Raw genomic sequence first — 99,017 nt, 5'->3', positions numbered from 1 at the left:
CGCCCGGCTGCATGCTGTCCGACAAGCCCGTCGTGCCCTGCGAGCCGCCAGCTGGCGCGCCCCACAGCGGGCCGCCGGCACGCGGCAGGGCGACAAACATCAGCACCGACAATGGAAGCGCCAGCGCCAGCATGCGCGCCAGCAGGCGCAGGCGGATGGCCAGGCGCGGCTGTGCGGGACCGTATTGACATGACAGCAGCGCCGCCAGCAGCAGCGCCACGGTGGCCAGCATCCAGGCGGCGCTGGCGATGCCTTGCGCATGAAAGAAACTGGCCAGCAGCAGGAAAAAACTGATGAAGACCGCCACCATGGCATCGCGCCGGGTTCGCCTGTCCGGCGATATTTCCAGTGATTTGAGCGCCAGCAGCAGCGCCAGCATGGCCACGCCGGGATCGCGTCCCAGCAGCGTGCCGTAGCTGATATGCACGCCGGAAATGCCCAGCATGGCCAGCACCATCAGCAGGCCCCGGGGCGGCCGGCGCGCGCCACGCAGGGCGATGGCCGCGCGCCACAGCAGCAGCGTGGCCGCAGCGATCGACAGCCAGAGGGGGAAGTGCAGCGCATGCGGCGCCAGCGCCATGGCGACGGCCAGCAACAGCAGCAGGCTATCGGCCTGCTCGCGCGGCAGGGCGCGCCAGCGGCCCATCATGCGCTTGCCTCTGGCAAGCCGTGCAGTGCCAGCGCGCGCAGGCAGGCCATGCGTTGCGATGGCCCCAGTCCGGCGTGCACCTCTGTCCCGGGCAGGCGCAAACGGTACGGCAGTTGCTGGCGCTCGGCTTCCCATACCCAGGCGCACAGGCGCGACAGGCGTGCTTCCGTGCCGGATTGAGGCAAGGCGGCATAGTCGAGCAGCAAGCTGTGCTGGCCAGTGTCATCGCCCACGGGCGTGAAGTGCTTGCTGACCAGGTGTGCGCCATCGTGGCGGGCGATCTGGCGCCAGGCCAGCCGGTGCAGCGGATCGCCCGGTTGATAGGCGCGCACACCGGCCAGTTCCTGTTGCGGCTGCGCGCGCGCCGCCGCAGCCAGCGGCAGCGCAGGGGCCGGGCTTTCCGGTTGCGGATACACCAGCACCTGCGCTTCGGGCTGCCAGTGGCACCACGCGTGGAACAGGCCCAGCGGGAAGTTGCTCGACAGCCGCATGGCGGGCGCCGCCAGCCAGCCGCGCCGGTCCGCCTCGACGGCCAGCGTGATGGCCGCTTCGCCATGCGCGTCGACATCAACCCAGTGCAGCGACGCCGAAGCACCGGCGGCCAGCGCGATCGCATGGCGCGGCTGCGCGCTGCGGTTGATCAGGCGCAATTCAAAACATGCCGTGCCGCCGGCGGCCACCGGTTCGCCCGGCGTGGCGGCCAGGGCCAGGCCCGCCAGGTTGCGGCTGGCAAACAGCATGTCGGCGATCGCGCAGGCGGCGGCAAAACAGGTCAGCGCATGGCCCAGGCCCAGCTGGTAATTGACGGCGGCGATCCACAGCGCCAGCACCAGCGCGGCAAACGCCAGGCCCGCGCGTGACGGGCGGATATGCACGCGGTGCGCGCCCAGCCACGGCCGCGATGGAAACAACGGCAGCCGCATGCGCGTCAGACGGGTACGGCCAGCAACAATTGCTGCAGCAGCATGCGGCTGTCCTGCTCGCCCTGGCGTGCCCGCAGCCGGTGCGCGCAGACGGGCAGCAGCACGGCTTGCACATCGTCGGGCGTGACATGGTCGCGCCCGGCCAGCGCCGCCCAGGCGCGCGCCGCCTGCAACAGGGCCAGCGCGGCGCGCGGACTGAGGCCTTCGGCAAAATTGGCGCTGGTGCGCGTGGCGTGTACCAGCGCCAGCACGTAGTCGGCCAGGGCGCCGGACACGTGCTGCTGGCGCAGCGCCGCCTGCATCGCCAGCAGTTGCCCCGGCTGCAGCGCGGGCGAGAGCGTGCCCAGCATGGCGCGCCGGTCCGCGCCCAGCAGCAGCGCGCGTTCGGCGGCAGGCTCCGGATAGCCCAGCGTGATGCACATCAAAAAGCGGTCGAGCTGCGACTCGGGCAGCGGGAAGGTGCCGGACTGGTGCTGCGAGTTCTGCGTGGCGATCACGAAAAATGGCTGCGGCAGGGCATGCGTGACGCCGTCGAGCGTCACTTGCCGCTCCTCCATCGCCTCGAGCAGGCCGGACTGGGTCTTCGGCGTGGCGCGGTTGATCTCGTCGGCCAGCAGCACCTGGGTAAACAGGGGACCGGGATGGAACACGAAGCTGCCGCTGGCGCGGTCATACACGGACATGCCGGCCACGTCGGCTGGCAGCAGGTCGCTGGTAAATTGCTGGCGCTTCCATTGCAGACCCAGCGACATGGCCAGCGCATGGGCCAGGGTGGTCTTGCCCACGCCAGGCACATCCTCGATCAGCAGGTGGCCGCCGGCCAGCAGGCAGGCCAGCGCCTGGCGGATCTGCAGCTCCTTGCCGACGATCACCTCGCCGACCTGGCGCGCGGCCTGGTGTAGTGTGGAAAACATGCAGCCCCTGTCGTGGTTGTATGGATGACGAACGATTATTTAATTTACAATCGCCTGCGCCGGTCAAATCCTGCGCCAACCATGCCGCCCGCCGATGGCGCGTCCGTGGTAGATTATCAAGACCGAAGCAAGGCTACGCAGATCAGCCTGTGATTTTACTGTGTGAACAGAGACAAAGCGAACAAGTACAAGAATGAGCACAGCTATTTATACCCATCCCGATTGCCTGCGCCACGAAATGGGCGACTGGCATCCCGAATCGCCGGCGCGCCTGCAGGCCATCAGCGACCAGCTGATCCTGGCCCATATCAGCGACCTGGTCGAACACCGCGAGGGCGTGCCCGCGCAGCTGTCCGATATCGCGCGCAACCACAGCGCCACGGCCATCGGCCTGGTGCGCGACAACGTGCCGCCGGCCGGCGACTACTATCCGCTCGATGGTGACACCCTGCTCAATGCGCACAGCTACGAGGCGGCGCTGGCGGCGGCCGGTTCGGCCATTTCCGCTACCGACGCGGTGATCGACGGCGAGATATCGAATGCCTTCTGCGCGATCCGCCCGCCCGGCCACCATGCGCGTCCCAGCGAGCCGATGGGTTTCTGCCTGTTCAATAATATCGCCATCGCCGCCAAGCATGCGCTCGACGTGCGCGGCCTGCAGCGCGTGGCCATCGTCGACTTCGATGTGCATCATGGCAACGGCACGGCCGAATCGGTGGCGCACGACCCGCGCATCCTGATGGTCAGTTTTTTCCAGCACCCGTTCTATCCGTACAGCGATGTCGAGTCGTACACCGACACGCGCGTCAACGTGCCGGTGCCGGCGCGCTCGAAAGGCGACGTGGTGCGCCAGCTGGTGCTCGATCACTGGCTGCCGGCGCTGCACCGCCAGCGTCCGCAGATGCTGTTCATTTCGGCCGGCTTCGACGCCCACCGCGAAGACGACGTGGGCGGCATGGGCCTGGTCGAGGCGGACTACATGTGGCTGACGCAGCAGATGATGGCCGTCGCCAGCCAGTACGGCGAAGGGCGCATCGTCAGTTGCCTGGAAGGCGGCTACAATCTGTCGTCGCTGGGGCGCAGCGTGGCGGCCCATGTCAAGGCGCTGGCCGAACTCTAGAACAGCGGCAGGCGGGTACCCGAATTGAGATGGCGGTGCGTCTGGAAGTCGTGCGCATCGCCGGCCATGAAATCGCGCCACGCCCGGGTATAGACGGCGGCCGATTTGCCGGCATCGAAACTGTCCAGGTGCAGCATGTCGCGGTGGTGCTTGATTTCATTGACCAGGTGATCGTACAGCGCCTGCAGGCCTGCCGTATCGGCGCTCTGGCGTTTCAGGCGCTCTTCCAGTTTTGCGACAGATAATGACGCTGGCCGGCCGGTGTCTTCCCTCATCATGCTGCTCATTTGGTTTGCGCCAGTACGGCAATAAAATTGCTTAATTGTAACATTTTCAATTTATTTAAGAATCGGTATCAAAACACATGGTTACAGGGTTTGCAGCGCCTGTTCCGGCACCGGCTCGTCACCGGCATAACTGATGGTCAGCAGGGTGTCGTCATTCCAGCTGTTGTCGTGCAGCGGCGGCAGGTAGCGGCTGCGGTCGTCCGTCAGCGGCAGGCGCGCGCTGCGCTCGCCCGACTGGGCCAGCACGCCGGCCAGCGTGCGCGTGCCCGGATAGGGCACATTGATCATGGCCGAATGGCAGGGGCCGCCGGCCAGCTTGAACAGATTGCGCCGCATGAAGGGCAGCGCGTCCTGTTCCACCGCCCAGCGGATTTCGCATTCCAGGCGCAGGTCCCCCAGGCGGCGCACATTCGGCGGCAGGCCGGGCGTGACGATGCTGGGACGCCAGCGCACGGTGCTGCGTTTCTTGTTGCTGATCAGGTCGGCATTCGCGTCGAACGCCGTCTTGTCGCGCGCCAGCGTAAAGGTGCCGTCGGCGGCCAGCGGGATGGCGATCGACAGATTGTCCGCTTCCAGGCGCAAGGTGGCGCCCGCCATCGAGGTGGCCGGCGTGGCGGCCAGCAGCCGGAAGCGCAGCGGCGCCGCTGGCGCCAGGCGCTGGTGGTCGGCGTAGGCATCGAGGCCCTTGAGCATGGTGCGGTAGGGCAGGAGGTCCGGATCGCGCGTGCCGTGCACGTCGACCGCCAGCGCTACCGGCTCGCCGGCGCTCTCGCTGGAACTCCCGGCAGGCGCGCCGGCGTCCTGCGCCAGCGCCGGTGTCAGGCAGGATGCAGACAGGGCCAGCAGGGCAAGGTTGGCAAGGCGGGCAGGTAGCATGGGTGCGAGCTCAGGAAGGACGAAAGGGCGGATGGTAGCACCGTGGTTGGTGTCACATTATCACCAATTGTTTCGTTTCCCCCCATCGGGCTGGCGCAGGCGCCATAAAACGGGACGCCGCACCGCCAACCACGTAAAATAGCGGATTGACTGAACGATTTTGAAGGCAAGAGCATGGCGATACAATGGTACCCGGGACATATGAACGCGGCCCGCAAGAAAGCGGCCGAAACCATGGAAAACACCGATCTGGTGATTGAAGTGGTCGATGCGCGCCTGCCGGCAGCCAGCTGCAATCCCATGGTGGATGAGCTGCGCCTGTTCCGCCAGCGGCCCTGCCTGAAGATCCTCAACAAGACCGACCTGGCCGATCCGGCCGCCACTAGCGCCTGGGTGGCCTACTTCAACGCCCAGGAAGGCGTGACCGCGTATGCGATGACGACCAAGAAACCGGGCGACGTGGCGCGCATCCCGGAACTGGCCAAGTCGCTGGCGCCGCACCGCGGCGTGCCGACCAAGCCGCTGCGCATCATGATCATGGGCATCCCCAACGTGGGCAAGTCGACCCTGATGAATGCGCTGCTGAAAAAGCGCGTGGCCAAGGTGGGCGACGAGCCGGCCGTGACGAAAATGCAGCAGAAGCTGTACCTGGACAAGAACACCATCCTGGTCGACACGCCCGGCATGCTGTGGCCGAAGATCGCCATCCCCAGCGACGGCCTGATGCTGGCGGCCAGCCATGCGATCGGCTCGAACGCGCTGATCGAGGAAGAAGTGGCCGTGTTCCTGGCCGAGGAATTGCTCAAGCGCTATCCGGACCTGCTGGCCGCGCGCTATGGCACCAAGACCGGTGAAGTGGACGCCATCGGCGTGGTCGAAGGCATTGCCGCCAAGCGCGGCTTCCGCATCAAGGGCGGCGACTACGATTTCGAAAAGGCCTCGCACACGCTGCTGCTGGACTACCGCAGCGGCGTCCTGGGACGCATCTCGCTGGAAACGCCGGACACGCGCGCCGCACTGCTGGCCCAGCATGCGGCCGAGATGGCGGAAAAAGCGGCAAAGGCCGCGGAGATTGCAGCCGAGAAGGCAAGGAATGCGTCGCGGGGCAAGCGCGGCACGTAAAGCTTTCCGATGACATGCCGGCGGCGCCGCGAGCAGGTCATGCCGCCGCGTTTTTCAGGCTGCTGCGGTGCCGAAACGGAAACTGCTCACCGCCAGCGCGCCGAAAAAATCATCCTCGTGATACACCACCTGCGCCACCTCCTGCTCGGCCGCGCCCAGCGCCACCATCAGCGGCAGCAGATGGTCCTCCTGCGGGTGGGCCTGGCGTGCGCCGGGGGCGCGGTCCCACGCCAGCAGCTGCGCCAGCCGTTCGGCCGGCGGCAGCGCCATGGCCTGGCGCAGCCACGCGTCGAACTGGTGCGAGGCGACGGCGCCCGGCTGGCCGAACTGGCGCAGGTTATGGTAGCTCAGGCCGCTTCCCAGTATCAGCACGCCCTGCCGGCGCAGGCTGGCCAGCGCGCGCCCCACTTCGACGTGGGTCAGCGCATCGTAGCCGTGTTTCAGCGACAGCTGCACCAGCGGCATGTCGGCCTCGGGGTAGATCGGGAACAGGGCGCTGAAGGTGCCGTGATCGAACCCTCGTTCATGGTCGAGGCGGGCAGGGTGGCCGGCCGCGTCGAGCAGCGACTTGACCTGTGCGGCCAGTTCCGGCGCGCCCGGCGCCGGATACTGGATCTGGTAGGTATGCGGCGGAAAACCCGAGTAATCATAGATCATGCCGGGGCGCGGGCTGGCCGAGACCAGGAACTGCGGTCCTTCCCAGTGCGCCGTCACCACCAGCACCGCTTTCGGCCGAGCGCCGATCTGGCGCGGAATATCCTGCAGCGACGCTTCCAGCACATCGTAGCGCCCGCCGAACTGGTCCTTCATGAACGGCCACGGACCGCCGCCGTGCGACAGGAAATAGGTAGGGAAAATGGTGCTGGACATGGCGGCTCCGATGGTCGATGGCTGGAATGATCCTACTATAGTCATGCTCCATGCGTTGATCAAGACGGCAAATATTGATATATCATTTCCATCTGGTTGATGATGACGGGATGCAGATGGATACCTTGCGCAGCATGCGCGTGTTTCGCGCGGTGGTGGAACTGGACAGTTTCGTGCGCGCCAGCGAGCGCCTGGGCCTGTCGCCGGCCATGGTCAGCAAGCACGTGATGCACCTGGAGCGCCATCTCGATGCGCGCCTGCTGAACCGCAGCAGCCGCCATCTGAGCCTGACCGAAATCGGCAAGGTGTATTTCGAGCAGTGCCGCGACATGCTCGACAATCTCGACGAAGTGGAAGCAACGGTAGGCCGCACGACCGTGGTGCCGCGCGGCATGCTGCGCCTGAGCGCGCCGGTCTGGTTCGCCAATCCCATCTTCACGCGCACGCTGGCTGCCTACCGCGCGCGCTTTCCGGACGTGACCTTCGATATCGACCTGAGCGGGCGCGTGGTCAACCTGGTCGAGGAAGGTTTCGACCTGGCCCTGCGCGTGAGCGAGGCGCCGGCGCCGGCCCTGATCGCGCGGCCCGTCGGCAGCGTCGCGTTTTACCTGGTGGCGTCGCCCGCCTACCTGGCCCGGGCCGGCGTGCCGCGCCAGCCGCAGGAACTGGCCGTGCACGCCTTGATCAGCTATTCGCTGATGGCGGCCGGCAACGAACTGCGTTTTGACGGGCCGGGCGGCGGCGAGACGGTCCGCTACCAGCCCGTCTTGCAAAGCAATAACGAAAGCCTGCTGCACGCGGCCGCGCTCGACGCCATGGGCATCGCGCTGCTGCCGTCGTGGCAGGCCGACGACGATCTGGCGGCCGGGCGTCTGGTGCGCTTGTTCGACAGCTATCAGCTGGTCAGCGGCAAGGTGTACGCCGTCTATGCCAGCCGCCGCTACCTGTCCCCGAAAGTACGCACTTTTATCGATTTCCTGGCCGGCGAAGGGCGCCTGGGCGGCAACGTGCCCTGAGCCGGCCCTGCCACTGTTTGCCATGCCCTGCGCCCTGCGTATAATGGGCCGCCTTTGTTGCCCGTTCGCAATGCACCTATCAAGCCTGCCGCCATGATGCCTGCCCCTTCCGCCCTGACGATCGCCACGCGCACGGTGCTGCTGTGCGCGCTCGCGTTGCCGGCGCTGGCGCAGGAAGCGGCCGCGCCGGCCGCCGCCGTCGCCTCGGGCGAAGTGTCGCTTGAGGTGGGCCAGGCAGGACAGCGCAGCGGGCGCGCCAGCGTGGCGCGCGACCAGGATGGCCTGTCGCTCGATGCCGCCTACGACGTGCAGCGCAACGGCAATTACCGCGACGGCAGCGTGTTTCTCGAACATGCCGCCAGCCTGGGCGCGGAATGGAAATCGCGGCAGGGCCGCTTCGGCTTCAGCGCCGACGACATCGAGCAGGAGACGCGCTACCCGGCCCCCGCCAGCGCATTTGCCTATGTGCTGTCGGCCTGGCCCGACGACCGCTATCGCTACAATGTGCGGCGCGCCAGCGGCTTCGTGCAGCGCTACCTGGGCAATGTGGAGCTGGGCGTGGAGGCGTCCCTGCGCGAAAAGCGGGCCACCGCCACCTATGTGGGCGAGGCGGGCAATGACGTGTCCTCGTACCGCAGCCGCCAGGTCCAGCTGGCGCCGCGCCTGCGCCATTACAGCAAGCTGGGCACGGTCGGCACCGATACCGAACTGGGCATCGACCTGATGCAGTGGCAGCGCACCACGGCCCGCTCGACCGAAGACAGCGACCCGGGCAGCGACCTGACCCGCCGCCAGCATGCGCGCGCCCTGCTGCTGCGCGAAGAACTGGCCTTCGGCGGCGTGCATGCGCCGCGCGTGCTGGTCGGCCTGCGGCGCGAACAGTTCCACCTCGACCCGTCCGACTTGCCGCTTGGCGGCAGCAACTGGGAGCGGCAGCGCGCGTGGGACCTGCAGGGCAGCTTCTTGCTGCGCCCCGATCTCAGCATGTACGCCAAGACGGCGCGCAAATACCGCATCGACGACGATGGCTATACCAGCGCCGGCTACCGGCCGCTGGCGGGCCAGCTGCGCTATGAACGCGAGCTAGGCCTGACCTGGAGCGACGCACGCAATACGCGCGGCGCCTCGCTGCGCCTGTTCAGCGAGCGCCTGGTGACGCAGATCGTGTTCGACCAGAGCGTGCTGGCGCTGAACCAGCAGGGTTTTGCCGGCAACCTGGAACCGGCGCGGCGCGATGGCGTGGCGCTCGAGGGCAACCTGACGCTGTCGCCAGCCTGGCGCATCGACGGCCAGCTGCAGCAGGCGCACGCCCGCTATGACGATTATCCGTACGACGGCGCCGATATCGCGCTGGTGCCCAGGACGCTGGCGGCGGCGCGCCTGTACTGGACGCCGCCCGGCAACAGCAGCTTCGACATGGGCGTGCAGTGGCTGCGCGCGCTACGCTACGGCAACGATTTCGACAACAGCTGCCTGGCGCGCACGCCGGCCTTTGCCACCATCGACAGCCACTATGCCTACAAGGCGGGCCGCTGGCAGCTGGAACTGTCGGGCAGCAACCTGGCCAACCGCCGCCATTACGGCGATGCGCCGGCCTGCCGCTCCAGCATTTACCAGAACGACACGCGCCAGCTGCGCCTGTCGGCGCGCTACCGGTTCTGACGGCTGTCCTTGCCTGCCGCTTAAGAGCGGCTTAATCGCCGCGGCGGCGCTGGCCTGAAACGGCCTTTTTAAAACAGGGCCTCCATGCAAGTGCGCAAAAAATGGTAATCTCGCTCTGTTTTCGACCATACCGATGAAGGATTTGACCATGCGTTTTCTGCGTTCCCTGCTGCGCCCCCTGCTTGCCGCCACCTTCCTGATCGCCGCGTCCGGCGGTGCCATGGCGGCCGATACGGGCTTTACCACGCTGGCCACGCCGCAGCGCGCCGACACCGGCAAGAAAGTGGAAGTGGTCGAGTTCTTCATGTACTCGTGCCCGCACTGCTACGCGCTCGATCCGCTGATGCATGACTGGGTCAAGAAGCAGGGCGACAAGATCGCCTTCCGCCGCGTGCACCTGGCGTTCTCCGGCCCGAAAGACCCGCAGGCGCATGCCTACGCCACGCTGGAAACCATGGGCCAGCTGGACCAGTACCATGACAAGATCTTCCGCGCCATCCACGTCGAGCGCAACCGCCTGATGACCGATGGCGCCATCCTCGACCTGCTGGTCAAGAACGGCATGGACAAGACCAAGTACCTCGACATGTTCAACTCCTTCGGCATCCAGGCCAAGCTGAAACGCAACGAGCAGCTGATCGCCGCCGCCAAGATCGACAGCGCGCCGACCATCGTCATCGACGGCCGCTTCGTGACCTCGCCGGCGCAGCTGTCGCGTCCGGGCCAGAGCGAACGCCAGACCCAGGAGGCGACCCTGCGCGTGATGGATGAACTGGTGGCGCGCGTGCAGAAAGAGCGCGGTGGCGCACCTGCGCCAGCGCCGGCGAAGAAATAAAGGAAGATCGTGAAAAAGCTGCCCTGGATCTTGTGCGCCGTGGCCCTGGCGCTGGTCGCCTGGCTGGCGCTGGCCGCCGTCAATGTGGAAGCCCGGCGCAACGCGCTGGCCGCCAAGGCCTGCGCCGCAGCCGATGCCCAGTGCATGGCGTCGGCGCAGAAGCGCGAGCACTGGTGGCAGCATCTGGCGTATGCGATGACGCATGTGCGTTCCTGATGCGTCGAGGGTGTGTCGGATTACGCTGCGCTAATCCGACCTGCGGAGGTGCCGGGTAGCTCGGATTGGCGCCATGCGCGCAATCCGACAAGCCCCCACGTTTTTCCACGGATGCAGGTCTGACGTAGGTCGGGTTAGCGCGGTGCGCGTAACCCGACAACCATCACCACAGCCCCACGGCCCGCCCCGCGCGGGCTTTTTCATATCGAGGAGCAAACATGAAAGAAGTGATCCTGATCACCGGCAGCAGCCGCGGCATCGGTGCGGCGACGGCGCTGCTGGCCGCGCGCCATGGCTATGCCGTGTGCATCAACTATCTGCGCGACGCGCAAGCAGCAGAGGCGTTGTGCGCGCAGATACGCGCCGCAGGGGGCGAGGCAATTGCGGTGCAGGCCGATGTGGGCGACGAGGCCGATGTGGCGCGGCTGTTTCGCGAAGTCGATGCACGCCTCGGCACGCTGACGGCGCTGGTCAACAATGTGGGCGTGCTGGAACAGAAATGCCGGCTGACGGAGATTTCGGCCGCGCGCCTGGAGCGCGTGCTGCGCACCAATGTGATCAGCTATTTTTTGTGCTGCCAGCAGGCCGTGCGGCGCATGTCGAGCGCCACCGGCGGGCAGGGCGGGCGCATCGTCAATGTATCGTCGGTGGCGGCGCGGCGCGGTTCGGCCAACGAGTATGTCGATTACGCGGCTTCGAAAGGCGCGGTCGACACCTTGACCATCGGGCTGGCGAAAGAGGTGGCCAATGAGGGCATCCGCGTCAACTGCGTGCGCCCCGGCCTGATTTATACGGAAATCCACGCCTCGGGCGGCGAACCGGAACGGGTGGCGCGGCTGGAGTCCATCGTGCCGATGCAGCGCGGCGGAAGGCCTGAAGAAATCGCCGACGCCATCCTGTATCTGCTGGGACCGGGATCGTCGTACGCGACCGGCACCTTTCTCGACATCTCGGGCGGCCTGTAAACGTCAGGCCTTGTGCGGTGCCGAAGCTGGCGGTGCGGCCGGCACAGCTGCAGCGGCCGGCGCCGAATGCGGCGTGATCACCACGGTGCAGGTGGTGCCGGCCACCAGCACCTGACTGGCCGGCAGCTGGTCGATATGGATGCGCACGGGCACGCGCTGGGCCAGGCGTACCCAGTTGAAGGTGGGGTTGACGTCGGCCAGCAGCTCGCGGCCGGTGGCGGCGTCGCGGTCGGTAATGCCGCGCGCGATGCTCTCGATATGGCCGTGCAGCGTGCCGCCGCTCATCAAATTCATCTCCGCCTTGTCGTCCTGCGCCAGCATGGCCAGCTTGGTCTCTTCAAAGTATCCCACCACATAGTACGAGGCGCTGTCGATCACGGCCAGCTTCGGCGCGCCGACGGCGGCAAAATCCCCGGTATGCACGTTCAGGTTGGTGACAAAGCCATCGACGGGCGCGCGCACGGTGGTGCGTTCCAAATTTAATTGCGCCAGCGTGCGGGCGGCCACGGCGGCCTGCACCTGCGAGGTGGCCGAACTGGCGGCAAAGGCCGCCGTTTCACGGCTCTCGGTCGAGATGATGCTCGCGTCCAGGCCGGCGCGGCGCTGCGCTTCCTTGCCGCGGCGGCCCTGCTCCGTGCGCTGCGCGGCCAGGGTGGCGTCGGCCTGCGCCAAGGCGCTCGCATAGCGCTCCTTGTCGACCACGAACAGCACGTCGCCCTTGTGCACCAGCTGGTTGTCGCGCACCAGCACCTGCGTGACGGTGCCGGCCACGTCGGCGCTGATATTGATCACGTCGGCCTTGATGCGGCCGTCGCGCGTCCACGGCGACGCCATGTAGCGGTCCCAGACGGTCTTGCCGATCCAGAGCGCGGCGGCCAGGAGCAGCAGCGTGATTGCATAGCGGGTCAGTTTGGTTACCATCGCGGTACCCCTTCCTTGATCAGGTTGAACGGTTTTTTTATTTGTAGAGCGATAAGGACAGCGCGCCGAAGATGGCGACGAAAATGCACAGCCGCGCCAGCGACGGATGCCACACCATGCGGTACACGCCGAGCCAGCCGAACACGCGGTCGAGCACCGTTTGCAGCGCGATGCTGAGGATAAACAGGGGCAGCAGGGTGGGCAGCAATACCCCGAACAGGGCGAATTCACGCGGCATGGGAGTCTCCGGCGACGGGCGCCATATGGTCAAGTAACGAGGTGTACAGCGAATGCAGGTCGGCCAGCGCCGTTTGCAGCCGCACCGAGCGCTCGGCGCCGGCGCCGCGTTGCGCTTCGCGCACGCAGACGCCGGCCTGCAAGGTGGCGGCAATCGCCGCCTGCAGATCCACGTCCCGGCGCGTGCGCAGCCAGGCGGCGATGCCGGCCACGCAGCGGTCCAGCGCCCTGGTGGCGTCGCCCGGCGCTTTCGAGGTGGCGACCAGTTCGCGCACTTCGATCACCGAGTGGCCGATTTCCAGCAAGGTCAAGGCCTGGCGCACCACGGCGCGCGCTTCTTCGCCCGGCGCCGGACCGGCCGCCGCATTGAGCTGGCTGAGCAGGTCGCGCATGCGGTTGTCGTAGCGGTGCTTGTTGTGCTCGCCGCGCGACAGGCGCGCGGTGCAGGCGCGCAGCGTTTCGCGCCACAGGGCCGGCCCCACATGGTCCTTGTGGCCCATGGTGTGCTCGGGCAGGATCACGGCAAACACCACGCCGGCCAGCATCAGGCCGACGATCAGCGCCATGCCGGTATTGAGAAACGCGGCGCCGTCGATGTGCATCAGATTGGTCGGCGCCATCTGCGTGATAAAGGTGCCCACGCCCAGGCCGATGCCCAGCTTGGCCGGGTTGCTCATCAAGTACAGGCCGACCGCCAGGAACGGCGCAAAACTCAGCACCAGCATGGGAAAGCCGTCGCCATGCACCAGCACGAAATACACGCACACCAAGGAGAGCGGCATGGCGATCAGGAAGCCCGTCAGCACCTGGCGGATCATCGCGATCGGGCGCGGCACCGACGAGGCCAGCGCGCAGAATACGGCCGCCATCAGCATCGCCGTGCTGGCGTAGGGCCAGGCCAGGAAGTACGCGCCCAGCGCCAGCAGCGCCAGGCTGATGGCGGCGCGCGCGCCGCTGGCGATCACCAGCGCCGGCGGCGTCTTCGGCGCATAGGCCTGCGGCGCGCTCACGTCGAGCGGCGTGTCGTGCGCCAGGCTGAAATACACTTCGTGAAAGCGGCTCATGTCGCGCGCAAAGCGCTCCAGCAGTTCGCACACCGTGTCGAAATCGATGCGCTGCGCGTGGGCGACGGCCGCTTCGTCGATCCGCACGCGCGCCTGCGCCAGCGCCGCCTGCAGGTGCAGCTGCATGGTGTCGAGCGAGTCCTGCGAGGGCCGCGCATGCAGCGCTTCGGCGATGATGTCGAACAGCGGCGCGCAGGCGCCCACCACCTGGGTTTCGCCATCGCGCTGCAGCCGCTCGAACAGGCGGTGAAACGTGTAGAAGGTGGTCAGCGCCGTCATGAAGGTGCTGTTGAAAGCGTGCAGCTTGCGGTTCTGTGCGCGCACATGGCTGACCGCGTCGCTCACTTCAAACAGGGCCGCCGAGCGGCCCAGTTCCAGCGCCGCCACGTCGGCCGCAAAGCGCAGGTGCGTCACTTCCACCTCGGAAGCCGACAGTTTTTGCTGCAGCACGTCTTCGCAGAAGGCGAGGAATCTGGCGTAGCGCGCTTCGACCGCGCGCATCACCTGCGTGCCCTGGTGGCGCGGCAGCAGCACGCTGGACACGACCGCCGAGCAGATGATGCCCAGGCTCACTTCGGCCACGCGCGTGACGGCCAGCGAGAACACCTGCATCGGCTGCTCGATGGCCGGCAGCACGATCATGCAGGCGGTATAGCCGGACAGCACATACACATACGACTGGGCATTGCGGTACAGCGCCGCGCCGCTGGTGCACAGTCCCACCCACAGCGCCAGGCCGGCAAACAGCAGCACCGGCTGCTGCGGGAAAAAACCGATCAGGCACAGCGCGGCGGTGCAGCCGAGCAGGGTGCCGCACAGGCGGTAAAAGCTTTTTTCGAGCACCATGCCGCTGCTGGGCAGGGCCAGGATAATGGTGGTGGTCATCGCCGTGCTGGGCGAATCGAGGCCCAGGCGATACGCCAGCCACAGGGCGCAGAACGAGGCCGTCAGGGTCTTGGCGACATAGATCCAGCGTTCGCCTTCCGTCACGCGCCAGTCCTGCAGCGCATGCGCCAGCCAGCGTGCGGCCCTGGGCAGGGGGCCTGTTGGTAAAGGGGCTGTGGCTGGCGTCATCGATAAAGGAATCTCAGGTCGGGTGGTTGATATTGTTCAGGTTGCGCAACTGGCGCACGTACAGCTTGTCGAGCACTTGCAGCTCTTCTTCGGTAAAGCCTTCATACAGCGTCGAGGTTTCGGCGTAGACGTCCGGCAGCGCCGTTTCGATCAGCGCGCGGCCCTTGTCGGTCAGCGAAATCATCACCGAGCGGCGGTCGCCGGGGCGCGTGCCGCGGTGGATCAGTTCGCGCGCTTCGAGGTCGTTGCACACGCGCGTCAGGTTGGCCGGCTTTTCATGGCAGGCCATGCCCAGCACGGCGGCGCTCGAGGTTTCGTCCTCGGTGCCATACAGCACGGCCAGCACCATGTAGCTGGCGTCGACCAGGTCGTGTTTTCTCAAAGCCGCATTGGTCAGATCCTTCATGCCTTTCTGGATGTGATACGTCATGCGCAGCAAACGCATCAATTCCAGCGGGAACGCCGGCATGCGCGTGCGGATGTTTTGCAGCCGCTTCGAGGTCGCATCAAAAGCTGTCATGTCGTGATCCTTTGCAGTGAATAAAGCGCTGATTGTAGCGTGTCGGGTTGCGGCAAAGCGAATCTTGATGCTGATGCCGCCGGCTTACATTCCGCCTCCCAGTGCATTCATCAAGGAAACGTACAGATCGAGTTCGCTGGCCCCATTCTGCGCCTGCTGCTGCTGTTCCGCCAGCAGCGCCACTTGCGTGTTGAGCATGTTGATGGCGTCGCTCATGCCGGCCTTGTAGGCCTGCTCGGCCAGGTCGCGCGCGCGCTGGGCGGTGGCCAGCGCCTGTTGCGTCAGCTGGTGCTGTTTCCGCAGCGACTGCACGCGGGCGACGGCATTGGCCACGTCCGACATGGCGTTGATAACGGTGGCGTTGTACTGCTCGACGGCGCCGTCATACACGGCCGTCTGGTTGCCCAGTTGGGCGCGCAGCCGGGCGCCGGCAAAGATCGGCAGGCTCAGCGCCGGCGAGGCGCCGCGCACCTGCGAATTGGCGTCCAGGAAATGGCTGAAGCCGAAGGCCTGGAAACCGGCAAACGCCACCAGGTTCACGTTCGGGTAAAACTCGGCCTTGGCCGCATCGATGCGGCGCGCCGCCGCTTCCACGCGCCAGCGCTGGGCGGCGATGTCGGGACGGCGGCCGATCAGGTCGGCCGGCAGCGCCGCCGGGATCGCCAGTGGGCGATCGAGGCGCAGCACCGGGCGCGTCAAGGCGCTGCCCGCCGACGGGCCCTTGCCCGACAGGGCAGCGAGCTGGTTGCGCAGCAGCGCCACGGCTTCGCTGGCCTGCTCCAGCTGGCGCCGGCCGGCCGGCAGGGTGGTTTCGATCTGCGCCACGTCCACTTCGGTGCCGATGCCGGCCTGCCGGCGTTTCTGCGTGATGTCGAGGATGCGCGCGCGCTGCGCCAGGCTCTCTTTGATCACGTCCTGCAGCGTAAATTCATACGACAGCTGGATGTAGGTGCGCACCAGCGCCGTTTCCAAAGCCAGGCGCGCCATCTGCGATTCGGCCGACGCCATCTGCACGTCGCCCAGCGCGGCGGCCAGCGCTTCGCGGTTGCGGCCCCACAGATCGAGGTCGTACGAGGCGCTGACGGTGGCCTGGTTGCGCCAGGCGTAATTGCCGGCCAGCGGCGCGGGCGTGCTGCCATGCTGCGAATACAGTTCGCGGTTGATCGAGACATTGGCGTCCGCCTGCGGGCGGGTCCTGTCTTCGGCCGCGCCGGCCAGCGCTTCGGCCTGGCGCACGCGCGCCTGCGCGCCGCGCAGGGTAGGGCTGTCGGCCAGCGCCTGCTCCATCAGGCGGTCCAGTTGCGGGTCCTGCAGCGCTTGCCACCACTGCGCGCGCGGCCAGTCGATCGGCGTGCTGCCGGCGTCGGCCGCCTTGCCGCCGTCGAGCGCGTGCGCGTCCGCCAGTGCCGATTGCGGCGCGATATGGCCCATGTCGGCGCAAGCGCTCAAGGCAAGGGCCAGGCTGGCGGCCAGCAAACGACGGTGCAGGGACATGTATCGGCTCCAGGAAATATTCGGGGGAAAACTGCGGTTAAAAGCGTCAACGCCGCGGTGAGCGCCGGGAGTGGCCCGGTGGCTGCGCCGCAACGGAGGTGTTGCTGAACCGGCTGGCCGGTTTTATTTGACGACGTGGTGACGGGTTTGCGCGATATCGAAATCGGCTTCCGTCTGCGGGATCTGGCCAGCCTTGCGGGCGGCGTAGAACTCGGCCATGACCTGCTCGCGCGTCACGGTGCTGGCGGCGGCGGGGGCAGGGGTTTTCGGATAGTCGGCTTCGCTGGTGGCGATTTCGCCGGCGTTGCGGGCACGGATATATTCGGCCGTCACATCGGCACGCGTGAGCTGCGTGCCGTTGGCTGGCGCCGCGCTCTGGGCAAAGGCCGAGGTGGCGGTGGCCAGGACAAACAATGCTGCAATAACTGATTTGGCTTGCATGATAGGACTCCAATGGGCTATGGCTGGGTGGATGGGCCGGATCGCCACGTACCGGTCGGCTCGGAGAGAAGGCGCGGTTGGCGCTGTTTCTGCCGATAAAACATGTTTCTGGATCAGAAGCGTGCTTACTTGAAACGAACTATATCAATGAATAGTACATTTGTGAAGTATTTATTTGAATAAATGTGTAACGGATTGTGCGTTGCCGCATGTTTCCCTATGAGACGCTCGGTTACATTGCTGGATAGCCGTGCGACATTTTCGCCACGGGCGGAGTAGGATAATATTTTATCAATAGGAGAACACCATGAGCGCAAGCAGCCTCGATCCAGACAACCTGCCCGGCCTGCCGGACCGCGTACTTGGCACCGGCCACGGCAAGGGCGCCCTGGGACCCAGCGACAATTCGGACAGCGGCAGCGACGTGCAGGGCATCCCCGGCCAGGACCAGGAAAGCCTCGACAGCGACAGCGATGCGGCCGGCACCGGCGAGCGGGCCGGTGTCGAACCGGAGAACGCTTCGCCTGACGGCGGCGATATCGGCGTCGACCATGTGGAACGCATGGTGCCGGACCGCGCCGACGGCGATATCGAAGGCGAAACGGATGACGACGAGGAAGCCGCGCGCTAGTTCCTCTGCTGCCCTCGTTGTAGAATGCTGAACTGGGCCAGCCGGCCCGGCGCAGCACACACTCCAGGATGCACAAGCAGATGACGCAGGATAAGCAAAAAACCTTGATGTCGATGTACCGCGAGACGCGGCCGCGCGAGTTCGTGGGCGAAAAAAGCACCACCAATCATCTGGCGTGGAGCTTGCTCGTGCTGCTGTGCGCACTGGCGTTCTGGCTGGTACTGGCGCTGGCAGCGGCGGAAAACCAGCGCTATGCGCTGCAGACCGGGGTGTGCCAGGACCACGTGTTTCCCACCGAACTCGATACGGCCTGCCTGAAACAGGTCAGGTCGCGCGAGCACTGGTGGCAGCATGTGGGGCACGCGCTGGTGAATCTGGGTAGCTGAATATCCAAGCGTTTGTGGTGGTGTCGGATTACGCCCTGCGGGCTAATCCGACCTACACAGCGTCGGTGTCATAAAACGTAGGTCGGGTTAGCGCGCAGCGCGTAACCCGACAACATTGTTGGCCGCGACGGTGGTGGTGTCGGATTACGCTACGCTAATCCGACCTGCGCGACCTGGCCGATCACTTTTCCTGCCTTACCTGGCCCGCGACGGCCCTTCCCACAAATTGATATGCCCTTCGCGCGCCTGCTCGTCGATGGCGCGCAGCTCTTCGCCTGTAAAACCGAGCTGCTGCAGCGCCGCCACGTTTTCGCGGATCTGCGCGCTGCTGCTGGCGCCGATCAGGGTCGAGGTGACGCGCGGATCGCGCAGCACCCAGGCCAGCGCCATCTGCGCCAGTGTCTGGCCGCGCGCGGCGGCGATCTGGTTCAGGCCGCGCACGCGCGCCAGGTTTTCCGCACTCAGGTGTTCCTTGGTCATCGAGCCGCCACCGGGCCGGTTGATGCGCGCATCCTGCGGCACGCCATCGAGGTATTTGTCGCTCAGCAGGCCTTGCGCCAGCGCCGTAAACGTGATGCAGCCCATGCCTTCGTCTTCGAGCGTGTCGAGCAGGCCGTCGTCCTCGATCCAGCGATTGAGCATGTTGTACGACGGCTGGTGGATCAGGCACGGCACTTTCCAGTCGCGCAGCAGGGCGGCCGCTTCGGCCGTCTTTTGCGGCGAATACGAGGACAGTCCCACATACAGCGCCTTGCCCTGCTGCACGGCGGTGGCCAGCGCGCCCATGGTTTCCTCCAGCGGCGTATCGGCGTCGTAGCGGTGCGAATAGAAGATGTCGACATAGTCGAGACCCAGGCGCTTGAGGCTCTGGTCCAGGCTGGCCAGCACGTATTTGCGCGAACCGCCGCCCTGGCCGTAAGGACCTGGCCACATGTCCCAGCCGGCCTTGGTGGAAATGATCAGTTCATCGCGGTACGGCAGGAAGTCGTCGCGCAGCAGTTTGCCGAAATTGCTTTCCGCGCTGCCGTATGGCGGGCCGTAATTGTTGGCCAAATCGAAATGGGTAATGCCCAGGTCAAACGCGGTGCGCAGCATGTCGCGCTGCGCGGCGATAGGGGTGCTGTCGCCAAAGTTATGCCACAGGCCCAGCGACAGCAGCGGCAGTTTCAGCCCGCTGCGCCCGCACGTGCGGTACTGCATCTGTTCATAACGGTTCTCGGCGGCGTGATAGCTCATGTTGTCTCCTCATGTGATGAAGCGCTTATTCTCGCGCAAAACCGGCAAGCGTGCGCGGCGCTGCCGCGCCTTACAATGACATTTTTCCTGCCACGGAGCACGCGATGGAAGTCGAACTGAAACTCCTGCTTGAACCGCAGCATGTGGCGCGGCTGCGCGCCCATCCGCTGCTGGCGCAGTACGCGGCCGAAGCGCCCGTGCTGCTGTCGATGCACGACGTGTATGTCGACACGCCCGACCTGCAACTGTGCCGCCACCAGGCCGGCCTGCGCGTGCGCCAGGTCGGCGATGGCTGGGTGCAGACGCTCAAGGCAGGCGGCAGCGTGCGCGGCGGCCTGCACAGCCGCCACGAATGGGAAAGCGAGGTGGCGGGGCCGGTGCCGGAGCTCGATGCGCTCGACGCGCTGATCAAACGCAAGCAGCCGGTGCGCGCGCTGCTGCGCCAGTATGCGGTCCGGAACAATCTGCAGACCGTATTTACCACGCGCATCGAGCGCACCGCCTGGCAGCTGGCCACGCTGCAGGGAGGCCTGGTCGAATGCGTGCTGGACCAGGGCGTAATCGAGCACGGCAGCGCAGACAGCATGCGCAGCATTGCCATCAGCGAGATCGAGCTGGAACTCAAATCGGGCGACCCCGCCAGCCTGTTCGATATCGCGCTGGCGCTGCTGCAGGACGTGCCGCTGCAGGTGGGACAAATGAGCAAGGCGGAACGCGGCTATCGCCTGGCGGCAGGGCTGCCGGTAAAGGCCGTCAAGGCGCAGCCCTTGTCGCTGCACGGCAAGCTGACGGTGGAGCAGGGCTTCCAGGCCATCGCCGCCAATTGCCTGGAGCAGATCAGCGCCAACCAGGATGGCGTGGCCGGCGGCGAAGACGTGGAAAGCCTGCACCAGATGCGCGTGGGCTTGCGCCGCCTGCGCTCGGCGCTGTCGCTGTTCAAGTCGGTGCTGCAGTTGCCCGGGGATGTGCAGGCCGATCTGGACTGGCTGGTGGGCACGCTGGGCGCCGCGCGCGACTGGGACGTGCTGGCTGGCGACACGCTGGCGCCGTGCGAGGATAACGTGGATGCGGACATGCTGGCGCCATTGATCGAGGCCGCGCGTGACGAGGCAAGGGCTGCGCATGGCGACGCGGCAGCAGTCCTGGCCGATATCCGCTACACGCAGCTGATGCTGGAACTGCAGCGCTGGCTGCTGGCACGCGGCTGGCGCGACGGCAGCACGCCGCGCCAGCGCCGCGCGCTCGACAAGCCGCTGCAGCGCTTTGCCAGGCAGGCGCTGCGCCAGCGCCAGCGCCGGCTGCTCAGGCGCGGCCAGCGTCTGTTGCACGGCACGCCCGGCGAGCGCCACCAGGTGCGCATTGCCGCCAAAAAGGCGCGCTATGCCAGCGAATTTTTTGCCACGCTGTTCAGCGCCGGCAAGGTGAAGACGTATGTCGGGCGGCTGTCAAAACTGCAGGACGTGCTGGGCGTACTGAACGACCTGGAAGTGGCAGATGGCCTGCTGCAGTCGCTGGCCGACAGGCACGCGCCGGTGCAATCGCAGGCCGCTTTCGTGCGCGGCTACCTGGCGGCGCGCGCGCAGGACCGGCTCGGCGACGAGCGCGGCATGCGGCAGGCATGGCAGCGCTTCAAGGCCGCGCGCCTGCCGGCCTGACACGGTGCTTAATTGAGTTTGCTGTTCTGGCAGCCGGAGCTCGAACACTCGCGCACGCGGTCCTGCAGGAACTGCGCGCGCTTGATGGTGGTCGTGGTGGCGCAGTCCAGGTTCACATAGAAGCCGCTGCCATCCTTTTTCGAGCAGCTCTGGTTGCGCTCGCTGATCCACGACAGCTGGCCCGATTTCAGCGCCTGCTTGCCGTCGGCGTCGAGCCTGGCGGCCAGCTTCTTGTAGTTGGCGTTCAGCTCCTTGTCGGCTTCCTGGTACACCTTGTTCAGGCAGTACAGGCCGTCGAAATCGTTGCGCGGCGTATCGCAGGCGGAGTTGGCAAAGGCGGAACCGGAAGCACAGACGAGCAGGGCGAGGATCAGTTTTTTCATGGCTGTCTTTCAAAAAACGGCGTGGAAGGGAACGATGCTGCCGTATGGCAAGCTCTTGCGTATCGTATAACAGTCGCCGTTTTTGCCGTGCACGCTTGCACGCATATCTTCAATACGCCAGACTGCCCGGCACGATCACCTCGATCTGCGTTCCCGCTCCCGGCGCGCTGTCCACGCGCAGGCTGGCCTGGATGGTGGCGGCGCGCTCGCGCATGCCGACCAGGCCCCAGTGGCCAGGACGTTCGCCCGCCTGCGCCACATCGCCATCGAGGCCGCAGCCGTCGTCGCGCACGCGCAGCGTGAAGGCGTCCCTGCCGTAATCGAGTTCCAGCACGATCTGCGCCGCGCCCGCATAGCGCGAGGCATTGAACAGCGCTTCGCGCGCGATCGCATAGATTTCATCGTGCACGCACGGCTGCAGGCGCCGGCATTCGCCCGTGACCAGCACCGAAAAGCCGTGCGCGCGGTGTTCCGCCAGGCCCTTGCCGAACTGCTGCAGCGCCAGGCTCAGTTCGTCGGCCGGCGCCGAGGCGCGCAGGTCCATGATCTGGTCGCGCCCTTCGATCAGCAGCTGGTCGGCCAGGTTCAGCGTGCCGTCGAGCTGCGCGCGCTCGCGCGTGCCTTTGGGCAGCAGGTGCGCATGCGCGTGGAACGACAGGATCAGGCCCTGCACGCTTTGCAGCAAGGTGTCGTGCAGCGCGCGGGCGATGCGCGAGCGTTCGGCCAGGCGTTCCTGCAGCCGTTCCTGCAGGCGCGCATGCAGATTGCGCGTCAGGCGGCGGATGCGCAGCACGTACAGGCCATACAGCAGCAGGGCGCCAGCGGCCGCCAGCAGCAGCTTGAACCACGGCGTCTGCACAAAGGTGGGCGCGATCGCGATATCGAGCGCGGCGCCTTGCCGGTTCCAGACGCCATCCTCGTTGGCGGCCAGTACCTCGAAGCGGTAGCTGCCCGGTCCCAGGTTGGTGTAATACGCTTCGCGCCGGCCCACCGGTTCCTGCCAGCCGGCGTCCACCCCGGTGAGCCGGTAGCGCAGGCGCACGCGCTCCGGCATGGACAGGCTCAGCGCCGTAAAGCCGATCTGCAGATTGCGGCTGCCTTGCGGCAGGCGCAGCGGCCTGCCATCGCCGACCGCAGGCAGGGAAAAGCGCACGCCATCGGCCAGCAGCGCATGGATCTGCACGGGCGGCGGCAGCCGGTTGCGGCGAATGCGGGCGGGGTCCAGCATGGCGATGGTGGCGGCGGTGGAAAACCACAGCTGGCCGTCGGGCGCGGCGATCAGCGAGGGCAGGGGACGCAGCTGCGCGGCATGGCCCTGCAGGCCGTCGAGGGCGTCGAAGCGTTCGAATTCCACCACGCTTGACGTATCGCGCAGCCAGTCGGCCAGGGCGGCGGCATCGAGATGGTAGATGGCGTCCGCGCCATGCAGCCACAGGTCGCCGCCGGGCAGGCGCACGATGCCCGAGACGCCGCGAAACGCCTCGCCCTGCGCGCCGCGCAGCGCATGGAAGCGGCCGTCGCGGTATAGCGCCACGCCGTTCTCGCCGGTGGCCCACATGGCGCCATTGTCCGCATGCAGTTGCAGCAGGGCGCCCACCTGCAAGCCTTGCTTGCTGCCAAGCTGGCGCACGCTGCCCGTGCGCTGTCCCGCTTCGACCAGGCTGATCAGATTGTTCGCATGGCCCAGCCATACCGTGCCCTGCGCATCCATCGTCATGGTCATCGTCAGCACCGGCGGCAAGCCGGCCAGGCCGCCATCCCTGATCCACGCATTACCGGTGCGGCGAAACAGGCCGCCGCCCGAAAACGAGGCCCACAGGTCGCCGGCGCGGTCCTGCTGCAGCGCCTGCGGGTCCAGGCCGGTGACGCCCGGCGGCAGCGCCACGCGCGTAAAACTGCCGTCGACGGCGCGGTGGTGCAGGCCCAGTTCATTGCCCAGCCATAGCGTGCCGTCCGGCGCCCAGTGACTGGCCGCCAGATGCTGCTTCAACTCGGTTTTTTTCACGCCGGCAGCCGTAAAGCTGCGGATATCGCCCACATAGTCGCCGATCCACACATCGCCGTTCGGTCCCGGCAGCATGCCCGGATGGTCGAACGGTATTGACACCGGCAGGGTCTTCAGGCGGTTCGGGCGCAGGCGATCGAGACCGGTGGAGGTGCCGAACCACAGATTGCCTTCGCGGTCCTGGTAGGTCGATTGCGGCAACGCGCCGCTGAGCCCGTTCTGCAAGCTCAGCCGCTGTGCCGGCACCACGGGGCCGCCGGGCACGAATTTGCGCTCGATGCCATCGGGTGACAGCAGCCACATGGTGCCGTCGCGGTCAAAGCGCATGCCGGTACCGGTGGCGTCGGGTTTGATGGCGCTTCCGGGGTCGCTGGTGCGCACGCGATAGTAATTGTTCTGGTTGTCGACCGCCCAGATGGCGCCATCGGGCGCCTCGGCCATGCTGGTCAGCATGGTGCGCGGCCAGGCATGGGCAAAGCGCGCCTGGCCGGGCCGTCTGTAAAACACGCCGTACATGGTGCCCATCCACTGCGTGCCGTCGCGGCCGAACAGGATCTGGTATACGCGCCGGGTCGGCAATCCCACCGCTTCGCCCTGCGGCTCGAAATGGTCCGCACCGGGCGCCAGGCGCGCTGCGCCATCGCGCGTGCCGACCCAGATGGCGCCGTCGGGCGCGACTTCGATATGGAGCACGGCGCCCGCCGGCAGGCCGTCCGCCTGCGTATAGGTGCGCGCGCCATCCGGGCGAAATACCGTCACATTGCCCAGCCGGTAGCCGATCCAGATGGCGCCTTCGCCGGTGACCGCCAGGCCCAGCACATTCGACGACGGCAGGCGGTGGCCATAAACGCTGTCGGTGCGCTCGAAATGCACGCCGTCGTAGCGGTACAGGCCGGTGGCGGTGGCGATCCACAGCCAGCCATCCTTGCCCTGCGCGAATTTCAGCACATCGACCGGCGCCCCCTGCAGCGCACCCCAGGCGCTATGGGTGTAGTCGGACAGCAGCGGTGCCGGTTGGGCTGCCTGGGCGGCGGCGCAGCACAGATGCAGTGCCGCCAGGGAAGTGGCCAGCAGGTAGCGCAGCATTCGAAGGAGCATGGGGCGCAATGGTGAACAACGGTTGGGATGGAAAATGATTATAGACGAGTAACTGCCGGGTCAAGCTGCAAGCCGTGCAGCGGACTGCGGCGTGGTGTCGGCTGGCACTTGCCCACGTTGACATATCGCAATATCATATGTTCATGACAATGTGGCACCGCTGCCGCGCTTATCCTGGAAGGAATCAACCATGCCGCTGTTCTGGACCATCTGGGCTTGCGCCGTCGTTGGCCTGCTTTTGCTGGTGAGCTACATGGAAGTGAGCGGCGCGCGCAGGGGCTTCCAGGGAGCGAACGGGATTTTCCTGTTTACCAGCGGCTACCTGACGTTGCTGACCAGCCCTATCCTGTTTATCGTCACCTGGGTCCAGCTCGATTTCCTCACGGCGCTGATCGTCTGGGGCATCGGCGCCGCCGTGTATGCCGCGCTGTTTTACTGCATGCTGCAACTGATCGACAAGCTGCTGCGCCAGCCGTCCTGACGCGCATGACCTATCTGCGCCGCGTGAATTCGCTGCTGTATGTGCTGGCCTGCCTGGCGGCCGTTCCCGTGATCGCGTTCCGCTGCTTTGCCTTCCTGTATTTCGCCTCGACGATATCGAACTGGGCCATCGTCCCGGCGCTGGCGCTGGCCGCGCTGATAGCGGTGTCGCGCGTGCGTGGCCGCATCCGCCGTGCGCTTGCCCTTGCCCTGCTGGCCTGGTACGGCTGCAGCCTGTACTTCGATGGCTGGCACACGATCATGGCCAGACTGGCCGAAGGGAGCAGCGCGCCATTCGAAGCGGTGGAAACGGCGCTGATCGTCTTCCTGACGGTGCAGTGCCTGCTGCCTGTTGCATGGGTGACCATGGCTTTTACGGATGATAAATAAATGACACTGCCTACCCTCTCGCCACCTCAAATCCTGCATGCCTGGCAATGCGCGGCCCTCTGCGATGCCGCCATCACACCCGAAGACTGGCTGCGGGCGTTCTGGCATGAACCGGACTGGGCCGATGGCGTGGCGATGGCCAGATATGACAACGGCGCCGGCGACCATATGGTCGGCTTTTTCGGCGCGGACGGAAAAGCCGTGCTGAAAGGCTTCGATCACGAATCGCCGGTCAGCCCCCATGCACGCGAGGAATACGGCATCTGGCCCGGACTCTACGAAGGCCTGCCGCCCGAGCTGTGGCGCTGGCTGCAGGACGAGGCGGTCGAACACGAGCACGTGACGTTCTGCTGCTGGAGCGTGGACGGGGTGTCGTGGCAAAGCGGTGCTGCCGATATCCCCGACGATATCGACGATGGCTCGGCCTGGCTGCTGCGCATGGTGCAGATGGATGCGCAGGCGTTTATCGAGTGGGGAAAGTCTTACTACGAAGACAGCTTCGAACGCCTTGGCGAAGGCGGCGTGCGGGCAGCGTTCAACAAGCTGGCCTAGATAATCCTGAACTCAGGAAGTCTCTGCACAACACATGGGCGTACAAGCCCGTTCAATGCCGAGATTGTGTCCGAATGGCGGACCTGACCCTGCGCACTGTGGGCTACACTCTAAGAAATCTTGAATTGATAATGGGTAACGCCACCGTATGCTCAGGACAGTGTCGTCGTGCAGCTGATCGGCCGCTTTGGGGCGAATCCAGCCTGCCGTGGGGCGCGCTGGATTTTCGTACTGACGACCTGTTATGCTGAGCTGAATGGCCGAGTTCGGCCAAGAGCGGACTTTTGGTGTTACAGCGCCTCCACATGCGCTAAGCCGATATCGCAAGCTTCATCTACGCGACACAGAAACAACGGAAACCACGACATGACAGAACTTAATAATTATCTCGAAAAATATTTCCTTAATGAGGTGCAGCTGACGCATGCAGGTGACGTTCATAGCGATGAGCTAGATGTTCTGATACATGATCGACTGGTTCCCGCACCATCTTATGTAGTCACCAAGTCCGGAACGCTATGTTCCTTTGTGTTTGGTGAGATGGCCGCGCCCGGCGCCACGCCAGGCCGTTACTTCCCTCGCTCGCAGTTAATCTGGATCGATCGAGCACGCCACGCCATTGCATATGGTGCGGGAGAAAACACCGAGGCAAGCTTGAAGGCTCAGTTCACAATCAATTTTGCCACGGCACTCGCAACGCTGAATCTTTCAACTTGGCGTTTGAGTGATAGCTTCAACGACGATGGTGCACCGATTGACGTCGGCATACGCGTGCGCACCAATACTGCATGGGAGTATTTTTTGAATGGGACATTTGGCTTGTGCGTTGCCAATCCTATTTCGGAGGCGCACATCGCGTACAAGGAAGTGCTTCAGGAAAAACTCACACAGATTAGTGATAACGGAAGTAAAACGACTTACTCTCCGCACCAGGCGCAGGCGATCCAAGAATTGATCGATGCCTATGCGGCAACGGCCATGCCTTTCTCGCCCATTGAGTACGCTTCAAGCAGCCGCAAGCGACTGGTCGAGGACTTACGCGCAAACATCCGCATATCAGCCGCCGCAGCATAACTTGCATAGCTTCAGCTCGTCATCTTGATGCAAAGTCTGAGCGTCGCACGGCTGCTTTGGGGCGAATGCAGCCTTTCGAGCGAGCCTAAGGAATTTTCCGTTTGGCAATCAGATATGCTGAGCTGAACGGCCGGGTTCGGCCAAAAGCAGACCTATCTTGGGTGTAACTCAGTTTCTCTTGTATCCTCGATTTACGCTCGCTACTACCAACTTGGGTAGCAGCGATACGGATTTGAAAGACCAATGACGTTTAATGTACGCGGGAAGGTTCTGGCACAAGCGCAAATGCCGCAAGGAAATCTCTTAGGCACTGTGGAGTTGTCGCGTATTGTGACAACTCAGAAAGACAATTATCTTTAGAAAGCAAAAGTTTCACATTCCCTGGCTTTTTACACAAGGACGGTTCTTTTGAGCATCGATCTTGCTTTAAAATTGAAAGCCAGGTGCGTAGAAAATCAATCTGCTGCTTACCTCTGAAACTATCGGGCCAAGACTTTTTCGGAAGAGTAATCTTTGCTTCTTCCAGTGCGACATCGTCTATGACGACATTTTTAGCATCTTTAAAAGCCGTAATGGGATTCTCAACATCATACACAATAACAATTTCATCTAAACCCACCTGGATAAGATCAGATAGTTTTACATTGTTCAGATTTAATTTAAATTTAGTTTTCTCATCACGCTCCATAATACGATGGGCCTTTGCAATGTAATTAAATTCGCTCAGCGCATAGCATGCTATATCCAAAAGTTCCAAATAGGTACATATTATTTTATTAAAGTCCGCAGCTTCATCGCCAAACTCAGAAACTCCGAATTCGTTAGCGATTATTTCTCTAATCGCATCAGGAGTTGTGTAGAAATTCTCAATTGAATAAGTTTTTGTGCTGTATAAATTGGTCTTTTTCGAATGATCAGTCCAGTGATCATAGTCTGCATCGATAAAGCAGGCGAAGCGAAAAAATTTGTATGATGGATGTTTCGTTAGAATCTCGTGGACTTCGAGTACTATTGCCTTTCCGCCAGCATTAACGCCATACCATTTTTCTGCACCTAATGCAAAACTCACCCTAGGCGAAAAATATTTACCATCCTCTCCCTCAAAAACACAAATAAATAAATTTGGGTCTTTTCCAAACGCTCGCGTAATCTCAAGAAATTTTACAGAATACGATTGCCCAGCAGATTGCATTGAAGTGACCCGATCCATTAACGCTCCTTGATATAATGACCCAAATCTACCGCATAACGGCTGAGATCATTCTCAAAAATAAATGGCGAATGTGTAGTGGCAAAAAGGAATCCACAACGTCCAGAGTTCATTACATCTGGCAGCAAAGTTTTTTGCCATTCAAGGGACAAGGATAATTCGGGCTCGTCAAAAAATATAGCAACATTCGTTTCTCGCTTTAAGTAAAGAGAACAGAATAAAGAAATAATCTGTTTCTCTCCAGATGACAATGTTTCAATATCCACCTCTCGATTATTTTTTCTACGAACAATACGGACGGATACTAGACTTTCATTGTACTCAAGCTTCTTATCTCCTAGATAGCGATTACAGACTTCGGTGAATGCTTGAATAGATCTATCGTTCTCCCTCTGTTGTTCGTAAACTTTAACAAGGTTCGAAATGAAGTATATTAGGGGATCGTGGCCGTGAAATATGTCGCCAGTTTCGATTAGTTTAAGGATCTGCCTTTTTTGTTCAATTTTTACATTTGCGCCGATCCTATCCAATACAATTTTGATTGCGTCGGGATCTTGTATGCTTTTCTTTAAGTTTTCGTCAACTTTAAATCCCTCAACAAGCTGACCCAACATTTCTCCATTGACTTTAGAAAACCATTCTACGGATGATGATAGAATTTCCGAGGTTAACTCTTTAATACGGGAGTCAACATCCGCCATTCCAAAATTGATAGTATCATCGTATGGACTATCCGAATTGTCGTTATTTTCACTGGAACTTCTTCGATCACGAAAATCTTGTTCTACACGACGATATGTGGGAAGGTACAAAACATTGAAACCAAGTTTTTCCCTGATAGATTTTAAAATATCACGAGCTTTAGAAATAACCGCACCATTATTTACGGATTTTTTTATTTCACTTAAATATTCATAAAATGCACTGGCTGGAATGTCTACTTTTCTGCGGGCTGCTTGAAATTGGGGAGAAGATTTAAATTCGCCAGAAGATTTTTGCAAGAAGCTTTCGGCTAGCATTACGGCTTCATCCTCACCCAAAATCCGCTTTATGTGTTCAAAAAATGGGTTTCTGTCAATCATTTTTCCAGTAAAAGTCAAAGCTTTTTTTTCCACCAAGTATTTTGAACCGTCATCAAAATAAACTTCAATAGTTTCGAATGGGAGCTTCCTTAACCTAGTAATATTTCCCGAAGCCAAGGCATACAGTGCATTCAATACAGTTGTTTTCCCATATCCATTCTCTGCGACAATAATTTTAATGTTATCAAGAAACGGAATATCAATATCCCGTTCGCCATAAAGACCATTTATTTTTAATCGTTGAAGTGAGGGCATGAAAATCCTATCAATGTATTTGCTGCAATTTATTATAAAAATGCACTAGTATTAAAAAATCCACTAATCCGAGTCTATGAAGAGCGGATTTCTGATTGGTCCTTAGACCACGATGCATGAGCATACCATCTTGCTTTCATGCAAAGATCACCAATTATCGCCTTGCTGTAGTCAAGTCAATCTCATTCCGGATCGAGGACCGTCGAGATAGATCTCGTGCTTAGGGATGCCGTGCTCAGCTCCTTGGCAAGCGAGTCACGTCAAGCGAAGGTCGGCTTTGGGGCGAAAGCAGCCATTCGTCGATGCGCGATGGAGTTTTCTGCTCCATCAGCACGTTAACGCAATATGTCATCACCCAAGTCGCCTGCCCAGGCTCCCCGGGCCTAGCGGGTCTGAAAAATGTCGAGGGCAAGGCGCGGCGACGCAGACAGTACGCATGGTCGGCAAGGAAGCCGCAACGCCGCCATCGGCATTTTCTCAGGCCCGCGTCTCCGGCCCGCCGTTTTTAAGTCTTTCAATCTTTCAGGGCGAAAAAAAAGAAGCCAGTGCCAAAGGCAGTGACTTCTTTTTCAAGCACAGCAAAATCAAACACTATTATTCTGCCGCCCCTGATGTTTTACGTTGACAGGAACTGGCGATTAAGCGAAGTTCTTGGCAACGAAATCCCAGTTCACCAGGCCCCAGAACGTTTCCACGTACTTGGCGCGCAGGTTGCGGTAGTCGATATAGTAAGCATGTTCCCACACGTCGCAGGTCAGCAGTGGCTTGTCGCCGGTGGTCAATGGGCAGCCGGCGTTCGAGGTGTTGACGATGTCAACCGAGCCGTCGGCTTTTTGCACCAGCCAGGTCCAGCCGGAACCGAAGTTGCCGACGCACGACTTGGTGAATTCTTCCTTGAACTTGTCGAACGACGACCATTTGGCGTTGATCGCGTCAGCCACGGCACCAGTTGGTGCGCCGCCGCCGGCCGGCTTCATGCCGTTCCAGTAGAAGGTGTGGTTCCATACCTGCGCTGCATTGTTGAAGATGCCGCCCGACGATTTCTTGATGATTTCTTCCAGCGACAGGTTCTCGAACTCGGTACCCTTGATCAGGTTGTTCAGATTGGTGACATACGCCTGGTGGTGCTTGGCATAGTGGTATTCCAGCGTTTCTTTCGAGATATGTGGCGCCAGAGCGTCCATTTCATACGGCAGTGGTGGCAGGGTATGTTCCATGTGATGTCCTTTATGGTGATTGTTCGGGGTATCCGGCCGGGGCCGGACAGTCGAGCCAAGTATTCTTGCTGAACGAACCACTATTGTAAAGCGGATGCGCTATTGCTGCATGGCGCAGTGCATATGCCGCGCGGCATGAAGTAGGTACTCAGCGCGCGCGGCGCGTGGTTTCGCGCACCACCAGCGCCAAAGGCGGGATGGCGGCCTGCACCGCTTCGCCATTGATCAGGCCCAGCAGCGCTTCGGTGGCGATGCGGCCGATGTCGTACAAGGGCTGGCGGATGGTGGTCAAGGGCGGCGTCGTGTACGACGAGCCGGGCAGGTCATCGAAGCCCACCAGCGAGATATCGTCGGGTACGCGGATGCCCTTGCGGTACAGGCACAGGCGCACGCCATAGGCGGACAGGTCGTTGGCGGCGAATACAGCCGTGAACTGTTGCTGCGTGTCGAACAGGTGGTTCATGGCGAGCATGCCGCTGGCCTCGTGAAAATCGCCTTCGGCCATCAGTTTCGGATCGATGGCGATGTCCGCTTCGCGCAGCGCCTTTTCGTAGCCGGTCAGGCGCTCGGCCGCATCGGTGTTGTTGGCAGGGCCGGCCACAAAGGCGATGCGGCGGTGGCCCAGTTCGATCAGGTGGCGCACGGCCAGGTAGGCGCCGTGTTCGTTGTCGAGCTTGAAGCCGATCGCATTGTGCGTGGCGAGCAGGCGGCCGGTCGACACGATGGGGCGCTGCTGGGCAAAATCGAGCACGCTCTGGTCCGAGATGCGGCCCGACAGCAGGATGATGCCGTCGACTTTCCTCGCCAGCAGCAGGCGGATGCGGTCCGCTTCCTCCTGCGCATTCCAGTGGCCGCTGACGATCACCGAGGCGTAGCCGGTGTCCTTCAGGCCATCGTCGACGCCGCGCAGGCTTTCGTCGAAAAACGGGCTGGAAATATCCTGCACCACGATGCCGATGGTCATCGAGCGGCCCTTCTTCAGGCCCTGCGCCATCTGGTTCGGCGCGAACTTCATCTTGGCGATCGCCGCCAGCACCGCATCGCGCTTGTCGTCCGAGACCCTGGCCGTGCCATTTAAAATGCGCGAGACAGTGCTGGGCGACACGCCGGCCTGGCGCGCCACGTCGAGCAGGGTGGAGGGAGGGGCGGCGTGATGGGTGTCGTTCAAGGTCGTTCCTGAAATGAAAAAAACGGCGGGTTTCTAATGCTTGAAAACCTTTTCAACGCCAGATTACCATAAATGTGTGAGGTGGCTGTAGGTCGGATTAGGCCTTTCGGGCCGTAATCCGACAACACCCGCGGCCGAGCCAACAATGTTGTCGGATTACGCGCTGGCGCGCTAATCCGCCCTACGTGACGGAGTTGTGAAAACGTTTTCACAAAAAACCACAAATATTGACAACGCTGTTTTGACAGGTTTTCATAGGAGAAGCCGGCCTGCCGGCGGTATGTGAATCAACGGTTTTGAAATAATTGACAACTTTTTCGGTTGACTTCATTTTCTTTGCGGTGTTAAATGGATGCATGTTGTGAAAACGTTTTCAAGATAGAAGACGCTCAATAAACGGAGACGAAACAATGAAGTCATTTATCCCTGGCGCTGCCGCCCTGGCCGCGTCACTGGCGGGCGCGTGCGCCATCGCAGCCACGCCGGCGGCCCCTGCCGCAGCTACGGCGGCAGCCTTGCCCGCGCTGGCCCCGGCCACCATCACCGTCGCCTCCTTCCCCGACCTGGACCGCGCCGTCAAGACGGCCCTGCCACTGTGGGAAAAGCTGTACCCGCAGGTGAAGGTCAAGCTGGTCAGCCTGCAGATCGACGACCATCACAATTCGATGACGACGGCGCTGGCGGCCGGCGCGCGCCTGCCGGACGTGATGGCGATCGACTTTCGCTATGTGGGCAGCTTCGCCGAGTCGAAAGGCATGGAAGACCTGTTGCAGCCGCCATACGGGGCAGGGCAGTACCGCGCGCAGTTCGTGCCGTTCACCTTTGTGCAGGCGACCAGTTCGCGCGGCACGCTGGGCGCCATGCCGGCCGACCTGGGGCCCGGCACCCTGTTCTACCGCAAGGACCTGATGGACAAGGCCGGCATCAGCGAGAGCGACCTGACGCAGTCGTGGGAGTCGTATATCGCGGCCGGCAAGAAGCTCAAGGCCGCCACCGGCACCTATCTGCTGGCCGGCGCCAGCGACCTGGCCGACATCTATATCCGCGCCAACCTGAAGGACGGTGAAGGGATTTATTTTGGCGACAAGGGCCAGGTGCTGGTCGACTCGCCCCGTTTCGTGAAAGCGTTCGAACTGGCGAAAGCGGCCAGGGTCGCCGGCATCGACGCGCGCACCGTGGCCTGGACCGGCGAGTGGGCCGAAGGCTTCAAGCGCGACAAGGTGGCCAGCCAGATGATGGGTTCCTGGCTCAGCGGCCACCTGGCCAAATGGCTGGCGCCCGATTCGAAAGGCCAGTGGCGCGCGGCCAGCCTGCCGGCCGGTGCGCTGGCCTCCTACGGCGGCTCGTTCTACGGCATTCCGAAAAAAGCCGCGAACAAGACGCAGGCCTGGGAGTTCATCAAGTTCATGACGGTGAACAAGGATATCCAGCTGCATTCGTTAAAAGAGATCGGCGCTTTTCCGGCTCTGAAGGCGGCCTATGCGGACCCGATGATGGATGAACCGCAGGCGTATTTCGGCGGCCAGAAAACCCGGCTGCTGGCGCGCGAAACGGCGGCGAAAATTCCCGTCATCCGCGTCGACAAGTTCGACGCCGTGGCGCGCGATATCGTCAATATGGAACTGGAAAGCGTGCTGGCGCAGAACAAGGACATCAAGACCGCGCTGGCCGACGCCAGGGCCCTGATCACGCACCGCGCGCGCCGCTAGGAGCCGTCAATGAATCTCCCGACTTCACCGGCCATGCCGGCGCACAGCGCGCCGGCGGCGGCGCAGCCACCGCGCAAGCGCTTCAACAGCAAGCAATGGGCGCCGTATCTGTTCATCAGTCCTTTCTTCATTCTGTTCGCCGTCTTCAGCCTGTTCCCGCTGCTGTTTTCGATCTACCTGTCGTTCAACCAGTGGGAAGCGGCCAGTGGCGTCGAAGCGATGGAATGGGTGGGACTGGACAACTACAAGTACGCCTTGACGGACCCGTGGTTTTTGCGCTCGCTGGGCAATACCGTGTGGCTGGCGCTGGCCTCGGGCGTGCCGCAGCACCTGGTGGCGATTCCGCTGGCGGCATTTATCCACCACAGCTTCAAGCGCTCGCGCAACCTGGTGATCGGCGTCTACTTCTTGCCGTTCATTACCTCCAGCGTGGCGATTGCCATGGTGTTCAATACGCTGTTTTCGCGCGACTATGGCCAGATCAATGTGCTGATTCAATGGTGCGCCAGCCTGCCGCTGGTCGGCGGTTTGTTTCCTGCCGAATCGATCGACTGGCTGGGCAGCTCGATGTTCATCAAGCCGGCCGTCGCCTTCGTGATTTTCTGGCGCTATCTTGGCTGGAACCTGGTGCTGTACCTGTCGGCACTGCAGGTGATCCCGAAGGACCTGTACGAGGCGGCGACCATCGATGGCGCCTCGACACGCCAGCAGTTCTGGCATATCACGCTGCCACAGTTGAAACCGATGATCTACCTGGCTGTCACGCTGACCATCATGGGCAACCTGCAGCTGTTCGAGGAGCCGTTCGTGCTGGTGGCCGAGTCGAGCGGCGTGAGCCAGTCGGTGATGACGACCGCGATCTTTGTCTACAAGACGGCGTTTTCCTCGGGCGACTTCGGCACGGCGTCGGCGATTTCCTGGCTGCTGTTTTTGATTATCGCCAGCACCACCTGGGTCAACAACCGCGTCTTCAGCCGCAATGAACGCAAGGAGGCAAACCGATGAGCGCCAGCAGACTCTCCGCGACGGCGACCAGCGCGCGCTGGTCGGCCTACGCGATGGTGGCGATCGGCGCCCTGATCATGGTCGCACCGTTCTATTTCATGTTCGTGTTTGCCACGCACACCAGCGCCGAGATCTACAGCCTGCCGCCGCCGCGCTGGTTCGGCACGGCGCTGCTGCACAATCTGGAACTGCTGCAGGAACGGCTGCCGTTCTGGCGCAATATCGGCATCAGCCTGTATGTGGCGCTGATGACCACCGCGCTGACGCTGTTTTTCTGTTCGCTGGCCGGCTATGCGTTTGCCATGTACGAGTTCCGCTTCAAGCGCCCGCTGTTCACGCTGGTGATGGCGTCGATGATCATTCCGTCGTTCATGAACATGATCCCGACCTTCATGCTGATGGATTTCCTCGGGTGGCTGGACCAGCCGCGCGCGCTGTATGTGCCGGGAGCGGCCGGCGCGCTGGGGATTTTTTTGATGCGCCAGTATATCGGCACGGCGATCCCGAAGGACCTGATCGAGGCGGCGCGCATCGACGGCTGCGGCGAATTTGCCATCTACTGGCGCGTGGTGCTGCCGCTGATCGGGCCGGCCATGGGCACGCTGGGGCTGATCACATTCATCAACTCGTGGAACAACTTCATTACGCCGCTGGTCGTCATGCGCTCGGTCGAGAATTACACGATCCCGCTGGCGCTGCGCAGCATGCAGGCGCCGAACAACACAGAGTGGGGCGCCCTGATGACGGGGGCGGCGATTGCCGTGCTGCCGCTGCTGCTGATGTTCTTTGTCGCTTCAAAACGCCTGATCGAAGGCCTGACGCAAGGCGCGGTAAAGGGCTGAACTGTTCTTTTTTTAAACCACCAACATGACACCAACCACCATGCATAACGACGACTCAGACACCAACTTCCCGGCCAACTTTACCTGGGGCGTGGCCACCAGCGCCTACCAGATCGAGGGCGCGGCCGCCATCGACGGCCGCGGCCCGTCGATCTGGGACACCTTCAGCCATACCGAAGGCAAGATCACCGACGGCAGCAATGGCGACGTGGCCTGCGACCACTATCACCGCTATGCCGACGACGTCGAGCTGATCGCCAGCCTGGGCGTCAATGCCTACCGCTTTTCGATGTCCTGGTCGCGCGTGCAGCCGACCGGTTCGGGCGCCTGGAACGAGGCCGGCTTCGATTTTTATGTGCGCCTGCTCGACGCGCTCGATACCAAAGGCCTGGACGCGCACCTGACGCTGTATCACTGGGACCTGCCGCAAGCCTTGCAGGACGAAGGCGGCTGGCTGAACCGCGCCACCTGCTATCACTTTGCCGCCTATGCCGCCGAAGTGGCGCGCCGTTTCGGCCACCGCGTGGCCAGCATCGCCACCCATAACGAGCCGTGGTGTACGGCGGTGCTGGGCCACGGCACGGGCCAGTTCGCACCAGGCATGGCGAATCCGGCCGCCGCCGTGCAGGTATCGCACCATGTGCTGCTGTCGCACGGCCTGGCCATGCAGGCGATGCGCGCCGTGGCGCCGTCGGCAAAACTGGGCATCGTGCTCAATCAGTGGACCGCCACGCCGGCCACCGACAGTGCGCAGGACAAGGCCCTGGCCGAACTCGAATATGCGCGCTCGGTGCAGTGGTATATGGATGCGATCTTCAAGGGCCGCTACCCGGCGCTGGCCCTGAAACATCTCGACGCTTCAGCTTTAATCATTCATGAAAACGATTTCACGGATATTCGCCAGCCCATCGATTTCCTCGGCGTGAACTACTACACGCGGGCATACATGAGCAGCGAGACGCCGCCGCGCAAGCCCGAATGCAAGCTGGGCGTCAACGACATGGGCTGGGAAACCTATCCGCAGGGGCTGACGGAGCTGCTGGTGGGCCTGCACCGCGAATATCCGCTGCCGCCCGTGTACATCACCGAGAACGGCATGGCGGTGGCCGACCGGCTCGATGGCGGCGCGGTTCACGACCAGCCGCGCATCGAGTACGTGCAGCTGCACCTGGACGCCCTGCGCGCCGTGATTGCGCAAGGCATCGACGTGCGCGGCTATTTTTACTGGAGCCTGATGGACAACTTCGAATGGAATTCGGGCTATGCCAAACGCTTCGGCATGCTGTATGTCGACTACGCCACCCAGCAGCGCACCCTGAAGGATAGTGCGCTGTGGTACCGCGGCTTTATCGCCGCCCAGCGCGCGCTGCATGCCGATGCGCCGCAACTGGCGACGGCAGGGGGAATCTGAAATGGCCGCCATCTCGCTGCGCGGCATCCGCAAGACCTATGGCGACGGCCCCGAAATCGTCAAGGGCCTCGACCTCGATATCCATGACGGCGAATTCATGGTGTTTGTCGGGCCGTCCGGTTGCGGCAAGTCGACGCTGCTGCGCATGATCGCCGGCCTGGAAGACATCAGCGCGGGCCAGCTGCGCATCGGCGAGCTGCTGGCCAACGACGTGCCGCCGGCCGAACGCGGCATCGCCATGGTGTTCCAAAGCTATGCGCTGTATCCGCACATGACGGCGCGCGAGAACATGGGGTTTGCGCTGAAGATGGCGGGCCGGCCCGAGGCCGAGGTGCGCGCTGCCGTCAACAAGGTGGCCGAGATCCTGCAGATTACGCATCTGCTGGAACGCAAGCCGAAGGCGCTGTCCGGCGGCGAGCGCCAGCGCGTGGCAATCGGCCGCTCGATCGTGCGCCAGCCCAAGGTATTCCTGTTCGACGAGCCGCTGTCCAACCTCGACGCGTCCTTGCGCGTGCAGACCCGCATCGAGCTGGCCAAGCTGCACCAGGAGCTGGGCACGACAATGATCTACGTGACGCACGACCAGGTCGAGGCAATGACCTTGGGCGACCGCGTGGCCGTGTTCCATGGCGGCCACCTGGAGCAGGTCGGCGCGCCACTGGAACTGTACCGCCATCCGGCCAGCCAGTTCGTGGCCGGCTTTATCGGCGCGCTGCGCATGAATTTTTTGCCGTGCAGCGCGGTGCCGCAACTGGCGGCGCAGCTCGGTGGCGAGGCTGGCATGCTGGTCGGCATCCGTCCCGAGCATCTGCGCCTGACGCCGCGCGGCGAGGGGTATGGCGCCACCGTCACCCTGATCGAGCAGCTGGGCGACGCGCAGATCATCCACGCGATGATCCACGACAGCACGCAGGCGCTGGCCATCAAGCTGCATGGCGAGACGCAGCACGCCTTGGTACCTGGCAGCGCCATCGGCTTTGCGCCGGAAGAGGGCCATGCCTTTCTGTTCGATGCGGCCGGCCGTGCCGTGTCGCGGCATTGAGCGATGGAGGCGTCAATGAATTCGAGCTGACATCCGGCTTCAAAAAAAGAGAAAGGCAATGGCCGCAGAGCCATGCCCTCATTATCTAAACAGTGCAGGTAGCGGAGACAATCACCATGAAACAGCTGAAACGCAACACCATCGCCAGCAGCCTGGCCCACGTCACATTCGCCCAACTCATTTTATTGAGCAGCGGCGCCGCCATGGCGCAGCAGGCCGATACCAATGCGCCGGCGGCAGAGGAGGCCACGCCGGCACCAGCGCCGGCGGCTGGCCAGATGGACCGCATCGTCGTCACGGCCACGCGCCGCAATACCTTTGTGCAGGACACGCCGCTGGCCGTCACGGCCTTCAACCAGGACACCTTGCAGAACAACCAGGTCAAGGACCTGGCCTCGCTGGCCACCATGGTACCGAGCCTGGTGGTCGAGCAGCATGGCGACTCGGGCGGCGTGCACGTCTACATGCGCGGCGTGGGCTCGGCCAACCACACGGAGCTGGGCGACCCGGCCGTCGCCTTTTACGTCGACGGCGTGTATTCGCCGCGTCCGCAGGGCGCCACCGCGCTGATGTATGACCTCTCGCACGTGGAGGTGGCGCGCGGTCCGCAGGGCACGCTGAACGGCCGCAATTCGACGGCCGGCGCCGTCAACCTGGTGTCGGCCGCGCCGAACACGACCAAGTTCATGGGTTCGGCCGGCATCACCATCGGCGACTACCGCCACCTGCAGACGCAGGGCATGCTCAATATCCCGCTGTCCGACGACGTGGCGCTGCGCATCGCCGCCATCAAGGACAGCCACGACGGCACGGTGGACTTTCGCCGCGGCTCGAACGTGATGCCGGGCGCGGCCAAGTATGGCGCCGGCGACCAGATGGGCGCGCGCGCCTCGCTGCTGTGGAAGATCACGCCGCACCTGCGCGGCACCTTTATCGCCGATTATTTCCTCGACCAGGGCGCCGGCAATGTCTACCTGGCGGCCGAACCGAAACCCGGTGAAAAGCTGCGCTCGGCCCTGATCGATACGCCCGGCACGCTCGATCAGTCGATCCTGACCTACAAGGGCAAGCTCAATTACAAGCCGACCGACGCGCTCGACTTTACCTACCTGGGCAGCTGGAGCCGCTACAAGCGCCAGAACAGCAACGATGCGGACGCGGGTTTGTTCCCCGGCTTCAAGTCGGAAAACCGCACCGACTGGGCGCAGTTCGACAGCTATTCGCACGAGCTGCAGGCGCGTTCGGACGACGAGGCGCCGTTCCAGTGGGTGGCCGGCGTGTTCCTGTTCAATGAAAAGAACAAGGTGCGCTTCGATATCGACCGCAGCCAGATCTCGCAGGCGGCGGTGCAGCAGGATATCGCCAACGGCGCCGTGATTTTCGTGCAGCCGACTGTCGGCCAGTACGCCTCGTCGATGTCGTTTATCCAGGGTAACCGCCAGCTGAAATCGAAAGCCGTGTTCGGCCAGGTCAGCCAGCAGCTGACCGACCAGCTCAAGCTGACGGCCGGCGCGCGCTATACGAAAGACCACAAGTTCGATATCGGCGGCCAGAACTGGGCCTGCCCGAACTGGCCGGCCAACACCCCGCTGGGCACCACGGTACTGACGCCGGACCAACTGGCGCAGCTGGTCACGCCCGGCACGGGCCTGGCCAATACGCACAATATCGGCCCCGGCGGCGCGATCACGGCGGCCTCCTGCGGCAATACGCCGGGCGATAACTCGGCCGACCTGCGCTACGGCCAGGCGACATGGCTGGGCCGCATCGAATACAAGCTGCGTCCGGACATTTTGCTGTTCGGCTCCGTCACCACCGGTTTCCACTCGCCGGCGATCGGCGACGGCGGCGCCACCACCAAGCCTGAAAAACTGACCAGTTATGAAATCGGTTTCAAATCCGACCTGCTGAATCGCCAGCTGACCCTGAACCTGGACGCATTCCTGATGAAGTACAAGGACAAGCTCGAATCGCAGGTGGTCAACAGCGTGCTGGCCAACTTCAATGCGGCCGGCGCCACCGTCAAGGGGCTGGAAGCGGAATGGGTCTGGCGTCCGACAAGCGTGGACCGTTTGACCGGCAACGCCACCTGGCTGAAAGCCGTGTACGACGACTTCCTGTCGTGCGACGTCGATGCGGCGCGCGCCAATGGCCAGGCGTGCGGCTCGACCGCGCCGCTGGTCAATGTGGGCGGCAGCACCATGAAGCATGCGCCGAAGTTCTCGACCACGGTCCAGTACGAGCATGACTTTGCGGTGGCCGGCGGCCAGCTGACGCCGCGCGCCTCGGTGCATTACGAAACCATGACGTATGTCGGGGCAGGGGCGTTCAACGGCGATGTGCCGGGCCACGCCGGCGTCAAGCGCCAGGAAGCCTACACCACGCTCGATTTGAGCCTGCGCTTCCAGCCGGCCAGCAAGGCCTACACGGTGGAAGCGTTCGTGCAGAACGCCACCGACAAGGCGGTCAAGCTCGACGTCAATGAAATCTGCACCGATGTCGGCATGCCGTGCCAGCCGACGCAGCAGATCTACGGCGCGTTCTACAACGCGCCGCGCACGTTCGGCGCGCGGGTGTCGATGAAGTTTTAACCCTGGATGCAAAGTCCGGGGTCGGTCGCTTCGCGCTCGGAATAGGTCCTGCCGGGGCTGATTCCCCCCGAGGGTCCGACCCCGGGGGGTTGCTTCCGGGTTTATTGAACAGTATTGCCAGTTCTCAGTAGCATGTTTTGGCCGGGTGGCGACACCCGGCCTTTTTTATTCCATCACTGTCTGCACGCTGGCAATGCCCACTTCCGCGCTGCCGTCGGCCAGGCGCACATGGATATGCTGGCGCGCCTGCAATTGCGCCGGCGAGCGCACGATGGCGCCTTTTTCATCGCGCACGATGGCATAGCCGCGCTCCAGCGTGCGCTGCGGGTTCAGCAGTTCCAGCTGGGCGGCCAGCGCATCGAGGCTGTGGCGGCGCCGGGCCAGCAGCTGGCCGATGGCCGCGCCGCTGCGGCGCTGCGCTTCGAGCAGGCGCGCGCGCGGCACGGTGACGTCGGGACGCAAGGCGGACCAGCGGTGGCGCAGGCGGTCCAGCGCATGGATGGACTGGTTCAGCGGCGCGCGCGTGGCGTGCGTCATGGCGGTCGACAAGGCCAGCAGTTGCAGGCGCTGCTGCTGCAGCTGCGCCTTCGGGTTCAGCAGGCGGCGGCTGTGGCGGTCCAGCGTCTGCGCCGCGTCGTCGAGGCGGCGGCGCATGGCGCGGCGCAAATCGGTGGCGTCGGCGCGCAGGGACGCCAGCCAGTCGGCGCGCGGCGTGGCGGCCAGTTCGGCGGCCGCTGTCGGCGTGGCGGCGCGCAGGTCGGCCGCGAAGTCGGCGATGGTGAAATCGGTCTCGTGGCCCACGCCGCTGATCACCGGCATGCTGCAATCGGCGATCGCGTATGCGACGGCTTCATCGTTGAACGACCACAGGTCTTCGATGCTGCCGCCGCCGCGGCACACCAGCAGCACGTCGCATTCGGCGCGCTGCGAGGCGGTGCGGATCGCCTGCGCGATTTTCTCGGGCGCCTGCTGGCCCTGCACCGGCGTCGGGTACAGGATGATGGACACATGCGGCGCGCGCCGCTGCAGGGCGGTCAGCACGTCGCGCAGGGCGGCGGCCTGGGGACTGGTGACGATGCCGATGGTGCGCGCGAACATCGGGATGGCGCGCTTGCGCTGCGCGTCGAACAGGCCTTGCGCGGCCAGCTTGTCCTTCAGGCGCTGGAACGCTTCGTACAGCGCGCCCACGCCGGCGCGGCGGATCGCTTCCACATTGATCTGGTAGTCGCCGCGCGCGCCGTACAGCGTGACCAGCGCGCGCACTTCGACCTTGTCGCCTTCGCGCGGCGTGAAGCCCGCATACTGGGCGCGGCCCCGGAACATCACGGCGCGCACCTGGGCCGCGTCGTCTTTCAGCGTGAAATACCAGTGGCCGGAACTGGCGCGCGTGAAGTTGGAAATCTCGCCGGCAATCCAGGTCAGCGGGAACGAGCGTTCCAGCAAGCGGGCCACGGCCTGGTTCAGGGCCGTGACAGTGAGCACGGGCGAGGCGGCAAAGCCGCTGTCTACGGGGTTATCGTTCATCATCAACAAGTATTCCTGGGGCCAGGGCAGGCATCTGTCCACATATTATCGGCGAGGTCATGCTTATGTCATATATCAGGGGAAACAACAAGTTTTATTTGCAAGTCATTGATTTTATAGTGAATTCAGACATGCCCGATTTGCGTGCAGCGGAGAAAAACCCTTATATATCAAGTACATCAGCAGGACAGGGGGCACTTACGCACAAAGTTATCCACAGAAACTGTGTGGAACTAGGCGATGGGGATAAAGTGTACCTGCATCGGGGCCAAACCGGCGCCAGGGGCATGCTGCACTATTTTTATGCACGAGTATAAAATCATTATAAATCAATGGCTTGAAATGCCATGTATGGCCTTGCACACATTCTTATCCACAAAAAATGTGCAGAACTCGCCTGCGTACCCTGTTTCAGCCGCCAGAGCAACATTCAGAGCAGCTGCTGGTTTTTTGCGCAATGTAAGAATAGTCTTACAAATCAACGCTGTAAAAACAGTGGCTGGACCTTGCGCACAATCTTATCCACAGAATATGTGCAGAACTGGGTAAATCGTTTTTGCCTGGGAGGAAGTTTTTTACTGGCTGAGCGAAAAATTTCGCTGCACTTTTTTTAATCAGATCAATAAAATCCTTTGAAATCAATGCACTAGTATTGAGTCAGGTCGCTTGCTCACAATCTTATCCACATTTTTTGTGTGGAACTGTGCAGACCGTGGAAAACTCCCGTTGCAACAGTTTTTTACGCCGCCAGATCAGCTATTTGTCCAGCCTGCCGTATTTTTAAGCAGGTCAATAAAAACGATATAAATCAAGGCACTTGGCGCACTGATTTGCGCTTGCACACAATCTTGTCCACAGATTGTGTGCAGAACTTGGCGCAGCGATTTGCTGTTTCGCGGCCTGGCCTGCTACTTTTTTGCGCATCAATAAAATAGCGTTTAAAATCAATGGCTTGATCTTCTTTATCGGCTTTGCGCACAATCTTGTCCACAATAAATGTGCAGAACTTTGAATTGCTTGTCAGTTTTGCATTGACCCGGTAGAAATAGCTGCTATGCCTGTATTTTGCGCATGCGATAAATAGTCAATGAAATCAAGGGCTTAATCCTGTCGATGTCGGCTTGCGCACAATCTTATCCACACAATATGTGCAAAACCTGGCGGCTACCACGCACAGCACTGGCTGTGGATAGCCAGCCGGCTTGCCGCTGTGCCACGAGCGCCTCTTGCCGCCAGCGCTGCAACGCGCTACATTGCGCCATCAGTCATGCTTGCCATGCCTGCTTTTTGCTTTTTTTATCCAGGAGTTCCTTTGCTCGCTATATTCCAAGCCGCCGGCTGGCCCGTCTGGCTGTTGTTGATTGCTTCCATCGTCGCGCTGGCCCTGATCATCGAGCGCCTGCTGTACCTGCGGCGCCCCCGCATCCTGCCGCGCAAGCTGTTCGATGAAGTGGTGCAGGTTTATCGCAGCGGCAAGATTACCCCCGACACCATCGCCAAGCTGGAAGACAATTCGCCACTGGGCGTGGTGCTGGCCGCCGCGCTGCGCAATGTCGACGCGCCGCGCGAAGTCATGAAAGAATCGATCGAGGAGGCGGGCAGCGGCGTGGCCCACACGCTGGAACGCTTCCTGACCACGCTGGGCACCATTGCCACGCTGGCGCCGCTGATGGGCCTGTTCGGCACGGTGATCGGCATGATCGAGATCTTCGCCTCGCCCGGCGCCACCGCCTCCAATTCCGCGCTGTCGCACGGCATTTCGGTGGCCCTGTATAACACCGCGTTCGGCCTCGCGATTGCCATGCCGGCGCTGATCTTCTACCGCCACTTCCGCGCCCTGGTCGACAGTTTTGTCATCGACATGGAGCAGCAGGCCGTCAAGTTCGTCGACCTTGTCCACAGTGGCCGCCAATGAACTTTCGTAAAGGAAAGGGGCGGGAAGACCCCGAAATCAATCTGATCCCCTTCATCGACGTGCTGCTGGTGATCCTGATCTTCCTGATGGTCAGCACTACCTACAGCAAATTCACGGAGCTGCAGATCACCTTGCCGACGGCAAACGCCGAACAGGCCAGGGAGAAGCCGCAGCAGATCGACGTCACCGTCGACGCCAAGGGCAACTACACGGTCAACCTGCAGCCGGTGTCGTTCCGCGACGTGGCTGGCCTGGCCGGCGCGCTGCAGGACGCGGCCAAGGCTGCCAATGGCGGCAAGGCGCCCGCGCAGACGCCGGTGGTGGTGGTCAACGCCGACCAGCTGGCCATGCACCAGATGGTGATCCACGTGATGGAAGCGGCGCGCCTGGCCGGCTATGAAAAGCTGACCTTTGCGGCGCAGGCTGGCGGAAACAAGTAACTTTACATTCAACCCCAACCGAAGTGCCGGGGTCGGACCCTCAGGGTCCGACCCCAGTTTCTGCCTCGGGGTTTCTCCTTGATCCCTCTGTTCATGCCCACATCCCCCTCCCAGCTCGAAACCACCCTTACCCGCGCCTGGCTCAAACGCGGCCCGCTGGCCTGCGCCCTGTGGCCCGTCTCGCTGCTGTTCGGCGCGCTGGGCTCCGTGCGGCGCGGTCTGTACCGCGCCAACATTCTGACATCCGCGCGCCTGCCGGTGCCGGTGGTGGTGGTGGGTAATATCTTTATCGGCGGCACCGGCAAGACGCCGCTGACGATCTGGCTGGTGCAGGCCTTGCGCGAGGCCGGCATGCAGCCAGGCGTGATTTCGCGCGGCCACGGCAGCGCCGACCGCTCGCCGCGCGCCGTGACTGCCGCTTCGACGCCGCAGCAGGTGGGCGACGAGCCGCTGCTGATCTTCCAGCATGGCGGCTGCCCCGTGATGGTGGGACGCGACCGCGCGCAGGCGGGCAGGGCGCTGCTGGCGGCGCATCCCGAGGTCGACGTGATCGTCACCGACGACGGCCTGCAGCACTATGCCCTGCAGCGCGATGTGGAAATCGTGCTGTTCGACGGCCGCGGCACGGGCAATGGCTGGCTGCTGCCGGCCGGCCCCTTGCGCGAGCCGCCGCGCCGGCGCCGCGATGTGACGGTGATCAATGCGGCCGAGATGTCGCCGGCGCTGGCATCGCGTGTCGCCCCGAAAAATGGGCTGGTGGTGCAGATGCGCCTGGCCGGCGATGCCGCCGAACGGCTGGTCAACCGCGCCGAGCGCCTGCCTCTGGCAGCGCTGGCGCAAGGCGGCCAGCGCATCGTGGCCGCCGCCGGCATCGGCAATCCGCAACGCTTCTTTGCCATGCTGCGCGGCGCCGGTTTGCGCTTCGCGGAACTGCCGTTGCCCGACCATCATGATTTCCTCGACCAGCCATTTGCCGCGCTCGACACGGATGTGATCTTGATCACCGAGAAGGATGCAGTAAAATGTGCGCAAATTGAACATCTCAAAGATGACCCGAGACTGTGGGTCGTCCCGGTCAGCGCCCACATCGACGGCGCGCTGGCCCAACAAATTGTGGAGAAATGTCGTGGACGCTCGACTGCTTGATATCCTGGTCTGCCCTGTTTGCAAGGGCCCGCTTGAACACGATAAAAAGGCGCAGGAACTGATCTGCCGCCCTGACCGCCTTGCCTATCCGATCCGTGACGGCATCCCCATCATGTGGGCCGACGAAGCCCGCACCCTGCTCGACGCCGTCGAATAAACGATGTCGTTCATCGTCATCATTCCGGCCCGCCTGGCCTCGACGCGCCTGCCCAACAAGCCACTGGCCGACCTGGGCGGCAAGCCAATGGTGGTGCGCGTGGCCGAACAGGCGGTGCTGTCGGGCGCTTCGCGCGTGATCGTCGCCACCGACCACGAGGACATCCGCGCCGCCTGCGCCGCGCATGGGGTGGAGGCGTGCATGACGCGCAGCGACCATCCATCGGGCACCGACCGCATCGCCGAAGTGGCGCGTACGCTTAACTTGCCGATGGATGCGGTGGTGGTCAACCTGCAGGGCGACGAGCCGCTGATCGACCCATCCCTGCTGTCGGCCTGCGCCGCGCAGATCGGCGCCACGGTGCCGATGGCCACCTGCGCCCATCCGCTGCACGACATGGCGGACGCCTTCAATCCGAACGTGGTCAAGGTGGTGCTCGACAAGCACAATCGTGCGCTGTACTTTTCGCGCGCGACGATCCCGTGGCACCGCGACGGCTTTGCGCAGTCGCGCGACACGGTGCCCGCAGGCTATGTGCCGCTGCGCCATATCGGCCTGTACGCCTACAGCAATGCCTTTTTGCAGGCGTATCCGCAACTGGAGGCGTCGCCGCTGGAAGGCATCGAAGCGCTGGAACAGCTGCGCGTGCTGTGGCATGGCCATGCGATTGCCGTGCATGTGACGGAGTCGGCGCCAGCGGCCGGCGTCGATACGCCGGAAGACCTGGCGCGCGTGCAGGCGCACTACCAGGCTGCGTAAGTACTACCCGCAAAAACGGCGATGTGCAAATTTAATTTGCGCGTTTGCGACAAAAACCACATTTTCAAACGCCAGCTTTCACAATTGCTGGCTTTGATCAATCCTCCGATGCCAAATCGACACCAAACTGGCGTTCGGACGAATTTTTGTGGTAAGTTTCGTAGGGAAAGATAGTCAGAGCAACACCATCTAACAATAATTACACATACCCATCCAATCTGCTTTTTAGGAACAACATGCGTCTCATACTGTTAGGAGCACCCGGTGCCGGCAAGGGCACCCAAGCTAACTTCATCAAGGAAAAATACAATATTCCACAGATCTCCACGGGCGACATGCTGCGCGCGGCGATCAAGGCCGGTACCGAACTGGGGCTGGCGGCGAAAAAAGTCATGGATGCGGGCGGCCTGGTGTCGGACGACATCATGATCGGCCTGGTCAAGGACCGCCTGCAGGACGCCGACTGTGCCAATGGCTACCTGTTCGACGGCTTCCCGCGCACCATCGCGCAGGCGGACGCCATGAAGGACGCCGGCATCAATGTCGACTACGTGCTGGAAATCGACGTGCCGGACGAATCGATCATCGAGCGCATGGACGGCCGCCGCAGCCATCCGGGCTCGGGCCGCGTCTACCACGTCAAGTTCAATCCGCCGAAGGTCGAAGGTATCGATGACGTCACCGGCGAGCCGCTGATCCAGCGCGACGACGACAAGGCCGAAACGGTCAAGAAACGCCTGGATGTGTACCACAACCAGACCAAGGTGCTGCTCGGCTACTACAACGAGTGGGCCCAGTCCGGCCTGGCCGGTGCGCCGAAATATCGCCGCATCGCCGGCGTCGGCCCGGTCGAGCAAATCCGCGACAGCGCATTTGCCGCCCTGGCAGAATAAGGCAGCACACGAAGCGGACATTGATGTCCGCTTTTTTTATGGGCGCTTGCTGGCCCGCTCGCTGCCATCGTTTCAGTAGTGGTTTTTTGCAGTGCGTGTTTTCCTGGCTGCGGGTCTTGCCTGCAGCTGTAGGCAATAACGTCGGATAAAAACAGAAGGAGACGATATGGCAGCCAGTCTGTGGTTTGCGGTAGCCTGCGGCGTGGTCGCAGTCATTTACGGTTTGCTCTCGCGCAGCTGGATCCTGCGCCAGGACCCCGGCAACGCGCGCATGCAGGAAATCGCGCTGGCCATCCAGCAGGGCGCCGCCGCCTACCTGGCGCGCCAGTACCGCACCATCGCCATGGTCGGCGTGGTGCTCCTGATCGCCATCTACGCGCTGCTGGGCCTGCATACGGCGCTGGGGTTCCTGATCGGCGCGGTGCTGTCGGGCGCCTGCGGCTTTATCGGCATGAACGTCTCGGTGCGCGCCAATGTGCGCACGGCGCAGGCGGCCACGCTGGGCATCAACCAGGCGTTGAACGTCGCGTTCAAGGGCGGCGCGATCACCGGCATGCTGGTGGTGGGCCTGGGTCTCCTGGGCGTGACCCTGTTCTACTGGCTGCTGGTGGCCACCGGCGCGGCCGGGCTGTCGCAGCATGACCTGATCAAGCCCCTGATCGGCCTGGCGTTCGGCGCCTCGCTCATCTCCATCTTTGCGCGTCTCGGCGGCGGCATCTTTACCAAGGGCGCCGACGTGGGCGCGGACCTGGTGGGCAAGGTGGAGGCGGGCATCCCCGAGGACGATCCGCGCAATCCGGCCGTGATTGCCGATAATGTGGGCGACAACGTGGGCGACTGCGCCGGCATGGCGGCCGACCTGTTCGAGACCTATGTGGTGACGCTGATCGCCACCATGCTGCTGGGCGCCCTGCTGCTGGGCGAGGCGAGCAGCAGCGCCATTATCTATCCGCTGCTGCTGGGGGCGGTGTCGATCCTGGCCTCGATCGTCGGCTGTTCGATGGTGAAAACCGCGCCCGGCAAGAAGATCATGTCGGCGCTGTACACGGGCCTGTGGTGGGCGGCGGGCCTGTCGCTGGTGGGCTTTGCGGTGGTCACCTGGCTGCTATGGCCGGACGACGCCATGCGCTACAAGATGATGGGCGCCACCGTGGTCGGCATCGTGCTGACCGGGCTGATGGTGTACATCACCGAGTACTACACGGGCACCGACTTCAAGCCGGTGCGCCATATCGCCGAAGCCTCGACCACGGGCCACGGCACCAATATCATCGCGGGCCTGGGCGTATCGATGAAGTCGACCGCCTATCCGGTGCTGGCCGTGTGCGTGGCGATCCTGGTGTCGTACCAGCTGGCCGGCCTGTACGGGATTGCGATCGCCGCCACCGCCATGCTGTCGATGGCCGGCATTATCGTCGCGCTCGACGCCTATGGCCCGATCACCGACAACGCGGGCGGCATCGCCGAGATGTCGGGCCTGCCCGAGTCGGTGCGGGCGATTACCGATCCGCTCGATGCGGTGGGCAACACCACCAAGGCCGTCACCAAGGGCTATGCGATCGGCTCGGCCGGCCTGGCCGCGCTGGTGCTGTTTGCCGACTACACGCACGCGCTCGAATCGGTGGGCCAGCACATCACGTTCGACCTGTCGAACCCGATGGTGATCGTCGGCCTGTTTATCGGCGGCCTGATTCCCTACCTGTTCGGCGCGATGGCGATGGAAGCGGTGGGGCGCGCGGCCGGCGCCGTGGTGGTGGAGGTGCGGCGCCAGTTCCGCGATATCAAGGGCATCATGGAGGGCACGGCCAAACCTGAATACGACAAGGCGGTCGACATGCTGACGGCGTCGGCGATCCGCGAGATGATCGTGCCGTCATTATTGCCGGTGGTGGTGCCGGTGGTGGTGGGCATGCTGCTGGGACCGGCCGCGCTGGGCGGCCTCTTGATGGGCACCATCGTCACGGGCCTGTTCGTGGCCATTTCCATGACCACCGGCGGCGGCGCCTGGGACAACGCCAAGAAGTACATCGAGGATGGCCATTTCGGCGGCAAGGGCTCGGACGCGCACAAGGCGGCCGTCACCGGCGACACGGTCGGCGACCCGTACAAGGACACGGCCGGCCCGGCCGTCAACCCTCTGATCAAGATCATCAATATCGTGGCGCTGCTGCTGGTGCCGCTGCTGCCGGCCACGGGCTGGCTGGCCGTCAGCGCGCCGGCGCCGATTACCGCAGCCGCACCGCCGATCCTGGCGCCGGCCGCGCCGCCGGCCCTGCCAGCGCAGTGATCATGCAAGGCAGTCAGCCGCCTTCGCGCGAGTAGTACAGCGTGGTGCCGCACTGGCGGCAGATATGGCCGCGCAGGTAGGAATGGTTCATCAGGCGCTCGGTCCCCATATGGCCGCTGCCGCACTTGTGGCATTTCACGCGGCCATCCCTGACGCAGTGCGGGTGCTGGCGCCGGTACCAGTCAAAATTCTTGCTGGCCTTTCTGGCGTTGTGCCGGTAGATCAGGAAAAAGACGCCCGCAAAAAGAAGAAACGGTATCCAGCCGTAATAGGTTGGCAGGTCATTACTGACATTCATATTTGTATTTCCAGATGGGTAAGTAATTCTCAGATGCAATATTATTGTTCCTGCATGAATATTGCAAGCCCAGCTGGCGCCAGCCTGCCCGGGCCGGACAGGCTGCATGGCGCAATGGCGATCAGAAGCGCGAGGTCAGGCCCACGAACAGGCGCCGTCCCGGCACGTAGTAGTCGACCTGGCCGTCGGCCATCGGCCCCTTCTTGAGCAGGTTTTCCACCCCGCCGCGCACGGTCCAGTTGGGTGTCGCCTTGTACGACACCACCGCGTCGACGATGGTATAGGCTTTGTTGGCCAGTGCGCCCGCATCGAGTTCCTTGCCCGTGTATTGCGCCGACACTTCGCCGAACAGCTGGTCGTTCACCTGCCAGCCCAGCGCCGAATACCAGGACAGCTTCGGCGTCGACAGCAGGTTGGCGCCGGTGGTCAGGTTTTTCGCTTCGCGCATATAGGTGACGTTGTTGCGCCAGCTGAGGTTTTTCGTCACGGGGATGGTGGCCGTGCCTTCCAGGCCGCTGGTGCGCGCCTTCTGGATATTCGTCATGCGGGTCCACCAGATGCCCTGGAACTTGCCCAGCGGCGCGTAGTCGATCTTGTTCTTGAAGTCGGTATGGAAGTAGGTCAGGCCGACATCCCAGCCATTGCTTTCGTACGCCACGCCGATCTCGCCGGCGGTGCTGGTTTCCGGTTTCAGGTCCGCATTGCCGGCCATGTAGCAGGTGCCGCTGATGTAGCCGAGCGGACGCAGGCTGGTGCAGCCGCGCCCGCCCGAATTGGTGGCGGCCGAGGGCGAGTTTTCCTTCAGGCTCGGCGCGCGAAAGCCCTGTGACACGCCGCCCTTGACAGTCCAGGCCGGGGCAGGGTGGTACACCAGGTACAGGCGCGGGCTGTAGTGGTTGCCGAACTTGCCGTGATGATCGAGCCGCAGGCCGGCCGTGGCGGTCAGGTCGTCGCGCAGGAACAGCTGGTCTTCGGCGAACAGCGCCGAGGTGGTGCCGGACAGCGAGGCGCCCGTCACCGGATTGCCCAGGTAGTCGAGCGGGATGGTGCCGATGGTGTCGGTATTGGTCAGCTGCTGGTGCTTCCACTGGCCGCCCATCACCAGCAGCTGCTCCACGCCCCAGCCCAGGCGTTTTTCCAGCGTCGCGTCCAGCGTGCTGTCCTTCGATTTGGCAACCACGCCGGTGACCTGGTTGTCGTAGTCGTTGTGATACAGATTGATGCGCGCCTTGCCGAAATCGAGCTTGCCTTCATACCCGAGGCTGGCGCTCTTGCGTATCAGCTTGCTCGCGCCCCAGGCATAGAACAGCGGTTCGCCATCGGCATCGAGCGCGGGCGAATCGGACGCTTCCTGCCGGCCGTAGCTGGCGTCCAGCGACAGGCTGTGCTGCTTGTTCAGCGCCCAGTTGAGCTGGCCCGTGATGCTCTGGTTGCGCTCGCCGCCGATGCCGCCCGCATTCCTGATGATCTTCTGGTCCGCGTTCTGCTTCGATTGCGCCACGCCCAGCCGCATGCCAAGCGTGTCCGACAGGGGCCCGGCCAGGTTCAGGCCCAGCTGGTGCGCGGCGCCCCGGCCGCTGTCCTGCGGCTCGGTGTAGTTGGCGGTGGCCGAACCGTTCCACTTGCCCGGCACCTTGCGCGTGATGATATTGATCACGCCGCCCATCGCGTCCGAACCGTACAGCGACGACATCGGGCCGCGCACCACTTCGATGCGCTCGATCATCTCGGGCGAAATCCAGTTCAGGTCCTGGCGGCCCAGGTCGGGGCGGTAGGCGGTATCGGCCGAACTGCCCATGCGCTTGCCATCGACCAGGATCAAGGTGTATTTGTCGGGCAGGCCGCGCAGCTTGATCTTCGATTCTTCGCCGACCGGGCTGGTGCCGCCCGTCACGCCGGGGATGCGGCGCAGCAAGGTGTTGAGGTCATACACGGGCTGGCGCTCGATTTCCTCGCGCGTGATGACGCTGATGCTGGCCGGCGCATCTTTGATATCAATGGCCGTGCCGGAAGCGGTGACCACCACCGTGGCCAGGGTCGGATCGGTGGCGGCATTGCCTTCGGCCCAGGCGCTGCCGACGGCCAGCGACAGCAGGCAGGGCAGCAAAACAGTGGCGGGGGAGCGGGAGGAAACAAGAGAACGGCGTGTGCGCATGGATAAAACTTTCCAGGAAGGGGTGGATTCCTGGCTGCCTGCTGGGTGGCTTGGAGAAAATGACAATAACGCTTAGATGCGAATGGGAATCGTTCGCAATAATTGCGCATATTATAGTGATATGCTTGCAAGAAAGAAAGTGGGTGGTTTAAATAAAAACATCGTTGCATTTATATTTGCGCCGTTACCGGAGTTTTCCTGCAGGCTTGCTTGCGCCGGCATTCGTAAAAAAGCGTTACCGTCGCTTGCATGGGACGCTGTGGGCGTCAATGGAGAAATGCCTGTTTGCGGGAGAAGATGATGAAAGCCATACTGATGCTGTTGTTGCTGTCTGCCAGCCAGGCTTTCGCCGCTGGCCAGCACGCCGCCGAAAAAGCACCGGCCGAGCCCTTGCCCGTCTGCCGTCTCGATCCGCAGGACAGTACCCGGCTGGCGGTCGAGCCCTGCGCCACGGCGCCGCCGCAGCAGCCACGCCGCAGCGTGCCGCAGGTGATCGGCCGCATGCCGCCCACGCAGATGCCGGCGCCGGTGCTGCATTACCAGACCCTGCCAACGCCTTCGGCCGCGCCGGTGCCCAGCATGCCGCTGCCCGTCAACGGTTGCGACAGCGGCGGCTGCCGCGATGCCAGCGGCGCGCGCTATAACGGCGCGGGCAACGCCACGCTCGACGCGAATGGGCGCATCTGCCACCGCAATGGCGCGTTTATGCAGTGTTTCTGACCTTGCCGGTGATCGCCTGTCGAGGTTTTTGCTCAGTGTCCTGAAAATTGGCTACAATTGTCGCGCGAATGACGTTTACGTAAACGTAAAGAGATCATTATCAGCCAGATAACCGATAACAGGAGACTTCATGCAAATTCAGGACAATGTATTCATCATCACGGGCGGCGCTTCGGGCCTGGGCGCGGCCACGGCGCGCATGCTGACCCAAGCCGGCGGCAAGGTCGTGCTGGCCGACGTGCAGGTCGAAGCGGGCCAGGCGCTGGCGGCCGAACTGAATGGCGTATTCGTGCAGTGCGACGTCACATCCGAGGAAGACGGCCTGGCGGTGGTCGCCGCAGCTACCAAGCTGGGCACGCTGCGCGGCCTGGTCAATTGCGCCGGCGTGGCGCCGGCTGTAAAGACCGTCGGCAAGGATGGCCCGCACCCGCTGGCGCTGTTCCAGAAGGTGGTCAATATCAACCTGGTCGGCACCTTCAACATGTGCCGGCTGGCAGCCGATGCGATGGGCAAGCTCGATGCCACGGCAGAGGGCGAGCGCGGCATCATCATCAATACGGCCTCGGTGGCGGCGTTTGACGGCCAGATCGGCCAGGCGGCGTATGCCTCGTCCAAGGCGGCGGTGGCGGGACTGACCCTGCCGATGGCGCGCGACCTGTCGCGCAGCGGCATCCGCGTGATGACGGTGGCGCCCGGCATTTTCGAAACGCCGATGCTGCTGGGCATGCCGGCCGAAGTGCAGGATGCGCTGGGCAAGATGGTGCCGTTCCCTTCGCGCCTGGGCAAGCCGGGCGAGTACGCGCAGCTGGTAAAAGCCATCGTTGAAAACGTGATGCTCAATGGCGAAACCATCCGCCTGGACGGCGCGATCCGCATGCAGCCGAAGTAAGGCCGGCACCATTGCCGTCAGCAGGCCATGGCGGCGCAACAACAGCGCCGCCATCAACTTTTCCCAAAAGCATCTATACCCTGCTAATCTGCCGGCATGGGAATGGAAAACAACAAGACGGGCCTGATACTGACCGGTGGCGGCGCGCGCGCGGCCTACCAGGTGGGCGTGCTGCAGGCGATCTCGGCGATCCTGCTCGACGCCGGCTGGGATGCCGGGCGCAATCCCTTCGACATTATCTGCGGCACCTCGGCCGGCGCCATCAACGCCACCGCGCTGGCCTGCCGCGCCGACCATTTCGGCGAAGGCGTGCAAAAGCTGCTCGACGTCTGGCAGCATATCGAGGTCGAACAGGTCTACCGCGCCGATTCGCTGGGGGTGATCCGCTCCGGCGCGCGCTGGCTGTCGCTGCTGTCGTTCGGCTGGCTGCTGCGCCAGTGGCATGCCTCTCCGCCCAGTTCACTGCTCGACAATACCCCGCTGGTCAGCCTGCTGCACCGCATGCTCGACCTGCCGCGCCTCGACGCCGCCCTGGCCGAGGGCCGGCTGCATGCGCTGGCCGTCACCGCCTCGTCGTATTCGGGCAGCCGCCACATGACGTTTTACCAGACCGGCGCCGAGATCGCACCCTGGGTGCGCACACAGCGCCTGGCGCTGCAGGACCAGATCGGCGTCGAGCACCTGCTGGCCTCGGCCGCCATTCCGTTCATCTTTCCCGCCGTGCCCTTGTATATCGGCGGCCAGCGCGAATACTGCGGCGACGGTTCGATGCGCCAGCTGGCGCCGATTTCGCCGGCCATCCACCTGGGCGCGAACAAGGTGCTGGTGGTGGGCGCCGGGCGCATGACGGAGCCGGCGCCCGCCGCGGCCGAAGCGGCGCGCTACCCGAGCCTGGCGCAGATCGCCGGCCATGCGCTGTCGTCGATTTTTCTCGATGGATTGGCGGTCGATATCGAGCGCCTGAACCGCATCAACCTGACCCTGTCGATGCTGCCGCCTGAATTGCTGGGCAAAACCGCCTTGCGGCCGGTGGAGCTGCTGGTGATCGCGCCGTCCGAGCGGCTCGATGCAATTGCCAGCCGCCATATCGGCAGCCTGCCGCGGCCGATCCGCACCATGTTGTCGGGTATCGGCGCGGCCGAAGCGCGCGGTGCGGCGCTGGCTTCGTATTTATTGTTTGAATCGACGTATACTAATGAGCTGATTCGTCTCGGCCAGCGCGATACGCAGGCCCGCAAGGACGATGTACTGGCGTTTTTCGCCGCCTGACGCGCCATGGCGCGTTTTTTTTGACTGGATGATCGTGCGGGGATTTCGACGGATATGCGGCGTGGCGTGGTTCCTGTGCTTGCTGGTAGGTGGCTGGACGGCAGCGGCGCCGGCGCGCACCTTGCGCTTCGACCAGCTCAGCGTCGAACATGGCCTGGCGCAGGAATCGGTGCTGGCGATTGCCCAGGACACGCAAGGCTTCATGTGGTTCGGCAGCCAGTCGGGCCTGAGCCGCTTCGATGGCTACCGCGTGGTGGTCTACAAGAATATCGAGGGCGACGCCACCAGCCTGGCCGACAACTGGGTCGGCGTGCTGCATGTGGACCGCGACGGCCAGCTGTGGATCGGCACCGACAACGGCCTGGATCGCTTCGATTCGGCCAGCCAGACTTTTATCCATTACGGCGTCCAGGGCAAGAGCAAGCGTGGCAATGGCAGCCGCCATATCAACGCCATCGTCGACGATGGCGCGCGCGGTTTCTGGATCGCCACCGCCGACGGCCTGCAGCATTTCGACCGCGGCACGGGCCAGTTTCGCAGCTGGCACCACGATGCGAACAATCCCGACAGCCTGCGCGACAACGAAGTGCGCACGCTGGCGCTCGACGCCCGCAAGCGCTTGTGGATCGGCACGGTAACGGGCCTGGACATGCTGGCGCCGGGCAGCGAGCGCTTCGAACATTTCGTGATCGATCCGTCGCCTGCCTCGAAATACAATCTGATTCATGCGCTGATGGTCGACCGCCAGCAGAACCTGTGGATCGGCACGCGGGCCGGCGCCGAGCGCTGGCGCCTGGGCGAACCGGGGCAGGCGCCCGTCTCGCGCCTGCGCTTGGGGCCGCAGCAGGGCTTTTCGGCGCTGCGCGTGGCCAGCCTGTACCAGGACATCGACGGCACGGTCTGGCTGGGCAGCAATGCCGATGGCCTGTTGCGCTGGCAACCCGAGAGCGACACCTTCCTGCAGTACCGGCACCAGACCGGCGACAAGGTCAGCGTGGCCGACAACCAGCTGGCCTCGCTGTACCGCGACCGCGCCGGCACCCTGTGGGTAGGCACCTGGTACAACGGCGTGAGCCGGGTCGACCTGGGCAGCGGCGGTTTTTCGCGCATGGTGCGCGCAGCCGACGACACGGCCGCGCTGGCCGATAAAAAAGTGCGCGCGCTGGCCGACGCCGGCGGCAACCAGCTGTGGCTGGCCACCAGCAAAGGGCTGAAGCGGTATGACACGCGCGACGGCACCACCGAGCTGTTCGACTTCCAGGCCACGCCCGGCATCTCGCGCGACGAACAGGTCACCTCGCTGTACGCCGGCGCGCCGGGCACGCTGTGGGTGGGCGGCAGCTCGGGCCTGCACCGGTTTGACGTGGCCACGCGGCGCTTCACCACCACGCGCTTTGCGGTGGGCGACCCGAACAGCGACACCATCCGCAATGTGGCGGGCGAGCGCAGCGGCATGCTGTGGGTCTCCACGCGCGGCGGCGTGCACCATTTCGACCCGGCCAGCGGCAAATTCACCACCTTCCGCCACGACCCCGCCGACCCGGCCAGCCTGTCCGACAACATGGTGCGCCCGGTGCTGGAAGACCGGCAGGGGCGGGTATGGATCGGCACCTTTCACGGCCTGGATTTGTACGACCGCGCCACCGGCAAGTTTCGCCACTACCGCCATGAGCCGCACGACGCATCGAGCCTCAGCCACGATGAAGTGCACTACCTGCACGAGGACAAGCGCGGCGTGCTGTGGGTGGGCACGGCCAATGGCCTGAACCGCATGGATGCCGACGCGCAGGGCAAGATCCGCTTCCGGCGCTTCCTGCGCAAGGATGGCATGGCCGACGATGCGATCGCCGGCATCCTTGGCGACGACAACGAGCAGCTGTGGCTCAGCACCAACAGCGGCGTCACCCGGCTCGACATGCGCAGCGGACAGTTCCGCAACTACGACAGCGCCGACGGCACCATCGAAGGCTCGTACTTCGATGGCGCCGCGCTGCGCGCCCATGACGGCACCATGTATTTCGGCGGCTTCAACGGCATGACGGCGTTCGTGCCGGCCGAGATCCACGACAACCGGGTGCCGCCGCTGGTGGCCATCACCGAACTGCAGATCTTCAACAAGCCGGTGGCCGTGGGGCGCGGCGAGTTTGCCCAGCTGCTGCGCGGCGCCATCAACCATACGCGCAGCCTGACCCTGACCAGCCGCGAAAGCGTGTTTTCGCTGGAGTTCGCGGCCCTGCATTTCGCCGCGCCGCAGCGCAACATGTTCGCCTACCGGCTGGTGGGGTTTGACGAGGACTGGGTCATGACGGACGCCAACCGGCGCTTCGCCACCTATACCAATCTCGATCCGGGCGAGTATGTGTTCCGCGTCAAGGCAGCCAACAAGGACGGCGTGTGGAACGAGACCGGCACCACGCTGGCCATCACCATCCTGCCGCCGATGTGGAAGACCTGGTGGTTCCGCACGCTGGTGCTGGCGCTGCTGCTGGGCGCGATCTACGGCGCCTACCGCCAGCGCATGCGCACCGTGCGGCGCCAGCAGACCAGGCTGGAAACCCTGGTCAGCGAGCGCACCGCCGAGGTGTCGCAGAAAAACCTGGAACTGCAGAGCAAGGAAATCGAGGTGCGGGCCCAGTCCGACGAACTGGCGCGCGCCAATGCCAGCCTGACGCAGAACGAGGAAAGCCTGCGCCATGCCAAGCGCAAGGCGGAAGATGCGACGCGCCAGAAATCGGAATTCCTGGCCAACATGAGCCACGAGATGCGCACCCCGCTGGCCGGCGTGATCGGCATGCTGGGCTTTGCCTTGCGCGACGGCCAGCTGCACGAGGCCACGCGCGAACAGATCCTGCGCGGCCAGGCCAATGCCCAGTCGCTGCTGGCCATCATCAATGACCTGCTCGACTTTTCCAAGATCGAGGCGGGCAAGCTAAGCGTGGAAAACATCGACTTCGCGCTCGGCGCGGCGATCGAGAACGTGGTCAGCCTGTTCGAGGAGCAGGCGGCCGCGCGCAGCATCGGCTTTGCCATCGAATTGGCGCCCGACCTGCCGGCTTTCGTGGTGGGCGACCCGACCCGGCTGCGTCAGGTGCTGGTCAACCTGGTCGGCAACGCCTTCAAGTTCACCCAGCGCGGCAGCGTGCAGGTGCGCGTCGAGCACGGCGGCCTGGCCCCGGCCGCCGTCGGCGGACGCAAGGTCAACCTGATCCGCTTTACCGTCAGCGACAGCGGCATCGGCATCGAAGCGGGCGCAATGGACCGCCTGTTCCAGAAATTCGAGCAGGCCGACGCCAGTACCACGCGCCGTTATGGCGGCACCGGCCTGGGACTGGCGATCTGCCGCCAGCTGGTCGAACTGATGGACGGCGAGATCGAAGTGGCCAGCGTGCCGGGGCAGGGCAGTACTTTCACGTTTACGCTGCCGCTGGCTGACGGGGTGGCGCCGCCGCTGGTGCCGCAGGTGGAGCTGGCGCCGCACAGCCATCAGCTGCGGGTGCTGTGCGCCGAGGATTTCCCGACCAACCAGATCATTATCCGCGTGCTGCTGGAAGACCTGGGCCACCGGGTCGACGTGGTCGGCAACGGCGCGCTGGCGGTAGCGGCCTGCGCGCAGACGCGCTACGACCTGGTGCTGATGGACGGGCGCATGCCGGAGATGGATGGCGCCACGGCCACGCGGCTGATCCGCGCCGGCGGCCTGCCGGCGTTCCCCGTGCGCGACCAGGAGGTGATGATCGTCGCGCTGACGGCCAACGCCAGCGAAGAAGACCGCAGCCGCTATCTGGGCGCCGGCATGGACGACTTCCTCAGCAAGCCGATCGACGAAGTGGCGCTGCACTGCCTGCTGGAGCGCGCGATCGAGCGGCAGCTGGCGCGCGGCCATCTGCTGCCGCAGCTGCCGTTCCTGCCGCCGCGCTTCATGGCGCGCGGGCAGGCCGAACTCGATGCGCTGTTCGGCGTGGCGCCGGCCGCCGTCGTGCTGGCGCCCGTGCCCAAGCCTGGGGTGCGCGGCGACGAGCTGCAGCGGCGCATCCGCAGCGCCTTTGCCGCCGACCTGGCGACCCGCCTGGCGGAACTGGACGCGGCGCTGGCCGCGCGCGACAGCGACGGCGCCGGGCGCCTGCTGCATGGACTCAAAGGCAGCGCCGCCTATCTCGATGAGGCGGCCCTGCACCTGCTGTGCACGGAGCTGGAGGAAGCGGCCGATGGCGGGCACTGGGCGCGCGTGGCGCTGGAGCTGCCGCGCCTGCACGCGATGCTGGCGCAGATCGCGGCCTCGGCCACGGGCGTGTAAAACAGGCAAGTTCAAACGGGGGTCCAAGACGGAAATTCGGTAGAATAAGCTACAGCGCATGGCAGGCGCAGGCGAGATGGAGGCGGCAATGAAAGTACTGGTGGTCGATGATGATGTGGTGTCGCGCATGGTGCTGATGCACCTGATCGACAGTTGCGGCGTGCACGATATCGTCGAGGCGGACGACGGCGCCGACGCATGGCAGCAGCTGGAAGGCGGCCTGCGCCCGGCGCTGTGCTTCTGCGACCTGCGCATGCCGCGCCTGTCCGGCATGGAACTGCTGCAGAAAGTGCGGGCCGACAGCGCGCTCGACGCCATGCCGCTGGTGCTGGTGTCGTCGGCCAACGACCAGGAAACCGTGCGCGTGGCGGTGCAGGCCGGCGCCGCCGGCTATATCGTCAAGCCGTTCGACCAGGAGCAGGTGCGCCAGCATCTTGACGCCTGTTGCAATCAGGTCGCAGCGCTGTCAGCCGAAGCGCCCTCGCTGACCTTGCAGCGGCTGGGCGTCGATGCCGAGCGGCTGCAGGCCTACCTGGCCGGTTTCCGGCAGCAGGCCGGCGCCGCTGCCAGTCACATCGAGGCGCTGCTGCGCGACGGCGAACCGGCGCTGGCGCGCCAGCAGGTCGAGCGCCTGCACCTGGGCTGCACCACGCTGGGCCTGCATGGCGCGGCGGCCGGGCTGGTTGCTGTGCTGCAAGCTAAGGTACTCGACGAGAAAGCGCTGCGGACGGCGCTGGCAGCGATTGAACACAGCACCCTGGCGCAGGCTCAACTGCTGCATCGCTGCGTCTGATTGCTGGTAAAAGTTCCTTTTGCACAAAATGTTGTTTTTTGACCTTCCTCCAATTGCTGCTAAAAAAGCAAACAAAAAGAAACAAAATGCAATAGAATTTCAATGTTGTCAATTCGGCGGTGTTTTGCTTCCAGCTGTGTAAGGTAGTGTTTTGCATCGTATATCGACTATTTTTTGCCACGGCATGCGATATAGGATTTTGTTAAAAGGACATAAAATGGACTTCGTATCGTCACGAGCCGTCGTATTTGCCGTCGGCCTGTTTTTGGCCGGCACCGCATCCGCGTCATCCTCTTACTCTTATCAGAGTCTCGGCACACTGGGTGGCAAGTTGAGCGCTGCCGTGGCCATCAATAATGCCGGACAAATCGTTGGTACCTCGACCAATAGCGCAGGGGTCGATCGTGCTACCCTCTGGAGTGCGGGGGGCATAAGCGACCTGGGTACCGCCGGAGGCGTATCGAGCCGGGCGTATGCCATCAATAACAACAATGAAATTGTCGGGGCCTCCAATACGGGCGGCACCGACAAGCTGCGGGCGGCAAGCTGGAGCGGCAACCAGGCCGCCGTGGCGCTGCCTTCCCTGGGGAGCGGGGCCAGCAAAGCCATGGCCGTCAACAATAGTGGCGTGCGGGTGGGCTCTGCCGGCGTTGCCGGTGGGGCGGAACATGCCGCGCGCTGGAATGAGGGCGCGGCCACCGACCTTGGCACGTTGGGCGGCTACTCCAGCTATGCCCATGCCATCAATGACGGCGGCATGATCGTCGGCGCGGCCAGCACGGCTGCGGAAGACATGCATGCCACGCGCTGGGACGGCGATGTGGCGGTGGATCTGGGCACGCTGGGCGGTTCGTTCAGCTGGGCTTACTCCATCAATAACGCCGGACAGGCCGTGGGCTACTCGAATACCGCCGGCGACCTGATGTCGCGCGCCACCATCTGGAATGGCCTGGTGGCGTCTGAACTGGCCAGCTCGGGATGGAACAATACGTTGGCTGCTGGCATCAATAACGGCGGCCAGGTAGTGGGCCAGGCGTGGAATGAAACGGGTGGGGAACATGCCGTGCTGTGGGATGGCAACTCGATGTTAGATCTGAACAGCTTCCTTGATACCGGCAGCGTGAGCGCGGGCTGGGTCCTGCGCTCGGCGAACGGCATCAATGATGACGGCTGGATCGTCGGTAACGCTTACAATACCGTGACTGGCCGGACCAACGCATTCCTTCTGTCCGCGGTTCCGGAGCCTGACATGGTTTCGTTATTGCTGGCAGGCTTGCTGGTGATCGGCGGCGTTACCGCGCGCCGCAGGATCAGCCAACAGCCGGACGACACCTTGCGCGCCGCGTAAGAAAACTGTCGCCTTGCCGGGCTGTCAATAGGCAAGACTACGCTGTATAATGCCGCTTCGTGTGTCGCCATCGTACAATGGATAGTACAAGGTCCTCCTAAGACTTAAATGCAGGTTCGATTCCTGCTGGCGACACCAGCGATCACGCGGTACCTCCCGGCAGCTGTCTCCTCGCGGACGGCAAATTTTCTGATCTATGCCGATTGAAATCCGAGTTGTCGGTACAATGCGTGCTTCATTCATCCAATCGGCGGCTGGCTTGCATATCCTGCGGTAGGCAAGGATCGGCGCCCGAGCACCTTTATTCATTATGGCTGTCATTTCTCTTTCATCGGCGCAACTTGCGTTCGGTCACGTCGCGCTGCTCGATCACGCGGAATTTTCACTGGAAACCTCGGAACGGGTCGGCTTGATCGGCCGTAACGGCACCGGCAAATCGTCGCTGCTGAAAGTCATCTCGGGCAAGTTCAAGCTCGACGATGGCTTGTTGGTGATGCAACAAGGCATCAAGATCGCCTACGTCGAACAGGAGCCGCAGTTCGATCCCGAGATGTCGGTGTTCAACGCGGTGGCGTCGGGCATGGGCGAATCGCAGGCGTGGCTGAAGGAATACGACGAGCTGACCGGCCAGTTCGGCCAGGGCAACGACGACGAACTGATGGAACGCATGCACGACATCCAGGTCAAGCTCGATGCGGCCGATGCGTGGAGCCTGCCGAACAAGGTGGAAACCGTGCTCGACCGTTTGAACCTGACCGGCGACATGCTGATGAAAACCCTGTCGGGCGGGATGCAGAAGCGCGTGGCGCTGGCGCGCGCGCTGGTGTCGGCGCCCGACGTGCTGCTGCTCGACGAGCCGACCAACCATCTGGATTTCACCTCGATCCTGTGGCTCGAAGGCCTGCTGCGCGACTTCAAGGGCAGCGTGCTGTTCATTACCCATGATCGTTCGTTCCTCGACAATGTGTCCACGCGAATTATCGAACTGGACCGTGGACGTTTGCTGTCGTACCCGGGCAACTTCACCACCTACCAGACCCGCAAGGCCGAGCAGCTGGAAAACGAAGAGGTGGAAAACGCCAAGTTCGACAAGTTCCTGGCGCAGGAAGAAGTTTGGATCCGCAAGGGCGTCAAGGCGCGCCGCGTGCGCGACGAAGGCCGCGTGCGCCGCCTCGAAGCGTTGCGCCTGACGCGCAATGCGCGCCGTGACCAGCAGGGCCAGGTCAAGCTGGAAGTCGGTTCGAGCGAACGCTCTGGCAAGATCGTGGCCGAGCTGGAAAATGTCAGCAAGCGCTTCGGCGACCGCGTGATCATCGACAACTTCAGCGGCACCATCCTGCGCGGCGACAAGGTCGGCCTGATCGGCGCCAACGGTGCCGGCAAGACCACTTTGCTCAAGATGATACTGGGGGAGCTGGCGCCCGATACCGGTTCCGCCAAGCTCGGCACCAAGTTGCAGGTGGCGTACTTCGACCAGATGCGCACCCAGCTCAATGAGGAAGCAAGCCTGATCGAAACGATTTCGCCGGGCAGCGACTGGGTCGAGATCAATGGCCAGCGCAAGCACTCGATGAGCTACCTGAACGATTTCCTGTTCTCGCCCGAGCGTGCACGCTCGCCGGTCAAGACCCTGTCCGGTGGCGAGCGCAACCGCCTGCTGCTGGCGCGCCTGTTCGCCAAGCCGGCCAACTGCCTGGTGCTCGATGAACCGACCAACGATCTGGACATCGATACGCTGGAGCTGCTGGAAGAATTGCTGGAAGACTACAAGGGCACCGTGTTCCTGGTCAGCCATGACCGCACCTTCCTCGACAATGTCGTCACGCAGGTCGTCGTCGCCGAAGGCGCCGGCAAATGGCGCGAATTCGTCGGCGGCTACACGGACTGGGAGCGCGTGCGCACCTTGCCGGTGGCCACCGCGCCAGCCAGCAAGCCTGCCGTCAAGGCCGAGGCTGCCGCACCTGCCGCCAAGAAAAAACTCAGCTACAAGGAGCAGCGCGAACTCGACGAATTGCCGAAACTGATCGCCAGGCTGGAAGACGAGCAAGCGGTGCTGGCGGCCGAGCTGTCGCATCCGGACTTCTACAAGAAGACGCCGGCCGAAGGCAAGCGCCTGAACGCACGCGTGGCCGAGATTGAGCAGGAGTTGCTTGAAGCACTGGAAAAATGGGAACAGATCGAGGCACGTGCCAACGCGTGATGGTTTCTCCGTCCCTTGTTGTAAAAAAGTAAGGATTACTTGCCACGGCAACGATTCTGCTTGATATAATTATATAATTATATTTTTTATATCGAGGGATGCATGTTTGCAATCAAAAGGACGTCATCCGGACCCCACTGTCCGATGCGTCCGCCCCGCGTCCATGGGGCGCTCCATGTTTGAGCGCGCGGCCTTGCCACGGGTCGTCCCGTTTCTCGCTTACCTCTCCTTTATTTTCATCGCCGACATGCTGGCCCGGCTCGGCGTGGCCGCCCACGACCTGCGCTGGCTGTATGTTGTCAAGATTGCCGTCGTACTTGGCATGCTGTTGTACTGGCGTCGCAGTTACACGGAATTGTCCTGGTCGCCGCCAGGCGCGCGCGCGACGGCAAGCGCCGTGGCCATCGGCTTCGTGGTGTTTGTGTTGTGGATTAATCTCGACGCCGGCTGGATGAGCATAGGCAGTTCCGAGGGCTTCGATCCGCGCACGGATGGCGCCATCCAATGGGGTCTGGTGGTGCTGCGCATCGCCGGCGCAGCACTGATCGTGCCTGTCATGGAGGAGTTGTTCTGGCGCTCCTTCTTGTTGCGCTGGATCGATGCGCCTGACTTTCTGAAACTCAATCCACGCCTGATCAGTGCCAAGGCTTTTATTGTCAGTGTGGTACTGTTTGGCTTTGAGCACAATTTGTGGCTGGCGGGCATTGTTGCCGGTGCCGCTTACAGCCTCCTGTACATGCGCAGCCAGTCACTGTGGGCGCCGGTGCTTGCGCATGCGGTCACGAATGGCGTGCTGGGCGTGTGGATAATTTCAGGTGGGCACTGGACTTACTGGTAGTATTGACCATCAAATGTTTGCTCTCAAAAGACGATAACCTATGTTGAAATTTTTGCGATTTACTTGCGGCACGTCTGCCGGGCTTGTCGCGCAGCGCCGTCTGCCGCGGACCCTGGCCAGGACGCTTCCTGTCTCGGCGCTGATGATTGCCTGCGCTACCACTGGACGGCCTGCCATGGCAGCCTTCAACGATACCATTTCGCCTTTTATTGCAACAAGCTATTCATATGATGACAATCTGTTTCGTCTCGATGACGACAGGCTGGGCATCAATGGCCAGCGTTCGGATACTTCGCGGCAAGTTCAGGCAGGTTTAGTGTTCAACCGGCCGATCGGGCGTCAGATACTGAGTGGCCAGGCGAAATGGTCGCGGGTTTATTTCGATCATTTCGACCAGCTCGATTACAGCGGCAAGGATTATCTGGCCGATCTGGAGTGGCATATCGCCAACCACCTCGACGGCCACGCAGGTGTCAGCTATACGCAAACCTTGACGCCGTTCAGTGATTTTCAAAGCACCGAGCGTAATTTGCGCACGGTGCGGCGCGAGTACCTCAACGGCGGCTGGCGCTTTCACCCCAGCTGGCAGGCGCGCGCGGGCTTTTCACGTGAGCGCTATGGTTATGATCTGATTACCCAGCGCATTTCGGACCGGCAGGAAGACGCGACCGAGCTGGGAGTCGATTTCCTGCAGTCCAGCAACAGCCGCATCGGCTTGCAATTGCGTCATCTGAAGGGCAGTTATCCGAATCGTGCAGGTTTCGAGGCGCTCGGCGTGGAGCAGGGCTACGAGCAAGATGAGGTCAAGGCGAATATTTACTGGTACGTCAGCGGAATCACGCAAGTCCAGCTGCTTGGCGGCTGGGTAAAACGCAAGAACCAGCTGTTTTCCGTGCATGACGCGAGCGGGGCCAATGGCCGCCTGACGGTGTATTGGGCGCCATTGGGCAAGGTGCGCTTTACCGGTAGCCTGTGGCGTGAGTTCGCCGCAGTGGAGAACTCGCTGGTCAGCAGCAGCCTGAACAACGGCGCCAGCATCGCCGCAGCCTGGGATGTGTCCGCCAAAGTGCGCGTGGACGCCCTGCTGCGCCGCCAGAAGCGCGATTTTTCCGCGACCACCGGCATGATTTTGCCCAGCGACGTCACCGATTCGACGCGGACGGCGACCGTCGGCGTGACGTACGCGCCGAGGCCGAATATTCAGCTGGGCGTGAACGCATTTCATGATGCGCGCACCGGCGCGGCGCTGATCAACACCGGCAGTTATCGCGCCAATGGCGTTTCCTTCACCGCTAGCGGACAGTTTTGAAGAGTATCATGACGGTGAATGACATCCCCCTCATATCGTTTTTCCAGCGTATCCTTGATCCACTGATCATCATGGGCACGCTCTACCTGCTGTCGGTCCTGTCGGGCTCCCCGTTTACGGGCTATTCGCTGGTGCTGATGATCCTGGCATTTTTTATATCTTCCTCGGTCTTTCATAATGTGGACCCGTACCGCACCTGGCGCAGCGGACGCATGCTGGCCTATGCACGCGACGTGCTGGTCAGTTGGGGCATCACGGTGCTGATCCTGTTCTGCCTCGGAATGGTAACGGGCTTGGCGTTTCACTTCGATGGTCATCTGCTCGGCGCCTGGTTTCTGCTCACGCCTTTCATTCTGTTGGGCAGCCATCTGGCGACGCGCCGTCTGTTAGCCGATCCTGGCCGCGACAGTGAAGTGCGTTCCGTGGTCATTATCGGCGCCAATGACGCCAGCCTGCGGTTTGCCGCCACCATCGCGCGCAATCCGAATCTGTTCATGCAGGTACATGGCTATTTCGATGACCGTACCGATGATCGCCGGCCGGAAAAGATGCTTGAACCGATGCTGGGAAAGATGGCGGATATTACCGCCTATGTCCGCGAAAACAACATCAAGATGATCTTCATCAGTCAGCCGATATCGGCCCAGCCGCGGATACGCAAGATGCTCGACGAGTTGCAGGATACGACGGCATCGGTTTATTTCTTACCGGATATTTACATTTTCGATTTGATGCAGGCCCGCTTCGACAATGTGGGTGGCATGCCGGTGATCGCCATCCGCGAATCGCCCTTTACCGGCTTTAACAGCATGGTCAAGCGCGGCAGCGATATCGTGCTCGGGGGCTTGATCCAGATCCTGCTGCTGCCGCTTATGCTGCTCATCGCGGTCGCGGTAAAGGCCACGTCCAAAGGGCCGGTGATATTTCGCCAGCGTCGCTATGGTTTGTATGGCGAAGAAATTATCGTCTACAAATTCCGCTCCATGACGGTCAGCGAGGATGGCGACAAGGTGGTGCAGGCAACCAAGAATGACCAGCGTGTGACGCGGGTGGGCGGATTTCTGCGCCGGACTTCGCTCGATGAGCTGCCTCAGTTTATCAATGTATTGCAAGGCCGTATGAGTATCGTCGGACCGCGTCCGCACGCGGTCGCGCACAACGAGCAATACCGCAAGCTGATCAAGGGATACATGTTGCGTCACAAGGTCAAGCCAGGCATCACCGGATGGGCGCAGGTCAATGGCTTGCGCGGCGAGACGGAAACCCTGAACAAGATGGAGGCGCGGGTGCAGTATGACCTCGACTACCTGCGGAACTGGTCGTTATGGCTCGATATCTGGATCATTGTTTGTACCATCAAAGTGGTGCTCAAGCGCGACAACGCGCATTGATTTTGCCTGGCTGCGGCACGTGCTTCACGCGCGTGCACAGTAGAGGTAAATTTTGTTTTCTCTGAAACAATCCGCGCTAGAATGGCACCTCTGTCCTCGACGGACCGCAGTGGAAACAGGCTGGATGCCGTTGCCGCGAGCCGCCGCGGAGACACTGTTAAAAATTTTATTTAGGCAACTTAATGATTTTTTAAGCAAATATTTTTATTAGTGCTATGCATCCTATGGCTACCTATTTATAATATTGTTAATGATGTTGTCTTATTGAATAGATTTGCGCAGGTAACTATGTACGTTTTGCAGCGTCGTTTCCCTGGCAAGAAGCAGGCCCGGCCGGCTGCTTCCGCTTGTGTCAGCAGCATATGCAGCATGAACCATACCAGAATGAAGGAGTAATTTTGAAGCATTTACATATGACAGGCTTGACACCTGCTGGACGCACCCCTGGTCAACGTGCTCTGTTAAGCGCAATTGTGTTATTGACGGCCGTAGGCCTGTCCGCCTGCGGTGGCAAGAAAGAAGAAAAAGCAACCCAGTCCCTGGCAAGCGTCAATGGTGAAGAAATCACGGTTCTGCAACTCAATGAGGAACTGCAGCGCTCCGGCGTGCAGGCGGGGCAGCAAGAAGCTGCCAGCAAAGTGCTGCTGGAGTCCTTGATCGATCGCCAGATTTTGCAGAATGAAGCAGTCAAGGACAAGACGGATCGCGATCCGAAAGTGGTGCAGGCGATCGAACGGGCCAAGGCCCTGATCATTGCCCAGGCGTATATGCAGAAACGGATCGGCACGGTCGCCAAGCCAACCCCGGCAGAAGTGGAAGACTACTTTGGCAAGCATCCCGAGTTCTTTACTCAACGCAAGCAGTTTGACATGAAGCAGTTGATTATCCCCAGCAGCGACGTCAACGACAAGCTGAAGGCGACGATGGACGGCGCCAAATCGCTGGAAGAGGTCGCGGTGTGGCTGGAAGCGAACAATGTCAAATTCGGGCGTACCCAGGTGTCGCGCACCAGCGCGGATCTGGCGCCAGACCTCAGCAGTAAATTGCTTTCCATGCCCAAAGGGCAGCTTTTTATCGTGCGTGAAGGTGACCGCACGCTGCTTATTTCGCTCGCCGACGTGAAGGACAGTTCGGTCACGCTGGCGCAGTCGGCGCCGCAAATCGAGCAGTTTTTGTTTAACAAGAAAAACAAGGATGCCGCTGACGCCGAGCTCAAACGCCTGCGTGCCCAAGCGAAGATTGAGTATCTGAACAAGAAGGACGCCAGCCCCGCACCGGCCACGACTACGCCTGCGGCGCCCGCTGCGGCAAGTACACCCACCGCAGCAAGCACGCCCGCAACCCCGGCCGCGCCTGTAAACGGACTGTCGCCCGAGGCGAACGAGCGTGGTGTTGCTGGTTTGAAATAACCGCAATGTCTGTCCCATCACTTTTAAGAAGAATTGAGTAAAACAACATGAAACGACTCGCACTCTGGATTCTGACTGCCTTCCTGGTCTTCGGCGCCGGCTTTGCCGCGGCTGCCGATGTATTGCTGGGCGCTGGCGATGTGCTGCGCATTTCGGTGTATGGCAGCCCCGACCTCTCCCTTGAGACCAGGGTCAGCGAAGCGGGAGAAATCACCTTTCCGCTGGTTGGCACGGTGGCAGTCGGTGGCCTGGCCGTTTCCAGCGCCGAGAAGAAGATCGGGGGGTTGCTGGAAAGCGGCGGATTTCTGCGCAAGGCCCAGGTAAACATCATTGTCACCACCTTGCAGAGCCAGCAGGTTTCCGTGCTGGGGCAGGTAAACCGGCCGGGGCGCTATCCACTGGAGGGCAAGCGTACCCTGATGGATATGCTGGCGATGGCTGGTGGCCTGGGCGCGGAGGGCGGCGACGCGGTCAGCCTGATACGCAAGCGCGGCGGGACGACCAGCAAGGAAGTGGTTGATATCGTCGACATGGTGCGCACCGGTGATTTCAAGCGTGACCTGGATTTGGCCGGCAATGACGTCGTGTACGTGGAACGCGCACCGCGCTTCTATATCTACGGTGAGGTACAGCGCCCTGGCGCTTTTCGCCTTGAGCGCGCCATGACGGTGCTGCAGGCCTTGTCGGTTGGCGGCGGACTCACGCAGCGCGGAACGGAACGCGGCATTCGCATCAAGCGGCGCGATGCGGACGGCAAGCTGCAGATACTCGATGCCAAGCATGACGATCTGTTGCAAGTCGATGATGTTGTGTATGTAAAAGAAAGCCTGTTTTGAGGACCGAATCTTTCTTAGTCATTACGACCCTGTTTTTTAATTTGTCATGAGAGTTCCGTCATGAGATTTTCCCAATTGTTGTTGATTTTGCGTGCGCGCCGATGGATTCTGATCGGGACGGTTTTGTTTACTGTATTGGTCACGTTGGGTGTCAGTCTTTTATTGCCTAAGACATACAAGGCTACCAGTTCGCTATTGCTGAACTACAAGGGCGTGGATCCTGTCACGGGCCTGTCGATGCCGGGTCAACTGTTGCCAGGTTATATGGCAACCCAGATTGACATCATTACCAGCAAGAATGTCGCATTGCGCGTGGTCGATAAATTGGGCCTGGCCAACAGCGAGGCGGTACAAGCCCAGTTTCAGGAGGCCACGCAAGGGCGTGGTACCTTGCGGGACTGGCTTGCCGACCTGCTGCTGAACAAGTTGGAAATCGTACCGTCGCGTGAAAGCAGCGTGGTCGATGTGAGTTTCAAGGGCAGCGATCCGCAGTTCGTGGCCGCCATTGCCAATGCTTTCGCTGACGAATATCAAAAAGTGAGCATTCAGCTGAAAGTCGAACCATTGAAGAAAGCTTCGGCATATTTCAATGAGCAGACCAAGCTGCTGCGTGATAACGTGGAATTGGCGCAAAGCCGTTTGTCCAAGTACCAACAGGAAAATGGCATTGTCAGCGTCGACAATCGCCTGGACGTCGAGTCGAATCGGCTCAATGATTTGTCCGCGCAACTTGTTGCCGCTCAGGGCATGGCGATGGAAGCGCGCTCGCGTCAAGGCATGGCGCAGGGTGGCATGAGCGCTGAATCGCCAGATGTCGCGTCCAATCCGCTGATTCAAAACCTGAAGATCGGCCTTGGCAGCGCCGAATCGAAACTGGCGGAGATCGATCAGCGTCTGGGCCGCAACCATCCGCAATATCAGAGCGCGAAGGCCGAAGTGGATCGCCTGCGTGCCGATTTCAATGCCCAGCTGAAAATTGCTTCCAGCAGCGTGGGTAACAATGCGCAAATCATGTCGCAGCGCGAAGGTGCCGTGCGCGCCGCATTGCAAGCGCAAAAGGACAAGGTACTGCTGCTGAACCGGACGCGCGACGAGATGAATGTGTTGAACAAGGATGTGGAAAGTGCTCAACGTGCATTTGATGCCGCATCACAGCGTTTCGCGCAGACCAATATCGAAGGCCAGTCCGAGCAGTCGGATATTTCCATCCTCAACCCCGCCGTACCGCCGATCAGTCCGGCAGGCCCCAAGGTCTTCCTCAATACCGTGGTTTCCGCTTTTCTCGGTTTCATGCTGGGTCTGGCGTTCAGTCTGCTGGCCGAAATGCTGAACCGTCGCGTGCGCTCAGAGGCGGATTTGGTTGCTGAGTTGCAAGTTCCCGTGCTGGGCGTGCTCGAATGGGGCACAGCAAAATCGAAGCGCTCGTCGCTCAAGAAGTCTCCCCTCATCCGCCGCCTGAGTGCCAATTGATATGGAAAATACTATGACGTCCCCCCTGCCGCGCGTGACTGCGCGCCCGGCTTCCACCCATGGTGATTCCAGCATCGGCGCCTTGCTGCTCGAGGCGGGAAAGATTACGCCAGAAAGTGCCGAGCGTGTGCTGCGCATGCAGAAAGAACTGGGGATACGCTTTGGCGAAGCGGCCGTGCGCCTCGGCCTGGTGACCCAGGAGGATATCGAACAGGTGATTGCGCGTCAGTTCGACTATCCTTACCTGCAAAGCGGGAGCGGCACATTTTCCGAGAAACTGATCGCGGCCTACCAGCCGTTTAGCCCCCAGGTGGAAATGCTGCGGGCCGTGCGCAGCCAGCTGATGTTGCGCTGGTTCGCGCGCGGTAAAAAGTCGCTGGTAATTGTGAGCATTGACTCCGGTGACGGCGCCAGCCTGTTCGCGGCCAATCTGGCGGTGGTGTTTTCGCAGCTGGGAGAGCAGACATTGCTGGTCGATGCCGATCTGCGCGAACCCGGCCAGCACGAGATCTTCGACATCAAGGGGCGCCAGGGCCTGTCTGACATACTTGCTGGTCGGGCCCAATATGACGTCATCAACAAGATCGATTCTTTCGTCGACCTGTCGGTGTTATCCTCCGGAACTGTGCCGCCCAACCCCCAGGAATTGCTCGCACGTCCCTTGTTTGGCGAACTGCACGACAAGCTCAACGCCCGCTATGATGTGGTGCTGTACGACGCGCCCGCATTCTCGCTTGGTTCCGACTCGCTGGCTGTGGCCATGCGCGCCGGCGGGGTATTGCTGGTAGCGCGCAAGCACCACACCCGACTGGAAGATATCAACGCAATCAATGAGCAAATCATCAATAGTGGTGCCGAGTTGGTCGGTTCGGTCCTGGTAGAATTCTGATGAACAGCGCGCTCGATACGAGGAAGAGCATGATGCCACTGCTCAGCCGCAGGATGATGTTCGAATGGCTGCCGGTGCTCATCGGCTTTGTCGGGCTGTACGCGAGTTCGTTCCATATCTTTTTCACGCAGGTCTGGAATCGCGATGATACGGCGCACGGACCGATGATCCTGGCGCTGTCATTGTGGCTGATGTATCGCAAGCGCAGCGAGATGCTGGCGGTCGCGCGCGACAACACCTCTTCGCCTGTGGCCTGGCTGTTGCTGGCGTTCGGCTTGCTCTTGTTCATTGTCGGAAGATCACAGCAAATCCTCGCACTCGAGTTTTCGTCGCTGATTACCGTAATGGCGGCCATTTTGCTGCTGAAACTTGGCTTTGCCTCGCTGCGTGTCTACTGGTTTCCGTTCTTTTTCCTGTTGTTCATGATACCGCTGCCCAGTTCCCTGGTGGCGCTGTTGACCATGCCGATGAAAATGGCTGTGTCGTATGTCTCCGAGCATCTGTTGTTCTGGGCCGGTTATCCGATCGCGCGCAGCGGCGTGATTCTGCAGATCGGCCAGTATCAGCTACTGGTGGCCGATGCCTGCGCCGGCCTGCAAACCTTGCTGGCGCTCGAATCGCTGGGCCTGTTGTATCTGAACGTGGTGCGCCATACTTCCACCATCCGCAATATCGGCCTGGCACTGCTGATCGTGCCGATTTCCTTCACCGCCAACGTGCTGCGCGTGATCGCTCTGACGCTGATCACCTATTATTGGGGCGATGCGGCAGGCCAGGGATTCCTGCACGGCTTTGCGGGGATGGTGTTGTTCATCAGTGCGCTGATCCTGATCATTTCGGTCGATTCGCTGTTGCAATGGCTGGTCAGCTGGCGACAGCGGTCCGCGCATCGCAACCAATAAGGCAGATATCATGAAAAAAATCATAGTGGCGGGCGTCGCGATGGGCTGCCTGATGCTGTTTTCGGGTGCGGTGGCCAAGTTGCTGACGCCGACCGTCAAGATTGCCGATACGCGTCCAGCGGTCGATCTTGCCAAGGCGATTCCGCTCCAGTTTGGCGACTGGGAAGAAGACCGTGCGCAGGTATCGAGCGTGGTGAACCCTAGTACGGAAGCGGCGCTGAAGGCCATCTACGCGCAGACACTGTCGCGGACGTATGTCAACAGGGAGGGCGAGCGCATCATGCTGTCGATCGCATATGGTACCGATCAGTCCGATAATCTGTCCGTCCATTTCCCCGAGGGCTGTTATGTGGGGCAGGGGTTTGGCGTGACACCGACCGCCTTTGAGCCGGTGCGGACCGGCTTCGGCGATATTCCTTCCGCCCGCCTGGTCGCGAACATATACACGCGCATCGAACCGGTGACTTACTGGATCGTCGTCGGAGACAAAGTGGTCACCACCTCTTGGGATATGAAAAAGGTCAAACTTGCCTATTCATTGAAGGGCTTGATACCGGATGCCACGCTGATGCGGGTTTCTGCCATTAATCCCGATACCGCCGCCGGCTACCGCCTGCAGCAGCAATTTGTCGACCAGATGCTAAAGGCGCTTACTCCTGCGCAACGTCTGCATTTTGCCGGGCTGACTCATTAATTCCGTTGGCCCGGGACGCCTGCTGTGGTCCCCTGTCATGCGGGCTAGCCATCAGTGTCTGCACGACCAGGCACTGGTATCGGCATATCAATCGGACCATCCATGAAATTTTTCCGCCAGAATCTGACTCCGTCAGCGCCCACCTATCCGTCAGCCATGCAGCGCCGTGGCGCGCATCGCCAGACGACATCGATGTTGCTGACGGTCGTGGCAATTGCCATCCTGCTGTTGCTCACCGCGCTGGCCAGTGCGGTGGTAGCGCTCGGGTCTTACCAGCTGACCATCGTCGTGATCGGCGTGCTGGTGATGGTGCCCGTCATCTGGCTGATCCGGGTCAAGGATCTCTTGCCCCTGATGTTCGTATATATTTTTATTATCCAGGGCATCGCCGAAGAGTTTTTCAAGCTGCGTTTTGCGGTCTGGATGGGCAGTGCGCTGGCGATCTTTTTCCTGGCCCGCGCACTGCTGGAAGTCACCATCTTCCAGCGTCCGAACCGTGACAAGGTTGCCGTCGTGTCGAGCGGCATGGTCGCCGTCTGTATCGCGGCCGGCGTGTATCTGGCATGTTTCTTTTTTGGCATGGCACTAGGCAGCGGCACCATCAAGCAGAATATTTCCGCGTTGCGCTTCGGCTTGCCGATGTTCGGCATCCTGCTGGCCATGTATTGCATCGAACTGCCCAAGGCACGCATGCGGTTTTTATGGGGCATGGTCGTCGTCATCGCGGTCTTGCAATTGCCGCTGGTTATTTATCAGCATTTCTTCGGCATGGGATTGATCGGCTGGGACGCCGTGGTGGGCAGCTTTGGCCATGGCATGAGTCCGGTGTTGGTGCTGTTTTCGCTGGCGGCCATGCTGTTTTGCGTAGCCTGCTGGGTCCGCGGCATCATGCCGGGCTGGCTAGTGCTGCTCGTCTTCCTTGTGAGCATGGGCAATATCCTGTTGGGTGAGGTCAAGGCCGTGGCGCTCTGGTTGCCGCTGGGCTTGCTGCTCATCATGCGCAAGCGCGTCCTGAAAAATATCGTCGCCTTCCTCATGTACTCCTGCTTTATCGCCATTTTCATGAGCGCCACCTTTGTTGCCTACAAAAGCATGTATTGGGGTGACAGTGCGAAGATGGGCAGTACGGTTGGGCAGAACCTGGGCAAGGCCGGCGGCTACTTTTTTGATCCTTATGAAATCAAGTATGGCACTGGCGAGGTCAGCCGTATCGCGTCGCTCTATCTGTGGTATCGCGACCCGCTGCCGCCGGCGGTCAATCGCCTGATCGGCTACGGTCCCGGCGCCAGCCAGATCGGCGAAGGTACGGGCTACGGGGTGGTGGCGATGCGCTATCGTCCGCTGCAGATCAATGCCACCGCGTTATCCATGTTGCTATGGGATGTGGGCATCCTGGGCGCCCTCAGTTTTATCCTGCTGATTGCCTGCGGCGTCGGCATCGGCTGGCGATACGTGCGTAACGGACGCGGTACTCCATGGGAACAGGCGGTCGTCGATACGAGCATGGTCATGCTGGTATTAATGCTGACTTCGCTGGTATACAACCGCACGCTGCTCGACACCAGCACGGTCCAGTTGCTATGTTTCTTTTGCCTCGGCTGCATCGTGCAATACAGTCGCTTCGGCCGGCACGCGTCCGTGCCGGCTGTTGCGCACGACGCCTGAGACATATGTCGAACGCCTTACCTGCCCCATCTGGCGACGGCGCCTGCCGCCGGACGCCCGGGCATCATTGATTGGTTGTGAAAAGTGAGAAAGTTGTGACAGCGAAGCGTGCCCCGAACAGCCTGTTTAAAAATAGTGTTTTTTCCTTTTTGCTCAATGTATCGGCGACCGCCATCAGTTTTTTTGCCATACCAATTACCTTGCGGATCATGGGCTTGCAACACTATGGCAGCTTTGTCTTTGTGCAGGCTGCGGCAGCCATCGTGTTTACCCTGGTGACCCTGCAGTACTGGCAGGGGCTGCTGGTCGAGTTTCCCGGGAAGGCCAGTTCGGCTCAGACATTGAAGCGGCATGTATTGCGCAGCGTGTCATTTGAACTGGTCGGCATTGTGATGGCCTTTGCGGTAATCTTGGCGCTGCCCCTGTTTTCTCTGGACCAGGTCAGTGTTTTCAAGTGGACCGATCTGCTGCTCATCATCCTGTCGACCCTGCTGCCGACGCTCGGTTCGCTGGTGGCGTTTTACCGCCTGACCGACCGTTACCGGACCTTGATGGTCGTGGGTTTGCTGTGCAATATTTTGCGGCTGGTGTTTCTCAATATCGCGTGGCATGTTTCCCCCACCGTGTCCGCCGTGGTGCTGTCCTATGCTGCGCCTGAAATCCTGCGTTCGTCCTATCTGGGCTGCTCGTTATTTTTCATGAAGTCGGCCGGGCAGGCGGTAGAAGAAGGGCCGCCACTGCAACAGAGCAAGATTTACTCGGCGGGGAAATGGAGCACGGCGCAGGCCGTTGCCGACCTGCCCGTGGCCCATGTCGACAAGATCCTGGTCGGGCTGGCATTGAGCCCCGAAGCGCTTGGCATTTACAATATTCTCAAGCGCCTGTACAGCATCATCAACATGGCCACCGCGCCGGTCTATATGAACTCCATTCCTGAATTTGCCAGGAAGGTCAACCGCGACGACTTGACGGGCGCCTATGCGCTGTGGCGCAAGACCATCCTCTTGCTGATGCCGATCTCGGCCTGCATAGGAATCGTTTTCTTTGTCACGCGCGGGATCTGGACCGGCTTTGTCTATCATGGCCTGGCCAGTTACAGCGGCGAACTGTTCGTGGTGATACTGACGGCCGTGATTGCGGGCAGTTTCATCACGTCCCATGCCTTTTACTGGGCCCTGGGCAAGAAGCGTCAGACCACCATCATTACGGTGACGTCCAATATCATCTATCTGGGCCTGCTGCTGTTGCTGAGCGCGAAATTCCAGCTGATCGGCGCACTGGTGGCGTTCCTGATTCACGTGTCGGCGGTAGTACTGGTGAAAGTGGTTTTCCTGCTAAAAGAAAGAGGTAGCTACGTATGATCCCCAAGAAAATTCATTATTGCTGGTTTGGCGATAATTCCATGTCGGTCCTGAATCAGCGCTGCATCGCCTCCTGGCAGCGCCTGTGTCCCGATTACGAACTGATCATGTGGAACGAGAGCAATTCCGACATCGATAACGAATATTGTCGGCAAGCGATCAAGCAGAAAAAATGGGCGTTCGTGTCCGATTGGGTGCGTTTCGACGTGCTGCACCGGCATGGCGGCATTTATCTCGACACGGATGTCGAGCTGATCCGGACGCTAGACGGCCTGCTGGGGAAAGAAGCCTTGCTTGCGGCATATGAAAGCGCCGAGATCATCGGCACCGCTTTCATTGCCGCGCCGGCCGCCCATCCCGCCATTGATGCCAGCCGACAAATAGTGCTTGGCCATCTTACCGCCTTGCGCAAGTTTGCCACCTCGCCCAGGATCTTGAAGCAAGGCATGGAGCAGGTGGGCATGCGGGGTTGCGATGTCCTGCCCAGTCAGGTCTTTTTCCCCTTCAATCCCTTTGACGACGGCAATGCGCGCAATGCCGGCCAACTGATGTACGAGGATGTCGGCGCGCAGACCTTGGGCATCCACCACTACGCCATGTCCTGGAGCTTTGACAAGGAAACCAGTCTGGTGGAGCGGATCCGCAACAAACTGAGAAGGCGGCCGGACTGGAGGCTCACCGTTGCATTCTGAATCCAGCCCAAAATGCCTGCTGATTGTCTATCTGCCAGAGGCACAGCTGCCGCGCTTCCCCGACCAGATGGCGCGCTTCGAGTTCCTGCGCCGGCGCTATCGGATCAGCGCCCTCATTTCCTCCGGCGACATCGGCGTCGACATGCCGCACATCATGCGCGTGGCGTCGCGCAACCCGTTGCTGTTTGCGGTCAAGGCCGCTGCTGCGGTGCACAAACTGCCGGTCGATTATGATTTCATCTACGTGATCGGCGTCCCCGCGCTGATGCTGTTTGCCTTCACCGCACCGCGCCGCCCGGTGATCGCGTACGCGCCCACCCATTATCTGCAACACTTTGGCGATCCCGCCTCGCTGGCAGGGAAAAAGAAGCTGGTCGCGGCATTGAAGCGGCAGGTGTTTTTTCGCGGCTTGAAAAAGGTGTCATCGCTGAGCAGCATCTCGCGCCAGCTGGAGCAGCTGTATCAGCCCTTGGTGCGGCGCGTGCTGACCATTCCGATGGGGGTGGACCTGCAACTGTATGCGCCGCGCGCGCCTCTGGCTGCGTTGCCGGTGCCGCTACGCATCGTCTATGCCGGTTCCGGCGGGCAGGGACGCGGCATGGAATTGATTGCTTCCTGTGCCAGGAGAATCCTGTGCGAGCAGACCGCGGTGGAGTTTCACCTGATCGGCTGTCGCGATGCCATGCTTGAGCGGCTGCTGGTGGACGAACCGGCCTTGCGGACGGTGCTGCATCTGTTGCCGGCCATGCCCTACGCGGAAGTGATCGCCAGCTATGGCCGCATGGATGCGGGGCTGTCCCTGCTGGAATCGAATATTTTTTATCGTGCCTCCCCGCCACAAAAGATATTCGAGTACATGGCCGCCGGCTTGCCCATGATCTGCAACCGGATCGTGACGCATACCGATTATGCCGGGGCCAGCGCCGTGCTGGTCGACTACGAGGCAGATTCGCTGTTCGAGGGGATTATCGACATGTGTACCCACTATGGTCGCTATCGAACTGCCGCCGCGGCTATCGCCAACGACATGGGCAGCTATTCCTACGAACAGGTGGAACGGGCGTTTCATGCCGAGATTGCGCGCCAGCTTGGGTCCGTGAGTGGCTAGCTCAGGTACTCCGCGTGCCCTTCAAGATCGGCCTGGTTGGCCAGAATGTCGTAGTCAAGCTGGTCCACCCTGCCGATGATTTTGGCAGGTACGCCTCCCACGATGGCGCCGGCCGGCACGCTTTTGGTCACTACCGCATTCGGTGCGATGATGACCCGGTCGCCAATAATGACCGGGCCGGCGATGACTGAGCCGGCGCCCATGAAGACCTGATCGCCGATGTACGGCACGTTCTTGTACGGTCCCTTGCCGATGATCCGCACACCGATGCCGATCCGGCACCCGCTGCCGATCCGTGCACCATCAATGATGACGGTGGCGATGCCTTTGCAGATCAGATAGCTGCCTTTGCCGATATCGGCCGTGGGCGGCACCTTAGAGTTATAGACCAAGAAAATGAGCAGCTGGAACAAACTGGGGATGACGGGGATATTTCTGACGTAAAACCAGCGGGCGATACGGTAAAAGACGATGGCATTGGGCATGGCGGTAGATTCCTGTCGCAAAGAGAACGGACGACGGCACACTCAGCGTGCCAGCGTTGCGTACCGTGCCGCCAGCTGTGCGCTCAGGACGCGATAGCTGCGGTGTTGTTCGATGAACGATGGGCCGCTGGCTGCGCGCTGGCGGGCCGCCGCAGGGGCTTGCAGAATGGCGCATATCGCGGTCGCCATCGCCTCGGCAGTACTGGCAGTCAGCCACCCGGCGGCACTTTCGCGCAGCACGAAGGCCTGGTCCGGAATATCGTTGCCGACCGCAGGAATGGCCAATGCCAGGTATTCGAGGAGCTTGGTGGGCGAGCTAACATCGAACAGTGTATTGCGCGGTACATAGGAAATGGCCACATCGGCGCTGGCCAGCAAGGCCCATGCCTCGGAGGACGGCAGCCAGCCCGTAATCTTGACGGCCGATGCCAGGCCGAGCGCGGCAGCATGCGCGAGCAGTCCGTCGGCGCCACCCGCCGTGCTCGCTTCACCGATCAGCAGCAGGCGGGCGTCGGGCACGCTCTGGCGTACCAGCAGCAGGGCATCGATGACGTGTTCGAGTTTGCGGGCATGGTTCAGTGTTCCCAGGTAGGACAGCAGCGGCACCCCATCCCAGCCGTCGAGGCGGCGGGAGGCCAGGTGTGCGGCATTGAATAATTCCATGTCGACGCCCATCGGCACGGCGCTCATTTTCTCCGCACGGATGCCGTGTGCCGCCACGTGCTCCAGCATCGCGTCGCTCTGGACAAAGACATGCTGCGCACGGGGCAGCACAAAGCGATACAAAATGGCGCGCTCGACCAGGCCTTTCGCCAGCTTGAGGCGATTGCGCACGCGGCCGCGCTCGCCCGCATGGGCTTGCGCATTCTCGATGCGCGCTTCGCACATGAGGAAAGAAAGCCAGTACACAAACGGAATGCCCTTGGCGCGGGCAATGAGCAATCCCAGCAGGCCGATGGGCACCATGTCGCGGACCTGGATCAGATCGTAGTGGCGTTTGTCCGCTGTCAGCAGCGTCCGCAGGCAGGTCCAGAAAAAGGCCAATTCGCGCAGCGCATGGCTTTTGAAGTAGGGGCCACGTATGACTTGTTGGAAACCCTGAGCAACTTCAGGCGCATTTTCCGTCTTGCCGACAATACTAGAGTCGATGCCATGGCGTGGCAGATATTTTGCAAACAGCGCCGTGACATCCGCACGGTAAGTGGGCAAGGCTTCGGGAACAAATTGGAGGATTTTCAAAGGCGTGATCCAAAGATAAAGTTCAGTAGCGGAAACGTTGCCATAAATGCAAAAATGGCAACCATGATGTTATCATGGTTGCCATTTTACTGCTTAAAAGATATTAGTTGTCGTACTCGATCACCTGCTGTTGACAACTTATTTCGGCAGTGTCACGACTTGGCTTCCTATCTGCAAGGTGCGGCCAGTTGCGGTCGGGGTGAGCTTGATGGCAGGGCGTTTGCAGTCCACATCGAGCACCATCAAAAATTCGGCTGACTTACCGGCGCTTGTCTTGGTAAAGGCGCCATGATCCTCGGTCTTGGCATATGGATTGGCCGGTGCCGTGATCTTCACATATTTCTCGGGGGTCGTCGGCAGCGCCGAAATGCACAGGCTGCTATTGCCATTGACAATCTTCACCGCACTGCTGCTCTCGGTGGCAATGGCGGTCGGTGCGTGCAGATTCCACTCGAACACGCGCGCCGTCGGCGACACCAGCTTGTCGAGCACGACGATGACATTGCTCGAACGCAAGTACCACAGTTTGCGGATGGCCGACGTCAGCTGGGCGCCGTAGGCCGGCGTTGCATCGCCTTCCACATAATCGCTCGCGGCCGTGGTGGAAAAGGCGGTAATGCTGCCGTTGCGGGTGATATTGTCGCGGCCTTCCGCGATCTGCCCCACGCCACCATCGAATGTGATGCCATTGTGTGCCTTGGTCTGGCGGTACCACGACACGCTCAGCGGCGAGTAATAGTAGTCCTGATAGCCCGCTTCCGAAAGCAGTCGGCGTCCGCCGCTGTCGACCACGATCGTGTTCTGGTCGCCATGGCTGTGGTTATAGGCGCCGTAAGGGCTGGACTTGAAGTAGACCGAGGTGCGCAGAGGATTTGCCAGGTCGGAGTGCATCGCTGCCCATCCGATGCTGGGATAGATCGCGGCATTCGGCGGCGGCGTCGGATTGGTCACCTTGGTCACTGGCAACGGATACTCCGAGACCAGCTGAATCAGCGGGTCTTCGCTTCCGCTGAGCTGATTGGCGTACCAGGCGGCGTTCGGGTTTTGCACACGGGAGGCAAATGATTTCAGCACGGAAAAATCAATTTTCAGTTCATGCTGGTCGCCAAAAACGAATCCTGGCGTACCCGGCGGCAGGAAATGAGCAAACATGCGCGCAAAGCCCACTGCCCATGGCTTGTCGTACAGGTTCACGCCGGTGGCTTCCTTGAGCGGACCCCACACTTGTAGCGAAGCGGCCGCTTCATACAGGCCGTAAGGGGTGCCGGCCGCATAGCCGCCTTCCGGACCGCTCCAGACAAATACGGCATTGTAATAAGCGCGTGCAGAAAACTCGAACCAGGCGTCTGCGGCAGGCACGCTGTCATCCAGCACCAGGCTCGAGATCAAGGCCAGATAACCGAGCGCGACGGCACCATGGGAATCGTAAGGATACTCATCCATGCGACCGTCATAACTGGACAGATCGGTGTACATGGTGCCGGCGCGCCTGACGACCATGGCCTGCCAGCGTGCGCGGCGTTCCGGTTCCAGCGAATTCCACAGGAAATCCGTGCCTTTCGCCAGACTCAGCGTAATGGCGCGGTGAACGGAATCACTGTATTCATAACCGGTGTTGCCATCCGGATTGAGCGAGACCAGTTCCTCGCCACGTTTTTTTGCCTCGGTCAGATAACGCGCTTCACCCGTGAGGCGATACAGCAACGCCGCCGCTTCCAGTTGATGCGTGATCGCAAACACACTGACCCTGGTGTTATAGACGGCCGTGCTCAATGCCGCGCCTTGCAGGGTTTTCATCGATGGCCACAGGCTGTCGCCGACGGAGGCCAGCGCCATGCCGGTGGTGACATCGGTGGTCAGCGCCTTGTATGCCGCGCCACGGTCCGTCTTCATCTTGTCGGTCCAAGAAGCATACGGCAGGAAAGAGGGCGGCAACTGCCGTGAGCGCCCGTGCTTCAGGATCGCCGCTCTCAGCTCGGTAGTTTCCGGCACTTCGAATTTGTTCGAGGCGGCCGTGATGGTGAAGCCGCGCGGCGTGGACCAGTCATTATTGTTGTTAGGCCGGACACGCCAGGTATAGTTGCCCGCGGCAAATGCTTTTGCTGGCAAGAAAAAATTGCGCGGCGTGTTATAACGGCTAATGACTCCTGTTGCCGAAGTTACCTCCAGCACATAGCCTGCAGGTTTCGGGTATACAGGGTAGCGCGCCCAGGTAAACGAAGGCGGATTTTGTGCTTGGGCATCCATGCGCGCGGGAGCGGGACGAATGACCAGAGGTTCTTTTGATTCAGCCCAGTCGGCATAGCTGGGCGTGGCGCTTGTCCCCAGCACGGCAGCCAGGGTGCAGGCAAGAAAGCGTATCTCTGTTTTCATCGTAACTCCTTCATGTGGATGTCGAGCACTATGCTGGGAATCAGCTTGCATGTACCGTCTGGCGGAATGGCACTTGTTAGATGGTGGTATTGCAATTTTACCAAAAAAAGCTCTTGTCAAGCGTCATGAAAGACTATTCCCGGCTTGTTTGATCAGGCTCAGATGCAGCTAGTTTAGCATGTGTGCAGGTAACTGCTGGTTGCTCAGGGACAACGATTTCTGTTCTTTCCTCCTCTGAAGAAAGTGTCCTATGGTAAGTTTTTGTGTTTTAAAAATAGTTTTTCAAGGTAACTATTTTTACTAAATAAGTTCTTGGTGGAAATCAAATTCGATGTTGACCAAGTTTATTTGTTGCTGAAGAAAATAAATTATGAAAAATATCGTTTTTTTGTTAACCTTGTTGACAAGTAATAAACTATACTCGCAGATATGATTACTATATTGTTGCTTGGGCCATCCCTGGGCGCTGTCAGTGGGGTCAGCACCCATCTGAATCAGTTGCTGCAATCCACGCTGCCTCAGGAGTTCCGTTTCGTGCACTTCCAGGTCGGCAGCGAGGGCAGGGCGGAATCCATGTCAGCCAAGCTGTGGCGCTTCCTGTCAAGTCCTGTCCAGTTCATCGCAGCACTGCTGAAAGAGCGTCCGACGATTGTTCATTTGAATACCTCACTTGAACCGAAGAGCTATTGGCGTGATATCGTCTACCTGGCGATCGCCAAACTGATGGGCAAGAAGGTGTTGTATCAGGTGCATGGCGGAGCGCTGCCGCAGCAGTTTTTTGAGGGGCAGCCGCTGCGAACCGCCTTGCTGCGCACAGTGCTGCGCAGTGCCGACGGCGTGCTGTTGCTGGCAGAGGAGGAACTGGAGGCTTATCAGCGCTTCGAGCCGGCCTTGAAGCTGGAAGTCGTTCCGAATGCGATAGACATCGGACCTGATGTAGCGGTGCGCGCAGCGCCGGATGTGGCGCCGCTTGCGGTGGCCTATGTCGGACGGCTTGCCGAGAACAAGGGCATCTTCGAGATTGTGGACGCGGTGGCCATTGCCGCCAGCGCTGGGACGGTGTTGCGTCTGGTGATAGCCGGCGGTGGGCCCGACGAGATGCGCCTGAGGGCATTGGTCACGGCGCGCGGGCTGGATGGGATCGTCACGTTCGCCGGAGCGGTATTCGGTGCGCAGAAGGCTGCGGTATGGCGCGATGCAGACGTCTTCGCTTTTCCCACTTATCATCGGGAAGGTTTGCCTTATTCCTTGCTGGAAAGCATGGCGGCGCGCACGGTTCCGCTTATTTGCGCCGTCGGCGCTATTCCCGATGTGATGCAGGACGGCGTGCATGGCCTGTTTGTCGCACCACAGGCCAGCGAACAACTGGCCGAGGCGATCATGCGACTCGACCGCGACCGGGCATGCCTGCGGCGCATGGGCGCGGCGTGCCGCGCACGTGCTGTCGAACATTATTCTGTTGAACGTCTGGCGGCTGATTTCCGCCGGGCATATCGCGGTTTGCTACGCTAATTTTTTAAGGGTCGTCAAGCATGTGCGGTATTGCGGGATTTGTACTGAATGAGACATCGGGACCACTACGCCCCATGCTCGACCGGATGGCGCAGGCAATCGCTCATCGCGGTCCGGACGATACAGGCTATCTGGAAGCATCGACGGCTGACCGCCGGCACCATATCGGCCTGGTGCACCAGCGTCTGTCGATCATCGACATCGCCACCGGCCACCAGCCGCTCGGCAACGAGGATGGTACGGTGCAAGTCGTATTCAATGGCGAAATCTACAATTTTCAATCCTTGCGCGAGCAGCTGATCGGATTCGGTCATACGTTCAGGACCGCGTCCGACACGGAAACCATCGTGCATGCCTATGTGCAATGGGGGGAGGACTGCGTGCGCCATTTTCGCGGCATGTTTGCCTTCGCCATATGGGATGCGCGTCACGGCCGCCTGTTCATCGCGCGCGATCCGTTCGGCAAGAAACCGCTATTCCTGTGCGAGCACGACGGTCAGCTGCTGTTCGCGTCGGAGATCAAGGCCTTGCTTGCCTTTCCCGGCGTCGCCGCGCAGGCCAATGAAGCGGCTGTGTGGGATTATTTTGCCTACCGCTACGTGCCAGGTCCGGCCACCTTGTTCCAGGGCATCCGCAAGCTGGCACCGGGGTCGACCCTGACGTGGGAGCGCGGCACGCTGCGCGAGCAGGTGTATTTCACGCCCGCCGACAGCCGGCCGCGCGTGCCTGCGCCGCTGCCTGCCGATCCCGTCGCCACCTTTCTTGACAAGCTAGACGAGTCGGTACGCATCCGCATGATTTCGGATGTGCCATTCGGCGCCTTCCTGTCCGGCGGCATCGATTCATCGGCCGTGGTGGCCCTGATGTCGCGCCATACGGACATGCCGGTCAAGACGTTTTCGGTGGGTTTCAAGGAAGGCGGCTTCAGCGAGCTGGCGTATGCCGCCGACATCGCGCGCCAGTTCAGCACCGATCACCATGAGCTGGAAGTGTCGGTTGACCAGGTGATCGAGTTGCTGCCCGATCTGGTGCGTTTTCGCGACGCTCCGGTGGCCGAGCCGTCCGATATTCCCATCTATCTGCTGGCAAGGGAGTCGCGCAAGACGGTCAAGATGGTCCTGACGGGCGAAGGCTCCGACGAAATCCTGGGCGGCTACCCCAAGCATGTCTATGAGCGTTACGCCGGCAGCTATCAGCAACTGCCCGGCGTCTTGCGCCGCAGCCTGATCGAACCCGCTATCGGCGCCTTGCCATACCGATTCCGGCGCGCCAAGACGGCCATTGTCAACCTGGGGCTGGAGATGTTTGACGAACGCATGCCGCGATGGTTCGGTATGATGTCCGATCAGGAACGCGCGCGCCTGGTGGCCATGCCGGCGCCGGCACGCCGGCACGCGTCGGATCTGGGCTGCGGCAGTGGTGACAACAGCGCCTTGCGCCGCATCCTGTGCTTCGACCAGTTGAGCTGGCTGCCCGACAACCTGCTCGAACGCGGCGACCGCATGACGATGGCCGCCTCGCTCGAAGCGCGGATGCCGTTCATGGACCATGAACTGGCGGCCTTCGTATCGAGCTTGCCCGACGACTACCGGGTGCGCGGCCGCACCACCAAATGGATCTTGCGCGAAGCGATGAAGCAGCTGCTGCCGCAAGCCATCCTGGAACGCCCGAAAGTGGGTTTCCGCGTGCCCGTCAACGAATGGTTCCGCGGCCCGATGAAAGATTATCTGTACGAACACCTGACTGGCGCCTCGTCGCGCACGCGCCACTACTACCATGCGCAGGCGTTGCTGCAGGTGCTGGCCGAACATGTCGGTGGACGGCAGAACCACGAGAAGCTGCTGTGGAGCTTGCTGACGCTGGAAATCTGGCATCGCCAGTATCTGTGAGTCGTCGTCATGCTTGCTAATTTGTCCTGGAAACTGAACCGCCTGCGCGCCATGGGCCTGCCGGAAGTGGCGCACCGCGTGCGCGACGCCGTGCAGCAGCGCCTGCAGGCACGTGGCATGGGTCTTGCGCACATGCCGCCGCCGGCCTCGCGCCAGCGCTTTGGCGTGTCGTGGCTGGGATTGCCCGCCGACAGCGCGCCGCACCTGGCGGCGGCCGAGCGCATCCTGGCGGGCCGCGGCGACGTGTTCGCGCTGCGCGATGCCGAACTGGGCTTTCCTCCGGAATGGAACCGCGATCCGAAAACTGGCACTGTGGCGCCGCTGGGCTTTGGCAAGCTGCTTAACTATCGCGATGAAACAGTCGTGGGTGACATCAAATGCCTGTGGGAACCTAATCGCCACCTTGCGGTGAGCGACCTGGCGATGGCGTATCGTCTGGGCGGCGAGCTGCGCCATGCCCGCGCCGTGCAAACCCTGCTCGAGTCGTGGTGGCAGCAATGCCCGTATCCGCTGGGACCGAACTGGAGCAGCGCGCTGGAACTGGCCTTGCGCCTGGTCAGCTGGTCGCATGCGTGGCATTTGCTGGGTGGTATCGACAGTCCGCTGTTCCAGAGCGCCGACGGCCAAGTGTTTCTGCAGCGCTGGCTTGACAGCATTTATCAACATTGTCATTTCATCGCCGGCCATTTCTCGCGACACTCGTCGGCCAACAACCATCTGTTTGGCGAGCTGACGGGCTTGCATGTGGCCGCGCTGACCTGGCCTTGCTGGCCGGAAAGCGCCGACTGGCTGGCGCAAACGGAAGCGGAGCTGGAAGCCGAAGCGCTCAAGCAGAATGGCGAAGACGGCGTCAACCGTGAACAGGCGATCTATTATCAGCACACGGTGGCCGACGAGATGCTGCTGTGCGTGCTGGTGGGGCGGGCCAACGGCCGGCCCCGTTCCGCGGCATTCCTGCAGCGCCTGGAATCGATGCTGGAATTTATTGCCGCCATGCTCAACGTGGCGGGCCAGGTGCCGATGATCGGCGACGCCGACGACGCACAGCTGGCGAACTGGGACAAGTCGCCCGGCGCCAATCCGTATTGCGCGCTGCTGGCGTCCGGTGCGGCGCTGTTCGGTCGCTCCGACTTCCGGCGCAAGGCCGGGTATTTTGACGACAAGAGCGCGTGGCTGCTGGGCGATGCGGGCCGTCGTGCCTTCGATGCCCTGGCCACGGCGGCGGTGGCGCCGCTGCCGCGCTGTTTTCCGCAGGGCGGCTATCACATCATGGGGGCGCGGTTCGATACCCCCAGCGAAGTGCGGCTGATTGCCGATGCGGGCCCGCTCGGCTACCTGGGCATCGCCGCCCACGGTCATGCCGATGCGCTGGCATTGACGCTGTCTGTGGCCGGCCAGGCAGTGCTGATCGATCCGGGCACCTATGCCTACCACACACAGAAGCGGTGGCGCGATTATTTCCGTGGCACCAGTGCGCACAATACTGTGCGCATCGACGGCCGGGACCAGTCTGAGTCCGGCGGCAACTTCCTGTGGCTGCGCAAGGCGCAGGCACGCTGCCTATCCTGGTGCGACGATACCCGGGGCCAGCGCTGGAGCGCCAGCCATGACGGCTACCTGCGCCTCGACGACCCGCTGCTGCACCGGCGCGAGGTGAACGTTACGCCCGGCGCGCAGACGATCGTGGTCGACGACGTGCTCGAATGCCAGGGCGCGCACGAGATCGAGCTGTTCTGGCATTTCGATCCTCGCTGCCGTTTGCAACTCGATGGTGATCGCCTGCAGGTGCAGGGCGCCGCCTTCGTGATGGAGGTACAACTGCCGGCCTTGCATGGCGCGATGACGCAGGTGGTGTGCGCCAGCGAAGAGCCGGTACTGGGCTGGATCTCGCACCGTTTTGATGAAAAGCAGGCGGCGCCCACCCTGGTGTGGCGCGCACGACTGCATGGATCGACCAGGCTGCAAACTGTGTTTCGCCTGGAATTGAATACTTCTGACCTGTAAAAAAGAGGAAAAAATGAAAATCAGCATATTTGGCCTGGGCTACGTGGGTGCGGTGTCGGCCGGTTGCCTGGCAAGTGATGGACACGAGGTGATCGGCGTCGACCCGAACAAGACCAAGGTCGACCTGATCAACCAGGGCACCACCCCGATCATCGAGAAGGATATCGGCGAGATGATCGCCGCCACGGTGAAGAGCGGCCACCTGCGCGCCACCGCCGACGTGCGCGACGCCGTGTTCGGCTCGGACATGTCACTGATTTGCGTTGGCACGCCATCGCAGCTGAATGGCAACCTGGACCTGAGCCATGTGCGCAAGGTGTGCCAGGAAATCGGTTCCGCCATCGCCGACAAGGACACCTTTCACGTGGTGGTGGCACGTTCGACCATGCTGCCCGGCTCGATGCGCTCGCTGGTGATCCCGACCCTGGAAGCGGCATCGGGGAAGGTGGCCGGCGTCGATTTCGGTGTGTGCAACAACCCGGAATTTTTGCGTGAAGGCACGGCCGTCTACGACTACTACAATCCGCCGAAAACCGTGATCGGCGAGTCCGACGAAAAGGCCGGCGCCTTGCTGGTGCAGCTGTATGAAAAGATGGACGCTCCGCTGGTGCGCACCGACGTGGAAACGGCCGAGATGGTCAAATACACCGACAACACCTGGCACGCAGTGAAAGTGGCGTTCGCCAACGAGATCGGCAATATCTGCAAGGCGGTCGGCATCGACGGCCACAAGGTGATGGAGATCTTCTGCCAGGATACCAAGCTGAACCTGTCGCCGTACTACATGAAGCCGGGCTTCGCGTTTGGCGGCTCCTGCCTGCCGAAAGACGTGCGCGCGCTGACCTACAAGGCGCGCAGCCTGGACCTCGATTTGCCGCTGCTCAATTCGATCCTGCCATCGAACCAGCGTCAGGTGGAAAAGGGTGTCAAGATGATCGTCGACAAGGGTGCCCGCAAGATCGGCATCCTCGGTTTTTCATTCAAGGCCGGCACCGACGACTTGCGCGAGTCACCGCTGGTGGACGTGATCGAGTACCTGCTGGGCAAGGGCTATGACCTGAAACTGTACGACAAGAACGTCAATCTGGCCGCGCTGACGGGCGCCAACCAGGATTACATCCTGAACCATATTCCACATATCTCCAAGCTGATGGTCACTTCAATGCAGGAAGTGCTCGACTTTGCCGAGACCATCGTGATCGGCAACGGCGCAGCCGAGTTCAAGACCGTACCTGGCAGCCTCAAGCCGCATCAGCACATCGTCGATTTGGTGCGCATCAGCCAAGAGCAAAGTGGAGAACAATATGACGGCATCTGCTGGTAATACCGCAGGCGTGGCCGGCAAGCCGCGCCGTGTCCTGATCCTGGTTGAAAACCTGCCGTCGCCGTTCGACCGGCGCGTGTGGCAGGAAGCGACCACGCTGCATGCGAACGGCTATGAGGTGTCGATCATCTGCCCGACCGGCAAGGGCTATGAGTCGCGCCATGAGGCGATCGACGGCATCCATATTTACCGCTACAACCTGCCGCTGGAAGCCGAAGGCGCCAAGGGCTACCTGGTGGAGTATTCACTGGCGCTGTTCCACACCTTCCGCCTGGCGTGGAAGGTGCATTTCGCGCGCGGCTTCGATGTCATCCACGCCTGCAATCCGCCCGACCTGCTGTTCCTGATCGGCGGCTTTTTCAAGCTGACGATGGGCAAGCGCTTTTTGTTCGACCATCACGACATCAACCCGGAACTGTACGAGGCCAAGTTCGGCCGGCGCGACTTTTTCTACAAGCTGATGGTGCTGTTCGAGCGCTGGTCGTTCCAGAGCGCCGACGTGTCGATCGCCACCAACGAGTCGTACAAGAAGATCGCCATCGAACGCGGCGGCATGAAGCCGGAAGACGTGTACGTGGTGCGCAGCGGTCCCAAGCTCGACCGCCTGCGCGTGCTGCCGCCGGTGCCGGCCCTGAAAAAAGGACGCGCCTACCTGGTCGGCTATGTGGGCGTAATGGGCGCGCAGGAGGGCATCGACCTGCTGCTGCAGGCGGCGCAATATATCGTGCAGACGCTGGGGCGCCAGGACGTGCAGTTCGGCCTGGTCGGCGGCGGCACCTCGCTGGAACAAATGAAGCAGATGGCGCAGCAGATGGGCATTGCCGAATACGTGACATTTACAGGACGAGTGCCGGACCAGGAACTGCTGGAAATGCTCAATACCTCGGACGTATGCGTCAATCCGGACGTGGCTAACGACATGAATGACAAGTCGACCATGAACAAGATCATGGAGTACATGGCTCTCGGCAAGCCCATCGTGCAGTTTGACCTGGTCGAAGGCAAGGTGTCGGCACAGCAAGCGTCGCTGTATGCCCTGAAGAATGACCCGATTGACATGGCGAACAAGATTGTCGAACTGCTCGATGACCCGGTGCGGCGCGAGCAGATGGGAGCATTCGGCCGCCACCGCGTGATCAATGAGCTGGAATGGGAATATGAAGCGCCGAAGTTGCTGGCTGCGTATGCGCGCCTGTTCCCCGAGGCCGTTCCGGCCGGCACGGTGCCGGACGCGCGCATGTCCTTGCACAAGGATCGCCAGTAAGCCGACTGGCGTGTCCTGCCCCTTTTACTGATGGAGCTGGCCTGACAATGAAAGCAATGATTTTAGCTGCAGGCAAGGGCACGCGGGTGCGGCCCCTGACCTATGATTTACCCAAGCCGATGATCCCGATACTCGGCAAGCCAGTGATGGCTTATCTGGTGGAACACCTGGCCCGTTACGGCGTGACCGAAATCATGGTCAACGTCAGCTATCTGCACGAAAAAATCGAAGAATATTTTGGCGAAGGCCATCAGTTCGGCGTACAGATCGGTTACTCGTTCGAAGGCTATACCAATGACAGCGGCGAGGTTGTGCCGCAGCCGCTGGGTTCGGCCGGCGGCATGAAAAAGATCCAGGAATTTGGTGGTTTTTTCGATGAGACCACCATAGTGCTGTGCGGCGATGCGCTGATCGATCTGGATTTGAAATCGGCCTTGTTCGAACATCGCCGAAAGGGTGCGATGGCGTCCGTCATCACGCTGGAAGTACCGTGGGACAAGGTGTCGAGTTATGGCGTGGTGGTCAGCGATGACGACGGACGCATCCGCGCCTTCCAAGAAAAGCCGCCGCAGGAAGCGGCGCTGTCGAATTGCGTCAGCACGGGTATTTATATTTTCGAACCCGCCGTGCTGGAACTGATCCCTACCGACCGCCCGTTCGATATCGGTTCGGAACTGTTTCCACTGCTTGTGGAAAAAGGCTTGCCGTTCTTCGCGCAAAAGCGCCAGTACAACTGGATCGACATCGGCAGCGTCAAGGATTACTGGGAAGTGCTGCAAAGCGTGCTGATGGGCGAAGTGGCACAACTCGATGTACCTGGCATCCAGATCGATGACGGGCTTTGGGTGGGCTTAAATACCAGCATCGACTGGAACGGTGGCACGCGTATCGAAGGACCGGTATACATCGGTTCCGGCAGCCGCATCGAAGCGGGCGCAACCATCATCGGCCCCACGTGGATAGGTCATGGCAGCCATGTCTGCGCGGGTGCCGAAGTGGTGCGCAGCGTGCTGTTCGAATATACGCGCGTGCTGCCCGGCGTGGTGCTCGATGAAATGATTGTCTTCAAGGATTACAGCGTTGATCGCGACGGCGAAATGCGCCACGTTTCCGAATATGATCCCGATGCCTGGGGGAACGCACGCGACCGCCGCAAGCGTCGCCGCCATGAAGCCGAAGCGGAAGTCTTTAATGACCTCCGTGCCAACCAGGTGAACACGTGAAAATTTATCCTGTCATTCTGTCCGGCGGCTCCGGTACCCGTTTGTGGCCACTGTCGCGTGCTGTGTTGCCCAAGCAATTGCTGCCGCTGGTCGGCGACAAGACCATGCTGCAGGAGACGGCGCTGCGCGTGCAGAGCCTGCCGCAAGACGCCGGCCAGATCATGCCGCCGCTGGTGGTGTGCGGCAATGAGCACCGCTTCATGGTGGCCGAGCAGTTGCGCGAAATCAAGCTGGCACCCCTGGGCATTCTGCTCGAACCGGTGGGCCGCAATACAGCGCCAGCCGTGGCGGTGGCGGCGCAGTATCTGCTTGGCATCGACCCCGAGGCGCTGATGCTGGTGCTGCCTGCCGACCATGTCATCGCCGACGTGGCTGCTTTTCATCAAGTGATTGCCGAGGCAGCATTGCTGGCCCAGGAGGGGGCGCTGGCCACCTTCGGCATTGTGCCCACCGGTCCGGAGACGGGCTACGGCTACATTCGCGGTGGCGCATCAGTGGCACCGGGACGGGGCGCCTGCCGGGTCGAGCGCTTCGTGGAAAAACCGGATCTGGCCACGGCGCTGTCGTTTCTGGTTGAAGGTCATTATTTTTGGAACAGCGGCATGTTCCTGTTCCGCGCCGGGTGCTATCTGGACGAACTGGGCCAGTTTCAGCCAGCCATGCGCGACGCCTGCGTGACGGCCGTGCGGGCAGGGCATCGCGACCTCGATTTTTGCCGGCTGGACGAGCAGGCATTCACCGGCTGCGCGTCCGACTCGATCGACTATGCCGTCATGGAACACACCGCGCATGCGGTGGTGCTGCCGGCGGCAATCGGCTGGAGCGATGTCGGTTCCTGGTCCGCGCTCAAGGCAGTGCAGACGGGCGATGCCGATGGCAACGTGGTGCGTGGCGATGTGTACCTCGACGGGGTCAGCAACTGTCTGGTGCGTGCGGAGCATCGCATGGTGGCCGTGCTGGGCGTGCAGGATCTGGTGGTGGTGGAAACCGATGACGCGGTACTGGTGGCGCACAAGGATCAGGTGCAGCGCGTCAAGCAGGTGGTCGACCACCTGAAGCAGCAAGGCCGCACGGAACATGTGCAGCACCGGAAAGTTTACCGCCCATGGGGCAGTTATGAAGGCATCGATCTGGGCGAGCGCTTCCAAGTCAAGCGCATTACCGTCAACCCGGGGGGCAAGCTGTCGCTGCAGATGCATCATCACCGAGCCGAGCATTGGGTGGTGGTCAGTGGCACTGCCAGCGTGACCTGTGGTGAAACAGTCACACTATTGACGGAAAATGAGTCGACTTATATCCCGATCGGCATGACCCATCGCCTCGAAAATCCGGGCAAATTGCCGCTGCACCTGATTGAGGTGCAATCGGGCAGCTATCTGGGGGAAGACGATATCGTCCGGCTCGAAGATGTATACCAGCGTACATAACGATCGCGGCAATTTGCGGAGAAATAGTGCCTTATTGAATCATGCTATAAAGTAACTATTTATTAAAATATCGTTAATAAAAAAAATTACTTTATGCTATGATGCAATTTGTCAGTTCAGTCGGGATCCTCCCGGTTCAAATTCATTATCCGGATGTCCAGGCATCCATACAACGTTTGGTGGAATGCATGAAGAAAAATACTAGCTTGGCGCTCGCCGCCATGGTCTTTGCCGGTGCCACCCTGTTTTCTCAGGTAGCGATGGCCGCGCCGGTCGATATCAGTTCGACTCCGGGCGCCGTCACGCTGACCACGGGCGGATCGTTGGCCTTTGGCGACAAATTCAAGAACAATCAAAAAAGCAACTTTTTTAACGATCTTTTCAATTTTACGGTAGGCCAGTCCAGCAACCTGGACATGCTGCTGTCGTCGGTCAGTACCAGTGCCGCAAACGGCTTGAACCTGACAGGTTTCGGCCTGTACAGCGCTGGCACGAATGCGCTGGTGCTGAACGGTACGCAGAAGGCCAGCGGTGCCACGGATAGCTGGTCCTTGTCGTACGCGAATCTGGCCGCCGGCAACTACTACCTGAAGGTCAGCGGCAATGTGGTGTCCAACACGGGCGGCACCTTCACCGCCAATGGCAGTCTGGTATCGGCAGTGCCCGAGCCAGGCACCTATGCGATGCTGCTCGCCGGCCTTGGCCTGTTGGGTTTCATGGCACGTCGCCGCCAGAAAGCTGGCTGAGCGCGGCGTTGCCGCTGCTGCTCCCTTCTCATTTCCATCCTGCGTCCAGCCTCGGCTGGCCGCCGTACTTTTGGTGAAACGTATGACAAAATTTTTTAAATCCCTGTTTGTTGCTGCCATGTTTGCCGGTACCAGTCTGGCTGCCCATGCGGCGCCGGTCGACATCAGCCACGCACCGGTCGATCTCACCGCGGACCTGCTCGACTATTCCAGTAGTGACCTGATCAATTCATTTACGCTGAAGCAGGGCCAACTGGCCGGTGCGGATCACAATTTCTTTAGCGATACCTACACGTTCTCGTTGTCCGGCAGCAATGACCTGAGCGCCTTGGCGACGTCGCTCAAGGCCAACGCCGGTTCGGGTCTGACCCTGACCGGCCTGAGCCTGGGTAATGCCAATGGCATCCTGTTCCATGGTGCGCTGGACCTGGTCAACTACACGCTGCAGGACCAGGCCTGGGTACTCCAATCGGGCAACACGCCGCTGAGCGCCGGCAGCTATTTCCTGAAAATCGATGGTTATGTGGCATCGCCTGCCGGTGGTAGCTACAGCGGCAATCTGGCGATCGCGGCAGTGCCGGAACCGGAAACCTATGGCATGCTGCTGGTCGGCCTGGGACTGATCGGCTTCGTGGCTCGCCGCCGCCGGTCGCAAGCCTGAAACGGCGTGACATGAAATGGAACGGAGGCTGCGGCCTCCGTTTTTTTTGGGCTGCTGCAGATGGTGCCGGGCGCGCTTCTGCTTGCGGCGCGCATGCCGCTATAATCATCACTACCGCTGGCGCTCGTCCCGACCGGCAACTTTTTCGTGCTTTCACCATGAGGATCACGACCATTGCGTACTTCCCTCTGCCTCTGGCTGGCGTTCGGCGCTGGCGTCGCCCATGCCCAGGCGCCCAATGCCGCCCCCGGCCTGCAGCCATCGCAGCTGGCCATAGTCATCAATGACGCCGAGCCCAACAGTATCGAAGTAGGCGAGTATTATCGCCAGGCGCATGCCATTCCTGCTGCAAACGTGGTGCATGTCCATATTCCCAACCGTCCCCGCAAGCTCGATGCGGAGCAGTTCGCACAGCTCGCGCGGCGCATCAACGGGAAACTGACGCCGAACATCCAGGCGGTACTGATGGTATGGAGCGCGCCGTATGCGGTCGAGTGCAATTCGATCACGTCGGCATTCACGCTGGGCTTCGATGCGGCGCAATGCGCCAGGACCTGCGATCCGGGCAAGCCCAGCGCGTATTTCAATTCGACCGTCACGCAACCCTATACGCAACTCGGTGTGCGCCTGTCGATGTTGTTGCCCATCGATTTTGTCGATGCTGCCAAGGCGGTCATCGACCGTGGCAAGGTCAGCGGCTTTTCTGTTCCCGCCGCCAGCGCCTACTATCTGCGCACCAGCGAAGGCTCGCGTAACAGTCGCGCCGGCTTTTTTCCGCCAGATGGTGTCGTCAGCCAGCGCAAGCTGACGATCAAAAACGTCCGCGCCGACAGCCTTGATGGGGCAAAAGACATCATGATCTACCAGACCGGCATGTCGCAGGTTGCCAAGCTCGACACCTTGCGTTTCCTGCCCGGCGCACTGGCCGATCACCTGACGTCGTTTGGCGGGGATTTGCAGGGTCGTGGACAGATGAGCAGCCAGCGCTGGCTGGAGGCGGGCGCGACAGCCAGTTACGGCACGGTGAGCGAGCCATGTAATTACTGGCAGAAATTTCCCAATTCGACCGTCCTGCTGCGCCACTATCTGTCCGGCGTGACGGCGCTGGAGGCCTACTGGCGCAGTGTCGCGTGGCCGGCGCAGGGCCTGTTCATCGGCGATCCGCTGGCGGCGCCGTATGCGGCATACCGGCGTTAGTGGGAAATAAATAAAAGGGCGGGCAGGAAAATTTTCCTCCTCGCCCGGAATGCTGCGGACACGGTACGGCGGGCGCTGCCTTAGGCGCGGTTGGCCTGCTTTCGCGCGTGGCGACGCGCAGCCCATGCAAGCACGGCCGCACCGGCCAGTATCATCAGGTAACTTTGCGGTTCCGGCACCGCGGGAATGACCGGTGTGATGGCGTCGCCGCCCGTGCCGCTACCGTCGATACCGCCGCTGGAGCCGCCGCCGCCGACGCTGCCGCTGCCGCCGGTTTGCGGCAGGCCACCGCCCGAGTCGCGGCTGGCCAGCAGGCTGGTGTTGTCGCCGCCCTGATCGGCACGCACGTAGCCCGGAAGCGCTGCGGTGCGCCACTCGGGAAACGTATCGCTGCTGGCAAATCGATCATCGCCCGCCTGCCCCAGATTCACGGTACCGCCCTTTTTGAGGCCACCGCTTCTGCCGGCGCCGCTTTCATCATCGTTGAACATGTCGAGTGCATGCGTGCGTCCGCTGACGCGTGGGCTACGCAGGTCCGGTGTCGCGTCGTCCTTGGCGAAACCAGCTGACTGGCCGGTGCCGTCGTTGACAAAGCCGCTCATGCCGACATAGCCGTCTAGCAGGCGGCAGGAACTATAGGTACTTTCCATATCCGCGTCCCCAGCGTTGCCGCGCTGGCTTGCGCCGCTTTCGGCAACGACGCAGCGCTTGCTGTTGTCGGCCTGTCCGCGCGGACTCGCCTGCTGCGCAAGAGCGGTAGCAGGGCCGATGGCGATTGCGGCCAAGGCAATCAGTGTGGCGTAAATAGAGGCTGATGGTTTTAACATGGAAAAAATATCTCGAAAAATGTGCAGGGCGGCGGGTAAAGGCGCCGACATCGCCGGCACCGATCCATTCAATGCCATGGACTTGCTTGCCAGGCGGGAACTGTATTTCAAGCACGAGCATGCTTGGGGCCCGAGCCATGCATCGTGCAGCATGACGCATAAGTCTCTTGTAGGGAATAAAACTTATTTGTTGGAAATGTATCATATTCCGCCTTCTTCCGCTCGCTCATTTTGCATGCGGACGCTGGCATGGCGTTTGTTGTTGCTAATTCGGTACGTCATCGTGCGTGCATGGTGGCATAGCGGCCGCGCCCTGTTTATGCAGGGTAGATTAATCAAATGTCATTAAGCTGTCACGTTTGGCCTTTAATATTAAATTAACAAATCTGACGTTATTTCGTTAATTTTTCTTCGCTCGTCGGCCGGTTCATGTCGTCTGCCAGCGTCTTTCTCTACTGATCAGGAAAACCATGTTCCGTCCATTCCCTGCTGTGCCACAGCCATTGCGCCTGACCGTCATGGCTGCCTTGCTGGCCAGTTTTTCCCTGCCGTCCGTGGCGGCCTCCGATATCGTCATCAGCCAGGTGTATGGCGGTGGTGGCAATGCGGGCGCGTCGTACCGCAACGATTTCATCGAAATCTTCAATCGTGGCGCCGGTGCCGTCAACCTGGACGGCTGGAGCGTGCAATACAGTTCTGCGGCCGGCCCCGGCTGGGCGGTAACGGCGCTGCCGCCCATCGACCTGCAGCCCGGTCAATACCTGCTGGTGCAGGAAGCCAAAGGGGCGGGCGGCACGCAGGAGCTGCCAACGCCGGACGCCATTGGCACGCTGGCGCTGTCGGCCACCTCGGGCAAGGTCCTGCTGAGCAATGGCAAGGCGGCGCTGAGCGGCACACTGCCCACTGGTGCGGCCGTGATCGACCTGGTCGGATTCGGCACCGCCAATGGCTTCGAAGGCACGGTAGCGCCGGCGCCGTCGAATACCGTCGCCATCGTGCGCGCCAACGGCGGTTGCACCGACACGGACGACAACGGCGGTGATTTTGCCACCGGCGGTGCAACCCCGCGCAATACCGGCGCGCCACGCCATGCGTGTGGCGGCCCGATTGTCCATCAGATTGTCGCTACCTGCCCGGCCAGCCTGGAGGTGTTGCCAGGCAAGGGCGGCAGAGCACTGCTGCGTGCGTCCGATGTCGACGGTGTAGTCCTTGCCGCCAGCCTGGTTTCGCCGACGGCGGCCGGCATCAGTCTGGCTGGCTTCAGTCCCGCTGGCGCGGTCGGCGCCAGCGCCAGCGTCAGCCTGCTGGTGGCGCCAAGCGTTCCGGTCGGCAATTATCCGGTGCTCGTCAATTTCAGCAACGACCAGCAGCATAGCGCCGTGTGCAAGGTCGACGTGGCGGTACAGGGCCTGGGCACGGTCAGTCATACCATTGCGCAAATCCAGGGCAGTGGCGCGGCCAGTCCTTACGCCAATTCCGTGCAGACCACCGAAGGCGTGGTAACCCTGGTCGTCGGCACCGGTTTCTTTATCCAGGATGCGGCCGGTGATGGCGATCCGTCCACCTCGGATGGCATCTTTGTTTACACGGGCAATACGCCCGTGGCCGTGCGCCCAGGGGAACTGGTGCAGGTGACCGGTACCGTGGTCGAGTACACGCCCGCCGGCGCCAGCCGTTCCTACACCGAGTTCAAGGACATGACGAGCATCGTCGTGCGCGGCGCCGGCCATGTCGTGGTGCCGCTGAATGTCGCCTTGCCGCACGACGATCTGGGCGAGTTGGAAGGCATGCTGGTGCGCTTCAGCCAGCCCTTGACCGTGTCGCAGAACGCCTATGTCGGCGCGCGCGGCGAACTGACCCTGTCGTCGGGCCGGCGCGAAGTGCCGACCAACCGGCACGCGGCACGCTCGCCCGAAGTGCTGGCGCTGATGGTGGCCAACGGCAAAAACATCATCGTGCTCGATGACGGCGTGTTCGTCACGCCCGCCACCATTCCCTATCTGGGGGCGGACGATACGGTGCGCAGCGGCGACACGGTGTCGGACCTGACCGGCGTGGTGGACTTCGGCGCCATCGGCGGCGGCGTGGCCTACAAGCTGCAGCCGACGGTGGTGCCCGTGTTTTCGCGCGATAATCCGCGTAGTGGCGTACCACAACTGGCGCCAGGCAATGTCAAGGTGGCCAGCGCGAATGTGCTGAACTTCTTTACCACGTTTACCAATGGTAACGATGTGTTCGGCCAGACCGGGCAGGGCTGCACGCTGGGCGCTTCGACCAGCCGCAGCAATTGCCGCGGCGCCGACACCCTGGCCGAATTCACGCGCCAGCGCGACAAGATCGTGGCCGAACTGAAAGCCATCGACGCCGATGTGGTGGGCCTGATGGAAATCCAGAACAATGGCGATATCGCCGTCGGCCACCTGGTCGAGCATCTCAACGCCGCCATCGGCGAGGCCAGCTATGCGGTCGTGCCCGCGCCGGCGGCGACCGGGACGGACGCGATACGCGTGGCGATGATCTACAAGCCCGCCAGGCTGGGCCTGGTCGGCGGCGCGCTGTCGGACGCC

Annotated in this window: 87 protein-coding genes and 1 tRNA gene (1 of these 88 running past the window's edge); 60 read left to right on the top strand and 28 right to left on the bottom strand. The window is 61.8% G+C overall.

From position 1 onward, the window contains the following. The 3 genes from RTQ46_RS07740 to RTQ46_RS07730 form a co-directional block, all read right to left on the bottom strand. On the bottom strand, positions 1–649 hold a 649-nt coding region (locus RTQ46_RS07740; RefSeq protein WP_312435668.1), incomplete at its 3' end, for a DUF3488 domain-containing protein. Further along, on the bottom strand, positions 646–1,572 hold the full coding sequence (locus RTQ46_RS07735) for a DUF58 domain-containing protein (protein WP_312435666.1): 927 nt from the start codon (positions 1,570–1,572) through the stop codon (positions 646–648). The genes RTQ46_RS07735 and RTQ46_RS07740, both read right to left, overlap by 4 nt. 5 nt (positions 1,573–1,577) lie before the next feature. After that, entirely contained in the window at positions 1,578–2,486 is a 909-nt protein-coding gene (locus RTQ46_RS07730; protein WP_312435665.1) for a MoxR family ATPase, read from the bottom strand. Between the two features lie 193 nt (positions 2,487–2,679). Here RTQ46_RS07730 and RTQ46_RS07725 point away from each other — a divergent pair, with 193 nt between their 5' ends. Next, positions 2,680–3,606 (top strand): histone deacetylase family protein, encoded by a 927-nt coding sequence (locus tag RTQ46_RS07725; protein ID WP_312435663.1) that lies wholly within the window; start codon positions 2,680–2,682, stop codon positions 3,604–3,606. Here the strand turns inward: RTQ46_RS07725 and RTQ46_RS07720 are convergent. Together RTQ46_RS07720 and RTQ46_RS07715 are read right to left on the bottom strand one after the other, a co-directional pair. Continuing rightward, positions 3,603–3,884 (bottom strand): hypothetical protein, encoded by a 282-nt coding sequence (locus RTQ46_RS07720; protein WP_312435661.1) that lies wholly within the window; start codon positions 3,882–3,884, stop codon positions 3,603–3,605. The two genes, RTQ46_RS07725 and RTQ46_RS07720, sit on opposite strands and share 4 nt — an antisense overlap. A gap of 90 nt (positions 3,885–3,974) precedes the next feature. Further along, entirely contained in the window at positions 3,975–4,769 is a 795-nt protein-coding gene (locus tag RTQ46_RS07715; RefSeq protein WP_312435660.1) for a hypothetical protein, read from the bottom strand. Positions 4,770–4,943: 174 nt separating this feature from the next. On the opposite strand from RTQ46_RS07715, the gene ylqF reads away from it, so the two are divergent. Further along, positions 4,944–5,891, top strand: coding sequence for a ribosome biogenesis GTPase YlqF (gene ylqF, locus RTQ46_RS07710; RefSeq protein WP_312435659.1), 948 nt, complete (start codon positions 4,944–4,946; stop codon positions 5,889–5,891). 54 nt (positions 5,892–5,945) lie between these two features. Here the strand turns inward: ylqF and RTQ46_RS07705 are convergent, their stop codons facing one another. After that, positions 5,946–6,761: a class III extradiol ring-cleavage dioxygenase gene (locus RTQ46_RS07705; protein WP_312435657.1), complete on the bottom strand. Its 816-nt coding sequence runs from the start codon at positions 6,759–6,761 to the stop codon at positions 5,946–5,948. A 116-nt stretch (positions 6,762–6,877) separates the two neighbouring features. Here RTQ46_RS07705 and RTQ46_RS07700 point away from each other — a divergent pair, with 116 nt between their 5' ends. The 5 genes from RTQ46_RS07700 to RTQ46_RS07680 all read left to right on the top strand — a co-directional run bounded on the left by RTQ46_RS07700 (position 6,878) and on the right by RTQ46_RS07680 (position 11,455). After that, positions 6,878–7,777 carry a LysR family transcriptional regulator gene (locus tag RTQ46_RS07700; protein WP_312435655.1) on the top strand — a complete coding sequence of 300 codons (900 nt, stop codon included), beginning with the start codon at positions 6,878–6,880 and terminating at the stop codon, positions 7,775–7,777. Positions 7,778–7,870: 93 nt separating this feature from the next. Then, the gene (locus RTQ46_RS07695) at positions 7,871–9,439 is read left to right on the top strand and encodes a TonB-dependent receptor (RefSeq protein ID WP_312435654.1); all 1,569 of its coding nucleotides are present in this window, start codon (positions 7,871–7,873) and stop codon (positions 9,437–9,439) included. A gap of 148 nt (positions 9,440–9,587) precedes the next feature. Then, positions 9,588–10,274, top strand: coding sequence for a thiol:disulfide interchange protein DsbA/DsbL (locus RTQ46_RS07690; RefSeq protein ID WP_312435652.1), 687 nt, complete (start codon positions 9,588–9,590; stop codon positions 10,272–10,274). Positions 10,275–10,283: 9 nt separating this feature from the next. Beyond that, positions 10,284–10,490 (top strand): hypothetical protein, encoded by a 207-nt coding sequence (locus RTQ46_RS07685; RefSeq protein WP_312435651.1) that lies wholly within the window; start codon positions 10,284–10,286, stop codon positions 10,488–10,490. Positions 10,491–10,708: 218 nt separating this feature from the next. Then, complete coding sequence (locus RTQ46_RS07680) at positions 10,709–11,455, top strand: SDR family oxidoreductase (RefSeq protein WP_312435649.1); 747 nt, start codon at positions 10,709–10,711, stop codon at positions 11,453–11,455. 3 nt (positions 11,456–11,458) lie between these two features. Here RTQ46_RS07680 and RTQ46_RS07675 read toward each other — a convergent pair whose 3' ends face one another. From RTQ46_RS07675 to RTQ46_RS07650, 6 genes are all read right to left on the bottom strand, one after another. Further along, a complete protein-coding gene (locus tag RTQ46_RS07675; RefSeq protein WP_312435647.1) occupies positions 11,459–12,376 on the bottom strand; it encodes an efflux RND transporter periplasmic adaptor subunit in 918 nt (305 codons plus the stop codon). Positions 12,377–12,413: 37 nt separating this feature from the next. Then, the gene (locus RTQ46_RS07670) at positions 12,414–12,614 is read right to left on the bottom strand and encodes a DUF1656 domain-containing protein (protein WP_312435646.1); all 201 of its coding nucleotides are present in this window, start codon (positions 12,612–12,614) and stop codon (positions 12,414–12,416) included. Beyond that, positions 12,604–14,751 (bottom strand): FUSC family protein, encoded by a 2,148-nt coding sequence (locus RTQ46_RS07665; RefSeq protein ID WP_312435645.1) that lies wholly within the window; start codon positions 14,749–14,751, stop codon positions 12,604–12,606. Before RTQ46_RS07665 ends, RTQ46_RS07670 begins: the two co-directional genes overlap by 11 nt. Before the next feature lie 13 nt (positions 14,752–14,764). Then, positions 14,765–15,271, bottom strand: a complete 507-nt coding sequence (locus RTQ46_RS07660) for a MarR family winged helix-turn-helix transcriptional regulator (RefSeq protein ID WP_312435643.1) — start codon at positions 15,269–15,271, stop codon at positions 14,765–14,767. Between the two features lie 84 nt (positions 15,272–15,355). Beyond that, positions 15,356–16,765 (bottom strand): efflux transporter outer membrane subunit, encoded by a 1,410-nt coding sequence (locus RTQ46_RS07655; RefSeq protein ID WP_312435642.1) that lies wholly within the window; start codon positions 16,763–16,765, stop codon positions 15,356–15,358. Between the two features lie 123 nt (positions 16,766–16,888). Beyond that, complete coding sequence (locus tag RTQ46_RS07650) at positions 16,889–17,206, bottom strand: DUF4148 domain-containing protein (RefSeq protein ID WP_312435640.1); 318 nt, start codon at positions 17,204–17,206, stop codon at positions 16,889–16,891. A 307-nt stretch (positions 17,207–17,513) separates the two neighbouring features. Here RTQ46_RS07650 and RTQ46_RS07645 point away from each other — a divergent pair, with 307 nt between their 5' ends. Beyond that, positions 17,514–17,837, top strand: coding sequence for a hypothetical protein (locus RTQ46_RS07645; protein ID WP_312435639.1), 324 nt, complete (start codon positions 17,514–17,516; stop codon positions 17,835–17,837). Positions 17,838–17,917: 80 nt separating this feature from the next. Then, complete coding sequence (locus tag RTQ46_RS07640; protein WP_312435638.1) at positions 17,918–18,223, top strand: hypothetical protein; 306 nt, start codon at positions 17,918–17,920, stop codon at positions 18,221–18,223. 195 nt (positions 18,224–18,418) lie between these two features. On the opposite strand, the gene mgrA is transcribed toward RTQ46_RS07640, so the two are convergent. Further along, on the bottom strand, positions 18,419–19,459 hold the full coding sequence (mgrA, locus tag RTQ46_RS07635; RefSeq protein ID WP_312435637.1) for an L-glyceraldehyde 3-phosphate reductase: 1,041 nt from the start codon (positions 19,457–19,459) through the stop codon (positions 18,419–18,421). A 104-nt stretch (positions 19,460–19,563) separates the two neighbouring features. Between mgrA and RTQ46_RS07630 the strand changes: the two genes are divergently transcribed. Then, positions 19,564–21,114: a CHAD domain-containing protein gene (locus RTQ46_RS07630; protein ID WP_312435636.1), complete on the top strand. Its 1,551-nt coding sequence runs from the start codon at positions 19,564–19,566 to the stop codon at positions 21,112–21,114. A gap of 8 nt (positions 21,115–21,122) precedes the next feature. Here the strand turns inward: RTQ46_RS07630 and RTQ46_RS07625 are convergent, their stop codons facing one another. Together RTQ46_RS07625 and RTQ46_RS07620 are read right to left on the bottom strand one after the other, a co-directional pair. Next, a complete protein-coding gene (locus RTQ46_RS07625; protein ID WP_312435635.1) occupies positions 21,123–21,497 on the bottom strand; it encodes a lysozyme inhibitor LprI family protein in 375 nt (124 codons plus the stop codon). Between the two features lie 109 nt (positions 21,498–21,606). Then, the gene (locus tag RTQ46_RS07620; protein WP_312435634.1) at positions 21,607–24,600 is read right to left on the bottom strand and encodes a two-component regulator propeller domain-containing protein; all 2,994 of its coding nucleotides are present in this window, start codon (positions 24,598–24,600) and stop codon (positions 21,607–21,609) included. 190 nt (positions 24,601–24,790) lie between these two features. Here RTQ46_RS07620 and RTQ46_RS07615 point away from each other — a divergent pair, with 190 nt between their 5' ends. From RTQ46_RS07615 to RTQ46_RS07600, 4 genes are all read left to right on the top strand, one after another. Beyond that, positions 24,791–25,081, top strand: a complete 291-nt coding sequence (locus RTQ46_RS07615; RefSeq protein WP_312435633.1) for a hypothetical protein — start codon at positions 24,791–24,793, stop codon at positions 25,079–25,081. A gap of 5 nt (positions 25,082–25,086) precedes the next feature. Beyond that, complete coding sequence (locus RTQ46_RS07610; protein ID WP_312435632.1) at positions 25,087–25,470, top strand: hypothetical protein; 384 nt, start codon at positions 25,087–25,089, stop codon at positions 25,468–25,470. Continuing rightward, complete coding sequence (locus RTQ46_RS07605) at positions 25,471–26,022, top strand: hypothetical protein (protein ID WP_312435631.1); 552 nt, start codon at positions 25,471–25,473, stop codon at positions 26,020–26,022. 366 nt (positions 26,023–26,388) lie between these two features. Continuing rightward, positions 26,389–27,096, top strand: coding sequence for a DUF6058 family natural product biosynthesis protein (locus RTQ46_RS07600; RefSeq protein WP_312435630.1), 708 nt, complete (start codon positions 26,389–26,391; stop codon positions 27,094–27,096). Positions 27,097–27,346: 250 nt separating this feature from the next. Here the strand turns inward: RTQ46_RS07600 and RTQ46_RS07595 are convergent, their stop codons facing one another. Then, positions 27,347–28,306, bottom strand: a complete 960-nt coding sequence (locus RTQ46_RS07595; protein ID WP_312435629.1) for a DUF4435 domain-containing protein — start codon at positions 28,304–28,306, stop codon at positions 27,347–27,349. After that, on the bottom strand, positions 28,306–29,643 hold the full coding sequence (locus RTQ46_RS07590; protein WP_312435628.1) for an AAA family ATPase: 1,338 nt from the start codon (positions 29,641–29,643) through the stop codon (positions 28,306–28,308). The genes RTQ46_RS07595 and RTQ46_RS07590 overlap by 1 nt, the downstream gene beginning before the upstream one ends. A 436-nt stretch (positions 29,644–30,079) precedes the next feature. Between RTQ46_RS07590 and RTQ46_RS07585 the strand changes: the two genes are divergently transcribed. Next, the gene (locus tag RTQ46_RS07585; protein WP_312435627.1) at positions 30,080–30,268 is read left to right on the top strand and encodes a hypothetical protein; all 189 of its coding nucleotides are present in this window, start codon (positions 30,080–30,082) and stop codon (positions 30,266–30,268) included. Positions 30,269–30,281: 13 nt separating this feature from the next. On the opposite strand, the gene RTQ46_RS07580 is transcribed toward RTQ46_RS07585, so the two are convergent. Together RTQ46_RS07580 and RTQ46_RS07575 are read right to left on the bottom strand one after the other, a co-directional pair. Then, on the bottom strand, positions 30,282–30,860 hold the full coding sequence (locus tag RTQ46_RS07580) for a superoxide dismutase (protein WP_070224622.1): 579 nt from the start codon (positions 30,858–30,860) through the stop codon (positions 30,282–30,284). Between the two features lie 148 nt (positions 30,861–31,008). Beyond that, positions 31,009–32,028, bottom strand: coding sequence for a substrate-binding domain-containing protein (locus RTQ46_RS07575; RefSeq protein WP_312435626.1), 1,020 nt, complete (start codon positions 32,026–32,028; stop codon positions 31,009–31,011). Between the two features lie 410 nt (positions 32,029–32,438). Here RTQ46_RS07575 and RTQ46_RS07570 point away from each other — a divergent pair, with 410 nt between their 5' ends. The 6 genes from RTQ46_RS07570 to RTQ46_RS07545 all read left to right on the top strand — a co-directional run bounded on the left by RTQ46_RS07570 (position 32,439) and on the right by RTQ46_RS07545 (position 40,628). After that, positions 32,439–33,737: an extracellular solute-binding protein gene (locus RTQ46_RS07570; RefSeq protein ID WP_312435625.1), complete on the top strand. Its 1,299-nt coding sequence runs from the start codon at positions 32,439–32,441 to the stop codon at positions 33,735–33,737. Positions 33,738–33,746: 9 nt separating this feature from the next. Further along, positions 33,747–34,742 (top strand): sugar ABC transporter permease, encoded by a 996-nt coding sequence (locus RTQ46_RS07565; protein ID WP_312435624.1) that lies wholly within the window; start codon positions 33,747–33,749, stop codon positions 34,740–34,742. Further along, positions 34,739–35,584 (top strand): carbohydrate ABC transporter permease, encoded by an 846-nt coding sequence (locus tag RTQ46_RS07560; RefSeq protein ID WP_312435623.1) that lies wholly within the window; start codon positions 34,739–34,741, stop codon positions 35,582–35,584. The genes RTQ46_RS07565 and RTQ46_RS07560 overlap by 4 nt, the downstream gene beginning before the upstream one ends. 40 nt (positions 35,585–35,624) lie before the next feature. Beyond that, positions 35,625–36,995: a GH1 family beta-glucosidase gene (locus RTQ46_RS07555; RefSeq protein WP_312435622.1), complete on the top strand. Its 1,371-nt coding sequence runs from the start codon at positions 35,625–35,627 to the stop codon at positions 36,993–36,995. A gap of 1 nt (position 36,996) precedes the next feature. After that, positions 36,997–38,037, top strand: a complete 1,041-nt coding sequence (locus tag RTQ46_RS07550) for a sn-glycerol-3-phosphate ABC transporter ATP-binding protein UgpC (RefSeq protein ID WP_312435621.1) — start codon at positions 36,997–36,999, stop codon at positions 38,035–38,037. 116 nt (positions 38,038–38,153) lie between these two features. Then, positions 38,154–40,628: a TonB-dependent receptor gene (locus RTQ46_RS07545; RefSeq protein ID WP_312435620.1), complete on the top strand. Its 2,475-nt coding sequence runs from the start codon at positions 38,154–38,156 to the stop codon at positions 40,626–40,628. A 165-nt stretch (positions 40,629–40,793) separates the two neighbouring features. Here RTQ46_RS07545 and xseA read toward each other — a convergent pair whose 3' ends face one another. Then, a complete protein-coding gene (gene xseA, locus RTQ46_RS07540) occupies positions 40,794–42,155 on the bottom strand; it encodes an exodeoxyribonuclease VII large subunit (protein WP_312435618.1) in 1,362 nt (453 codons plus the stop codon). An 805-nt stretch (positions 42,156–42,960) separates the two neighbouring features. Continuing rightward, a complete protein-coding gene (locus RTQ46_RS07535; protein WP_312435617.1) occupies positions 42,961–43,143 on the bottom strand; it encodes a hypothetical protein in 183 nt (60 codons plus the stop codon). Between the two features lie 321 nt (positions 43,144–43,464). On the opposite strand from RTQ46_RS07535, the gene RTQ46_RS07530 reads away from it, so the two are divergent. From RTQ46_RS07530 to RTQ46_RS07500, 7 genes are all read left to right on the top strand, one after another. Further along, positions 43,465–44,067: a MotA/TolQ/ExbB proton channel family protein gene (locus RTQ46_RS07530; protein ID WP_312435616.1), complete on the top strand. Its 603-nt coding sequence runs from the start codon at positions 43,465–43,467 to the stop codon at positions 44,065–44,067. Continuing rightward, positions 44,064–44,507, top strand: a complete 444-nt coding sequence (locus RTQ46_RS07525; RefSeq protein ID WP_312435615.1) for a biopolymer transporter ExbD — start codon at positions 44,064–44,066, stop codon at positions 44,505–44,507. Before RTQ46_RS07530 ends, RTQ46_RS07525 begins: the two co-directional genes overlap by 4 nt. A gap of 93 nt (positions 44,508–44,600) precedes the next feature. Next, the gene (gene lpxK, locus RTQ46_RS07520; protein WP_312435614.1) at positions 44,601–45,653 is read left to right on the top strand and encodes a tetraacyldisaccharide 4'-kinase; all 1,053 of its coding nucleotides are present in this window, start codon (positions 44,601–44,603) and stop codon (positions 45,651–45,653) included. Next, positions 45,634–45,810, top strand: a complete 177-nt coding sequence (locus tag RTQ46_RS07515; RefSeq protein ID WP_312435613.1) for a Trm112 family protein — start codon at positions 45,634–45,636, stop codon at positions 45,808–45,810. Before lpxK ends, RTQ46_RS07515 begins: the two co-directional genes overlap by 20 nt. A 3-nt stretch (positions 45,811–45,813) precedes the next feature. Further along, positions 45,814–46,569, top strand: coding sequence for a 3-deoxy-manno-octulosonate cytidylyltransferase (gene kdsB, locus RTQ46_RS07510; RefSeq protein ID WP_312435612.1), 756 nt, complete (start codon positions 45,814–45,816; stop codon positions 46,567–46,569). A 236-nt stretch (positions 46,570–46,805) separates the two neighbouring features. Further along, on the top strand, positions 46,806–47,462 hold the full coding sequence (adk, locus tag RTQ46_RS07505; protein WP_312435611.1) for an adenylate kinase: 657 nt from the start codon (positions 46,806–46,808) through the stop codon (positions 47,460–47,462). 166 nt (positions 47,463–47,628) lie between these two features. Further along, positions 47,629–49,749, top strand: a complete 2,121-nt coding sequence (locus RTQ46_RS07500) for a sodium-translocating pyrophosphatase (protein ID WP_312435610.1) — start codon at positions 47,629–47,631, stop codon at positions 49,747–49,749. Positions 49,750–49,762: 13 nt separating this feature from the next. Here RTQ46_RS07500 and RTQ46_RS07495 read toward each other — a convergent pair whose 3' ends face one another. Further along, entirely contained in the window at positions 49,763–50,047 is a 285-nt protein-coding gene (locus RTQ46_RS07495) for a hypothetical protein (protein ID WP_312435609.1), read from the bottom strand. A 121-nt stretch (positions 50,048–50,168) separates the two neighbouring features. After that, the gene (locus RTQ46_RS07490) at positions 50,169–52,202 is read right to left on the bottom strand and encodes a TonB-dependent receptor domain-containing protein (RefSeq protein WP_312435608.1); all 2,034 of its coding nucleotides are present in this window, start codon (positions 52,200–52,202) and stop codon (positions 50,169–50,171) included. Between the two features lie 297 nt (positions 52,203–52,499). On the opposite strand from RTQ46_RS07490, the gene RTQ46_RS07485 reads away from it, so the two are divergent. The 18 genes from RTQ46_RS07485 to RTQ46_RS07400 all read left to right on the top strand — a co-directional run bounded on the left by RTQ46_RS07485 (position 52,500) and on the right by RTQ46_RS07400 (position 75,118). Next, complete coding sequence (locus RTQ46_RS07485; protein WP_312435607.1) at positions 52,500–52,922, top strand: hypothetical protein; 423 nt, start codon at positions 52,500–52,502, stop codon at positions 52,920–52,922. Between the two features lie 130 nt (positions 52,923–53,052). Further along, positions 53,053–53,811, top strand: coding sequence for a 3-hydroxyacyl-CoA dehydrogenase (locus RTQ46_RS07480; protein ID WP_312435606.1), 759 nt, complete (start codon positions 53,053–53,055; stop codon positions 53,809–53,811). 96 nt (positions 53,812–53,907) lie between these two features. After that, entirely contained in the window at positions 53,908–55,080 is a 1,173-nt protein-coding gene (locus tag RTQ46_RS07475) for a patatin-like phospholipase family protein (protein ID WP_312435604.1), read from the top strand. 61 nt (positions 55,081–55,141) lie between these two features. Beyond that, entirely contained in the window at positions 55,142–59,374 is a 4,233-nt protein-coding gene (locus RTQ46_RS07470; protein WP_312435603.1) for a two-component regulator propeller domain-containing protein, read from the top strand. Positions 59,375–59,462: 88 nt separating this feature from the next. Then, positions 59,463–60,167, top strand: coding sequence for a response regulator (locus RTQ46_RS07465; protein ID WP_312435602.1), 705 nt, complete (start codon positions 59,463–59,465; stop codon positions 60,165–60,167). A 217-nt stretch (positions 60,168–60,384) separates the two neighbouring features. Continuing rightward, entirely contained in the window at positions 60,385–61,515 is a 1,131-nt protein-coding gene (locus RTQ46_RS07460) for a hypothetical protein (RefSeq protein ID WP_312435600.1), read from the top strand. Between the two features lie 63 nt (positions 61,516–61,578). After that, positions 61,579–61,653: transfer RNA gene (locus RTQ46_RS07455), tRNA-Arg, on the top strand. A 172-nt stretch (positions 61,654–61,825) separates the two neighbouring features. Continuing rightward, positions 61,826–63,715, top strand: coding sequence for an ATP-binding cassette domain-containing protein (locus RTQ46_RS07450; RefSeq protein ID WP_312435599.1), 1,890 nt, complete (start codon positions 61,826–61,828; stop codon positions 63,713–63,715). 175 nt (positions 63,716–63,890) lie between these two features. Then, positions 63,891–64,553: a CAAX prenyl protease-related protein gene (locus tag RTQ46_RS07445; RefSeq protein ID WP_312435598.1), complete on the top strand. Its 663-nt coding sequence runs from the start codon at positions 63,891–63,893 to the stop codon at positions 64,551–64,553. Positions 64,554–64,593: 40 nt separating this feature from the next. Further along, positions 64,594–65,862 (top strand): XrtB/PEP-CTERM-associated polysaccharide biosynthesis outer membrane protein EpsL, encoded by a 1,269-nt coding sequence (epsL, locus tag RTQ46_RS07440; protein WP_312435596.1) that lies wholly within the window; start codon positions 64,594–64,596, stop codon positions 65,860–65,862. Positions 65,863–65,870: 8 nt separating this feature from the next. Further along, positions 65,871–67,253 carry an undecaprenyl-phosphate glucose phosphotransferase gene (locus RTQ46_RS07435; protein WP_312435595.1) on the top strand — a complete coding sequence of 461 codons (1,383 nt, stop codon included), beginning with the start codon at positions 65,871–65,873 and terminating at the stop codon, positions 67,251–67,253. Positions 67,254–67,651: 398 nt separating this feature from the next. Continuing rightward, the gene (locus tag RTQ46_RS07430; protein WP_312435594.1) at positions 67,652–68,662 is read left to right on the top strand and encodes an EpsD family peptidyl-prolyl cis-trans isomerase; all 1,011 of its coding nucleotides are present in this window, start codon (positions 67,652–67,654) and stop codon (positions 68,660–68,662) included. 47 nt (positions 68,663–68,709) lie between these two features. Then, positions 68,710–69,498 carry a polysaccharide export protein EpsE gene (epsE, locus tag RTQ46_RS07425; RefSeq protein WP_312435593.1) on the top strand — a complete coding sequence of 263 codons (789 nt, stop codon included), beginning with the start codon at positions 68,710–68,712 and terminating at the stop codon, positions 69,496–69,498. A 60-nt stretch (positions 69,499–69,558) separates the two neighbouring features. Further along, positions 69,559–70,968 (top strand): chain length determinant protein EpsF, encoded by a 1,410-nt coding sequence (gene epsF / locus RTQ46_RS07420; protein WP_312435592.1) that lies wholly within the window; start codon positions 69,559–69,561, stop codon positions 70,966–70,968. 13 nt (positions 70,969–70,981) lie between these two features. After that, positions 70,982–71,857: a chain length determinant protein tyrosine kinase EpsG gene (epsG, locus tag RTQ46_RS07415; RefSeq protein WP_312435590.1), complete on the top strand. Its 876-nt coding sequence runs from the start codon at positions 70,982–70,984 to the stop codon at positions 71,855–71,857. A gap of 29 nt (positions 71,858–71,886) precedes the next feature. Continuing rightward, positions 71,887–72,759 (top strand): exosortase B, encoded by an 873-nt coding sequence (gene xrtB, locus RTQ46_RS07410; protein ID WP_312435589.1) that lies wholly within the window; start codon positions 71,887–71,889, stop codon positions 72,757–72,759. A 10-nt stretch (positions 72,760–72,769) separates the two neighbouring features. Continuing rightward, positions 72,770–73,453, top strand: coding sequence for an exosortase-associated protein EpsI, B-type (gene epsI, locus RTQ46_RS07405; protein WP_312435587.1), 684 nt, complete (start codon positions 72,770–72,772; stop codon positions 73,451–73,453). A 102-nt stretch (positions 73,454–73,555) separates the two neighbouring features. Further along, complete coding sequence (locus tag RTQ46_RS07400) at positions 73,556–75,118, top strand: hypothetical protein (protein ID WP_312435586.1); 1,563 nt, start codon at positions 73,556–73,558, stop codon at positions 75,116–75,118. 64 nt (positions 75,119–75,182) lie between these two features. On the opposite strand, the gene RTQ46_RS07395 is transcribed toward RTQ46_RS07400, so the two are convergent. Continuing rightward, a complete protein-coding gene (locus tag RTQ46_RS07395) occupies positions 75,183–75,329 on the bottom strand; it encodes a hypothetical protein (RefSeq protein WP_312435585.1) in 147 nt (48 codons plus the stop codon). On the opposite strand from RTQ46_RS07395, the gene RTQ46_RS07390 reads away from it, so the two are divergent. The 3 genes from RTQ46_RS07390 to RTQ46_RS07380 are packed head-to-tail and all read left to right on the top strand — an operon-like array spanning position 75,268 to position 78,279. After that, positions 75,268–76,479, top strand: coding sequence for a lipopolysaccharide biosynthesis protein (locus RTQ46_RS07390; protein WP_409518306.1), 1,212 nt, complete (start codon positions 75,268–75,270; stop codon positions 76,477–76,479). The genes RTQ46_RS07395 and RTQ46_RS07390 overlap by 62 nt on opposite strands. After that, positions 76,476–77,171: a glycosyltransferase gene (locus tag RTQ46_RS07385; protein ID WP_312435583.1), complete on the top strand. Its 696-nt coding sequence runs from the start codon at positions 76,476–76,478 to the stop codon at positions 77,169–77,171. The genes RTQ46_RS07390 and RTQ46_RS07385 overlap by 4 nt, the downstream gene beginning before the upstream one ends. Beyond that, positions 77,161–78,279 (top strand): hypothetical protein, encoded by a 1,119-nt coding sequence (locus RTQ46_RS07380; RefSeq protein ID WP_312435582.1) that lies wholly within the window; start codon positions 77,161–77,163, stop codon positions 78,277–78,279. Before RTQ46_RS07385 ends, RTQ46_RS07380 begins: the two co-directional genes overlap by 11 nt. Here RTQ46_RS07380 and RTQ46_RS07375 read toward each other — a convergent pair. The 3 genes from RTQ46_RS07375 to RTQ46_RS07365 form a co-directional block, all read right to left on the bottom strand. Then, on the bottom strand, positions 78,276–78,764 hold the full coding sequence (locus RTQ46_RS07375; RefSeq protein WP_312435581.1) for a serine O-acetyltransferase: 489 nt from the start codon (positions 78,762–78,764) through the stop codon (positions 78,276–78,278). The two genes, RTQ46_RS07380 and RTQ46_RS07375, sit on opposite strands and share 4 nt — an antisense overlap. Positions 78,765–78,806: 42 nt before the next feature. Further along, on the bottom strand, positions 78,807–80,003 hold the full coding sequence (locus RTQ46_RS07370) for a glycosyltransferase (RefSeq protein WP_312435580.1): 1,197 nt from the start codon (positions 80,001–80,003) through the stop codon (positions 78,807–78,809). A 138-nt stretch (positions 80,004–80,141) separates the two neighbouring features. Further along, entirely contained in the window at positions 80,142–82,376 is a 2,235-nt protein-coding gene (locus RTQ46_RS07365; RefSeq protein WP_312435579.1) for a heparinase II/III family protein, read from the bottom strand. A gap of 498 nt (positions 82,377–82,874) precedes the next feature. Between RTQ46_RS07365 and RTQ46_RS07360 the strand changes: the two genes are divergently transcribed. From RTQ46_RS07360 to RTQ46_RS07315, 10 genes are all read left to right on the top strand, one after another. Next, entirely contained in the window at positions 82,875–83,888 is a 1,014-nt protein-coding gene (locus tag RTQ46_RS07360) for a glycosyltransferase (protein WP_312435578.1), read from the top strand. Between the two features lie 20 nt (positions 83,889–83,908). Next, positions 83,909–85,777: an asparagine synthase (glutamine-hydrolyzing) gene (asnB, locus tag RTQ46_RS07355; RefSeq protein ID WP_312435576.1), complete on the top strand. Its 1,869-nt coding sequence runs from the start codon at positions 83,909–83,911 to the stop codon at positions 85,775–85,777. Between the two features lie 9 nt (positions 85,778–85,786). Then, entirely contained in the window at positions 85,787–87,781 is a 1,995-nt protein-coding gene (locus RTQ46_RS07350; protein WP_312435575.1) for an alginate lyase family protein, read from the top strand. 13 nt (positions 87,782–87,794) lie between these two features. Continuing rightward, positions 87,795–89,105, top strand: a complete 1,311-nt coding sequence (locus tag RTQ46_RS07345; protein WP_312435574.1) for a nucleotide sugar dehydrogenase — start codon at positions 87,795–87,797, stop codon at positions 89,103–89,105. Beyond that, positions 89,086–90,369, top strand: a complete 1,284-nt coding sequence (locus RTQ46_RS07340; protein ID WP_312435573.1) for a glycosyltransferase family 4 protein — start codon at positions 89,086–89,088, stop codon at positions 90,367–90,369. The genes RTQ46_RS07345 and RTQ46_RS07340 overlap by 20 nt, the downstream gene beginning before the upstream one ends. 47 nt (positions 90,370–90,416) lie before the next feature. Then, positions 90,417–91,592 (top strand): NDP-sugar synthase, encoded by a 1,176-nt coding sequence (locus RTQ46_RS07335; RefSeq protein ID WP_312435572.1) that lies wholly within the window; start codon positions 90,417–90,419, stop codon positions 91,590–91,592. Continuing rightward, a complete protein-coding gene (locus tag RTQ46_RS07330) occupies positions 91,589–93,019 on the top strand; it encodes a mannose-1-phosphate guanylyltransferase/mannose-6-phosphate isomerase (protein ID WP_312435571.1) in 1,431 nt (476 codons plus the stop codon). The genes RTQ46_RS07335 and RTQ46_RS07330 overlap by 4 nt, the downstream gene beginning before the upstream one ends. A gap of 98 nt (positions 93,020–93,117) precedes the next feature. Beyond that, the gene (locus tag RTQ46_RS07325; RefSeq protein ID WP_312435570.1) at positions 93,118–93,765 is read left to right on the top strand and encodes an FxDxF family PEP-CTERM protein; all 648 of its coding nucleotides are present in this window, start codon (positions 93,118–93,120) and stop codon (positions 93,763–93,765) included. An 82-nt stretch (positions 93,766–93,847) separates the two neighbouring features. Then, the gene (locus RTQ46_RS07320) at positions 93,848–94,426 is read left to right on the top strand and encodes an FxDxF family PEP-CTERM protein (protein WP_312435569.1); all 579 of its coding nucleotides are present in this window, start codon (positions 93,848–93,850) and stop codon (positions 94,424–94,426) included. Between the two features lie 174 nt (positions 94,427–94,600). Continuing rightward, positions 94,601–95,623 carry a TIGR03790 family protein gene (locus RTQ46_RS07315; protein ID WP_312435568.1) on the top strand — a complete coding sequence of 341 codons (1,023 nt, stop codon included), beginning with the start codon at positions 94,601–94,603 and terminating at the stop codon, positions 95,621–95,623. A gap of 80 nt (positions 95,624–95,703) precedes the next feature. On the opposite strand, the gene RTQ46_RS07310 is transcribed toward RTQ46_RS07315, so the two are convergent. Continuing rightward, positions 95,704–96,561, bottom strand: coding sequence for a PEP-CTERM sorting domain-containing protein (locus RTQ46_RS07310; protein WP_312435566.1), 858 nt, complete (start codon positions 96,559–96,561; stop codon positions 95,704–95,706). Positions 96,562–96,920: 359 nt separating this feature from the next. Between RTQ46_RS07310 and RTQ46_RS07305 the strand changes: the two genes are divergently transcribed. Then, positions 96,921–99,017, top strand: partial view of an ExeM/NucH family extracellular endonuclease gene (locus RTQ46_RS07305; protein WP_312435565.1) — the 5' portion only. It continues 897 nt past the right edge of the window; the window shows 2,097 of its 2,994 coding nt (coding positions 1–2,097); the start codon lies at positions 96,921–96,923; its stop codon lies beyond the right edge, outside the window.

Origin of the sequence: Janthinobacterium sp. (genome assembly GCF_031995485.1) — a bacterium.
GTDB lineage: Bacteria > Pseudomonadota > Gammaproteobacteria > Burkholderiales > Burkholderiaceae_D > Janthinobacterium.
This window is presented reverse-complemented; position numbering and strand designations above follow the sequence as displayed.

What these genes read in the sequence shown, in the direction of transcription:
- RTQ46_RS07735 (WP_312435666.1), bottom strand. Translation starts at nt 1,572, where the DNA reads ATGCGGCTGCCGTTGTTTCCATCGCGGCCGTGGCTGGGCGCGCACCGC.
- RTQ46_RS07730 (WP_312435665.1), bottom strand. Translation starts at nt 2,486, where the DNA reads ATGTTTTCCACACTACACCAGGCCGCGCGCCAGGTCGGCGAGGTGATC.
- RTQ46_RS07725 (WP_312435663.1), top strand. Translation starts at nt 2,680, where the DNA reads ATGAGCACAGCTATTTATACCCATCCCGATTGCCTGCGCCACGAAATG.
- RTQ46_RS07720 (WP_312435661.1), bottom strand. Translation starts at nt 3,884, where the DNA reads ATGATGAGGGAAGACACCGGCCGGCCAGCGTCATTATCTGTCGCAAAA.
- RTQ46_RS07715 (WP_312435660.1), bottom strand. Translation starts at nt 4,769, where the DNA reads ATGCTACCTGCCCGCCTTGCCAACCTTGCCCTGCTGGCCCTGTCTGCA.
- ylqF (WP_312435659.1), top strand. Translation starts at nt 4,944, where the DNA reads ATGGCGATACAATGGTACCCGGGACATATGAACGCGGCCCGCAAGAAA.
- RTQ46_RS07705 (WP_312435657.1), bottom strand. Translation starts at nt 6,761, where the DNA reads ATGTCCAGCACCATTTTCCCTACCTATTTCCTGTCGCACGGCGGCGGT.
- RTQ46_RS07700 (WP_312435655.1), top strand. Translation starts at nt 6,878, where the DNA reads ATGGATACCTTGCGCAGCATGCGCGTGTTTCGCGCGGTGGTGGAACTG.
- RTQ46_RS07695 (WP_312435654.1), top strand. Translation starts at nt 7,871, where the DNA reads ATGATGCCTGCCCCTTCCGCCCTGACGATCGCCACGCGCACGGTGCTG.
- RTQ46_RS07690 (WP_312435652.1), top strand. Translation starts at nt 9,588, where the DNA reads ATGCGTTTTCTGCGTTCCCTGCTGCGCCCCCTGCTTGCCGCCACCTTC.
- RTQ46_RS07680 (WP_312435649.1), top strand. Translation starts at nt 10,709, where the DNA reads ATGAAAGAAGTGATCCTGATCACCGGCAGCAGCCGCGGCATCGGTGCG.
- RTQ46_RS07675 (WP_312435647.1), bottom strand. Translation starts at nt 12,376, where the DNA reads ATGGTAACCAAACTGACCCGCTATGCAATCACGCTGCTGCTCCTGGCC.
- RTQ46_RS07670 (WP_312435646.1), bottom strand. Translation starts at nt 12,614, where the DNA reads ATGCCGCGTGAATTCGCCCTGTTCGGGGTATTGCTGCCCACCCTGCTG.
- RTQ46_RS07665 (WP_312435645.1), bottom strand. Translation starts at nt 14,751, where the DNA reads ATGACGCCAGCCACAGCCCCTTTACCAACAGGCCCCCTGCCCAGGGCC.
- RTQ46_RS07660 (WP_312435643.1), bottom strand. Translation starts at nt 15,271, where the DNA reads ATGACAGCTTTTGATGCGACCTCGAAGCGGCTGCAAAACATCCGCACG.
- RTQ46_RS07655 (WP_312435642.1), bottom strand. Translation starts at nt 16,765, where the DNA reads ATGTCCCTGCACCGTCGTTTGCTGGCCGCCAGCCTGGCCCTTGCCTTG.
- RTQ46_RS07650 (WP_312435640.1), bottom strand. Translation starts at nt 17,206, where the DNA reads ATGCAAGCCAAATCAGTTATTGCAGCATTGTTTGTCCTGGCCACCGCC.
- RTQ46_RS07645 (WP_312435639.1), top strand. Translation starts at nt 17,514, where the DNA reads ATGAGCGCAAGCAGCCTCGATCCAGACAACCTGCCCGGCCTGCCGGAC.
- RTQ46_RS07640 (WP_312435638.1), top strand. Translation starts at nt 17,918, where the DNA reads ATGACGCAGGATAAGCAAAAAACCTTGATGTCGATGTACCGCGAGACG.
- mgrA (WP_312435637.1), bottom strand. Translation starts at nt 19,459, where the DNA reads ATGAGCTATCACGCCGCCGAGAACCGTTATGAACAGATGCAGTACCGC.
- RTQ46_RS07630 (WP_312435636.1), top strand. Translation starts at nt 19,564, where the DNA reads ATGGAAGTCGAACTGAAACTCCTGCTTGAACCGCAGCATGTGGCGCGG.
- RTQ46_RS07625 (WP_312435635.1), bottom strand. Translation starts at nt 21,497, where the DNA reads ATGAAAAAACTGATCCTCGCCCTGCTCGTCTGTGCTTCCGGTTCCGCC.
- RTQ46_RS07620 (WP_312435634.1), bottom strand. Translation starts at nt 24,600, where the DNA reads ATGCTCCTTCGAATGCTGCGCTACCTGCTGGCCACTTCCCTGGCGGCA.
- RTQ46_RS07615 (WP_312435633.1), top strand. Translation starts at nt 24,791, where the DNA reads ATGCCGCTGTTCTGGACCATCTGGGCTTGCGCCGTCGTTGGCCTGCTT.
- RTQ46_RS07610 (WP_312435632.1), top strand. Translation starts at nt 25,087, where the DNA reads ATGACCTATCTGCGCCGCGTGAATTCGCTGCTGTATGTGCTGGCCTGC.
- RTQ46_RS07605 (WP_312435631.1), top strand. Translation starts at nt 25,471, where the DNA reads ATGACACTGCCTACCCTCTCGCCACCTCAAATCCTGCATGCCTGGCAA.
- RTQ46_RS07600 (WP_312435630.1), top strand. Translation starts at nt 26,389, where the DNA reads ATGACAGAACTTAATAATTATCTCGAAAAATATTTCCTTAATGAGGTG.
- RTQ46_RS07595 (WP_312435629.1), bottom strand. Translation starts at nt 28,306, where the DNA reads ATGGATCGGGTCACTTCAATGCAATCTGCTGGGCAATCGTATTCTGTA.
- RTQ46_RS07590 (WP_312435628.1), bottom strand. Translation starts at nt 29,643, where the DNA reads ATGCCCTCACTTCAACGATTAAAAATAAATGGTCTTTATGGCGAACGG.
- RTQ46_RS07585 (WP_312435627.1), top strand. Translation starts at nt 30,080, where the DNA reads ATGGTCGGCAAGGAAGCCGCAACGCCGCCATCGGCATTTTCTCAGGCC.
- RTQ46_RS07580 (WP_070224622.1), bottom strand. Translation starts at nt 30,860, where the DNA reads ATGGAACATACCCTGCCACCACTGCCGTATGAAATGGACGCTCTGGCG.
- RTQ46_RS07570 (WP_312435625.1), top strand. Translation starts at nt 32,439, where the DNA reads ATGAAGTCATTTATCCCTGGCGCTGCCGCCCTGGCCGCGTCACTGGCG.
- RTQ46_RS07565 (WP_312435624.1), top strand. Translation starts at nt 33,747, where the DNA reads ATGAATCTCCCGACTTCACCGGCCATGCCGGCGCACAGCGCGCCGGCG.
- RTQ46_RS07560 (WP_312435623.1), top strand. Translation starts at nt 34,739, where the DNA reads ATGAGCGCCAGCAGACTCTCCGCGACGGCGACCAGCGCGCGCTGGTCG.
- RTQ46_RS07555 (WP_312435622.1), top strand. Translation starts at nt 35,625, where the DNA reads ATGCATAACGACGACTCAGACACCAACTTCCCGGCCAACTTTACCTGG.
- RTQ46_RS07550 (WP_312435621.1), top strand. Translation starts at nt 36,997, where the DNA reads ATGGCCGCCATCTCGCTGCGCGGCATCCGCAAGACCTATGGCGACGGC.
- RTQ46_RS07545 (WP_312435620.1), top strand. Translation starts at nt 38,154, where the DNA reads ATGAAACAGCTGAAACGCAACACCATCGCCAGCAGCCTGGCCCACGTC.
- xseA (WP_312435618.1), bottom strand. Translation starts at nt 42,155, where the DNA reads ATGATGAACGATAACCCCGTAGACAGCGGCTTTGCCGCCTCGCCCGTG.
- RTQ46_RS07525 (WP_312435615.1), top strand. Translation starts at nt 44,064, where the DNA reads ATGAACTTTCGTAAAGGAAAGGGGCGGGAAGACCCCGAAATCAATCTG.
- lpxK (WP_312435614.1), top strand. Translation starts at nt 44,601, where the DNA reads ATGCCCACATCCCCCTCCCAGCTCGAAACCACCCTTACCCGCGCCTGG.
- kdsB (WP_312435612.1), top strand. Translation starts at nt 45,814, where the DNA reads ATGTCGTTCATCGTCATCATTCCGGCCCGCCTGGCCTCGACGCGCCTG.
- adk (WP_312435611.1), top strand. Translation starts at nt 46,806, where the DNA reads ATGCGTCTCATACTGTTAGGAGCACCCGGTGCCGGCAAGGGCACCCAA.
- RTQ46_RS07500 (WP_312435610.1), top strand. Translation starts at nt 47,629, where the DNA reads ATGGCAGCCAGTCTGTGGTTTGCGGTAGCCTGCGGCGTGGTCGCAGTC.
- RTQ46_RS07495 (WP_312435609.1), bottom strand. Translation starts at nt 50,047, where the DNA reads ATGAATGTCAGTAATGACCTGCCAACCTATTACGGCTGGATACCGTTT.
- RTQ46_RS07490 (WP_312435608.1), bottom strand. Translation starts at nt 52,202, where the DNA reads ATGCGCACACGCCGTTCTCTTGTTTCCTCCCGCTCCCCCGCCACTGTT.
- RTQ46_RS07485 (WP_312435607.1), top strand. Translation starts at nt 52,500, where the DNA reads ATGATGAAAGCCATACTGATGCTGTTGTTGCTGTCTGCCAGCCAGGCT.
- RTQ46_RS07480 (WP_312435606.1), top strand. Translation starts at nt 53,053, where the DNA reads ATGCAAATTCAGGACAATGTATTCATCATCACGGGCGGCGCTTCGGGC.
- RTQ46_RS07475 (WP_312435604.1), top strand. Translation starts at nt 53,908, where the DNA reads ATGGGAATGGAAAACAACAAGACGGGCCTGATACTGACCGGTGGCGGC.
- RTQ46_RS07465 (WP_312435602.1), top strand. Translation starts at nt 59,463, where the DNA reads ATGAAAGTACTGGTGGTCGATGATGATGTGGTGTCGCGCATGGTGCTG.
- RTQ46_RS07460 (WP_312435600.1), top strand. Translation starts at nt 60,385, where the DNA reads ATGGACTTCGTATCGTCACGAGCCGTCGTATTTGCCGTCGGCCTGTTT.
- RTQ46_RS07450 (WP_312435599.1), top strand. Translation starts at nt 61,826, where the DNA reads ATGGCTGTCATTTCTCTTTCATCGGCGCAACTTGCGTTCGGTCACGTC.
- RTQ46_RS07445 (WP_312435598.1), top strand. Translation starts at nt 63,891, where the DNA reads ATGTTTGAGCGCGCGGCCTTGCCACGGGTCGTCCCGTTTCTCGCTTAC.
- epsL (WP_312435596.1), top strand. Translation starts at nt 64,594, where the DNA reads ATGTTGAAATTTTTGCGATTTACTTGCGGCACGTCTGCCGGGCTTGTC.
- RTQ46_RS07435 (WP_312435595.1), top strand. Translation starts at nt 65,871, where the DNA reads ATGACGGTGAATGACATCCCCCTCATATCGTTTTTCCAGCGTATCCTT.
- epsE (WP_312435593.1), top strand. Translation starts at nt 68,710, where the DNA reads ATGAAACGACTCGCACTCTGGATTCTGACTGCCTTCCTGGTCTTCGGC.
- epsF (WP_312435592.1), top strand. Translation starts at nt 69,559, where the DNA reads ATGAGATTTTCCCAATTGTTGTTGATTTTGCGTGCGCGCCGATGGATT.
- epsG (WP_312435590.1), top strand. Translation starts at nt 70,982, where the DNA reads ATGACGTCCCCCCTGCCGCGCGTGACTGCGCGCCCGGCTTCCACCCAT.
- xrtB (WP_312435589.1), top strand. Translation starts at nt 71,887, where the DNA reads ATGATGCCACTGCTCAGCCGCAGGATGATGTTCGAATGGCTGCCGGTG.
- epsI (WP_312435587.1), top strand. Translation starts at nt 72,770, where the DNA reads ATGAAAAAAATCATAGTGGCGGGCGTCGCGATGGGCTGCCTGATGCTG.
- RTQ46_RS07400 (WP_312435586.1), top strand. Translation starts at nt 73,556, where the DNA reads ATGAAATTTTTCCGCCAGAATCTGACTCCGTCAGCGCCCACCTATCCG.
- RTQ46_RS07395 (WP_312435585.1), bottom strand. Translation starts at nt 75,329, where the DNA reads ATGATCCGCAAGGTAATTGGTATGGCAAAAAAACTGATGGCGGTCGCC.
- RTQ46_RS07385 (WP_312435583.1), top strand. Translation starts at nt 76,476, where the DNA reads ATGATCCCCAAGAAAATTCATTATTGCTGGTTTGGCGATAATTCCATG.
- RTQ46_RS07375 (WP_312435581.1), bottom strand. Translation starts at nt 78,764, where the DNA reads ATGCCCAATGCCATCGTCTTTTACCGTATCGCCCGCTGGTTTTACGTC.
- RTQ46_RS07365 (WP_312435579.1), bottom strand. Translation starts at nt 82,376, where the DNA reads ATGAAAACAGAGATACGCTTTCTTGCCTGCACCCTGGCTGCCGTGCTG.
- asnB (WP_312435576.1), top strand. Translation starts at nt 83,909, where the DNA reads ATGTGCGGTATTGCGGGATTTGTACTGAATGAGACATCGGGACCACTA.
- RTQ46_RS07350 (WP_312435575.1), top strand. Translation starts at nt 85,787, where the DNA reads ATGCTTGCTAATTTGTCCTGGAAACTGAACCGCCTGCGCGCCATGGGC.
- RTQ46_RS07345 (WP_312435574.1), top strand. Translation starts at nt 87,795, where the DNA reads ATGAAAATCAGCATATTTGGCCTGGGCTACGTGGGTGCGGTGTCGGCC.
- RTQ46_RS07340 (WP_312435573.1), top strand. Translation starts at nt 89,086, where the DNA reads ATGACGGCATCTGCTGGTAATACCGCAGGCGTGGCCGGCAAGCCGCGC.
- RTQ46_RS07335 (WP_312435572.1), top strand. Translation starts at nt 90,417, where the DNA reads ATGAAAGCAATGATTTTAGCTGCAGGCAAGGGCACGCGGGTGCGGCCC.
- RTQ46_RS07325 (WP_312435570.1), top strand. Translation starts at nt 93,118, where the DNA reads ATGATGCAATTTGTCAGTTCAGTCGGGATCCTCCCGGTTCAAATTCAT.
- RTQ46_RS07320 (WP_312435569.1), top strand. Translation starts at nt 93,848, where the DNA reads ATGACAAAATTTTTTAAATCCCTGTTTGTTGCTGCCATGTTTGCCGGT.